The organism is Bacillus siamensis KCTC 13613, from assembly GCF_000262045.1.
Classification (GTDB): Bacteria; Bacillota; Bacilli; order Bacillales; family Bacillaceae; genus Bacillus; species Bacillus siamensis.
Window position 1 is genome coordinate 1 of the sequence record NZ_AJVF01000041.1, and the last position, 113,329, is coordinate 113,329.

The following is a 113,329-nucleotide window of genomic DNA, read 5'->3' on the forward strand; positions in this document are numbered from 1 at the left end:
TGGTAGAGCAACGGACTGAAAATCCGTGTGTCGGCGGTTCGATTCCGTCCCGAGCCACCATTTTAATTTAATATTGTTTTGGCGGTTGTGGCGAAGTGGTTAACGCACCAGATTGTGGCTCTGGCACTCGTGGGTTCGATTCCCATCAATCGCCCCAAACAAATGCGGGTGTAGTTTAGTGGTAAAACCTCAGCCTTCCAAGCTGATGTCGTGGGTTCGATTCCCATCACCCGCTCCATTTTTATATTGTCGTGGGCCTGTAGCTCAGCTGGTTAGAGCGCACGCCTGATAAGCGTGAGGTCGGTGGTTCGAGTCCACTCAGGCCCACCATGATAATTTTCCACAGTAGCTCAGTGGTAGAGCTATCGGCTGTTAACCGATCGGTCGCAGGTTCGAATCCTGCCTGTGGAGCCATATGGAGAAGTACTCAAGTGGCTGAAGAGGCGCCCCTGCTAAGGGTGTAGGTCGTGTAAGCGGCGCGAGGGTTCAAATCCCTCCTTCTCCGCCATAAGGCCCGTTGGTCAAGCGGTTAAGACACCGCCCTTTCACGGCGGTAACACGGGTTCGAATCCCGTACGGGTCATTAAAAAACCTTGCATACTATGCAAGGTTTTTTATTATGAGTTCATATTGTAAATGGTAAAAGACAGGTATGTGGCAAAAGCGCTCCATAATAAATAAGGAACCAAAAGCCAGGCTGAAGCTTTGCTGTATTTACTGGCAATCATCAATAAAATGAGTGTTGTAACGGCTACAAGCAGGCAATCGATAGATGCAGCAAGCAAATTTTTCTGTGTGAATTGAAAAAAGCTGAATCCTTGATTCACGATATAATTGATGAGAAGCATCACCCAGAAAGCTTTGGATTCTTTACATGAAAGCTTTACGTATACCAAGGCTGCTGACAGGGAGATAAGTGCAAACAAAACCGCCCATATGATGCCTATTACTGATCCGCTCGGCGTCCAGTCAGGTTTTTGAAGCGCGTCGTACCATTCCCGATCTACGGGAAAGAGAAACCCCGCTAAGGAAAACAAGGCATATGTAATGATAAATACAATGATCGCACCGATATACTTCTTTTTCATCTCTTCCCTCCATTGTTCAATGTCATTCCCGATTTTAGAAAGGTCAAACCTTTTTGAGAGCTATGCATCAATAAGTGTATGAGTTTCCATTGCAAAAATGCAACAAATGTAAAAACCCCGGCTTACCGGGGTTTTAGTCAGCATGAAGATCGCCGAAAGTCGTCATAATTCCTTCTTCATCCAGTTCCTGTTCATATTTTTCGTGGTCTCTGCTTGGATACACGGAAATGTTTTTTCCGGTAATATCTGTGGCGATAAAATTTTCATAATCCTCAACATAGCCGATGTTTTCTTCTGAGTTCATTGTCATATCGTTGTAGCTGAGAGGCGGAACCTCTAAATCTTGAGGTGTTTCTGAGTTTCCGTATTCCTCTACATCCTGATAGGAGTCTTCACTATCGTAAGGCGGCCGTATTGATTCATCATCATCAAATTCAAACTGTCCGAACGGTGTTTCCTCTTCAATCGGCCTGTCTTTAGAAACGGCATCCTGAGAGGAATATTCCGCCAAGGTGGTAGCCGTCGGCAGAGCTTCCAGTCTGTCATAAGGGATTTCTTTGCCGCTGACTTCACAAATACCGTATGTGCCGTTTTCAATTTGTTTCAGGGAGTAATCAATGTCGCGAAGGTGCTCCCGTTCATGGTCGAGGAGAGCAAGATCTTTTTCACGCTCGTATAATTCAGTCGCCTGATCGCCGGGATGATTGTCATAGGAAGACAATTCGCCGGATGACTGATACGGGAATTCATCTGTTAATTGAAATTGGTCATTCTCTTTAAAACGACTTAAGATATCATGTTTGGCTTCTTCGAGTTCTTTTTTCAAATGTGTGATCTGTTCGTTTGTAAGCACATCATTCCCTCGTTTCTATGTGATGCTTATGACTGTTAGTATGAACGTTTTTGTGCAGAAAAATGGTGGATAAAAATGGTCGTTTTCCCACAGTAAAGTAAAGGATACAGTGATTGCCGAGAGTGGGGAAAGAAAATTCAAGTTTGTTTCTTTATTCATTTGCGCAAAAAGGTTTATAATAAGAAATGCAGGCATTTTGTCGTGCGCAAATCTGTGTGTTTGACACAAAGTCATCACAGGTGTATTGTATTAAAAGCATTTAACGGATTATGGAGGAATGTCTCATGGTGACAACGGTGCAGCATACGTTCCGAGAGGAAGCAGATCATGCATTACATAAAGCCAAACAAGTCAACCATGCTGTCTTATTGAGCTATTCAAGACGTATTGCGTCTTTAGACCCTCTATCATTTTTCAAAGACGGAGCAAAAAAATATAAAGGCAAACGATTTTTTTGGTCAGAACCCGGTAGTGAATTAACAATAGTCGGTCTTGGCACAGAAGCGCTGTTCCAATCGAATGAAAAAAACGAAAAACGTTATCAAGACGTTTTTGAACAATGGGAGCGCTTTAAAAAGACGGCTTATCATATTCATGAAGAAGAAGAGGCGGCGCAAACCGCGGTCGGCCCTGTCTTATTCGGCGGTTTTTCATTTAATCCCGCTGAAGAAAGAGGAGACGAATGGGATGGGTTCGAAGAAGGACTGTTTTTTATTCCCTCACTCATGCTGACAAAGACGGCGGATGGTGATTATTTAACCGTCAATCAATGGGCGGCAGACGGCAATCAGGCAGAAGATGTGCTGAAACGTCTGAAATCTTTTTCTGAAGCTTTTACAGTTTCTTCAATGACATATGAGGAATATCCTGATTTAACAAAAGCGGAAGAACTAGATGTAGAAAACTGGCTTGACGCCATTAAAACAGCAACAAATGATATGAAAGCAAATCAATATGATAAAGTCGTGCTGGCAAGGGAAGTCGTTTTGTCATATGACGGGCCGATTCCGGCGGAGAGCGTTGTCCGCAAGCTTTTGACGGATCAAACCACAAGCTATGTTTTTGCGATTGAGCAGGGAAATAAATGCTTTGTCGGCGCTTCACCGGAACGGCTGATCAAAAAATCCGGCAAAGACGTCATGTCCTCTTGTCTGGCAGGTTCAATTAAGCGCGGAGAAAGTCAGGAAGAAGATGACCGTCTCGGCGAAGAATTGCTGCATGACGAAAAAAACCTGGCGGAGCATGATTTTGTGGTTCAGATGATAAACGATGCTTTTTTATCGAGCTGCAGTGATGTGAAAAAGCCTGCAGGTCCGCAATTATATAAAACAAAAAGTGTGCAGCATCTATATACACCGATCACCGGCCGTCTTAAAACGTCCGCTTCGCTGTTTGATTTAATTGAAAAGCTGCATCCCACACCGGCATTGGGCGGAGCGCCCCAGCAGAAAGCTGTTGATGTTATCGCTGAAATTGAACCGATGACACGCGGGTGGTACGCGGCGCCGATCGGCTGGATGGACGGCAGGGAAAACGGAGAATTTGTCGTGGCCATCCGATCAGGATTGATTGAAGACAAAAGGGCGCGCCTTTTTGCAGGCTGCGGCATTGTTGAAGATTCAGATCCGCAATCAGAATATGAAGAAACACAAATTAAACTAAAGCCGATGATCTCTGCTTTAGGAGGTGAAAGGCTTTGACAAACCCGATTACACATTATATCGGAAGCTTTATTGATGAATTCGCTCTTTCGGGTGTAACCGACGCGGTCGTTTGTCCCGGATCGAGGTCGACTCCGCTGGCGGTTTTGGCAGCGGCCCACCCGGATATTCAAGTCCATATACAAATTGATGAACGATCCGCAGGTTTTTTCGCACTCGGTCTTGCAAAAGCCCGCCAGCGTCCGGTCATGCTGATTTGTACGTCAGGAACGGCAGCGGCTAACTTTTATCCGGCCGTGATTGAGGCTCATTATTCAAGAGTGCCTCTCATTGTCCTGACTGCTGACCGGCCCCATGAATTAAGGGAAGTAGGGGCGCCTCAGGCGATTAACCAGCATTTTCTGTTCGGTAACTTTGTTAAGTTTTTCACAGACTCGGCTCTTCCCGAGGAAAATCCTCAAATGCTGAGTTATATCAGAACTTTGGCCGACAGAGCCGCAAGTGAAGCGGGGAAGCAGCCGATGGGACCGGTGCATGTCAATGTGCCGCTCAGGGAGCCTTTGATGCCTGATTTGTCAGCCCGGCCTTTTGAAAGAATGAGATCAGATCGGCATGTCTCTGTCACAACAGGGATTCAGTCTGCCGATCCGGCTTCACTGCGTCATATTACAGAGCGTCTTGCGAATACCGAAAAGGGGATGATCGTCTGCGGCGAAATTCACGGTGAAGCAGAAAAACAGCAGATCCTCGCGCTTGCCGAGATACTTCAATTCCCGATTTTGGCTGATCCGCTTTCAAATCTGCGAAACGGAAAGCATGATAAGGCTCTGATCATTGATGCTTATGACTCGTTCTTAAGAGATGAGGAGATAAAAGAAGTGCTGCGTCCGGAAGCTGTGATCCGCTTCGGTCCGATGCCGGTTTCCAAACCGCTCTTTGTATGGCTCAGGGATGATCCTGCCATTGAGCAGTTTATCGTCGATGAAGACGGAGGGTGGAGAGATCCCACTCAGGCCGGCGCGCATATGATTCATTGCCATCCGTCAGTATTTTTGGAAGCGGTCCGTTCAGTTGAAACGGGAAGACGGCCGTCCGGATGGCTGGAGAAATGGCAGTTTGTCAATGAACGGTTCCGCGGCCATTTACAGCATGCGGGCATGGATAATTTGTCATTCGAAGGAAATGTATATCGTCACCTTCAGCACCTTGTTCCTGAAGACAGTTCGATTTTTGTCGGCAACAGCATGCCGATTCGCGATGTGGATACTTTCTTTGAAAAGCAAGATCGTTCCTTCCGCGTCTATGCCAACCGCGGTGCTAACGGAATTGACGGAGTTGTTTCCTCGGCTATGGGCGTATGTGAGGGAACAAAAGCTCCCGTCACGCTTGTGATTGGAGATTTATCGTTTTACCATGATTTAAACGGTCTGTTAGCGGCTAAAAAACTTGGAATTCCGCTTACGGTTATTTTAATAAACAATGATGGCGGCGGGATTTTCTCATTTTTGCCGCAGGCATCTGATAAAACTCATTTTGAAGAACTGTTCGGTACGCCGACGGGCCTTGATTTCAAGCATGCCGCAGCACTGTATGGCGGGACGTATACTTGCCCTGAGACATGGGAAGCATTTAAGGATGCGTATCAGCCGCAGGCGGACAAGCCCGGACTTCATATTATCGAGCTGAAAACAGATCGGACCTCAAGAGTTCAATTCCATCGCGATCTGCTGCAGGCCGCAGTGCGGGAAGTGAAAAAAGAATGGAGACTGTAACTGTCAAAATGGCTGACGGCGTGTGCTACCGGGTGAATGATACCGGTGACCGCTCGTCTGAAGCAATTGTTTGTCTGCACGGATTTACGGGCAGTAAAGAATCATGGATGTTTCTGCGCGAAATGTTTCCCGGCGAGCGAATGGTGATGATTGACTGCCTGGGTCACGGGGAGACAGACGCGCCTGTGCAAGCGGCAAGGTACAGTACGAGCCGGCAGGTTGCGGACCTTGCCGCCGTTTTTGATCAATTAAAACTTCACAAAGTGAAACTTATTGGTTATTCTATGGGGGGAAGACTTGCGTATTCCTTTGCACAGGCATTTCCGCATCGGGTGTCAGCGCTTGTTTTGGAAAGCTCCACTCCGGGTCTCAGCACGCTTCAGGAACGCAAAAAGCGGATTCAGTCAGACCGGAAGCTTGCAGACTTTATATTGAAGGAAGGCATCACATCGTTTGTCGATTATTGGGAGGGCATTCCGTTGTTTGCCACGCAGCTTTCTCTGCCGGACAGCGTAAAGGCGTCCATCCGTGCCGGCAGGCTGAAAAATAATCCGTCCGGACTTGCAGGCAGTCTGCTCGGAATGGGGACGGGCTCGCAGCCTTCCTGGTGGGATGCATTAGACCGCATCAAGGCGCCCGTTCTGCTTATATGCGGTGAATGGGACGAAAAGTTTTGCGTGATTAATCAAAAGGTGCATAACCTGCTCCCATCAAGTAAAATAGAGGTTGTCAAACAGGCGGGGCACACGGTACATGTGGAACAGCCGCGAATTTTTGGTAAGATAGTAAGTGAGTTTTTATACGGCTTGTAAAGCATATAGAAAATAGCTTTTCGGCCGGACTCAGGCAAAAATGAAGGAGGTCATATCAATGGCTGCAGAATGGAAAACTGAACGTCAGTACGATGAAATCTTGTACGAGACGTATAACGGTATTGCAAAAATAACAATTAACCGCCCGGAGGTACATAACGCATTTACTCCTAAGACGGTATCAGAAATGATTGACGCATTTGCTTGTGCGCGTGATGACTCTAATATTGGTGTCATCGTTCTTGCGGGAGCGGGAGATAAAGCATTCTGTTCAGGCGGAGACCAAAAAGTCCGCGGTCACGGCGGATATGTCGGAGACGATCAGATCCCGCGTCTGAACGTGCTTGATCTTCAGCGTTTAATCCGCGTGATTCCTAAACCGGTTGTAGCAATGGTTTCAGGTTACGCGATCGGCGGAGGCCATGTGCTTCATATCGTCTGTGATTTAACGATTGCGGCTGATAACGCGATTTTCGGTCAGACCGGACCGAAAGTGGGAAGCTTTGATGCCGGTTACGGCTCAGGCTACCTGGCGCGTATCGTCGGACATAAGAAAGCCCGTGAAATCTGGTATCTGTGCCGTCAATACAATGCGCAGGAAGCGCTCGACATGGGTCTTGTCAATACGGTTGTCCCATTAGAGAAACTTGAAGAGGAAACTATTAAATGGTGTGAGGAAATGCTTGAGAAAAGCCCTACAGCCCTTCGTTTCCTTAAAGCGGCATTTAACGCAGATACAGACGGCCTCGCCGGAATTCAGCAATTTGCGGGAGATGCAACACTTCTTTATTACACGACAGACGAAGCGAAAGAAGGCCGCGATTCCTTTAAAGAAAAACGCAGTCCGGATTTCGGTCAGTTCCCTCGTTTTCCGTGATCAGATGACACTACGAAACAGCTTGAGCCGCTCTGGTCCAAGCTGTTTTCTTTTCAAACACAGTACTTTTACCTCGGAGATGATAACATGCTGACAGAACAGCCAAATTGGCTCATTCAAAGGGCTCAGCTGACACCTGAGAGAATCGCTCTCATATTTGAAAACAAACAGATGACATTCAGAGAATTGTATCATGCTTCTGAACAAATGGCCGCGCGGCTGTCCGAATACTGCAAGCTTAAAAAAGGAGACCGTGTCGCAATTTTGCTTTCTAACCGACCGGAAATGGTTTATGCCGTTCACGCCTGCTTCTTATTAGGAGCGGAAGCGGTGCTGTTAAATACGAAGCTCTCAAAACAGGAACGGCTGTTTCAGCTCGAAGATTCAGAGGCGAAGCTTTTATTGACGGAAGACGGTTTTTGCCGCGAAGATTATGAATCTGCAGTCGCTGTCGCAGATGTGGACGAGCTGCAGGCTGAAAAGGCGGGTGACATGGAGCCGGAAGCTTATGTAACGCTTGATGATACGGCGACTCTTATGTATACGTCAGGAACAACGGGAAGGCCGAAGGGGGTGCAGCAGACTTTTGGAAACCATTATTCCAGCGCTGTATCGTCTGCGCTGAATCTGGGGGTCACGGAGCGGGACCGCTGGCTTATTGCGCTGCCGCTGTTTCATATCAGCGGTCTGTCAGCGCTGTTTAAGTCGGTCATTTACGGTATGCCCGTCGTGCTGCACCGAAAATTTTCAGTTACTGATGTGCTTGCCAGCATCCGCTCACACCGGGTCACGATCATATCAGCGGTGCAGACAATGCTTTCAGGCCTGCTTTCGGAAATCGAACAATGTCCGGAATCATTGCGGTGTATTCTGCTTGGCGGAGGGCCGGCCCCGCTGCCGCTCCTTGAAGAATGCCGAAGAAAGCAATTTCCGGTCTTCCAGTCTTACGGCTTGACCGAAACCTGCTCACAGATTGTCACGCTTTCTCCGGAATTCAGCATGGAAAAGCTCGGCTCGGCCGGTAAACCGCTGTTTTCATGCGAGATCAGAATTGAAAAAGAAGGAAATCGCTGTGCGCCGTTTGAACACGGTGAAATCACGGTAAAAGGCCCGAATGTGATGAAAGGCTACTATCATCGTGATGAAGCGAATCAGGCCGCTTTTCATAATGGCTGGTTTAAAACGGGCGATCTTGGTTATTTAGATGACGAAGGGTTTTTATATGTGCTGGACAGACGGTCGGATCTCATCATTTCAGGCGGAGAGAACATCTATCCGGCTGAAGTGGAAGCGGCGCTGCTTGCCCATCCGGCTGTAGCGGAAGCAGGTGTTTCAGGAGCCGAAGATCCAAAGTGGGGGAAAGTGCCGCATGCCTTTCTCGTGCTGACTTCTTCTGTCAGTGCAGAAGAGCTGGCCGACTTTTGCCGTGAACGCCTTGCAAAATATAAAGTACCGGCTGCTTTTTTCGCGGTTGACGAGCTCCCGCGGAACGCGTCCAATAAACTGATGAGACATCGGCTGAATGAGCTTCGTAAAGGAGAATTGTCATGATTAAGATTGAAAAAATCACCCTTTATCATGTAAGTATGAGGCTGAAAAAACCGTTTAAAACAAGTATTGAAACGCTGCAGGACCGCAAATTTTTGATCGTGGAGGCGATCGATGAAACCGGCAGAACCGGCTGGGGGGAGGTATCGGCGTTTTCTTCTCCTTGGTATACAGAAGAAACGATTCAGACATGCGCGCATATGCTGAGAGATTTTTTCATCCCAAATATCGTAGGCCGCGAGTTTTTCCATCCGTCAGAAGTGCCTGACAGTCTCGCGCGTTTCAAAGGAAACCGCATGGCAAAAGCGGGGCTCGAATCAGCCGTGTGGGATCTATATGCCAAGAAAAAGGGGATATCTCTCGCAGAAGCCTTAGGGGGCAAAAGAGATAAAGTGCCCGCCGGGGTCGTAGTGGGTCTTGCTTCGGATGATGTGATGCTTCGGGAAATTGAGCAATATTTAAAAGAAGGTTATCAACGTATAAAAATAAAAATTCAGCCCGGCCGTGACGTTGATTTGGTCAGAGCCATCCGCAGCCGTTTCCCGAACTTACCGCTGATGGCGGATGCCAACTCGGCATATGAACTGAAAGACATCAGCAGGCTGAAAGAATTGGATGAATTCCAATTAATGATGATAGAACAGCCGCTTCAGGCAGATGATATTGTCGATCACCGCCACCTGCAAAAACATTTGAGAACGGCGATATGTCTTGATGAAAGTATATGCTCATTTGATGACGCGAGGCGGGCGATTGAGCTTGGAAGCTGTAAAATCATTAACATAAAACCGGCGCGTGTAGGAGGCCTGACAGAAGCTTTAAAAATACATGATTTATGCAGAGAGCATCACATGCCGGTATGGTGCGGCGGAATGTTCGAGACCGGCATTTCGAGAGCGCAGACAGTCGCGCTTGCTTCGCTGCCGCAATTTACGATACCGGGTGACATTTCCTCATCAGACCGATACTGGGAGGAGGATATCGTCACTCCTGACATCCGTATCGAAGAGGGATTTATTTCTGTTCCGGACGGTCCTGGACTGGGTGTCAGCGTGAATCAGGAAGTAATGAGAAAATACGTCACCCAAATGGACGTTTTCACAACGAACAGCTGATAAAACTTTATTTCAGTAAGTTGAGTACACTGTAAGCTGCTGTTATATTAAAACTGTTCAACATCACCCCTTCCCCGTTTGAACCGGCTGAAAAAGCCGGTTTTTTTAGCAGACGAAATGCGATAATTTTTTCAAACAGTCTCAGCTTAACATCGTAAGCGTTGCTTTCTCGATACTGATTGTACCGTCTGCCGCCGCCTATTTGCCGGCAAACCGCCTTTCTGCCATGCTTCTCATCGGCGCGGAAATGAAAAAGAGCTGTATAAAAACAGCTCTTTTTTTATAAATCATACGGTTTAAAGGTTTTGCAATCGGTTTCTTCACTTTTTTCAGCGGTTTCGCCTGTATGGCTGACAACATAAATCGCGTCGGCCGTGCATTTGTTTCCTTTGCCCCAATAAGAGCAGTTATTGACTTCACACAGTATTTTTTGATGATCCATGCTGACTCCCCCTCCATAATAAAAGGTACGCCATTAGTATGAACCGCTCTGATTTCTGTTATTCCTCCTGGCGGATATAACGTCTGTCTTTCATAAAGAGCTTCCAGAAGAAATAAAACCCGGGAAACAAAATAATGAAAGCGACGATATACGTCATAAACAGCGCCTTGAAGGTTGCCGGCTCCGTAAACCCAGACATGACCGTAATATCGGGATAAATCATATAAGGAAGATGGGCCCGTCCGTACGCATAGCTTGCCAGGAAATATTGCAGCGCAATGGCGATCATGGCGATTCTCGGTTTGCCGATGTTCTGGCCGAAGCGTTTATTCGGCAGAAACAGGGCCGCGCCCGCAATAATAAATGTAATGACAGACAGGATGAGCCATGTCTTGTCTTTCATCATCCCCGTATACAGCCAGCCGGCTTCAGAGCGTAATGTCACCATAATGAAGATGGCAAAAAGAAGTGACAGCGGCCCTGTTATTAAAGAGCTCCGTCTGTAGATGCGGTACGCATGCTCCTCTTCCGCAACATTTGAAAAGTCAGCCAGAAGCAGCGAAGATAAAAACAAAGTGCTTAAAATGGCAAAGCCGATAAACGCATACGCATTAGGGCTTGTAAAGACATTTGCCAAATTTAAGTGATACACTCCGCCCGTCTTGTCGATAAATCCCCCGTGTGTGACCGGAAGGACCAATATCAGCACGGCAGGAATAATGAAGCCTGAAATTCCGGAGATATATCTCATGATTTTTCTTTCCTTCGCCGTATTGGAGAAGACGAGAAAGCCGCTGCGGATCGCTAAAAGCAGCAGAATGATACTCCCCGGAATCAATAAAACGGTCCCCAGCACGAAGGTTGCCCCGGGAAAGAAGCTGAAAAGGGCGACAACGATCGCGACGATAAAGACATTGGTCACTTCCCATGTCGGGGACAAATAACGGTTGGCGATGTTTGTCGCCTTTGTTTGTTCTTTATTTAAATAAATCATCGACCAAAAGCCGGCTCCGAAGTCCATCGTTGCCATGACCGCGTAAATAAACACGAAGCCCCATACGATTGATATCGCGATGAGAGCGTCCATGGTAATGTCCATTTCAATTCAGCCCTTTCTTTGTTAAGATTCCGCCGCTTTTACATCCTCCTCAACGGGATGTTTGCGGAAATAATAAAGCAGCACATAAATGACTGCGGCCGCCAAAATGGCGTATACCACCGTAAACAGGATGAACAGCAAGCCGATTGAACCGGTTGTGGTGACGACATCTGATGTTTTCAGCAGATGATAAATCACCCATGGCTGCCGTCCCGTACAAGCGAATATCCACCCGAATTCAATTCCGATCAGACTGAGCGGTCCTGCTGTTAAAAATAAAATCAAAAGCCAAGTCGGAAAGCTGTCTTTCTTTAAGATTTTTCTCCATACGATGCCGATGATGGAGTATAAAATGAGCAGCATTCCGATGCCGACCATTCCGTTAAACAGTGTATGGATGAATAAAGGCGGCCACTCGTCTTTCGGAAACGCGTTCAACCCTTTAACGACGGTATCAAAGCTGTTTGCAGCCAAAAAGCTTAAAGCCCACGGCACTTCTATCGCCCATTTTACTTTTTCTTCTTTTGGATCGGTAAAACCGCCGATCGCAAGCGGAGCGTGTGATCTTGTTTCGAACAGCCCTTCTGCGCCCGCAAGCTTTTCAGGCTGGTATTCGTAAAGAAGCTGGGCAGATTCGTGTCCGTTTAAAGAAGCAATAATGGAAAAGATTCCGCCGATCGTTAAAGCGAGCAGCAGCGCTTTTCGGTGAAACCGGTATATCTGCTCCTGTTTTCTCGTTCTTAGCATTTTATAAGCTGCTACTGAGGCGACGATAAATGCACCGGTCATGAAAGCCGTCAGAACGACATGGCCCGCGGTGGTGAAAAAGCTTGGGTTAAAAAATGCGGCCCACGGTTCGACGTCAGTGATTTTGCCGTTTAAAATTTTAAAGCCGGCCGGCGTTCCTTCAAATGCGTGAACATTTGTGATTAAGACGGCAGATGCTGCGGCGCCGATCAAAACGAAAATAACCGCAATGATGCGCATCGCCGGAGTCAGCCGGTCAGCGGCATAGACATAAATGGACATAAACAGCGCTTCGATAAAGAAAGCATAAATTTCAATTTGAAACGGGAGTGACATCACTCTGCCGATGACTTCCATGAATCCGGGCCACAAAAGAGCAAGCTGTGTACCCGCGATCGTTCCAGTCGGTATCGCCACGCCGAGCAGAACCGCCTGCGCCTTTGTCCACCTTTTCGCCATAATGGCATAATGAGGATCTTTGGTTTTTTGATAAATTAATTCAGCCATTAAAATCATCAGAGGCAAGCCGACACCAAGCGTCGCGAAAATAATATGAAAGCCCATGGTTGTCCCGAACAGGCTTCTGGCTAACACTAAATCATCCACGTCATAAACCGCCTTTCTTATTACCGTTTTATGTAATGTGGTTATATTATTTGCTGAAGCCATTAGATTATTCTTCTGATTCCATATATGAGCAGGGTTTAGAAATCAAGGGATCGGGGCATATATGATTGACAAGCGCCTATTTAAGGTTTAGAATAAAACGTAATTATTACGATTTGAGAAAGGGAGATCAGCATGAAAAAAGATATTCATCCGGATAACCATCGAGTGATTTTTCAAGATGTGAACAGCGGCTACCGATTTTTAAGCCGTTCAACGAAAACGTCAGAGGAAACGGCAGAGTGGGAAGACGGAAAAACATACCCGCTGATTAAAGTAGAAGTCAGCTCAGATACGCATCCGTTTTATACAGGCCGCCAAAAGTTCAACGAAAAAGGCGGGAGAGTCGAACAGTTCAACAAAAAATACAATATGGGAAAATAAGACAAGTCCGAGGGGGTTTGTCTTATTTATTGGGCCGTCTGTTACTTTGGGATCAGGTGCGGGTAGTGACGAAATGGCCCGCCTTGTGTTATATTGTGAATAAAAAGACAGAAAGGAAACACCAAGATGAGTCTTCTAAACGATATCATGAATTTTAATGAGCAGTTCACTAAAAACAAAGATTATGAAAAATACCAAACATCTAAATTCCCGGATAAAAAGATGGCGATTTTGTCCTGCATGGACACACGCCTTGTTGAATTGCTTCCTCACGCGATGAACATGCGAAACGGCGATGTGAAAATAATTAAAAGTGCCGGCGCGCTTGTCGCCCACCCGTTCGGAAGCATCATGCGCAGCCTTTTAGTGGCCGTATATGAATTAAACGCTGATGAAGTCTGCGTGATCGGCCATCATGATTGCGGCATGAGCAAAATCAACAGCGAGGATATGCTCGGTAAAATTATTGACCGCGGTATTCCGAAAGAGCGGATTGACATGCTGAAGCACTCAGGTGTTGATCTTGATCAATGGCTGAAAAGCTTTGATTCTGTAGAAGCGAGTGTGACAGACAGCGTAAACGTCATTAAACACCATCCGCTTTTCCCTGACAATGTGCCGGTGCACGGTCTGGTGATTGATCCTGAAACCGGTAAACTTGATCTGGTGATCGACGGCTACCAGCATATGGACTAATGCTTTTGTTTTTTTTCCGGTACGGGATCAACCCCGCCCGGATGAAACGGATGGCACTTTAAGATTCGCTTCAAGGTCAGCCATCCGCCTTTTAATGCGCCGTGAGTCCTGACGGCTTCGATTCCGTACTGAGAACATGTCGGATAGAAGCGGCATGACGGCGGCGTCAGCGGAGAGATGAACTTCTGGTATCCGCGGATTAACGCAATCATTATGGTTTTCATCAAAAAAACCACCTTTCTAATGCCAGTATAGAAAAAAAATTTCAGATTGAAAAGCTTCCGCCGCAATTCTTATCGGAAAACTGTGTTATAATGGATGCATATTCTGAAAAAAAGGGAGTGCTATTATGCCTTCAGTAGAAAGCTTTGAGCTTGACCATAATGCGGTTGTGGCTCCGTATGTAAGACATTGCGGGGTGCATAAAGTCGGAACAGACGGCGTCGTGAATAAGTTTGACATCCGCTTCTGTCAGCCGAACAAACAGGCGATGAAGCCGGATACGATTCATACGCTTGAGCACTTGCTTGCGTTTACGATTCGCACACATTCTGAGAAATACGATCACTTCGACATCATAGATATTTCACCGATGGGCTGCCAGACAGGCTATTATCTAGTTGTGAGCGGCGAGCCGACAGCGGAAGAAATTGTCGACCTGCTTGACGCTACGCTGAAAGAAGCCATCGATATTACGGAGATCCCGGCAGCCAACGAAAAACAGTGCGGCCAGGCGAAACTTCATGATTTGGAAGGCGCGAAACGCCTGATGCGTTTCTGGCTGTCACAGGATAAAGAAGATTTGCTCAAAGTGTTCGGATAAAAAACAGGCCTTTTTGCTGTCATGCAAAAAGGCTTTTTTACATATTTCTAAAAAATGTCACACCTTATGTGTAAGCGTTTGCTAAAATAGAAGCAAACATGAAGGAGTGATGGAATGAAACGGGCTGTATTGGCGGGTATGTGCGGTATGGTATTTCTTTTATCTTCTTGCGGAGGCAATGCGGACAAAACCTCCGCGGATGAAGAGCCGAAAGCGCTTGAAGTCAAGCTTACCGGACCGGAAACGGCAGAGCCGCATGAAAAAGCAGAATACAAGGCGGAAGTTTTTTACGGCGGTAAGCGGGTCACGGATGCGGATGAAGTCATGTTTGAAGTATGGAAAGAAGGAAAAAAAGGCAGCGGCAAAACAAGCAAGGCCAAGGAGGAAAAAGGGGCGTATTATCTGCGGACTGAATTCGATAAAGAAGGTGTATATACCGTTCAATCCCACGTAACGGCAAAACAGCAGCACAATATGCCGACTGTAAAAGTGCGTGTCGGGGATGCTGAAGCTGCCGATGATTCCTCCGGCCGTGAGGAAAAGGCGCAACATCATTAAGGCTTGTTTTTATCCGTCAATCCGTTTGATGCGTCCTGCGGCGGATCGATCGTATGCTTTACGTTATAGGCTCTTACCGTCGACCAGATGGATAAAAGCAGCACGGCAAGCACGATAAGAAAGCCGAGACTCAGTAGAAGCAGCATGAAATCCCTCCTTTTTAACAAATGATAACATATTTTCCATCTGGAAAACCAAGGGCTAAAAATTTATGTTTTAACACACGATATATAGGGTATATCAATAGTAAACCAAAGGAGGAAGATTGGCATGTCAGAAAAACTATTGGAAGCAGTTAATAAACAAGTTGCAAACTGGACGGTCATGTATGTGAAATTACATAACTATCATTGGTACGTCAAAGGGAAGGACTTTTTCACATTGCATGAGAAATTCGAAGAGCTGTATAACGAAACGGCTACATATATTGATGACCTTGCAGAGCGTCTGCTGGCATTAAACGGCAAGCCGATCGGCACCATGACGGAATCATTGAAGACTGCTTCTATAAAAGAAGCGGAAGGCAATGAGAGCGCAGAACAAATGGTACAGAACGTTTATGATGATTTCACTGTCATTGCAGAAGAGCTGAAAAGCGGAATGGATCTCGCAGATGAGGTCGGGGATGAAACGACCGGCGATATGCTGCTGGCCATTCACCAGAATATCGAAAAACATAACTGGATGCTGAAAGCGTATTTAGGATAATTAACAAGGGAAGACCGGGGCTTTAGAGCGTCCGGTCTTTTATTTGGCTGCCGAAGATGTTGTCCATTTTTCTGAAAAATCCAGACCGTTCCGTTCACTTTTCATAGAATAATGTAAGGCCGTTTCTGTGAAAGGATGTTGGATCAAATGGGCAGAGACTTTGGCATCTTTTCGTTTTTTGCAGTGATTGTGTCGGCAGCGGGATTTTTCTTTGGCGGTTTTCAGTATTCGTTTCTGATTTTGCTATCGGTCATGGCGATCGAATTTATCAGTACAAGCTTAAAAGAGTCTCTTTTGCATCAGCTGAGCCCCAAAAGGCTTTTTGCGCGGCTGGTCAAAAAAATTGTGACCCTGGCATTAGTCTCAGTTTGCCATTTTTTTGATCAGCTGCTTTATACCGAAGGCGCTATCCGTAATTTGGCTATCATGTTTTATATCTTATACGAATCGGTACAGATTGTGATCACGGCAAGCTCACTGGGCATCCCGGTTCCGCAGGTGCTCGTCGATCTTTTGGACGCCTTGAAAAATAAATTCAAGCGCAAACCGTAACATTTGCTTCAAACGAGGCTATACTAGCGGGTATGATGGTTTTCCTCTGAATTTTTGATAAAGGGCTTCCGAACAAACGCAACTGTGGTATGATGTATGGAAGATATGAAGGAACGGATTAGAGGGATAAACATGTACGAGTTTAAAGACTATTATCAGAATACTGTTCAGCTCTCCTTTGAACACCAGCCTTTTTCAGACAGCCCGAAGCACGTATGGGTCATATGCCGATATGGCGATAAATGGCTTTTGACTGAGCATGAAGACCGGGGGTTTGAATTTCCGGGCGGAAAAGTGGAGCCGATGGAATGTGCGGAGGAAGCGGCCCTGCGCGAGGTGAAAGAAGAAACCGGCGCTGCGGTAAGACACCTTCAGTACGTCGGACAGTATAAAGTTCTCGGCAGGGAAAAGATAATCATTAAGAATATATATTTTGCCGATATTGAAAGGCTTGAAAAACAGGCTGATTATTTTGAAACGAAGGGGCCAGTGCTGTTCAGCGAACTGCCGGAGAATCTCCCGAGAAATAAAAAGTTCAGTTTCATCATGAAAGATTCAGTGCTTCCGATCAGCCTGAAAAAGCTGAAAGAGGACGGCGTATTTCAATCATAAAAACGGAGACCCGGCGATACCGCACGGGTCTTTTTTATATTTTTCCTTTCGTCCATTTTCTTTCTAACCATTCGACTCCCTGATACATCAATGTCGCAAAAACCGCGATGATCAGAAGGCTTAAGAACACCAAAGTGAAATTGAAGACTTGGAAGCCGTAAATGATCATGTAGCCCAGGCCCTTTTCGGACACAAGAAATTCGCCGACAATGACCCCGACCCAGGATAAACCGACATTCACTTTAAGCGCAGAAACAATCGCGGGGGAGCACGCCGGCAAGATGACTTCTTTAAATATGATGCGCCTTTTCGCTCCGAAGGTTTTCATGACCTTAATATAATTCTCATCCACTTCCTGAAAAGCCGTAAAGACGACGATCGTCGTGATAATGACACTGATGACTGCACCCATGGCTACGATGCTTGTGAAACTCGGCCCGAGTGCGACGATAAGAATCGGCCCGAGTGCGACCTTCGGCATCGCGTTTAAAATGACGAGGTACGGGTCTAACACACGGGCGAGCCTGTTTGACCACCATAACAGAGCGGCGAGGCATGTGCCGAGAAGTGTGCCGAGCAAAAAGCCCAGAACGGTTTCTCCTAATGTAACGCCGATGTGAGCCGCAAGAGATCCGTCCGCGATCTTTTCCGCCAAGAGCCGGCAAACGGCAGAGGGTGAGCTGAAGATTAACTGATCGATCCAGCCTGCCTTGCTCGATATTTCCCACCCGGCAAAAAATACGATGAAAATGGCGGCCTGATACGCACGGATCCGGCGTTTTTCTTTTTGGTGTTTTTTCTTAAACTCCTGATGAAGCTGTTCAATCGTGCCGCTGCTGTTTTTCAAGGGAGTTCAGCTCCTTCCATATCGTTTGAAACAGCGGCTGAAAGGCCGGGTCCTGACGCGCGTCAAATGGATCTAAGGACGCGAGCTCCTTGGGCACGGTGAAGATTTGATGGATGGTGCCCGGCTGATTCGAAAATAAATAGATCGTATCGCTCATGGCGATGGCTTCACCGATATCGTGGGTGACGAGCACGGCGGTTTTTTGAAAATCTTTTAATGTTTTGAAGACAAGGTTTTCTAAAGAAAGCTTCGTTTGAAAGTCCAGCGCGGAAAACGGCTCATCCAGAAGCAGCAGTCCCGGGTCGGACGCAAGCGTTCTGGCAAGTGCCGCCCGCTGCCGCATTCCGCCTGACAGCTCTTTCGGATATTTTTTTTCGACGCCGATTAATCCGAGTTTAGGCAGAAGGCTGAGAACTTCAGCCCTTTTTTCTTCTGTTAATGTTTTGGAAATGTGTAAACCGAGCAGGACGTTTTCCTCAATTGATTTCCAAGGAAATAAATAATCCTGCTGAAGCATATAGCCGATTTGGTGTTCTTTATGGTTCGGCACGCTTCCTTCAATCAGCACCCGGCCTTGCGCGGGGGCGATAAGGCCGGCCAGAATGGACAGGAGTGTGGTTTTTCCGCATCCGCTCGGCCCGAGAAAAGAGATGAAATCCCCTTTTTCAATATGAAAATGTATATCTTTCACGGCGGTTGTTCTTTCTTTCAGCGAGAAATAAGTATGTGTCACATGATCCACTTGTAAAAAAGACATTCATGTTCCTCCTATTGTTCTGAGGTGGCTTTTTTGGCGATTGTTGTGTTGACGAGTTTGCTGTACGGAATATGTTTCGGGAGCTCTCCGGCTTCATCCATAATAGCTTGGAGCTGTTCCCATTCATCCTCTTGCAGAACAGGGTCTGAAGAGAACGATTTTTGTTTTTTATAGCGTTCTATTGATGCTTCAATAATGGCTGGGTCGGTATCGGCAAATTCCTTTTGAATCGTTTTTGCGATGTCTTTGGCCGGGTGGCTTTCCACCCATTGCTGGGCGCGGTAAATGGCGCGGGTGAATTTTTCCGCTGTTTTTTCATTGTTTTTTAAATAGCTTTCTTTTGCCATAAAAGTTGTGTAAGGCACTTGGCCGGAAGCTTCTCCGAAGGATGCGACGATATGGCCGATGCCTTCTTTTTCAAATTGGGATGCCGTCGGTTCAAACAGCTGCACATAATCACCGGTGCCGGATGCAAATGCGTTGGAAATGTTGGCGAAATCAATGTTTTGAATCAGGTTGATGTCTTTTTTCGGCTGTATGTGATGTTTTTTCAGGACGTACTCACCGGCCATTTGAGGCATGCCGCCTTTTCGCTGGCCGAGAAATGTTTTTCCTTTTAAATCGTCCCACTTGAATGATGTCTCATCCTTCCGCGCCACGAGAAATGTGCCGTCTGTCTGCGTCAGCTGTGCGAAGTTGATGATAGGATCTTTAGCTCCCTGCGCTTCCACGTAAATGGATGTTTCAGAACCGACCAGCGCGATGTCAGAGCCGTTTGACAAAAGCGATGTCATCGTTTTGTCTCCGCCCCATGTTGTTTGAAGAGACACTTGAAGCCCTTCTTTTTTAAAGAAACCCTTCGCTTCAGCGACATACATAGGCGTATAGAAGATGGAGTGTGTGACTTCCGCCACCTTCACCTTTGTCAGACTTTCTTCCTGTCTGCAGGCCGGAAGAATGAGCAGGAATAAGGCGCATATGACAAAGATGCAGCTCGTTTTGAGCCATTTGTTCACGTTGTAACCTCCTTATATTAAGCGTTAAAATAACCCTTTTTGCTTTACATATCGTATGATGGGTATAAAAAATGTGTGAGTGCCCATATTCAGGTTGGGAAAGAATAAAAAAACTGATGATGAAGGAGGCTCATTTGCTTTGCTGGTTGAAAAGAGAAGGTTTCCGTCTCCGAGCCCGCATGTCCGGCTCTTTGCGGTATGCTACGAGTCAGAAGGGCTGAAGGTAAAGGGGCTCCTTGCCGAGCCTGCGGCGCCGGGAACATACGACGGTTTTTTATATTTGCGCGGCGGCATAAAAAATGTCGGCATGGTCCGCCCGGGAAGAATCGTTCAGTTCGCTTCCCAAGGCTTTGTCGTGTTTGCACCTTATTACAGAGGCAATCAGGGCGGCGAGGGAAATGAAGATTTTGCGGGAGAGGACAGAGAGGACGCGTTTTCCGCTTTCCGCCTGCTTCGGGATCACCCGAACGTCAGGGAAGGCCGGGTTCATATTTTCGGGTTCTCCCGAGGCGGCATCATGGGGCTTTTGACTGCGATCGAGATGGGGCATCAGGCGGCTTCGCTCGTCTCTTGGGGCGGTGTGAGTGATATGGTGCTTACTTATGAAGAGCGGAAGGATATGCGGCGGATGATGAAGCGGGTGATCGGCGGCACGCCGAAAAAGGTGCCGGATGAATACAGATGGCGTTCGCCGTTTGAAAAAGCAGACCGTATTCAAGCGCCTGTGCTGCTCATCCATGGCGAGAATGACGAAAATGTTTCGATCGAACATGCGCGGATGATTGAGGACAGGCTGAAAGAGGCGGGAAAACCGGTAGAAACCTGGTATTACAGCGGTTTTACGCATTATTTTCCGCCGCAGGAAAACAGACGCATAGTCCGGCGTCTGGCGGAATGGATGAAGACAAGGTAAGATAACGGATTTATGATATGATAATAAAGAAAAAGAGAATGAAAGGGGATTTTCATTTTGGGAATGCCTGTTGAATTTAATACAATGATTGTGACAAAAGGCAATGAAAAACGGATAGAGGAAAATATTTTTTTATTGGAGAAAGAGGGCTACCGCGTTTATCCTCTTGATATTCCGATGGACGTGCGCAAAACAAAAAACGGCGAGAAATCCGGCACCGGCGAAGTCCAAAAGCTCGAATGGGCGAACGGCCGGACGAGCATTACATACAGACTCACTTCGCTTCATTCGACTAACTGAAAAAACAAAAGCCGAGGGCAGCAGCGCCCTTGGCTTTTTTGATTAAACGAGAGGCCCGCCGGCTTTGGCGATTGAGTCTGCATGAGAAAACTTTTTAAAGTTTTCTTTAAACTCATTGGCTAAAAACAGCGCCTTTTCGTTGTATGCTTTTTTATCGCTCCATGTGTTTTCAGGCTGAAGAACCTCATCCGGAACGCCCGGAACGTGAACGGGACTGTGCAGGCCGAAAATGCTGTCTGCCGTCATATCTGTCTGATCAAGTGTGCCGTCAATTGCGGCTTTTACCATCGCTCTTGTATACGAAAGTTTCATCCGCTCTCCGACTCCGTACCCTCCGCCGGTCCAGCCTGTGTTGACCAGGAAGACTTGAGCGCCGTGCTCGTCGATTTTATGCCCGAGCATTTCGGCATAGACGTGAGCCGGAAGCGGCAGGAAAGGTGAACCGAAGCACGTGGAGAAAGTCGTTTGCGGAGATGTCACGCCGCGCTCGGTTCCTGCGAGTTTGCTTGTGTACCCGCTTAAGAAATGATACATTGCCTGTTCCTTCGTCAGTTTGCTGATCGGAGGGAGCACCCCGAACGCGTCCGCCGTTAAAAAGACGATCGCCTGCGGATGGCCGGCAATGCTCGGCTGCACGATATTGCCGATCATCTCAATCGGATACGCGGCTCTTGTGTTTTCCGTGTAGAAGGAATTGTCGTAATCCGCCTCACCCGTTTTTTCATCAAGCACAACATTCTCAAGAACAGACCCAAAGCGGATCGCACGAAAAATCTGCGGTTCTTTTTCTTCGCTCAGATTGATACATTTAGCATAACATCCGCCTTCAATGTTAAACACGCCGGAGTCTGACCAGCCGTGCTCGTCATCGCCGATCAGTTTCCGGTCCTCATCGGCCGAAAGCGTCGTTTTCCCCGTGCCGGAAAGACCGAAGAACAAGGCGACATCACCTTTTTCACCGACGTTGGCTGAGCAGTGCATCGGCAGAATATCTTGCTGCGGAAGAAGGAAGTTCATAATGGAGAAAATTGATTTTTTCATTTCTCCGGCGTATTCGGTACCGCCGATTAAAATGACGCGCTTTTCGAAAGATACAATGATAAATGTTTCCGAATGCGTGCCGTCCGTCTCCGGATCCGCTTTAAAATGCGGAGCTGAGAGAATGGTAAAGGGCTGTGCTTCCGAATCCCTTTCAGCCGTCTCCGGTCTGATAAACAGCTGGCGCGCGAACAGGTTGTGCCATGCAAATTCATTTACGACTGTAATCGGCAGTCTGTATTTTTCATCTGCGCCTGCGAATCCTTCAAAAACAAACAGTTCATCTCTCTGTTTTAAGTAGCTGACGACTTTGGCGTACAGCTTTTCAAACGCCTCTTCAGAAATGGGCTGGTTCACCGCGCCCCAATCAATTTGATTTTCTGTGCTTTTTTCACGAACAATAAATTTATCTTTAGGTGATCGTCCCGTATATGCACCGGTAGTGGCGCGTACGGCGCCCGTAGATGTCAGTGTGCCTTCATTTCGGGTGATCACTTTTTCGGTAAGTTTTGGCGCCGATAAATTATGATGCACATTTGGACTTGCGAGTAATGCTTGAAGATCTGCGGTTAAATCAACTAATTTCATAAAACCCTTCCTTTGCCGGTTTATTTTTATTTCGCTGAATGTGGAATTAGTATAACACATATATAAAAATAGTCTATACTGTTTATTATTTTTTGTTTGTGTTTTTCCATTGCTTCCTGAAATAAAGGCGCGTAATCGCTTTAATTCATATTGACACTTTCCGCCCTTTTACGATAAGATATTTCATTGAGCGGATACTCTTATCCCGAGCTGGCGGAGGGACAGGCCCGATGAAGCCCAGCAACCGGTTTCTCTGTAAAAAAGCAGGTGAATACACTGTGGGAAACCAAGGTGCTAACCTGATGCAAGGTTTAATATTTCCTTGAGCGATAAGAGTGAAAGGCACACAGACCAAACCCTTTCCTCGAGTGGAAAAGGTTTTTTTATTTCATAAAATATGCCAATTAACATTCTCTGATATAGTATGACATTGTATTAAGAGGGAGCGAGTTCCGTATCATATGAGAAGGTCTTTCAAAAGATCTTTTTTCAGGAGGAAAAGTGAATGAGTAAAAACCGTCGACTATTTACATCTGAATCTGTTACTGAGGGTCATCCGGATAAAATCTGTGACCAAATTTCTGACAGCATCTTAGATGAGATTTTAAAAAAAGACCCGAACGCGCGCGTAGCCTGTGAAACATCTGTAACGACAGGCCTTGTGCTGGTAAGCGGAGAGATTACAACTTCAACATACGTTGACATTCCGAAAACAGTCCGTGAAACGATTAAAGAAATCGGCTACACACGGGCAAAATACGGATTTGATGCGGAGACTTGCGCTGTTTTAACATCAATTGATGAACAGTCTGCGGATATCGCGATGGGTGTCGATCAGGCTCTTGAAGCGCGTGAAGGCACAATGAGCGATGCTGAAATCGAAGCTATCGGAGCGGGTGACCAAGGTCTGATGTTCGGTTATGCGTGTAACGAAACGAAAGAGCTTATGCCGCTTCCGATCTCTTTGGCGCATAAATTGGCCCGCCGTTTGAGCGAAGTCCGCAAAGAAGACATTCTTCCGTACCTTCGCCCTGACGGAAAAACGCAAGTTACCGTTGAATATGACGAGAACAACAAGCCGGTCCGCATCGATGCGATCGTCATCTCGACTCAGCACCATCCGGAAATTACGCTTGAGCAGATTCAGCGCAATCTGAAAGAGCATGTCATTAACCCTGTCGTGCCTGAGGAACTGATTGATGACGAAACAAAATACTTCATCAACCCTACGGGACGTTTCGTAATCGGCGGTCCTCAAGGCGATGCGGGACTTACCGGCCGTAAAATCATCGTTGACACATACGGCGGATATGCACGCCACGGCGGCGGTGCATTCTCCGGTAAGGATGCGACGAAAGTAGACCGTTCAGCGGCTTACGCTGCGAGATACGTAGCGAAAAACATCGTGGCTGCAGGACTTGCTGATTCTTGTGAAGTGCAGCTTGCATACGCAATCGGCGTGGCACAGCCTGTATCTATTTCCATCAATACATTTGATACAGGAAAAGCTTCTGAAGAGAAACTGATCGAAGTCGTACGGAATAACTTCGACCTGAGACCTGCCGGCATTATTAAAATGCTTGATCTGCGCCGTCCGATCTATAAGCAGACTGCCGCTTACGGCCACTTCGGACGTCACGATGTGGATCTTCCTTGGGAGCGTACTGACAAGGCGGATGCGCTTCGCAAAGAAGCACTAGGAGAATAATTTTATAGCCGCTTATTTAAGCGGCTTTCCCTTTTTGCAGATGCTGCCATGCTTATTTTTTACATAGCGTGAAACCAATGGCGTAACAAAGCGTCTATAAAAAGGGGGTTCAATTAGAAAATTACACTTATGGAGGCTATACTATGTGTGGATTTGTCGGTGTTTTTAATAAGCATCCATTAACTCAAACCGCAGATCAAGAAGAGCTAATCAAACAAATGAACCAAATGATCGTTCACCGCGGTCCTGACAGCGATGGGTATTATCATGATGAGCACGTCGGATTCGGCTTCAGACGGCTCAGTATTATTGACGTAGAAAACGGCGGACAGCCTTTATCATATGAAGATGAGAAATATTGGATCATTTTTAACGGCGAAATCTATAACTACATTGAATTGAGAGAAGAGCTTGAAGCGAAAGGCTACACTTTCAATACAGATTCCGATACAGAGGTGCTCCTTGCGACATACCGTCATTATAAAGAAGAAGCTGCTTCAAAGCTTCGCGGAATGTTTGCGTTTTTAATCTGGAACAAAACTGACCGTGTCATGTACGGCGCGAGAGACCCGTTCGGCATTAAACCGCTGTATTACACAACCATCGGGGACAAAGTGTATTTTGCATCTGAAAGAAAAAGTTTAATGGCCGCTCAAAACGGTATTGATCTCGATAAAGCTTCTTTACAGCAATATATGTCTTTCCAATTCGTCCCTGAACCGAGCACGCTTGACGCTGAAGTGAAAAAAGTCGAGCCGGGCAGCCAGTTTACGATCCGCCCGGAAGGCGAAATCGCGTTTAAAACGTATTTCAAAGCGAACTTTAAGCCTGTTCAGTCCGATGAAGATAAATTGGTGAAAGAAGTCAGAGACGCAATCTTTGACTCTGTCAAAGTCCACATGAGAAGTGACGTTCCTGTCGGCTCGTTTCTATCCGGCGGCATCGACTCTTCTTTTATCGTCTCAGTTGCGAAAGAATTTCACCCGAACCTTAAAACATTTTCTGTCGGCTTTGAACAGCAGGGCTTCAGTGAGGTTGACGTAGCGAAGGAAACAGCTGCCGCGCTCGGGATTGAAAATATCAGCAAAGTCATTTCTCCTGAGGAGTATATGAACGAGCTTCCGAAAATCGTCTGGCACTTTGATGACCCGCTTGCAGATCCGGCGGCGATTCCTTTGTATTTTGTCGCGAAAGAAGCGAAAAAGCATGTAACGGTTGCATTATCCGGGGAAGGCGCGGACGAGCTGTTCGGCGGGTACAATATTTACCGCGAACCGCTGTCGCTTAAACCGTTTGAACGCATTCCGTCCGGTCTGAAAAAAATGCTTCTTCATGTGGCGTCCGTCATGCCGGAAGGAATGAGAGGAAAAAGCCTCTTAGTCCGCGGCTGCACACCGCTTGAGGACCGTTATATCGGGAATGCGAAGATTTTTGAAGAGCCTGTGAAAAAACAGCTGCTCAAACATTACAACCCAGAGCTTTCATACCGGGATGTTACGAAGCCGTACTTTACGGAAAGCCGTTCATACAGCGACATTAATAAAATGCAGTATGTCGACATTCACACGTGGATGCGCGGCGACATCCTGTTAAAGGCTGACAAAATGACGATGGCCAATTCATTGGAGCTGCGCGTGCCGTTCCTTGATAAAGTCGTGTTTGACGTGGCATCTAAAATTCCGGATGAACTGAAAACGAAAAACGGCACGACGAAATACCTTCTGCGTAAAGCCGCTGAAGGAGTTGTGCCTGATCATGTGCTGAACCGTAAAAAACTCGGTTTCCCTGTGCCGATCCGCCACTGGCTGAAAAATGAAATGAACGAATGGGTGCGCAACATCATTCGTGAAAGTGAAACAGACGCTTATATTGAAAAGGATTATGTCCTTCAGCTTCTGGAAGATCATTGCGCAGACAGAGCGGACAACAGCCGCAAAATCTGGACCGTGCTGATCTTCATGATCTGGCACAGCATCAATGTCGAAAAAAGACTGGTGCCGGAAGAGCTGAATCATCAGCCGAAAGAAGTCATTTTCGTTTAATCCAAAAGGCTTTCGATGTTATCGAAAGCCTTTTTTCTATTGTTTTATGCAAACCGTCTATTCCGCTATGTTTTCAGTAAAGTATTACGCAATATTCAGAAAAAGGTTATAATAGGACTAATCGGGCAGATGCCGGAAAGTGCTTTCTGGCTATTTCGTCTCGGTTTGTTACTTTTCTGTCAAAATCAGGGGGGAGAGTTATGCAAAACAAAGGAAAAACGCTTCACCGCGGTTTGGAAGAGAGGCATATCTCGCTTATGTCTTTGGGCGCCGCGATAGGGGTCGGACTGTTTCTCGGGTCAGCTTCTGCCATAAAGCTTGCAGGACCGGGGATTTTAGCCGCTTACGCCTGCAGCGGGCTGATTATGTTTTTTATTATGCGGGCATTAGGGGAAATGGCGATTCAAAAGCCTGTTGCCGGCTCATTCAGCCGCTATGCAAGAGATTATCTCGGACCGCTGGCCGGTTTTTTAACAGGCTGGAATTATTGGTTTTTATGGGTCGTTACCTGTATGGCGGAAATCACCGCGGTCGGCATTTATATGGGCTACTGGTTCCCTGACGTGCCGTCATGGATCTGGGCGCTTTGTGCACTCGTCATTATGACAGCTGTCAACTTTCTGGCGGTCAAAGCGTATGGTGAACTTGAGTTCTGGTTTGCGCTCATTAAAGTCTTGGCGATTCTGTCAATGATTGCGATCGGTCTGGTGATGATCGTATTCGGTCTCGGAAACGGAGGCGTCGCGCTTGGAATCAGCAATTTATGGAGCAACGGCGGCTTTTTCCCGAATGGGATTAAAGGGGTGCTGCTGTCGCTGCAAATGGTCATGTTTGCATATCTCGGAATTGAGCTGATCGGTGTCACAGCCGGTGAGGTCAAAAATCCGGAAAAATCATTGGCGCGGGCCATTGATACTGTTTTTTGGCGCATTCTCATTTTTTACGTCGGAGCTTTATTTGTCATTATGTCAATTTATCCGTGGCAGGAAATCGGTTCAGGCGGAAGTCCGTTTGTTTTGACATTTGAAAAAATCGGAATTCCCGCAGCAGCCGGAATCATTAATTTTGTCGTTTTGACGGCGGCTCTTTCTTCCTGCAACAGCGGGATCTTCAGCACGGGGCGTATGCTGTTTAATCTTGCGGAGCAAAATGAAGCCCCGAAAGCCTACGGCACGGTCACAAAAGGCGGCGTGCCGGGAAAAGCGGTATTGGTTTCAGCGGGTGCGTTATGCATCGGCGTTCTGCTGAACTACGTGGTGCCGGCGAAAGTGTTTACGTGGGTGACAAGCATTGCGACGTTCGGAGCAATTTGGACATGGGCGATTATTTTGCTTTCCCAAATGAAATACCGTAAAAGTTTACAGCCGGAAGAACGGAAAAAACTGAAATATAAAATGCCTTTATACCCTTTTTCCTCATACATCTCACTGGCTTTTCTCGCATTTGTCGTTGTGCTGATGGCTTTTGATGCAGAAACCAGGGTGGCTGTCATCATCGGCCCTGTCTGGTTCGGCATTTTATTAGCAGCCTATTACGGGAAAGGCTTCCACAAAAGAAAACACATAAACCTGGAAAACGGACAGACATTCGCCGAAAAAGCGTAAAAAAAGAGCCCGCTGAAATGGGCTCTTTTTTCATAGGATCGGGTAAAAGGGGGAAGAATAAAACAAATTCCTGAACATTTTGCTACTGTTTCCTGACAATCAGGGGAACGCAAATGGTTATTACTTAAATAATATTTTGAAAAATGGTACAGTAGTAAAACAAAGCTGATCTTTTTTATTTCTCTTGCAGTGTTTTATAGTATCGGCCTTTTTCAACATATTCCGTTCTGATTCTTTCCATGTCCCGTATGTCTTCTTCTGTAAGCAGGCGGATGACCTTTGCGGGCCGGCCGAACGCAAGACAGCCGGGAGGAATGGTTTTGCCCGGGGGAATGAGACTTCCGGCGCCGATAAACGCGCCTTCTCCGATTTCCGCCCCGTCCAGAATGACGGAGCCCATACCGATTAAAGCATTCTTTCTGATGACTGCGCTGTGCAGTGTAACCTGATGGCCGATCGTGACGTCATCTTCAATAAGAAGCGGGCGGCCGGGACTTTGATGCAGACAGCTCAAGTCTTGTATGCTGACTCTTTTTCCGATCCTTGTCGGCGCAACATCCCCGCGGATGACGGCTGAGAACCAAATGCTTGATTGTTCTCCGATCACGACGTCACCCGTAATGACGGCGTTATCCGCGATAAACGCATCAGGATGTATATCCGGCGTAAATTGTTTATAAGGGTAGATTATCATGTCTCATCCTTCTTTCTTTAAATTTATGTAAGAGGTGAACTGCATGTGGACTTGGAAAGCAGACAGGCCCGTCGGTACCATTGTCATCATCCACGGGGCAAGCGAATATCACGGGCGTTATAAATGGCTCGTTGAAATGTGGAGATCTTCCGGATATAACGTGGTGATGGGCGATTTGCCGGGTCAGGGAACATCCACCCGCGCCAGAGGGCATATTCGCTCTTTCCAAGAATACATTGATGAAGTAGATATATGGATTGATCAAGCGAGAATGCTTGAAGCACCCGTTTTCCTTTTGGGCCACAGCATGGGCGGACTGATTGCGATAGAATGGTTTAAGCAGCAGAGAAATCCCCGCATTACGGCACTCATTTTATCATCACCTTGTCTCGGGCTGCAAATAAAAGTCAATAAAGTGCTTGATTTTGCGTCTAAAGGGCTGAATGTCCTCGCTCCGTCCATCAGAGTGGACTCCGGTTTATCACCTGATATGGCGACGAGGAATGCGGACATGATTGAAGCGGATCAAAACGATTCTTTATATGTCACGAAAGTATCTGTAAGATGGTACAGAGAGCTTATAAAAACGATTGATGCCGCTATGGCGCCGACTGATGCGTTTTTAAAGGTGCCGCTTTTGCTGATGCAGGGCGGTGATGACAAAATCGTCGATAAAATGAAAGTCCGCAAATGGTTTTCCGGTGTGGCTTCCCATAATAAGTCTTACCGGGAGTGGGAAGGGCTTTATCATGAAATTTTCAATGAACCGGAAAGAGAAGCTGTGTTTAAGGCGGCGAAAGCCTTTACAGATCAGTATATTTGAATTCGCTGGGGGTGCATATGTTGACAGTACCGGAACATCCTTTTAACCTTATGGCAAAAGTGTATCGGGAAATTTTTCCGCTCGTTCATCAGGAATTGAATATGTGGCGGGAAAAATCAGATTCCATTAAAAATACCGAGCTGCGGCAGCAGGCGGCCGCAAGTATCCGTGATAAATCGTTTCATTGTGAAGGCGGCGGCATTTTAGCACTGCTGTCGGGAGAGCAAAAAGAGAAGTGCGTGCAATTTATCATCGCGTATCAGACGATCAGTGATTATCTGGACAATCTGTGCGACCGCAGCACATCGCTTGACCCGGAGGATTTCCGCATGCTTCACCTTTCCATGCGTGACGCGCTGACGGTCGGTGCAGAGGTGCAGCCGTACTATCAGTACAGAGAGGAGCAGGATGACGGCGGTTATCTTCATGAGCTGGTCAAAACATGCCAGCGGGTGCTTGGGTCAATAGAACATTACAGCCTTATTAAACCGTATCTGCTTGAGCTGTGCGATTATTATTGCGATCTTCAGGTTCATAAGCATGTCGTAGAACATGAACGCGTTCCGAGGCTTAAAGCCTGGTTTGAGCAGTATCAGTCAAAGCTTCCAGAAATGGAGTGGTTTGAGTTCTCGGCCTGCGCCGGATCGACGTTAGGCATTTTCTGTCTCGTTGCTTATTCATTCCAGCCTGATTTTAACGAACATACCGCTGAGAAAATCCGCAGCAGTTATTTTCCGTACATACAAGGCTTGCACATTCTGCTCGATTATTTAATTGACCAGGAAGAGGATCTGCTTGAAGGCGATTTGAATTTCTGTACGTATTATCAGTCTCATGAAGAAATGATGCAGAGACTGAAGCATTTTATTGAAAAAGCGGATGAACATCTGCACGGCATTCCGCATGAAAACTTCCACCGGCTGATTAACAGGGGGCTGCTCGGCGTCTACTTATCCGATGACAAAGTCGCCAGCCAAAAAGAAATGGGCCGCCTCGCGCGAAAGCTGATCAGAGCAAGCGGAAAAACGTCATTTTTCTTTTATATCAACGGAAGAGCCTACCGCAAATTTCAGAAGATGGCATGGACGAAAAGTTCATAATGGGTGAACTGCGCCTTTCTCATGAAGGCGCGGTTTTTTTATTCTTAGAATGAAACATTGTTTGCGCAGGCATAATATGATACTTTAATTTTATGAAAAAATTAAAGTATTTAGTCATCATAGGATTAATTTCCATGACGGGCGGCTGCTCCGTCATACATGCTTCCGCCGGCTATCATCCCGTATTAATAGCTCACAGGGGCTCTTCTGCGATTGAACCGGAACATACTGCTTTATCCTATGCACGTGCCATTAAAGACAAAGCAGACTATATTGAGATAGACTTAAGGGAGACAAAAGACGGCCATCTGATTGCAATTCATGATAAAACAGTCGATCGGACAACTGATGGTAAAGGATTGACAGAGGATCTGTCTTTGGCTGAGATCAAAAAACTGAATGCCGGAAAAGGAGAAAAGATTTTAACGATTGAAGAAATCATAGAGAAATTCGGACAAACTGCCAATTACTATATTGAGACAAGAGAAAGTAACGGCAGCCTGGTGATGGAAAAGAAGCTGATTGACATATTACAAAAATATAAGCTGATTTCCAGTCATAAAGCAGTCATTGAATCCTTTAGCGAGAAGAGCTTAAAGAAAGTTCGGTCTATGAATAAAAGCGTTCCTCTTGTTCGGTTATTAAAAGATAAAGAGGCTGAGAACATAAATGATAAGCAGCTGCAAGCCATCAGAACATATGCTGATACAGTCGGTCTTAATGCTAAATTAACAAATGAAGCCGCCGTCAAACGTATCCACCACAAAAAGATGAAAGTTCACGTCTTTTTTGATAAGGAAGATGAGCGGGCGCTGACGCCGATTATGCTGAAACAAAAAGTAGATGGGGTATTTACAAATAATCCCGCGTATACACGTAACGTGCTGCAAAAGCAGTAAATAAAAAGAGACATGCGATTTACGCTGTCTCTTTTTTTAATGGTTTCTTTTTTGCCGCAAGGTGCATTGCAAATTTGCCGATCAGCCCGATGACGAAAAATGCGGCAAACCACCAATAGTAGGTTTTTGCGAATTCAAATCCTAAATGTCTTGATAAGATGATGACGAACATGACATAGGGAACACTGGAAAATATGATGCGAAGAATATTCAAACTGCTGCTCCTCCCGGATGTTACGTTTAAACATGTACTTTTTTCCATTATTCATGGTAATGGACTTTCGAAAAAATGTAAACACCATTCACAAAAAGAATCGGCCCGCTTATGACAGGCCGATTCTTTATTTGCCGGCAGATTTCTTTTCAATCGCTATAATAAACGGCGGATCGTTTCGCTGATTGAGAAAGCCGTAACTCAGCACGCGCGCCTTTTCCTGATCTAGGTTTTCGCAAAACTTTAGAAGCGCATTCTTTTCCGTCTTGCCTTCAGGATGACCGTGGTACACAACGAGAACGATCAGCCCGTTTTCCTTCAGCAGTTCAAGGAGCTGTTCGATGGCAGAAATGGTTGAGCGGCCGTTTGTCGTAATGCTTTTATCGCCGCCGGGCAGATAGCCGAGATTAAACACCGCACAAGCCACATGCCCGTGCGCTTCCTTGGGCAGAGCGGCCTTGATTTGATCATGGCTCTTATGGTGAAGCGTGACGCGCGGGCTGAAGGCGGCACCGAGCCGTTCCTTCGTTTTGGCGAGTGCGTCCGCTTGAATATCAAAGGCATGAACATGTCCTGTCTCACCGACAAGGCCTGCCAGAAAATATGTATCATGTCCGTTGCCCATCGTCGCGTCAACCGTGATATCTCCTTCTTGTGCAGCTGACTTCAGCAATTCTTTACTGAAAGGGAGGATATGCATCAAGGTCATAGGGCAGTCTCCTCCCCGATTTTCCTGAAAAGCTTTCCTTGATAGCTTCCGCGTGCTTCCAGCTCTTTTTGAATGGCGCCCAGTACTTCCCACTTGTTGACGCTCCACATCGGCCCGACCATTAATTCGATCGGCCCGTCTCCCGTAATGCGGTGAACGATCATTTCCGGGGGAATGATTTCGAGCTGATCACATACAAGCTGGACATATTCTTCCTGAGAAAGGAATTCAAGCTTTCCTTTTTCATACTGCTTCACCATCGGTGTGCCTTTTAATAAATGAAGCAGGTGAATTTTGATGCCTTGAACATCCAAATCGGCAACCGCTTTGGCCGTTTCCATCATCATGTCCCTGTTTTCGAGCGGAAGCCCGTTAATAATATGGGAACAAACGCGGATGCCGTGTTTTCTCAGCTTATTGACGCCCTCAACATAGCAGTCAAAATCATGGGCGCGGTTAATCAGAAGGGCGGTCCGCTCATGTACGGTCTGCAAACCGAGCTCAACCCACAAATATGTCCGCTCATTCAGTTCGGCTAAATATTCCACCACATCATCGGGCAGGCAGTCCGGACGGGTTGCGATAGACATGCCGACAACGCCGTCAAGCTTGAGTACGGATTCAAATTTCTCACGCAGCTCCTCTACCGGAGCATGCGTATTTGTGAACGCTTGAAAATACGCGATATATTTGCCGTCTTTCCACTTTTCGTGCATGCGGTTTTTGATATCGTGAAATTGCGTGATTAAGTCATCGGCCCGGTTGCCGGCAAAATCGCCGGATCCCGCAGCGCTGCAGAACGTGCAGCCGCCGTGTGCGACCGTGCCGTCCCGATTCGGACAGTCAAAACCGCCGTCAAGCGCGACTTTAAATACTTTATGTCCGAAATGCTCCCGCAGATGATAATTTAATGTATGGTACCGTTTTTCCGTATTTGAATAAGGAAAAGGGTTATTCTCGTTCAATGTTCAAAAAGCCTCCCTCACATCAGATGCATCCTAAAATTGTAGCATGAATGACAGAGAGGAACAATGAAACAATTATGGAACGGTCAAGACGTAATATCTACCTGGCTTTTCTGTTGTTGTTTTAATCTTTTTGGAGATATATCACTGAACAGTGCAAAAATAATTCCTAATATAAGAATTAAACCGCCTGCTTTGAAAGTAATATTAAAACTGTCACTCATTTTTTCATTATATATATTTGAAATTTTTTTCTGGAGGGCGATAACTTCCTTCTTTTGAATATCGAAGCTTCTTTGAACTTTTTCCTTATATGGGTCAGGAGTTACTGAGAGAATTTCATCCTCTTTTTTGTTTAATTCAGCAATACTTTTTTTCCGATCGAAACCTTTACCGTCAGAATGCTTTAAATGGGTTATTATTTCTTTTTTTGCATTCTTGTCAAAAACCTGGTTGTTTTCTACAATTTTAATGGCTTCTTTTTTGGCGGAAACTGTCTGATCATTTATATTCATTGTAAGCACAGATGTAAGTATCGCGATGCCTAGTGCCTGACCAACTGTTCTCATCATATTAAGAATACCAGAAGCAATTCCTACTTTTTCAGGAGGAATAAGTCGTATCCCTGAACTCATAGCCGGACCTATTACAAGCCCTAAGGCTAAGCCGGTCAGACATAATAGAATAATTACTGTTGTTATAGAACTGTCGTATCGTATGTATCCATATAAATATGTTGTGATTGTTAAACCGAGCATTCCTAAGCCCGAAAGCCAAATGCCCCCGAGTTTATCAGATAGCTTTCCGGAAAGGACAGAGGTAAACATAGATGATAGAGCTAATGTAGAAACAATTAACCCCGCTTCTAATTCAGTTTTCCCCATTAAATTCGTGAGGAGTAAAGTAATAATAAGGGTACCGCTTGTTAATCCAAGGCCTTGCATAAAGAGGGTGAAAGAACTGAAACTAAACGTACGTATCTTCAGCATGGATAAGGGAATCATCGGGTGTTTAATTTTAGATTCAATAAAGAAAAACAAACAGAATAATAATACAGAGATTACAAATAGAGTGATAATTAATGATGATGACCAGCCTAAGTCAGATACTTTTGCAAAACCAAAGGTTAAACAGAAAAGAGCTCCGGATAAAATAATAATTCCAATATAATCAATTTTTTTACTTACTGTCTCATCATAACTCTCAGTAATAAAAAATGCTGCTAAAAAAAGAGAAATGAGACCTAAAGGAATATTTATGAAGAAGATAGCTTGCCAATTAAAATTTTCAGTTAATAATCCTCCAAGAACAGGTCCTAAAGTAGCTGCTAATCCTGAGAAAGCCCCCCAAACTCCAATGATCAATCCTTTTTTATTTTGAGGAACGATGGCCAAAGCAATAGGCATTGTAACTGGCACAATGAAAGCAGCAGATAGTCCCTGAATCACTCTAATTGTGATAAGCATTTCAATTGAAGTGCTCAAACAGGCAATAACCGATGTCAAAATAAAAAGTGCTAATCCAAATATAAAAGCTTTTTTTCTTCCAAAATGGTCTGCCAGTTTTGAGGCACCTACTAATAATACTGCAAAAGCTAAAGTATAACCTGTAGCCACCCAAGCTACTTGAGAAAGGTTGCTTGAAAAATAATCCAGCATCTTAGGTAAGGCTATATTTACTATAGTGGTGTCCATTACCGAAATGAATGTACCTAATAATAATGCAGATAACATAATTAATTTTTTGAAATTCAATATACTTCCATCTCCTTTAGATTATAATCTAATTTAATATTCGATATTGATCTAAAAACATGATAAATATAATTTAAAGTGGTGTCAATATTATTCATAGTTTGTTTTTTTATCCACTTTTTTAAAAACTTATTTTTAAGAAACTGAAATTGAAATATACTTGTAAACTAACTGGGAGATGAATAAGGGTTCTAACAGGGAGACCAAACCGCAGGAGAGTAATTTAAATCAGGATCATGCTCAGCACGGGTAGCCGAAGCATTTATATCACGAAGTACAATGCAAAAATCCTTAAAAACAGGAAATGAATATTCTATGAAATTTCTCTTTTGATTGATAAGATTAATAAACATGTAATATGTCTTCCTGGAAGATGGTAAAACGTTTTTATCTGCGGAAAAAAGACTTTATGGGGTGTTTAGAAGTGCAGTTAATAATTAATGACAGTGTTTCAGACTTTTTTGATAAGATATCCTCTATTCTATTCCTAAAACACGAAGAATTCTTCAAAGATTATTCTTCAAAGATGGGTTTGAATTTAGATAATGAGTATTTTTTATTACTAGATGATCTTAAAAAAATCAAAGAGCTGGATAGTGAGTTCTTAAATTTTTATTTTGGCAGCTTTAGTGAATACGAAGATGTTAGGAGTGCAAACATTTTTTGTTTAGCGACAGCTTTTTTTAAAATCCCACAGATCTATACGAAGGATTTTTTTGAAATAATTGAATATTTGTCTGCAGCTACAGATGAAGAGATAAGAAAAAATATTTTAGAGTCCTTAATTTATTTGCATGGAGAGCTTAAAACCGAAACATCTGCTCAACAATATTTAAATGATAGGGAAAGTTTATTTGAGCTGCTTAATAATCTTAATATAAAGCCCGAATACAAGTGGATAATATTTAAGGTAATGAAATCTCCTAAAACTTATGTAGATCAATTTTGCAACAAATTAATGTTGGTGAATGTTTATCTTAACGAGGCGATTTATAATTTAATTAAATTTAGAGATGAGTGGATGAATCAATTAAAAAACATCAATATAGATTTTCCAAAAAAGATAATCAGTACGTTAAAAGGTAAGGAATACTTATCTTGTGATTATATTAATATATATCCAACACTTTTACCTTATACTGCAACTATTACGAAAAGTGAAGATAACATTTATGTTGGACTTGGTTATAAAGTTGATCAAATTTTTGAAAATACATTAGAGAAAGCAGAGATTAATCACATCATTGATTTTTTGAAGCTTTTATCAGATAAAAGTAAGTTCAAGATATTAATCTTACTTAGTCATAAAAAAATGTATGCTAATGAGATTGCCGAACAGCTCAATTTAACCAACGCAACGATTTCACACCATATGAGAATTTTGACATTGCAAGGTTTAGTTGAGAGTACGAGACATCAAAATAAAACATACTATTATCTTAATTCTTCTAAATTTCATTCCCTTTTGAATGGTTTATTGAAAAAATTTAAAGGTGTTTCAATTTTGGGTAAAGAAGAGTAAAACAAAGTGTTAAAACCGTCTTGATTTTATGGTTGGTGCTGAAATTCGAAATGAATTCTGGGTGTTTTACAAAATAGGGCGATTATGTCGAGGGGAAACTTGCGATAAATGTAAAAAAATAAGGCACCATATCAATCGAGTTATGCTCGGTAAAGTGCAGCGTTCTAAAATGGCGGATTTTTATAAAGATTTCATTCTGTCTTGATTAAATTATACATTTAATCGTATTTTATACCTTTTCTGTCTTGTGAATGAATTACCTGATATTTCTTGTGAGAATTTATTTGGAATAAGAAATACTATTGATATGACATTATCAATAGGAGGACTGTTTAATGGCAACAAGACAATCAGTAGATGAACATCTCCAAAGAAGCGAACAGGCGTATGAATTTGCGAATGAGCAATTTATAACCGCTTCAAAACAAGAGCATTATAATGATAATGAGTACAGTGAAGCGCAAATGATGCTTGAAAACGCGGTGAATGAATTAAACAAGCTGTCATTATCTGCGAATGATCAGCAGAGAGAACAGCTTTACCGAATGAGGCTGCAGCTGCAGACTTTGCAAAACAATATGATTTTGCAGCGTAATTTCGATTACTGACCGCGCTGTTTCAGATGGTGCAAAAAACCCTGCCGGAATCCCGGCGGGTTTTTTGTATTTCTTTTCAAAAAAGAATTGACAATAAGGCGGAGTGTGTTTATTGTATTACGTGTACTACTTGATGTAATACACCGCAAACACTCAAAAAAATAAAAACGACATATAAATGCTGAGCAAAGGAAAGGAGAGCTTTCATGAAAAACAAAAGATCCGTAAAACAAGATGTGCCCCTTATTATCGCCGCTTCGGTTTTGGCCAGCAGTCTGTTTGTCATTCTTGTCGTCATCGGTTTTCAGTGGCAGAACATTTAAAGAAATCGAGCAGCTCGTAAAAGAAAGAAGGGAAGTAAATGATTCAAATCGACCCGAGAAGCTCAACTCCGATTTATGAGCAAATCATACAGCAATTGAAAGAGCTTTGTTTGAAAGGGATCATGAAGCCGGGGGATAAACTTCCTTCTGTCAGAGAATTGGCAACGATCATTATCGCCAATCCGAATACCGTCAGCAAAGCGTACAAGGAGCTTGAACGCGATGGCGTCATTGAAACGCTGAGGGGAAGAGGAACGTATATATCGGAGAATGCAAAAAAGACATTGGTTGAAGGGAAGATGACGATGATAAAAGAGCAATTGAAACAGCTCATCATCGATGCCCATTACGCGGGAGTTGAGCTGGAGAAGCTGCAGGAATGGATAAAGGAAATCAGCGCTGATGTGAAAGGAGGCACGGATCATGATTGAATTGCGCAATCTCTCAAAAACAATTGACGGTAAAGAAGTGCTCAAAGACATTTCACTCACTATCGGAAAAGGAGAAATTTTCGGGCTGCTTGGCCGAAACGGATCAGGGAAAACAACGCTGCTCCGGCTCATTCAGCAGATTCTCCTGCCGGACCAAGGGACGGTTTTATTTAATCAGGTGGAAATAAAGCGGCACCCAAAAGTAAAACAGAATATCATTTATATGCCTGTTGAAAATCCTTTTTATGACAAATATACATATAAACAGCTTGTTGCGATTGTAAGCAGAATCTATCCGAATTTTGATGTGACTTACGCCAATGAACTGATGAACAGGTACAATATTCCGGAAACGAAGAAATACCGTGAACTATCAACAGGGCTGAAAAAACAGCTCGCGCTCGTCCTTGCCTTTGCGTCACGGCCGGCACTGATTCTTTTGGATGAACCGACGGACGGCATTGACGCCGTAACGCGTCATGACGTGCTTCAGCTTATGGTGGACGAAGTGGCTGAACGGGAAACGAGCATCCTGATTACCTCACATCGTTTAGAAGATATTGAGCGAATGTGCAACCGGATCGGATTTTTGGAAGGCAGCCAGCTGACGAATGTGATGGATTTGGATGATATGAAGGAAGAATACATGAAAATCCAAATGGCGTTTGAAGAGGATGTCAACTTGATGATCAGAGAACAAAACATACCGATTCTCGACCATGCCGGTGTATTTTATACAGTGCTGATTCCGAAAAACGATGAGAAGAAAAAGGAATTTCTGCAAGAGCTGCGGCCGAAAGTATGGAACGAACTTCCTGTGAATTTAGAAGAAGTCTTCATCGCGAAGTTTGGGGGGAACCGGAGATGGTAGACAGGGGATTGCTGTACAGAGAATGGATGCAGAATCGAACTGTTCTCGTAATGATCGGCATTTTTTTAGCGGCGGTTAATCCGTTTGAAGTATTAAATACCTATCTGGTCTACCAAGGCTGTCTGGATACCCACGGAGCATATTGTAAGTTTTATGTGAATTCTTTGGATAGCGGAATGCTGAACTTTAACTGGGCGCCCGCTGTGATTTTGGCGGTTTGCTTATTCGGACTGGAGCGTACGAAAGGAACGATTGATGCGCTTTTCAGTCTGCCTTATTCCCGCGCTCAGATGTTTCACACCAAATTTTGGCTTGGAGCGGCGGTCATTGCCGGATTCCAAGTCATCGGCTACGGGCTGGCCGAGCTGCTCATTCTTCTGTTAAAGCCTGAGCGCGTATATTTCTTCCATCATTACAGCGTCGGTGAGATCATTGTGAGTATTTTGGCTTTTGCATTGGTCGCGAGTGCAGGCTGCTTAACGGGCAATCCGTTCGCCCAGCTGTTAACGGCGTTTACTGTGTCGATAGCGCCTTACCTGATTATTACGTTGCCGCTGTCAAATGCGGAAGTCATTTTCGGGGTCGGCATGTATGAGCTGATGCCGTCAGAAGATGCTTATATAAAAGCATACCATTTTATTCAATATTTGAATCCGATTACGTACGTTGATACGGGTTGGGTATCTGCCAGCAAGTATATATTACTCATCCCGGCAGTGATGAGCATTGTATTTTATGCCATCGGGTACTTTTGCTATGTCAGACAGCCGGTGGAACGGAACGGCCGTTTTTTCCTCTGGAGACAGCTTGACCGCCCCGTTCAGATTGTGGTCATCATGATCGGCGTTCTCGGTTTTGGTCTCGCGGGGTACTCGACGGGACAGTCAATGACAGGATATGTGGCCGGGATGATTGTCGGGGGAGCGGTCGGATTTTTAGTCAGTTATTTTGTAATTTATAAAAAAGCAAAGCATGTGTAAGAGAGGAGAACCGGAATGATACCGCGGGGATTATTGTACACAGAATGGAAGAAAAATCAGTGGCTGTTTTTGTTGAGCGGTATTTTCTTAATAGCGGCAAACCCTTTTATGATTTATTACTACTATTTATCATACCAAGGACGTTTGAAGTATCTGGATCCGCAATATTGTGAATTTACCGTGAGTTATACGAATGGGTCGCTTCTTTCTTTCAGCTGGGTTGTGAGTGTCGTTATTGCTGTCTGCTTAATGGGCTTGGAACGGACCAAAGGAACGATGGATGCCTTGTTAAGCATGCCTTACAGCAGAGGCCAAATCTTTCAGACTAAATTCTGGCTTGGCGCAGCAGTCATTGTTGTTTCTCAGGCGATAGGCTACGGAGCGGCGTCATTGCTCATATCTTTGCTGAAACCGAGCCATACGTACGATTTTGATCATTTTTCAATCGGAATGATTGTCATCAGTTTTATGGCTTACGCCCTGTTAATGGCAGCCGGCGCATTAACGGGACATATATTCGCCCAGCTGTTAACTGCGTTTACAGTAACAGTTCTGCCCTTTTTACTCATCGGTCTGCCGGCCGCGAATCTGGAGGTTGTTTTCGATATTAGTGTAGGAAATCAATTCTCTTTCATCAGCAGCTATATCGAATCTCGTCTTTTTGTATTTATAACTCCTATTGGATATGTGTTTAACGACTGGATCAGAGAAAGAGATTTAGTCTTAATAATTCCGGCAGTGATGAGCCTTGTCTTTTATCTGATCGGTTATGTCAGCTTTCTGAAACATCCGAATGAACGGAACGGCAGATTCTTTCTTTGGAGAAAATTGGACCGCCCGGTGCAGATCTTGGTGATTGTGTTTGCCGTTATGGGGTTTGGTTTATTCGGGTATGGAGTCACAAACACGATGTTCGGCTATTTAGCCGGCATGTTCTTCGGCGCTGTGATCGGGTTTTTTATCACTTATTTTACGGTTTACAGAAAAACAAAGCATATGTAAGTTTGTATGAAAATGTGTAGTTTGGGGGAAGGCAAGGTGCCGATTAACGGTTTGCTTTATAAAGAATGGAAGCAGCGGCAGACACTGTTGCTTCTTACAGCGGGGTTCTTATCTATATTAGGCCCTTTGGCAATTATAAATGAGTACTTTCACTATAAGGATTGTTTGGGTGCGCTTCATCAATATTCAGGTTCAGTTTGTACATTCAGCATGAATTACAGCAATCAGAATTTGATTGGGCTGTACTTCATTCCTCCGGTTATGATGGGGCTTTTTCTGACAAGAGCGGGACGGGCTGAAAACATGTTTACATTGAGTCTGCCGTATTCGAGAAGCCGGATATTCCATACTAAGTTTTTGTTGGGAGCAGCCGTGTTAGCCGGCTCGCAGCTTGTTTCTTACGGATTATCGGACCTATTGTTTCTTGCGCTTAAACCTGACGCTGTACATCATTTTCACTCATTCAGCGCCGGGATGCTGGTCATCAGCTTGATGATTTATGCATTAGTGACAGCCGCCGGCACGATAACAGGCAATTTAGCAGCACAGCTGATCACAGCGTTCATGGTCTCCGTTTTTCCGATCGTTGTCTTGATCATTTACCTGTTAAACGCTGAGTTCCTTTTTGGCAGGCAGGCTGTGCAGAATATTGATTTCCCTTGGAGCGGATTTCTGATCTATTTCATGCCTGCCGCTTACTTCCATACACCATGGATGTATTACACGAAGCATGCCTTGCTTATATCTGCGTTAATGGGATTTTGTTTCTATCTTTTCGGCTATGTGAATTTCCTGAAAATGCCGAGTGAGCGAAGCGGACATTTTATCTTGAACAAACATACAGAACGCATGATCCAAGTGCTGGTCATGGCGCTTAGTATGCTGGGAAGTGCGGGTATATGCGGATATGCTTATAACGGTAACGGTTCATATACCGGTTACATATTCGGCATGCTGATCGGCGCGGTTATCGGGTTTTTCATCAGTTATTACTTCATCTATAAAAAAACGAAACAAATATAAAGGGGAGTGGTGTACGTGATAGAGGTGCAGCATATCGATCATTCATTTAAAATCGGCAGGAAAGGCAGAGAGAGTCAGGTACCGGTGCTGAAGGACGTCTCTTTGACGGTTGAAAAAGGGGAAATCGCCTGTATCGTCGGGCGAAGCGGTTCCGGAAAATCGACGCTTCTGAATTTAATTTCCGGCTACATAGCGCCGACGAAGGGACGTATCGTCATTAACGGCACTGATGTGACGGGCTTCAGTGAAAAGGAGTGGGCTCAGTTCCGCCTCGGGCATTTCGGCTTTATTTTTCAAAGCTTCCAGCTCATTCCGAGTCTGACAACCTATGAAAATGTTGAAATGCCGCTTGCCCTCAAAGGGATTAAACCGTCTGAACGGAAGCAGAAAGTCGCAGACATGCTGAAACGGGTCGGACTTGAGAGTCATGCGAATCATTATCCGAATGAGCTGTCGGGCGGCCAGCAGCAGCGTGTCAGTATTGCAAGAGCGCTGATTTTAAATCCGTCGATCATTTTAGCTGATGAGCCGACGGGAAGCCTTGATTCGGAAACGGAGCTTGAGGTGCTTGCATTAATTCAGCAGCTGAACCGGGAGCGCGGGATTACTTTTGTCATCATCACGCATGACGATGAAGTCGCTTCGATTGCACATTCAAAATTCCAGCTGCACGACGGCGTATTAAAAGGGGGCGTTACTGTTGAGATTTAAGGATCAGGTTCACTTTATCAGAAGAAATATGAAGAAAAACCGCCTGCGTGTTTTCATGACTGTGCTTGCAACAACGATGGCATGTGCATTTTTGGTTGTGCTGGCCTCCGTCGGATTCGGCATTCAAAAAACGATAACAGACATAACCATGAGCCAGCAGATCGTAACGGAAATAAGAGTGCTCGGCCAAGAGAACGGAAAAGCCGTGAAGAAATCAGACTTGGAAAAATATAAGAATGTCAAGTCTGTCGTTGAAAGAACCGAAGTATATGAACCGAATAAAGCGTCATTGGATAACAGGACAAACGAAGGTTCAACGGTCGTGTTAACGAACATGAAAGACGAAGTCAAAGCCAATATGGAGCTTGATCAGGGAAGAGTAGCCAAATCAGAAAATGAAATTGTGGTCGGTTATGATTTCGCGAAAAACCTATTGACGAAAAAAGAAGCTGAGGCTTACAACAAGGACTTAAAGGATCATCAAGAAGATGTCTCGGACGTGAAAAAGCCAAAAGGCTATACGAAGGATCTGCTGAATAAAACCATACAGCTGAGCATTTCTAAAACGAACAATGATAGCGGAAAAACGGAAGGAACCAGAACATACGACTTTAAAATTGTCGGGATTACAAAAAAACCGTCCCAAGATTGGATGGAGGACACAAATATTTTTATCAGTGATCAATTCAAAAAGGATTTTTCGAAATTCTTAGATTTTAAAGGCGGAAATGCTGAAAAAAGCATAAAAGTCTACGCTGACAAATTTGACAATGTTGAACAGTTAACGAAGGATTTGAGTGATGACGGTTATCAAGTCATGTCCGTCACAACCGAGCTTCAAGGCGTCAACACGTTTTTCCTCGTCTTTAAAATCGGTCTGATCTTTGTCGGCTTTATCGCCGTCGTCATTTCTGCCATCGGTATTTTCAATACGATGACGATGGCGGTTACGGAAAGAACGCAGGAAATCGGGATTATGAAAGCGATCGGCGCAAGCCCGTCCATCATCCGCAGAATGTTTTTGATGGAAAGCGCCTATATCGGAATATTAGGTTCTGTCATCGGGATTATCATTTCCTACGGAGTGAGTTTTGCCGTCAATCTGGCTGTGCCGGTTATCTTGAAAGCGGTAGGGGGAAATACCGGAGCTGAAGATCTTCATTATACCTTCTCCTATATCCCGCTCAGCCTCGTGGTGATCGCAGTGGTCATTTGTGCGGGGGTCGCGGTGATTTCGGGTATGAATCCGGCACGGAAAGCGACAAAAACCAACGTTCTGACCGCATTAAGAAGAGAATTGTAAAGAGAAAAAACCGGCTGGACGCAACAGCCGGTTTTTCATCTATCTATCAGAAAAGGGCGGATACCATGTTTCACATTTTGTTAATAGAAGATGATAACACTTTGTTTCACGAGATGAAAGAAAGATTAACGGGCTGGTCATTTGCGGTGCACGGAATAAAGGATTTCAGCCGGATCATTCAGGAGTTTGCAGCAATCAAGCCTGATTTGGTGATCATTGATGTACAGCTGCCGAAATTTGACGGCTTTCACTGGTGCAGAATGATACGCTCTCAATCAAACGTACCGATTCTGTTTTTGTCCTCGCGCGACCATCCGGCAGATATGGTCATGTCGATGCAGCTCGGAGCGGATGATTTTATACAGAAGCCTTTTCATTTTGATGTGTTAATCGCGAAAATCCAGGCGGTATTCCGCCGCGTGCACCAATACGGCACAGAACCGGCGCTGATGAAAAGATGGTGCGGGGCGGTCATTGACACAGAAACCGGCACAGTCAGCCATAAAAACGGTTCGGTCGAACTGACCAAAAACGAAATGCTGATTTTAAAACTGCTGGCCGAGCAGAAAAATAAAATCGTCAGCCGCGAAGAACTCATCAGAAGCCTATGGAATGATGAACGTTTCGTCAGCGATAACACGCTGACGGTGAATGTCAACCGGCTGCGGAAAAAGCTCGATCATTTAGGTATCGGGAAAATGATTGAGACCAAAGTGGGACAGGGGTATATCGCGAAGGAGGAAGACGGTCTTTATGATTAAATCATTTCTGCTCGAAAGAAAAAGCTGGATCGCGATGTTTCTTTTTCAGCAGGCTGTGCTCCTTTTTGCGGCATATATTGATCCGTCTATTCCGTTTCGTTCAGTGCTGTATTTTGTTTACCTGTCGCTTCTTGTGTTTCTTGTTTTTCTCTTGTTCCGCTATCGGAAAGAGACCGCTTTTTATAAAAGCTTAAAAGATTGGGACGCTGATTTAGATATTTCCGGTCTTAAAACGCCCGACAGTCCGTTTGAGTCGATCATTGAAGAAAGCATTGAAGAACAGACAGAGCTTTTAAGAAATAGCTCACTTCATATGCAGGCGGCATCAGAGCATGAGAAGGATGAGCTGATGTCGTGGATTCACGAAGTCAAAACACCGCTGACAGCGATGCACCTCATGATCGAGCGTCTTGATGAACAGCCGCTGAAAGCCCCTTTGCATTATGAATGGCTGCGGATTCACCATCTCCTCGACCAGCAGCTTCATCAGAAACGATTGTCCTTTATCGAAAATGATTTATCGTTCCAGCGCATTCAGATCCGCCCGCTCGTTTTCAAAGAAATTAAAAATCTGCAATCATGGTGTATACAAAAAGGAATCGGGTTTGACATTCAGCTTGAGGCACCGGACGTTCTCAGTGACGGAAAATGGCTTTCCTTCATTATCAGACAGCTGTTAAGCAATGCCGTCAAATACAGTGAAGCGGATGATATAACCGTAAAAAGCTATGAACTAAACGGCCGGGTGCATGTGGATATCAAAGACCGCGGCATCGGCATCAAGCCTAAAGATCTTCCGCGCATTTTTGAAAAGGGGTTTACCTCCACGCGGATGAGCCGTGATCACGCGTCAACGGGAATGGGCCTGTATTTGGCTCAAAAAGCCGCGGCTCCGCTTCACATCCAGATCAGCGTGCGATCAGAGCCAAAACAAGGCACGGTTTTCACCTTGGTATTTCCGAAACAAAACGACGCCGTCAGCATGTTCAGCGTGTGACAAAAGTGTCACATGCTTTTCTCTTTTGTTCGCTTAATCAAACGAAAAAAACGGCTTTTGTTTTTAAAATGAAGATAACCAATGTAAAAGGAGAATCGTAACTGATGATTTTAGAAGCAGGCAATATTCGAAAAAACTACGGAAATAAGCTGAATAAGCAGGAGGTGCTGAAAGGAATTGATCTTCAGATCCAAAAAGGGGAATTTGTCAGCATTATGGGCCCGTCAGGATCAGGGAAAACCACTCTTTTAAATGTGCTTTCTTCTATTGATAAAGTGAGCGCGGGCACGATCAGACTGAATGAGACGGAGATCACATCCATGAAAGAAAAACAGCTTGCCGAATTCAGAAAACGGCACCTCGGCTTTATCTTTCAAGATTATAATTTATTGGATACGCTGACCGTGAAAGAAAACATACTCCTGCCGTTATCCATTACGAAAATGCCTAAAAAAGAGGCGGACCGGCGATTTGCCGAGACGGCAGAGGAGCTTGGCATCTATGAGTTGAGAGATAAGTATCCGAGTGAAATTTCCGGCGGACAAAAACAGCGGACGTCTGCCGCGAGAGCTGTTATTCACGAGCCGGGCATTATTTTTGCTGATGAGCCGACGGGAGCGCTTGATTCTAAAGCCGCCTCCGACTTGCTGAATAAACTCAGCCGCCTGAATCAAAAACGCCGCGCTACCATTGTGATGGTGACGCATGATCCGGTTGCCGCCAGCTATTCCGGCCGTGTGGTTTTCATTAAAGACGGCCGTGTGTATACACAGCTGAATAAAGGCGGCCAGGACAGACCGGACTTTTTTCAGGATATTATGAAAACGCAAGGTGTATTGGGCGGGATTCAGGCATGAGCATTTATCATTTGATCTTCCAGAATCTGAAAAAGAATATGAAAAACTATTACCTTTACGTTTTTGCGCTGGTGTTCAGCGCCGCCCTTTATTTCGCGTTTGTCACGATGCAATACGATCCGGCGCTTGATGAAATGAAAAGCTCCATAAAAGGAGCGGCGGCGATCCGGGCCGCCTCCATACTGCTTGTGGCGATCGTGTCGGTATTTCTTTTATACGCCAACACCATTTTTATCAAACGCCGCGGCCGGGAAATCGGCTTATTCCGATTAATCGGCATGACGAAAATGCACATTTTCCGCATACTCAGCACAGAAAACTTCATTTTGTATTTCGGATCGATATGGATCGGTATTTTTGCCGGCTTTTCTCTCTCGAAATTATGTATGATGATGCTGTTTCATACAGTCGGTGTAAAAGCTTCTGTCTCACTGTTTTTTTCAAGCAAGGCGCTCGTTCAGACGTTAATTGTGTTCGGGGCAATTTATGTGCTGATTATGATGATGAATTACTTATTTATTAAACGGCAAAGCATTTTGTCTTTATTTAAAACCGCGTCATCGTCAGAAAGCAATATAAGACGGCTCTCTTGGGTGCAGATGACAATCGGCGTCATCGGTATCGCGGCCATTATCGCCGGCTATGCCGTGTCCGCAGATTTATTCGGAGGCAGTTTTACAACCATGAATGAACTGTTTTCGGCAATGGTGTTTATTCTCGGCTCGGTCATTATCGGAACCTATCTGTTTTATAAAGGTTCGGTCAGCTTTCTGGCAAATCTCATCCGGAAATCAAAAGGCGGGTATCTGAATGTCAGTGAAGTGCTGTCTTTGTCATCCATCATGTTCCGGATGAAGTCAAACGCCGTGCTGCTGACGATTATTACGACTCTTTCGGCGCTGGCAATCGGTTTACTGTCTTTAAGCTATATCTCGTACTACTCCGCGGAAAAATCGGCTGAGCAAAATACAGCCGCGGACTTTGCGTTTGATAACCAAAAGGAGACTGACTCATTTACCGCTTTATTGAAGAAAAACGGAATTGAACACAAAGTAAAAACAATCAAGACCATTCAAGCCGGTGTCAATATGAAGAATATCGTAAACGGTGATATGAAAAGCTTCAAACAAGACCCGTCCAGCTTGGCGCTGCCGATTATAAGCGAGAAAGACGCAGAAGGGACGGAGCTTTCTGACGGAGAAGCCGTGTTTACCGGATATAATGATATGATGAAAAGATTTCTCGACTTGAAAACGTCAGGTTCCATTGATATAAACGGCAAAACGGATAAAATACCGCTGGCGTATAAGGGCTTGAAGAACGACTTCCTCCTGTCATATACATTTACAAGCGGAGGGCTGCCGACCGTTATCGTCACGCAGCACGTATTTGACAGGATCGAGAAAGATATCGATCCGTCCATTCAGGGAAAATCAAATCGGTTCTTCGGCATTACACTCAAACGAGAAGAGGACATCCAAAAAGCTGATGGTTTGTTTCAGGCGCAGCATTATTCAGACGGCGCCCTTTCACAGTTTGAAACGGCTGACACCCAAAAGAAAAATATGGGGCTGATCATGTTTATTGTCGGATTTTTAGGCTTAACCTTTCTGATCACTTCGGGCTGTATCCTTTATTTTAAACAAATGGGCGAGTGTGAGGATGAGAAGGCTGATTATACGATATTGCGGAAGCTCGGCTTCACAACGGGAGATCTGCTGAAAGGCATCCGCCGGAAGCAGGCGTATCATTTCGGCATTCCGCTCGTTCTCGGGCTGTTCCACAGCTATTTTGCCGTTCAGTCAGGGTGGTTTTTATTCGGAACGGAAGTATGGACGCCGATGATTATCGTCATGGCGCTGTATACGCTGCTGTACTCCATTTTCGGCATGCTGTCGGTGCTTTATTATAAAAAGGTCATTCGGTCCGCATTGTAAAACAGGTTGAGGAGCCCCGCTGTGCGGGGCTTTTTTCTGCATGAATAGAAAAAAGCGATTTTTAAAAGAATAGACATACGTCATTTTTTCGCGCGGGGGAGCCTTATGCAGAAGTATTTTCAATTGAAATCTGAAACAGGGGCTTTTCATCTTTTTTCCAAGGAACACATTTTCACGCTGTTGATCATCGGATTGCTGGGGGTATGCGTGATCGTATTCCGGAAAAAGCTCCATCACGGCCGGCCGAATCGCGTGTTCCGATACGTGCTGTTCATTCTTCTAGCTGTGTCGCAGATCAGCTATCATATATGGCTGCTATGGCATCATGCCTGGTCGCTGAAAACATCTCTGCCGCTGCAGCTGAGCGACCTTTCCGTCTATTTGGCGATGCTGATGGTCATGACAAAAAGCAAAAAGCTGTTCGCCTTTCTCTATTTTGCCGGCTTGGGCAGCGCCATACAAGCGATGGCCACACCTGATTTAGGGGCGTATTCTTTCCCTCATTTTCGGTACATCGTATTTTTCATCTCGCACGGCTGTGTGTTTCTAGCCTGTCTGTTTATGGCCGGTGCCCAAAAGTACAGGCCGTCGGTGCGCGCGCTCTGGGTGTCATTGCTGATCGTAAATCTGTACGGGGCGTGTGTCTTTTTGATTGACCATGTGCTGAATGCAAACTACCTCTATTTAATGAAAAAACCGAAGACCGCTTCGCTTCTGAATGTTCTCGGCCCTTGGCCATGGTATCTTCTTTCAATGGAAGCTGCGGTGATGCTGAGCTTTTTCATTCTGTATATTCCGTTTTGGCTGCTGAGGAAAAGAGCATGAAGCCCGCTTATGTTTGTGAAGCCGATCATTTGAAATTTTTTCAACATTCCGGCATTATTTTTTTCAGATTCTGATGTTGTAAAAAGACGTCCGCGGCGATAAAATGAATCTGCTATGATAATGGGATCGATACGGAGCTGCAGCTTGCGGTTTCCGTTTTTTCATGGGTTTTTTTATAGAGAAAGGGGGATCGGTATGCCGCGCGCTTTGAAGATATTAATTATCGGAATGTTTATCAATGTGACGGGCGCATCTTTTTTGTGGCCGCTGAATACGATCTATATTCATAATCATTTAGGGAAATCGCTGACTGTCGCGGGGATTGTTCTGATGCTGAATTCCGGAGCCAGTGTGGCGGGGAATTTATGCGGCGGATTTTTGTTTGATAAAATCGGCGGATTCAAATCCATTATGCTGGGCATTATCATCACCTTGGCAAGTCTTCTCGGGCTCGTTCTGTTTCACCAGTGGCCCGTTTATATTTGGCTGCTCGTCATTGTCGGGTTCGGTTCCGGCATCGTGTTTCCGGCCAGCTACGCCATGGCGGGAGCGGTCTGGAAAGAGGGCGGACGGAGAGCTTTTAATGCGATTTATGTAGCTCAGAACGCAGGTGTCGCGGTCGGTTCAGCACTCGGCGGAATGGTTGCGGCGTACTCGTTTACGTACGTGTTTTTAGCCAATGCTTTGCTGTATGTGCTGTTTTTCCTTATCGTATTTTTCGGGTTTCGAAATATTAAAACCGGAAATGCGGGCCAGGTCTCTGTACTGGACTACGAGCCTGTCAGCAGCAGAACGAAATTTACGGCGCTTCTTATACTGAGCGGCGGGTATGTTCTCGGGTGGATTGCCTATTCGCAGTGGTCCACAACCGTTGCGTCACATACTCAAAGCATCGGTATGCCGCTTTCATTATACAGTGTGCTCTGGACCGTAAACGGAATACTGATTGTCGCCGGACAGCCGCTTATAGGTGCTGTTCTGAAAAAATGGTCCGGTGCGTTAAAAACGCAGATGGTCATCGGCTTTTGTATTTTTATCGTCTCGTTCGGCGTGCTCCTTGGCGCCAAGCACTTTCCGATGTACCTTACCGCGATGGTGATTTTAACGATCGGAGAAATGCTTGTCTGGCCTGCCGTGCCTACTATTGCCAATCAGCTTGCGCCTAAGGGGAAAGAAGGGTTTTACCAAGGGTTCGTCAACAGTGCGGCGACGGGCGGCAGAATGATCGGGCCGCTCCTTGGCGGCGTGCTGGTTGATCAATACGGCATGAGCGTGCTGCTTTTGTTCCTGATGGCGCTTCTTGTCGTCAGCATCCTAGCGACGGTGCTGTATGACAAACGTCTGAAAACCGTTAATAAACAAAACGTCCAAGTGCGATGACGACATAAAAAATCCCGCTGTTTCGGCGGGATTTTTTGATTATAAGAGCGGAAGCACGTTGACGGCGTCCTTAACATTTAAATATGTCTTTAATGAAGTAAAGCTGGCATCAAGCTGATTCATTTTCATGGCAAGGGAAGGCTTGATACCGGTGATGATCAATTCTGTGCCAATTAAATTAAGCAGATGATGCAATTTGAAAATCCGGTCTGCGGTCTGTTCGTTTACCTCAGCTAAACCTGATAAGTCTATAATTAAGTAATCATCTTTAGATGCGGTTAATATGTCTGTCAAAGTTGTCACAATGGAATCAAATCGTTCTTCTGTTAAATTCCCCACTAACGGCATGGCGGAGATCCCGTTTCGAATCGGAACGATCGGCGTTGACAGCGTCGCAATTTCTCCGAGGGAATCCTCAAGAAGCTTTTCGTACTCTTTCTGCTCTGTGATGTCTTTTTGAAAACCGACAAAATAGAGCTTGTCTTCAACATAAAGAGGATCAATATTGAGTTCATTCCAAAACGGGGTGCCGTCTTTTTTTACATTTTTCAGCCGCACCGTGATCTTTTCTTTATGTTTTAGGCCTTTTCTTATTTTCGCGACTTGTTTTCGGTCGGTTTCTTTTCCTTGCAGAAATCTGCAGTTCTTACCTAATATCTCTTCGGAAGAATAGCCTGTCATATCCATAAATCCCTGATTCGTATAAATGATGGGATTGTCCTCAAGAGAGGGGTCTGTAATCACCACGCCGATGCGTGCGTGATCAAGCGCCTTTTTGATAAGCTCCAGCTGCTCCAGATTTCCGAGTACATTTGAGTCAGCCATATAAAACCCCCTTTTGGCCGTAAAGCTGCGCACTTTTTTCAGCCATTGTTTCTCCCCTTTTTAAATGAATCTACAGTAACCGTAGCATAACACATGTTCTGTTTCAAGCAGCCGCAGTTTGCAATTTGTCATTCGGGCTTGTCCTCATATACACTGAATATATAAGGGGAAGGCACATCATCGCTAAGTAAGTGACTAGGTCATTGTCACTGGGTGAAAAATGAATCTAATGCATCAAGCTTACCGATCATGTGTTCACATATAATGGAAGAAACAAGCTTTTTACTTTCCTGCTCATTCGCCGGTATGTAGATATCGAAAATCATCGTATTCGTAAGGGGGCTGGATGGCCTGAAGTCGCTTTACTAAATAAGGGCTTTAGGAAGGTGATGAAGATGCTGCATCAGGTAATTATTGCTTGTGTAATTGGAGGAATCATGGGGGTTCTCGGTCATGTGAAAAAAAGAGGCAGGCTGGAGAAACCCAGAATGACAAAGCGGTTTATCTATCTCGGTTTTTTGGAAGATGGTTTTATCGGAATGGCTGCTTCCATCTTACTTGTCTTATCCGCTAACCCCGATTCAGGAATTCAACTCGTCATCTTATCCATAATCGCAGGCTACGGCGGAGAAGCTGTTCTCAGGAGCTTTGATTTTGTCAGGGAACAAAACAGTGATTCGGCCGAAGCAAAACCACACCAGCAAAAAAATCCTCCATCAAAATAATATCCCCGCTCATGACCCGTTCTGGGTACATTCCCATTGTATACAAACCTGCTTGCACTTATGAACAGAATTCTATAAAATACAGGTAAGATTACGGTAGCGATAAGAACAGTGAAGAGGAGCAGTAAGAAGCAGATTTTGCAGTCAGAGAGTTGACGGCCGGTGCAAGTCAATCAAGTCTGTTTCCGAACTCGCCTCAGAGTTGCAGCGGCAAAACCGCTGACGCATAACTGCGTTAAAAGTATCAAGTGAGTGCGGCTTAAAACCGCGCTAACGAGGGTGGTACCGCGGGAAACAAAAATCTCTCGTCCCTTTTTGGGATGAGGGAGTTTTTTTAGTTTTAGAATAATCTGAATACAATCTTCCTTATCCCGTCAATACTTGGACTACATACGCCGTATTCAATCAGAAGGAGGTTTTTGCGTTGAGTTTTCAGCACGAAAAAATAGAAAAGAAATGGCAGAATTACTGGTTGGAGCATAAAACGTTCGCCGTCAGCGAAGAGAGTGACAAGCCGAAGTTTTACGCGCTTGACATGTTCCCGTATCCTTCAGGAGCCGGCCTTCATGTCGGGCATCCGGAAGGCTATACGGCAACCGACATTCTTTCTCGCATGAGACGCATGCAAGGGTACAACGTGCTTCATCCGATGGGATGGGACGCGTTCGGGCTTCCCGCCGAGCAATACGCGCTTGACACAGGGAATGATCCGGCTGAGTTTACGAAACACAACATCGATAATTTCCGCCGCCAGATCCAATCGCTCGGTTTTTCATATGATTGGGATCGTGAAATCAATACGACTGATCCTGACTACTACAAGTGGACGCAGTGGATCTTCACCAAGCTGTATGAAAAAGGTCTCGCTTATGTAGACGAAGTGCCGGTCAACTGGTGCCCGGCACTCGGAACGGTGCTTGCGAACGAAGAAGTCATTGACGGCAAAAGCGAGCGGGGCGGCCATCCGGTTGAACGCCGCCCGATGAGACAATGGATGCTGAAAATCACTGCTTATGCGGACAGGCTTCTTGAAGATTTAGAAGAGCTTGACTGGCCTGAAAGCATTAAAGACATGCAGCGCAACTGGATCGGACGCTCAGAAGGCGCAAACGTCCATTTCGCGATCGACGGCACTGACGACACATTCACGGTGTTTACGACAAGACCGGACACGCTGTTCGGCGCGGCTTATGCCGTGCTGGCTCCAGAGCATGAGCTTGTGGAGGCCATCACGACGGCTGAACAAAGAGAAGCGGTAGACGCTTATATTAAAGAAGTTCAGGCGAAAAGTGACCTGGAACGGACGGATCTTGCGAAAACAAAAACGGGCGTCTTCACGGGCGCATATGCGGTAAACCCGGCAAACGGGGAAAAGCTGCCGATTTGGATAGCTGATTATGTCCTCGCTTCTTACGGAACGGGTGCTGTAATGGCCGTGCCGGCGCATGATGAACGCGATTTTGAATTCGCCAAAGTGTTCAGCCTGCCTGTCAAAGAAGTCGTAAAAGGCGGAAACACGGAAGAGGAAGCGTACACGGGAGATGGAGAACATATCAATTCCGGCTTTCTGAACGGACTGAATAAAGCGGAAGCGATTGAAAAAATGATCGCCTGGCTTGAAGAAACGAAAAACGGTGAGAAAAAAGTGACATACCGTCTGCGTGATTGGCTGTTCAGCCGCCAGCGCTATTGGGGCGAGCCGATTCCGGTCATTCATTGGGAAGACGGCACTTCAACAGCCGTTCCGGCAGAAGAGCTGCCGCTGATTCTGCCGAAAACCGATGAGATCAAACCGAGCGGAACAGGTGAATCACCGCTTGCCAACATTAAAGAGTGGGTAGAGGTCACTGATCCTGAAACGGGCAGAAAAGGCAGAAGAGAAACGAACACGATGCCGCAATGGGCAGGAAGCTGCTGGTATTTCCTTCGCTTTATCGACCCGAAAAATCCGGATCAGCTCGCTTCACCTGAGAAACTGGATAAATGGCTGCCTGTCGATATTTACATCGGAGGAGCGGAGCATGCCGTGCTTCACCTTCTGTACGCGCGTTTCTGGCATAAATTCCTCTATGATATCGGTGTCGTACCGACGAAAGAACCGTTCCAAAAGCTGTATAACCAAGGAATGATTCTCGGGGAAAATAATGAAAAAATGAGTAAATCCCGCGGAAACGTCGTTAATCCGGATGAAATTGTGGCGTCTCACGGAGCAGATACGCTCCGCCTGTACGAAATGTTTATGGGGCCTCTTGACGCATCTATCGCCTGGTCTGAATCAGGTCTTGACGGAGCGCGCCGCTTCCTTGACCGTGTATGGCGTTTGTTTATCGAGGAAAACGGCGAGCTGACGGGCAAAGTGACAGAAGGCGCGGGCGAGACTCTTGAGCGCGTCTATCATGAAACGGTTATGAAAGTGACAGAAAACTACGAAGCTCTTCGCTTTAATACGGGCATCTCTCAGCTGATGGTCTTCATTAATGAAGCCTACAAAGCGAATGAACTTCCGAGAGAATATGTCGAAGGCTTTGTGAAGCTGCTTTCTCCTGTTGCGCCGCATTTGGCGGAAGAACTGTGGGAAAAACTCGGCCACGAAGGTTCGATTGCATACGAAGCCTGGCCTGCTTATGACGAATCAAAACTGGTGGATGATGAAGTGGAAATCGTCGTCCAGCTGAACGGCAAAGTAAAAGCGAAATTAATGGTTCCGGCTGATGCTGATAAAGCAGCATTAGAACAGCTCGCACAAGCTGACGAAAAAGTAAAAGAGCAGCTTGAAGGAAAAACGATCCGAAAAATCATTGCCGTACCGGGCAAGCTTGTCAATATCGTCGCAAACTGACCGGACGAAGCCCCTCTCCTAAAGAGAGGGGCTTTTTTATCAGGCCTCTATCATAGAAATCGCACCGCGGGCTTTGGTATACTTACACCATAAAGATGAATGGGAGTGTCACATATTGAAAATAAATGAAATCAGCACAGCCGCACTTGAAGAAAAATTAAAAGCGGGAGAAGAGCTGTATCTGATTGATGTCAGAGAAGATGAAGAAGTCGCCGAAGGAATGATTCCGCAGGCTGTTCATATCCGCATGGGGGACATCCCAGAAAAGATGGATGCGTTTGACAAGGACAAGGAATATGTATTTATCTGCCGTTCCGGAAAAAGAAGCATGAACGTTTGTATGTATTTACATGAGCAGGGCTTCCGTACGGTTAATGTTGAAGGCGGAATGCTGGAATGGGAAGGCGAAACAAAGCCGAAGAAATAACGTTTTGAAGTGAAAGAAGAAAAGGGATGCACGTCTTTTCTTCTTTTTTTATAGAAAAAATGGGAGGCGATCAGGTGAAACCGGTCATACGCGCTATGAAAGCAAGTGATATCAAACAGGTCCGGCAAATCGCGGAACGAAGCTGGCATCATACGTATGAAGGGATTATCCCCAGACACATTCAGGATCAGTTTCTCGAATCCGCCTATCAGGACGAGATGATGGAACGCCGGCTTCGTCATTCACTGTTCCTTGTGGCAGAAGAAAAAGAGGGAAGACATCTCGGTTTTGCAAATGCCACCCCGGTTCAAAAAGACGGGAAAGCGGAGCTCGCCGCCATTTATATTGATCCGGATTGTCAGGGAAGCGGGATAGGCACGGCACTTCTTAAAGAATGCATCAGACAGTCCGGCGGGATAAAAGAGCTTTATGTCCATGCAGAAAAAGAGAACCGCCCCGCCCTGTCCTTTTATCAGGCTAAAGGATTTCAATGGGTATGTGAATTTGAAGAAGACTTTAAAGGACACACCTTACAGACGGTCAAACTGGTGCTGAACATATAAAGCCGTCCGGCCCCCTCAAGGGCCGGATCGCGTAGATCAATGATAAGCCGGAAGCCAGTCTTTGTGCGCTTCAAATAAGTCATCGCACAAAGATATGATGTCATTCATGGAAAGCTCGGCGCTCGTATGCGGATCAAGCATCGCCGCCTGATAGACGGCTTCCTTTTTTAAAGTGACGGCCGCTTCAATGGTTAAAAGCTGTGTGTTGATGTTCGTTCTGTTGAGCGCCGCGAGCTGTTCCGGAAGTTCGCCTGAATAGCACGGCATCATTTGGTTTTTGACGGCGGCGCACGGCACTTCTACGATCGCTTTCGCCGGCAGATTCGGTATCAGCCCCGTATTCAGCACATTGCCGCCGAACATAAACGGATGCCCCGTCTCCATCGCTTCTATAATTCTCGAACCGTATTCTTTCGAGCGTTCATGCGTCAGGTTTTGATTGTTGATGATGCCGTCTCTCATCGTTTCCCAATTTTTGATTTGTTCTGTGCATCTCCTCGGATATTCATCAAGCGGAATTTGGAGTTCGTCTATCAGCTCCGGATATCGGCTTTTTATAAAATACGGGTGATATTCGGCATTATGCTCAGATGATTCCGTGACGTAGCAGCCGAACTTATCCATCAGCTCAAATCGAACCATGTCTTTATGTTTCGTCTTTTGCTTTTCACGGGCACGTCTTTTAATTTCCGGATATAGATCAATTCCGTCTTTTTTGATCTCCAAGAGCCAAGCCATGTGGTTGATGCCGGCAATGCGTTCTTCCGTACCTTCGTGATCCATGCCGAGTGAGTCAAACAGATCTTTCGTACAGACCTGCACGCTGTGGCACAGGCCGACCGTTTGCACATTTGTATGTCTGAGCATCGCGCCGGTCAGAGAAGCCATCGGATTTGTATAGTTTAACAGCCATGCATCCGGACAGACTTCCTCCATGTCTTTTGCGATATCAAATAAAACGGGGATGGTGCGGAGGGAGCGGAAAATGCCGCCTATTCCGACAGTATCGGCGATCGTCTGGCGGAGGCCGTACCGCTTCGGAATGTCAAAGTCGATGACCGTTGCGGGTTTATAGCCGCCGACCTGAATGGCATTTATCACATAGCCGGCGTGTTTAAGCGCCTGTTTTCGGTCATCGTAAGAGATGATAGAAACGCTTGTATTATATCGGTCTCTCATATTTTCAAGCATGAGCTGGGATTCTTTCAGCCGCACAGCATCAATATCATAAAGCGCGAATTCAAATCCGTTTAAAGCTTCAGTCAGTAAACAGTCTCCCAGCACATTTTTTGCGAAAATCGTGCTTCCGGCTCCGATAAACGTAATTTTCTTCAACAGAAATTCCTCCCTTTTCTTTTCAGCCTTTAACCGCCCCGGAGGACAGCCCTGCGATAAAATATTTTTGAAGCGCCAAAAACAAAACGACCATCGGCAGCATCGCCATAATCGCGGCTGCGGCGACTAAGTGGAGATTGTTCGCATTTTCGCCGAAAAATCCCGCCATAGCCACGGTCAATGTCTGCACCTTTTGATCTTGTAAAAAGAAAATCGCAAATTGGTAATCGTTCCAGATAAACACGCAGGAAATGATGCAGACTGTTGCGGTAATCGGTTTCAACAAGGGAAACACGATCGTATAGAAAGTCCTGATCAATCCCGCGCCGTCCATCCGGGCCGCTTCCTCAAGCTCTTTCGGAATGGAAGAGCGGATAAACCCTGAATATAAGAAAACGGTCAGCGGCATATATGCAGCCGTATTAATGAGAATGGCTGCGGCATGCGTATTGATCAGCCCCGCATCAGCGACCATCTTGTATAAAGGAACCATGGAAGTCAAAGGCGGGATAATCATGATTGAAATCAAAAGGCCGAAGACGATTTTATTCAGCTTCGTATTTCTTCTTGCAAGCGGATATGCGGCAAGCGAACCCATAAAAATTAACAAAGCGGCGGAAACGGCCGTAATGATGATCGTGTTCAGAAAGGATTGCCCAAGAGAGGCCCGCTCCCATGCTTCACGAAAATTCTGAAAAGAAAAAGCGGAAGGCAGCGACCATTTTGAACTGTAGTCTCCTTTTGCTTTTAAGGACGTGGTCAGCAGAATGTAAAAGGGGACAATATGAACGCATGAGATGACGGCAGCCAACAGGGTAAAGATCTGCATTCGGGCTGTTTTCATGACATTTCCGTCTCCTTTCGCTTGAAATACACGAGAGCGGTAAAGCTGATGACGAGAATAATAACGGACATAAACACACCTTGGGCGGCGGCATATCCCGCATCCTGCCGTTTAAAATATAAATCATACATAAACGTCGACATTGATTGAGAAGAATTGCCCGGCCCGCCTGCAGTCAGGGCGAAAATAACATCAAACAGTTTCAGCCCCCCGATGATATTGATGACCATATTGATGGTGACAGCCGGCATCAGTAAAGGCAGGGTAATGGTGAAAAACGGCTGAAGACCGCCCGCGCCATCCATTTTTGCCGCTTCGTAATAATCTTTCGGAATGCTTTGCAGCCCCGCCAAATACACAATCATCGCAATGCCTGCGTATTGATAGGTGTTAATCATGACGATAATCCAAGGGTTCGCCGACGGACTTGCCAAGGCATTGACAGAACCGGCCCCCAGCGCGCCAAGCACATCATTCAGCGCGCCCCCGTCATATGAGAAAATAAAATACCAAATGTATCCCATAATCAGCGGACTGATAATGACGGGCAGGTAGACGATCGTTCTTGTGATCGCCTTCATTTTTAAGCTCTGATTCAAAAGCAAAGCATATAAAAGTCCGAGCATATTCTGAAAAAAAGTGCTTCCGAGTCCGTAAAGCAAAGTGTTTTTCACAACGAGCCACGTGTCCGGGTCTGTAAAAAGCCTTTTATATTGAGTGATACCCACCCACTGATACGTCTGCGAAAAACCGTTCCAGTTTGTAAATGTGATAAAAGCGCCTTTGACAAACGGAAAAATCATAAAAATAAAAACCGTGGCAAGAGCAGGGACGTACATCCACCATAGTGACGCGGGTTTTACAGGTTTCTTATTTTGATATCCGGCGGTTTCTCTTGCAAGATTACTCATTCTTTTTCAGCTCCTTGTGAATCAGACTGAAGACGGAGCCGTTTATATTCTCTGCCGAGTTTCGCCGAAATTTCAGCAGGAGTTAAAATATCAGCCATCAGCTCCTGTCCGGCTGTTCCCATCACATCCCACATTCCGTTCGGCAAATAAAGGCGGTCGAAATAAGGCTGTACCTTAATATGCTGATAGCGCTTATAGTCATTTGCATAGAAAATGTCTGTTTGCACATTCACTAATCCGGCCGGGAGCGAGGTCGCTTCGGCAATTGATTTTGCGTTTTCGGGACGGGCCATAAATGCGATAAACTGTTTCGCTTTTTCAAGCTGCGGGGAATCCTTGGATGCCGCAAGCGTATAACGTTCGCCCCCGATCCATACCGGTGCGTCTCCCTTGTGGATAGCCGGGGTCGGTATGATGCCGACTTTTACCTTTGGATTGATTTGAGCGACGTCTTGGCCGAGGGTGCCGCCCTGCAGCGTAAAGGCGATTTTGTTTTGCGCCATCAGTTCGATGAGCTGGGACCGTTTTGCTGTCACGGCATCTATATTAAGCAGGTTTTCCTTTTGCATCTCTTTCAGCTTGTCAGATAAATAGGTGAAGTGTGTCCAGCGGAAGGTTCCGTTTAACAGCTGTTTTTTGTAACGGTGAGCGGGATCTGTGATGAGGAGCGGTGCGGCGAATTGATCGTAATATTGGGCAAATGAACTTTTCTCATAACCGGCAAACCAGAAGGGGGTGACTGTTCCGCCGCTTTTTTCTTTAACCTGTCTCAGTGCCTTCATCAAATCATCCATCGTTTCCGGCGGTTTAATGCCGTACTTTTCCAACAACGTACGGTTGTAGGCCAGTCCGTCCTTTGCCTGATTCAGAGGGAAGGCGTATATTCTGCCTTTGGCGTCCTTAAGCATGCTGTTTAAATTCGGATCGAGCCGCTTCGTCCAAGACATTCCGCTGAGATCGGCTGTATATTCTCCGTAGCGGAGTTTGGCCCAGCCGTGCGTGTCGAAAAGATCAGGCATGTCATCGGCCGCCATTCGGACCCTCATCATATTTTCGTAGTCATTGCCTGGGAAATGAACGTTTACTTGAATGTCCGGATGTTCTTTTTGGAATACATCAGCCAATTTTCTGAATATGGCGCGTTCGCTGTCTGAGGAAATGGTCGAATAGACTGTCAAGGTTTTCTGCTTTTCTCCTGAGCTGCTCTCTTTTGCCGAGCAGCCGGTAAGTATCATACAAGTAAAAGAAAGAAACAAAACCAGTAAGCGTTTCATCTTTTCCTCCTTTAAATATGATATAAACGCTGCGGGAAACGTCACCTCCTTTCTTGTGAACCGCAGCTTTGTCTGACAATCAGTGAAGTGGGAAGCGTCACGGCCAGCGGGACGGTTCTGCCATTTAAACGGTCGAGAAGCAGTTTGACGCCCGTCCGGCCCATCTCTTCCGTGTATACTTTTACCGTTGATAACGGCGTGCTGGCGTATTCTGCTCCATCAATGCCATTGAAGCTGACAATCGCTGTATCACGCGGGACTTGAAGGCCGGCCTCCTGCAAGGCTTTTAAAGCGCCAACGGCCATTGAATCACTTGCGATAAAGAAAGCGTCAGGCAGACTCCCGCTTTTGATGGCTTCCTTCATCAGCCGGAAACCTTCGTGCATGCTGTATTCGCCTACCAGCACATGCTCCGGCTCGGCGCCGGCCATTTGTAAAAAAGCGGTCAGACGCTTATCTTCAATCGTTTGATTGCTGTTTACACCATTTATGACGGTATGCTCCCGTTCACGGCCGCCAATATAGCCAAGCCGCTGATAGCCGAGTGACAGCAGATGTTCTATCGCCTTTTGCGCTGCGGCATAAAAATCCACGCTGACGGAGTCGTAGCGAGAGGGATCGGGTGTGCCGTTGACAAATACGGCGTGCCTGAAAGCGGCGCAGATATTCGTAAGCGCCTCGTCTTGGAGGCTGCCGATTACGATCACACCGTCCAAATCGTGAAATAATTGCTCTTGGAAAGAACCGAGATGGATAGAAGAAGTGATAAAGATTTTTTGTTCAAAACATTCTTCTTCAATGCCTTTTCTGATCGCTGAGAAATAAGGATCCTGCCGTTCTTCCTCCGGTGACAGACAGCTGACAACGCCGATCAGAGGCGCTGAATCGCTGCGGCTGCGGTTCTTTCGTTTTTTTGCCGCCGGCTGATAGCCGAGCTCATCGGCGATCCGCAGGACTTTTTCTCTTGTTTCTTCAGTCACGGCCAAAGAGTCATCTCTGTTCAAAATTCTTGATACTGTCGCACTGGATACAGATGCTTGTAAGGCAATATCTTTGAGACGGACCATTTTGCATCTCCTTTTTACTAAAAATTTTCTAAATAGAAATGAACTGGTTATGGTTAAAGTGATATTATCACATGTTGGTAAGCGTTTTCAATAACGATTTTCAGTTATTTTTAGTAAAGATCAGTAAAAAAGAAAAACTTGTTTATTCTCTATCATAATTCATTTCTACCGGAATAAATTGATAGGGAAAGGAGAGGATGACGTGCTGAAGATAGCTGTGTTTGATGAGGAGCATGAAAAGGATTTGCAGACTGAAGTCAATTCATTTTTAAAGGGGATTTCTGAAGAACAGCTCGTTGATATCAAATATACGGTAGCGGCAGCTTGTGATCCGGAAGGGGAGCAGCTTTATTGTTTTTCCGCTCTCATTTTATATCGGAAATAAAGAAGCCCGGACGAATGGCCGGGCTTCACTGTGCATTATGCTTTTTTGACGCGGGGACTTCTCGGCTTTTGGTATTTCTCCGCTTGTTTGATTCCTTTTCTTTCACTCGCTAATGACTTGTACAGAGACACGATCATCAGAAGGATTACGACTGAAAACGGAACCGCAGCGAGAATGGCCGTGTTTTGCAGTGCGGCAAGGCCGCCGGAATATAATAAAACCGCTGCCACGGCAGACTGGATAATGCCCCATGTGACTTTCACCCGGTTTGAAGGGTCCAACGAGCCGTAAGTCGTCTGCATTCCAAGCACAAATGTCGCTGAATCGGCTGATGTAATAAAAAATACAGCGATCAGAACAAGCGTCAACACGGATGTCACCATTGTGAGCGGGTAGTGGCTGAGAGCGCCGAACAGCATCGTATCCGTCGACAATCCGGCGACATTGAAGACGCCTTTCTGCTGAAGATCCATTGCAGATACGCCGAAAATCGCAAACCATAAAAAGGCCAATATACAAGGTGTCACTAACACACCGATTAAAAATTCCCGGATGGTCCGGCCCCTTGATACACGGGCGATAAAAATGCCGACAAACGGAGACCAGGAAATCCACCAGGCCCAATAGAAAATGGTCCAGCTGTTAATCCATTCGCGTTTTTGGGGATCATTCGGTGACAAGCGGAAGCTCATCTGCACGATATTTTGGATGTACTGGCCGATAGAATCGGTAAATGAGTTCATAATCAGCACCGTCGGGCCTACAATGAGCATGAAAAGCATTAATATACCCGCGAGTACCATGTTGGTATTGCTTAAGTATTTAATTCCCTTGCCGATGCCGCTCCACGCAGAAATTAAGAAAAGCACGGTCACGACAACGATCAAGATCAGCTGAATGGAAAATGTCTTCGGAATGCCGAATAAATAATGCAGACCGCCGTTGATCTGAGTCGCGCCGAGCCCCAAGCTTGTCGCCACACCGACAACCGTTGCAAATACGGCGATACAGTCAATCGTCTTGCCGATCGGACCGTTCACTTTATCGCCTAAAATCGGTGTCAGTGTGCTGCTGATCAAACCGGGGGCATCTTTTCTGAATTGAAAATATGCGATACATAAAGCGACGACGGCGTATATGGCCCAAGCGTGCAGCCCCCAATGGAAAAACGTATACCGGAGCGCATCACGAAAAGCTTGGGGCGTTTCTGTTTCACCTGAGGGAGAGCTGATCGCGTAATGGCTGATCGGTTCCGCAGCCCCGTAAAATACCAGGCCGATTCCCATGCCTGCGCTGAATAGCATGGCAAACCATGATAATAAGCCGAATTCCGGTTTTTCCCCGGGTTTTCCGAGTTTTATTTTGCCGATCGGACTCACGATGAGAAAGAGACAGAAACCGACAAATATTGAAACGGCCAGCAGATAATACCAGCCGAAAGAATCCGTAACAAAACGTTGTGCCGTATCTGTAACTTGCTGCAGGCTGTCAGGTGAAATAACTCCCCATAAAACCGCAGCGGCTGTGATAACGATCACAATCCAAAAAACACTGGAGATATTCTTTTTCTTCAAACGTTCTCACCCTCTGACTATTTTTTCAATACGCCATTTGCTTTAGTATGATCGTACGATTGCAGATCATCCCTTTCTTCCTATTCCCTCAATCAGGTGAAACAAAACGCAGAAAACTCTATCATATTTTTGGTGGGGACGCTCACGTTAATGTGCTTAAAACTATTTTACAGCGAGTGTGAGTAACGTCCTGCATTCAAGCCGGCGAGACGGCCCGTAACAAGGGCTGACGTGATATTATAGCCTCCGGTGTAGCCGTGAATGTCAAGGATTTCCCCGCAAAAATATAAGCCCTCCATTTTTTTAGACGCCATTTGTTTCGGTTCAATCTCTTTGACGGAAACACCGCCGCCCGTGACAAACGCTTTGTCCAAAGAAAGCGTTCCGTCTGCTGACACCGTAAATTGTTTGCAGTCTTTGACAAACGCCCTGAATTGATCCTTCGGCAGCTCCGTAAAGCTGATCTGAGGATCAAGGCCGTTCCGCTCCAGAAGGAAAAGCAGGTACCGTTCCTGCATCCATGGTCTGAGCGCGTTTTTGAGCGCTTTTTTCGGCGCGTCTTTCAGCTCCTTGTGCATCCGCTGAAATAACTCTTCCTCGGTGATGCCGGGAAACAGATCGATGCGGAGCTTGACCTCTGGCTGCTTTTTCAGTTCTTTGACGACAAACTGGCTGCAGCGGAGAATGGCCGGGCCTGACAAGCCGAAATGGGTAAACAGCATGTCCATCACATGTGTGACGACAGGTTTGCCTTTTTTATTCAGGACGCTGACGGCCGTGTTTCTAAGAGACAGCCCCTGAAGGGTTTTTTGCTTAATAAACGGCTCTGACGATGTAACCGGCACTTCTGTCGGAAAGAGTTCAGTCACGGTGTGCCCGGCCGCTTCCGCCCATGCATAGCCGTCTCCGGTGCTGCCGGTATGGGGGACTGATTTTCCGCCGACCGCGATAATGACGGCGCGTGCGTTAATGTGTTCGTCATTGTTTGTCGTAATGCCCGCTGTTCTGCCATTCTCGTACCGCACTTCTTTGATTTTTTCATTTGTGCGGATGGTGACATTCAGTTCTTTTAAACGGTTCAAAAGCGCATCGACAACGCTTTGTGCTTTGTCCGTCACCGGGAACATGCGCCCGTGGTCTTCTTCTTTCAGCTGAATGCCGAGGTTTTCAAAAAAGGCGATAATATCTTCATTATTAAATTCGGAAAATGCGCTGTATAAAAAGCGGCCGTTGCCGGGAATGTGTTTGATAATCTCTTCAACAGGGAGGCGATTGGTCACGTTGCAGCGCCCGCCGCCGGAAATCGCCAGCTTCCGTCCCAGCTTGTTTCCTTTATCAATTAATAGAACATCTGCCCCTTCTTCACCTGCGGCAATGGCAGCCATTAAACCGGACGGGCCGCCGCCGATCACAATCACGTCATAATGTTTCATATTTCATCAACAACTTTCTTTTTCGCGTATAATAGGCGGAAATGTCCGCTTCCTGCTATTATAGCGAAAGAAAGGGAATCCTTAAACGTGTTTTGTTTTTTTAGGGCTTCCCAAAAAGTTTCCCGCTGTAATTATTACCGTCTATTTGCCCAGTTGTGTTAAAATAGAAAAGTTGAATCTTCGTAGAAAATGGTGATGAGGAAACATGTCAAGCAAATTGTTAAGGGGCACGTTCGTGCTGACGCTCGGCACCTATATATCGCGGATTTTAGGGATGATTTATCTGATCCCGTTCGGAGCGATGGTCGGAGCGACGGGCGGAGCTTTGTTTCAATACGGATATAATCAATATACACTGTTTTTAAACATTGCCACGATGGGATTTCCCGCCGCGGTTTCAAAGTTTGTCTCGAAATATAATTCCAAAGGAGACTATGAGACGAGCAGGCGGATGCTGAGAGCGGGAATGTCGGTTATGCTCGTTACCGGGATGATCGCTTTTTCGATTCTTTACATTTCGGCGCCGTTTTTTGCGGAAACATCTCTCGGCGGCGCAAGTAACAACGGCCTTACGATTGACCACGTCGTTTATGTCATCCGGATGGTCAGTCTGGCACTTTTGGTTGTGCCGATTATGAGTCTTGTACGCGGTTTTTTCCAAGGCCACCAGATGATGGGGCCGACAGCCGTTTCTCAGGTTGTGGAGCAGCTTGCCCGGATCATCTTCTTATTGGGCGCAACATATTTGATTTTAAGAGTGATTAACGGCGGCCTTGTCATCGCAGTCGGATATGCGACTTTCGCAGCGCTGATCGGATCATTCGGAGGGCTTGTCGTCCTTTATATTTACTGGAATAAGCGGAAGGGCGATCTTCTGGCGATGAAGCCGAACCTCGTCCCGTCAGCGAACTTAAGCTATAAAAAAATGTTTATTGAGCTTTTCAGCTATGCCGCTCCTTACGTTTTTGTCGGACTGGCGATTCCTTTGTATTCTTATATCGATACGAATACGTTTAATAAAGCGATGATTGCGGCGGGCCATAAGGACATCAGCCAGGACATGCTGGCGATTGTCACCCTTTATGTGCCGAAGCTTGTCATGATTCCGGTTTCTCTGGCGACCGCTTTCGGTCTGACGCTGATCCCGACGATAACCGAATCATTTACGAGCAGGAATTATAAGCTTTTGAACCAGCAGATTAACCAGACGATGCAGATCATTCTGTTTCTGGTTATCCCCGCCGTTGTCGGGATGTCGGTGTTATCAGGGCCGGCCTATACGTTCTTCTACGGTTCTGAAAGCCTTCGTCCGGATATCGGACAGGATATTTTGTTCTGGTACGCGCCTGTCGCGATTTTGTTTTCTCTGTTTACAGTAAATGCCGCTATCCTGCAAGGGATTAATAAGCAGAAATTTGCGGTCGTGAGCCTTTTCATCGGCGTCATTATAAAAGTGGTGCTGAACGTGCCGCTGATCAAGCTGTTTCAGGGAGACGGCGCCATATTGGCAACGGCGCTCGGTTATATCGCTTCTCTTCTGTACGGTTTTATTATGATTAAGCGCCATGCGGGCTATTCGTATACGGTGCTTATGAAGCGGGTCATTTTAATTGCGGTCTTATCCGTTGTAATGGGAGTCGCGGTCAAGCTGACTCAATGGCTGCTCAGTTTCTTCGTAACGTACCAAAGCGGCCAGCTGCATGCGGCGATTGTCGTCTTTGTCTGTGCCGCTGTCGGCGGTGCGGTGTACATGTTTGCCGCGTACCGAATCGGATTTTTGCAGAAAATGTTTGGAAACCGTCTGCCGCGGGTTTTAAGAAGAGGCAGGCATTCCGCCCATTGAGGAATAATGAACAGTCCGCTTATTGCGGGCTTTTCTTTTTAAAGGAGAGGATCAGGATGAGACTTGATAAGCTGCTTTCAAACAGCGGATTCGGCTCAAGAAAAGATGTGAAAAAAATCGTCAAGGCAGGGGCTGTCATGATTGACGGAGAGCCGGCGAAAGATGTGAAAACCCATGTCGATCCCGATAAACAGGACATCACGGTATACGGAGAGCCGGCAGACTACCGGGAATTTATTTATGTCATGATGAATAAGCCGCAAGGAGTGCTGTCCGCTACAGAAGACAGCCGCCAGCAAACGGTGGTTGATCTGCTGACGCCCGAAGAACAGAGATTCGAACCGTTTCCGGCGGGGCGTCTTGATAAGGATACCGAAGGATTTCTGCTTCTGACCAATGACGGGCAGCTCGCTCATCGTCTTCTTTCTCCGAAAAAGCACGTGCCTAAAACATATGAGGTCCGGTTAGCCTCACCTCTGTCACCGGAAGACATCATCAATCTGGAAAAAGGCGTCGTCATTGAAGGTGGCTATAAGACGAAGCCGGCAGCTGTTGAAACCATCACTCAAAGCCCTGATGAAACGGTCATTCATTTGACCATTACAGAAGGCAAATATCATCAGGTGAAGCTGATGGCAAAGGCTGTCGGAAATGAAGTGGCTTATTTAAAACGGCTTTCGATGGGGGCTGTTTCTCTTGATCCGGAGCTTAAGCCGGGAGAATTTCGCGAGCTGACTGAAGAAGAGCTCGCAGCGCTGAAAGATACTGAAGTGTAATCGATATCAGAAAAGCCCAAAACAGATTTGTTTTGGGCTTTTTATATAGAGGAACAAAAAACAACAAGGCAAAGACGCTGCTTTGCCTTGCAGCATGTCAGGCCGAAAAAGGCCTTATGTAATTGTTCGCTTAAGATGTAATTTTTACTTTTTTTCGTGTTGTCTCCCACTTGCCTCGGCTAGGACTATGAACAAGATCATTGTATGCTAACACATTTAAGTCTCGCTGAATGGTTCTAGGTGTAATGCCGAATTCATCAACCAGTTCCTGTGTCGTCACAAGACCTTTTTCCTGGATGAACATGTAAACTGATTTAATCCGAGTCAGCATACGATTTGTTGAAGGTTTCAAAAAACCACTCCCTATCATAAGATCGGATGGACTTGATATACCACAACTTTCGACTCTAAAACTTCGTACGAATAAGCAACAAAGGCAGACATTCTGTTTTTTCTCTTTTAACTGCCTCCATTATACACGATATGGCGGACATGAATCTAGGAATAAGCGCAGATAATTTTTACCAATTGAGCGCCGCTTGGTGCATTACTATGCCCGGCCCGCTTTTATTATTATGGAAACTGAAACTTTTTTTATACGTGTCCGTATGAAAACGGGGGAGGGAGAAAGCTTGGGAGACTTATTGAATGCAAACATCGTCTGCGCCGGTTATGCTGACAGGCCGAAGGTGATCTCAAATGTATCTCTGTCGGTCAGCGCGGGGGAAATTGCCGGGTTAATCGGGGCAAACGGGGCGGGGAAAAGTACGGTGATTAAGGCGATTCTCGGGCTGTGCAGGGATATAGAAGGCGGTATTGAATGGAATGATTCATCCTATGCTTACATACCGGAGCGTCCGAGTTTTTATGAAGAACTGACGCTTTGGGAGCATCTTGAACTCACAGGGTCATTGCGGGGGATAGAAGCCGGAGAGTGCCGTGAGCGGGCCGGGCGGCTGCTTGATGAATTTTCATTGACGGCGGTAAAACATGAATTGCCTTCCGGTTTTTCAAAAGGGATGCAGCAAAAATTGATGCTCATACAGGCGTTTTTGGCGAAGCCGGATATTTACATCATTGATGAGCCGTTTATCGGACTTGATCCGATCTCAACGAAGCTGTTTACCGACATGCTGATTGCTGAGAAAGAAAGGGGCGCGGGTATTCTGATGTGCACCCATGTTCTGGATACCGCCGAAAAAATCTGCGACCGGTTTTATTTGCTGGATCAGGGCGCTCTGCTTCTTCAAGGCACGTTAGCGGAGCTTCAAGAAAAAACGGGGAGCCGTTCATTGTTAGATTGCTTTTATTCAGCGGTTCGGAGCAGTCAGCGATGACCGGGCGGGCTTTGTTTTTTCAAAGGATGTTTCATTTCTGGCGGTATCAATGGAAGGTGTTTCAGACGGTCATTGATTGGACGGTCGCGCTGTATATCGTTCTTCCTGCTGCCGCATTGGCCGTTTATCAATATGCTGAATGGCTGAACGGCAGGGGGCTTCTTGATAGAGCTGCCGGAGTATTAGGCTGGGGCTGGCTGTATGTCTTCAGTGTCCTGCTGTTATGCACCGGTTTTATTCATACCTTTTTGCTGGAAGCGGATCATGTGTTTTTGGTGCATGCAAAATATCTGATGAAAAAGCTGAAACGGTACGCGCTTTTGTATTCGATGTTCCTTTCACTTATCAAATGGGGCGTGCTTGCCGTGCTGTTATTTCCCTTATGGCGCCAGTACGGTGACTGCACCTTCTCGGCATATTCAGGCATTTTTTGCTGTCTGTCCGGCTTTCATGCTGCGATATTGGCAGTGCATCGGCAAAGAAAAATCAGACGGCAGACAGTTGGACATCAGGCGGCAGGCTGGCTGAAAGCGGCGGTTCTGTTGGCGGGCGCGTGTTTCATGATCCGGTTTGCCGCCGAGTGGTACTGGCTTTGGCCGGCAGGATATATATTGTTCATCTGCTCCGTTCTTTTAACTTGGAAAGAAGCGGAGTCCTTATCAGCTTTTGAGGAAGAAGTGCTTGAGGAGAACAGGCGCAAGCTTTCATTCGCCGCCTTTGTTTTGATGCTCAGCCATGATGTGCAGCTGCCGAATGTAAAAAAGAAAGGGCGGAGCAAGCCGTTTTTATATCCCGGCTCAAAGCACATCTTTACAAAACGGTCGGCGTATACGGCGTGGAAAGAATTGTTTTTTAAAGTGCTGATCCGAAATGGCGGGTATCTCCGGCAGCTTTACCTTTTAACCGCGGCTTTTACGGCTCTTATTCTCGTTCTTCCGCTTTTGCTGAAGCCGGCAGCCCTCATTTTATTTACACTGGTCAGCCGATATGCCGCGTCGCTTCTCTTTGACCGGATCACGGACAAACCGGTTTTAAGCGGTATCAAAAGAGACAGTGATGATTATTTCCGGGCGAGAAACAGCGTATTAACCCTCATTCAAATCATCTGTTCCGGATGGTGCCTTATTGCGGCGGTTTTTTCCGCCCTTTATATGTGAAAAATCCCTTTCCGAAAAAGGAAAGGGATTTTTTTAATGTCCGTTCAAAATAAAAAGCTGAATAAAAAACAGCACCGCAAAGATGATGACTAAAGGATGGATTTCGCGCCATTTTTTCTTAGCGAGCTTCACAAGCGGGTATGAAATGAAGCCGAGCGCGATTCCGGTTGAAATACTGGATGTCAAAGGCATCGCCAAAATGACGAGAAAGGCCGGGAATGCTTCATCAAGCTCATTCCAGCGGATATTCGACACCGCCCCCATCATCAGACTGCCGACAATAATCAGAGCCGGTGACGTAATGGCGGACACTTCTGATAAGACGCTGACAAGCGGACTGAAAAACATGGAAACGGCAAACATAACGGCAATCGTCAGCGCCGTCAGGCCCGTTCTTCCGCCCGCGGCCACCCCTGCTGAAGATTCAACGAAAGCGGTCGTCGGGCTGGTGCCGAAAATGCTTCCGACTGTCGTAGCGGTCGAATCAGCCAAAAGCGCTCTTCTCGCATTCGGCAGCTGATTGTTTTTGATCAATCCCGCCTGTTCGGCGACACCGATCATGGTGCCGGTCGTATCAAAAATCGTAACGAGAAGAAAAGAAAACACAACGGCGTACAGACCGTGGTGCACGACATCCCCGAGGGCTCCGAACGGATTTGTTATTAAAAGCCCCTCAGGCAGGTGCGGGAAGGACATGAACCCTTTTGTAAAATGAATCTGACCGGTCAAAAAGGCAATGACAGCAGTCAGCGCCATACCGATGAACAGAGCCCCGTTTACATTCAGCACCATCAGCACGATACTGATGATAAGCCCGATAAGCGTTAAAATGACGGCAGTTGAATGAAGATCACCGAGTGCGACTAAATTAGATTTATCAGCCGTGATGATACCGGATTGGCGCAAACCGATAAATGCGATAAATAAGCCGATGCCGGTCGTAATGCCGTATTTTAAATTGTCTGGAATGGCTTCTATTAGTTGTTTTCTTAAAGGCGTTAACGATAAAATGATAAAGATGACTCCCGCGATAAATACGGCGCTGAAAGCCGTCTGATACGAGATGCCGCTGCCTGCGCCGACGACATGAAAGGCGAGATACGCGTTTAAGCCCATGCCGGGGGCAATGGCAATCGGAAAATTCGCAGCGAGAGCCATCCATAAAGTTCCGACAATGGAAGCGATAATCGTGGCGGTGAACACTTGGTCAAACGGAATTCCCGCATTTGAAAGGATCACCGGATTGACGACAATGATATACACCATTGTAAAGAAGGTGGTCAGTCCCGCGGTAATTTCTCTTTTTATTGTCGTTTGATGCTTGTCGAGATGAAACATAAGTACCTCCAATGACGAACATTTTTTCAAAACATCATCTATATTATTCGTTTTATGAACATTTTGCAAGTCTTTATCAAGAAAGGGGATTTGTGATGAACTGGGAAGTTGAAGTTATCCGAAACAAAGAAGATCTCATCCGTGACACGCAGAAATTTTTACAGATCAACAGCGTAATGGACGAATCAACAGCCGGCCCCGGCCGGCCGTTTGGGGAAGGCGTCAATGCCAGCCTGACTTCACTGCTGGAATTCGGCGAAAAAGAAGGCTTCACCGTCAAAAATCTTGACGGCTATGCGGGCCATATTGAGTGGGGGACGGGTGACGAAATTGTCGGCGTTCTGTGCCACGTCGATGTCGTTCCGCCCGGAGACGGCTGGACAAGCGATCCGTTTTCAGCCGAAATCAGGAACGGCCGGATATATGCCAGAGGCGCCATTGATGATAAAGGGCCGACAATGGCGGCGTTTTACGCGCTGAAAATCGTCAAAGACATGCAGCTGCCTTTATCCAAACGCGTGAGAATCATCATCGGAACAGATGAAGAGAGTGATTGGAGATGCGTGGACCACTATTTCAAACACGAAAAAATGCCTGACATCGGATTTGCCCCTGACGCCGATTTTCCGATCATTAACGCGGAAAAAGGAATGATAGATGCCACACTGCGTATTGCAAAAAGAACTTCTGACAAAGACGCAAAAAACAGGCTTCTGTCATTCCGTTCAGGGCTGCGCTTGAACATGGTGCCGGATGCGGCTGAAGCGGTCATTGAAGGGGCCGGCCTGGATGCCGTGCACGCATATTTCAGCAACTGGCTGGAGCAGTCAAAAACACAAGGTGAAGCGGTTTCGGAAAACGGAAAACTGACGCTTCGGGTGTTCGGAAAATCATGCCACGCGATGGAACCGAATAATGGTGTCAATGCCGGCTTAAAGCTTGCTGAATGCCTTAACGGAACGGAACTGGATGAAGCCGGAAAACACTTTGTCAAAACCGTCAGTGACTATTTTTTAAATGATACACGGGGCAAAAAGCTGAAGATTGATTGCAGGGATGACATCAGCGGAGAGCTTACATTGAATGTCGGCATCTTTACATACAGAAAGGGTGAGGGCGGAGAACTCGGCATCAACATCCGTTATCCCGTCACTTCGGACAGCCAAGTGATTCGTGATGCCTTTATGTCCGCTGCTGAATTTCGGCTTGAAGAATTTAAAGACAGCAAACCGCACCACGTATCTGCCGATCATCCGCTCGTAAAGACGCTTCAAAAGGTTTACGAAGGACAGACGGGAAAGAAAGCGGATTTGATTTCAATCGGCGGAGGAACGTATGCGAGATCCCTTGCGGCGGGCGTGGCGTTCGGACCACTGTTTCCCGGCCGGCCTGACAGCGCGCATCAAAAGGATGAGTACATCGAAATTGATGACCTTCTCCGATCAACCGCTTTATACGCCGAAGCCATTTATGAGCTTGCCAAGTGATCACAAAAAGGGACGCCGAAAGCGGCATCCCTTTTTTATCATTCAAATGACCATAAATCCGTTGATAAATAACGTTCTCCCGTATCGGCCGTCATACAGATGACGATCTGTTCGGGAGGGAGGCGTTTTGCGGTTTCAATGGCGGCAAAGCAGGCGGCGCCTGAAGACGGGCCGACGAGTATTCCTTCTTCCCGGGCCAGGCGCCGGGTTGTCGTATACGCATCTTCATCAGAGATTTTCATGATTTCATCGTAAACGTCCTGATTCAATATGCCGGGAATAAATCCGGGGCTTGTCCCGACCAGCTTATGAGCGCCGGGTTTTCCGCCGGACAGTACCGGCGATCCCGCGGGTTCGGCGACATGAACAATCATATCAGGGAAAAGCTCCTTCAGCGTTTCTCCGGTTCCGGTAATAGTTCCGCCTGTTCCCGCCGTTGCAACAAAAGCACCGAGCGGCCTGTTGAGCTGCTGAACGGCCTGATAGATTTCAATCGCGGTCGTTTTTCGGTGGGCGTCCGGATTTGCGCCGTTATCGAATTGCATCGGGATAAAACTTCCCGGAATCTGTTTGGCGAGTTCTTTCGCTTTTTTGATGCTGCCGGGCATTCTTTCAGCCCCCGGCGTTAATACCACCTCGGCGCCGTACGCTTTAAGCAGGTTGATGCGTTCTTTCGTCATCGTGTCAGGCATGACGAGGATTGCTCTGTAGCCGCGGGCCGCCGCGTTCATCGCCAGACCGATGCCTGTATTGCCGCTTGTCGGTTCGATGATGACAGAGCCGGGTTTTAAATGCCCGCTTTTTTCCGCTTCAATGATCATATTGTAAGCCGCTCTGTCTTTGACACTGCCGCTTGGGTTAAATGATTCTAATTTTAAATAGACTTGAGCTGCATGTTCTGGCTGAAGGCGATTGAGCTTTACGATCGGTGTGCCGCCGATCAGCTCCGCCGTGCTGTTTGCGATTTTCAAGACCGGCTCATTCCTTTCTGTATAAAACGTTCGGTACATAATATCCTATCATAATAAGCGGACAGGGTTCTCCTCTCCGCTTATCCGTTTTATAATAACACCATAACCAAAGAGGGGAGATCCTCATATGAAAGCTTCATTGCCGCATTATTTTATCGGCATTCCGATTCCTGCTGACATTGCTGAACCGATTTGGGAAGCAGCCAGAAAGGAGCCGGCGTTAACATTCAAAAAATGGGTGCATCCGCATGACTATCATATTACACTCATTTTTCTCGGGGCTGCGGATGAAGCCCGGCTTGCGAAACTATTGCCTTTGCTCGCAGATGCTGCGTCGAAAGCGCAGCCGTTTACCGTACAGTTTCAGCAGCTGGATGTTTTCGGCGACCGCAGACAGCCGAGAGTGCTTCACCTAGAACCTGAACGGAATGAACGGCTCTTTGATTTGCGGGAAAAAACAAAACAGGCTGTTTTAAAAGCCGGTTTTCAAGTGGAAAAACGGCCGTATCATCCTCATATGACGATGGCGCGGAAGTGGGCGGGAGACCGGCCGTTTCCGGACGATGTGCCGTTTGAAAGCGGCAGGGTGCAAAGCGCCGTCAGCCGGTTTTCCCTGTTTCAGACCCACCTTGACCGGTCGCCAAAATACGAAGAAATCGCACAGTTTCAATTGACATAAACAAATATTCGGAGTGGGGAAATCACATGGCACAGATCATCAAAATACACGATTACATTTCAAGATATGAGCTCGATCCATATCATTATATGAACCAGTTTATCCGGCTGAAGAAAGAACGCTGGGAGGCTCTCCTTGAAGCGTTTGACCGGAAAACGGAAGAAAAAGAAACAGAAACGGCTCAAGGCGGTGAAACCGGCCAAACGCCGGCCCGAAAAAAACTTTTCTTAAAAAAGAGAAAAGAAGAAAAAACGGCCGATATAAATGAAAAGAGGCACCAATGGTTTGATGAGCCGGAGGAAGAAGAGGCGCTGTTCGGACATCTTCCGTCTCAAAAGTCTGAGCTCGCGTCTTTTTTCAAAGAACAGCTGTATGACTTTCAATTAAAATGGGCGAGCTCCACGCTTTCTCAAAAGTCTGAGCTTTCGCAGGCGGTCAAGAGGGACAGGATATTAAAAATGCTTGCTCAAAAGCTGCCCGATTCCTATTTTGTGATGTATCATCCGGTTCTTCAAATCCAGCAGGCGTCCGTCGAGCTGAGCATCATCATCATCTCCCCGCTGGAGATTTTCTGCGCTGCTTTTATGGAAGCTGAAGAGGACAGCGTATATATCGGATCAAAACATCGTTTTTGGGAAGAGAGGGGTTCCGGCAGCACGCGCCAAGTATTAAATCCGTCTCTCAGCCTGAACCGCACGGGCTCGGTCGTTTCGCAAATCGTAAAAGAAAAGCAGGCCGACATTCCCGTCAGGAAGCTTTTGCTCAGCAGAACGTCTTATTTTGATTACCCGGAGCCGCCATTCGGGCTGGATATAGCAGATAAACGGACCGCCGCAGAGTGGCTGGAAAAGCAGCGGAAAAATACGGCGCCGATCAAGCACCATCAGCTGAAGGCGGCGAAGGCACTTTTGTCTTACGGCTTGAGCGATTCAAGCCGGAGACAGGAATGGCTTGATTAAAACGGACGTTTGGAGGCTGTCTCTTCTTCAATGAAGCAGGTGAAAACAAACGATGAGTCAATGGTTTTTTATTATTAACCCGGTCTCAGGAGGCGGGAGGGGGCGGCGTATCTGGAAATCGGTTCAAAAAGAGCTGACCAGACGCGGTGTCAGCCACCGCTCCTTTCTGACCGGACATCCCGGACATGCGGAAGTGCTGGCGAGACAGATTTCAACGATGCAGGATCATAAGCTGAAGCGGCTTTTTGTCATCGGCGGTGACGGCACGATGCATGAAGTCATTAACGGACTGAAAGGAATGGATCAGATTGAACTGACCTTTGTGCCCGCCGGTTCGTACAATGACTTTTCCAAAGGCCTCGGTGTTAAGAAGTCGGCGCTCCTCCATGAAATCAAAGGTCTGCACCGCCCGCTCACACGGAAATTTTTCGGGGGAAGCATCAACTTTTTTCATGACAAAGCACAATCTCTTTATTTTATTAACCACCTGTCTGTAGGGTTTGACGCCTCGGTTTCGAAGGCAGCCGCGGAGTTTCCGTTTTCGCGTGTTCTTCGGTTTCTGCGTCTCGGCTTTGTGATTTACCCGCTTGCGCATATACATACGGCCTCGGGATTTCAGCCGTTCCGGTTTGCCTGCACGGCAGACGGCCAAAGGCATGAATTCCGCAATGTCTGGTTTGTCATTGCGGCTAATCATCCTTATTACGGAGGCGGTATGAAAGCGGCGCCTTCTGCAAATCCCCGCCAAAACGATTTTGATATTGTCATTGCGGAAAACCTGTCCTTTTTCTCGCTGTATCGTTTTTTATGGGCGATGAGCTTTGGCCGGCATATCAAAATGGACGGAGTGACGGTGATAAAGGGGAAGGAATTCATTTTTGAAACAGATGGGAAAATTCCGTTTCACGCTGACGGCGAACTGGTCGGAACGACGCCGTTTCGGCTGATGCCGGGCGGAGCGCCGTTAAAAATAAAAACATAATAAAAAAAACCTGTCAAATCTTTCTCGGCAAAGAACGGTTTGCGGCATAAATCTTCAGAATTCACAGGTGTTCTTGCTAGTTTTGCTTGACGAAGTTTGTGCTGTAGCGCTAAAATTTATAAGACGGCTATTGATTAGCATATGAGACTCTCAATAGCTGTCTTTTTTATTCTCAAGAAATTGTTTATGACAGGCTGCTCCGCCGAAAGAGAAAGGCTGGAGGCCTATTCTAAAATATTTTAAGAAATGATGGGTTGAACATTGATATGAACTGGTTGGGACAATTACTAGGTAGCGATTGGGAGATCTTCCCCGCCGGAGGAGCTACAGGAGATGCATATTATGCGAAACATAACGGCCAACAGCTTTTTTTAAAACGTAATAGCTCGCCCTTTTTAGCCGTGTTATCCGCCGAAGGCATTGTTCCGAAGCTGGTTTGGACGAAACGGATGGAAAACGGAGACGTTATTACGGCTCAGCATTGGATGACGGGCAGAGAGCTGAAGCCGAAGGATATGAGCGGACGCCCGGTGGCTGAGCTGCTCCGCAAAATCCACACATCTAAAGCCTTGCTTGACATGCTGAAAAGATTGGGGAAAGAACCGCTCGATCCGGGCGCTCTTTTGTCGCAGCTGAAGCAGGCCGTCTTTGCTGTGCGGCAATTTTCGCCGCTTATTCAGGAAGGCCTTGCTTATTTGGAAGCTCATGTGGATCAGGTGCAATTCGGTGAAAAAGTCGTTTGCCATTGTGATGTGAATCATAATAACTGGCTTTTGTCTGAAAACGACCAGCTGTATTTAATAGATTGGGACGGCGCGATGATAGCTGATCCGGCCATGGATCTTGGCCCTTTATTGTATCATTACGTCGAAGAGCCAGCGTGGGACAGCTGGCTTGGGATGTACGGCATGAAGCTCACGGAAGGGCTTCGGCTGCGGATGGCGTGGTACATGTTATCAGAGACCATCACCTTCATCGCCTGGCACAAATCAAAAGGGAATGACAAAGCGTATCATGATGCCATGGAAGAGCTTCATGCCCTGATGAAGCGGATTGTCAAGTAGTCAGGAGTACGAATCCATCTGCTCCACCCATTGGGACAAATGGTTTTGGTGCTCCTGAATATGCGTGTCGATGGAATCGGCCGTGATGCCTGACTGGCTGTAGCGGTATACATCCTCGAGCACGTTTTTTATATTTGAATCAAGCCCGGTGTTGGCCATCAGTGATTTGATGACGCGCTCGAGCTGTTCATACTCGGCAACCGTGCCGCAGCAATCCAACTGGTGGTCGGCCAGTATGTCCTTTAATAACCGGACCTGATGTTCGCTTGTTAAGCCCATGATTCATATACACATCCTTTCTGTGTCATACATTGTGCAAAGCGGTGCGGTTTTATGCATCACATGAGTGTTCCGGACCGGGGAGCCTCTTTTTTTATGCAGCCGGAGCCTTTAAAAGGCGCTTGCGGCTCTTTTTGTTTCATGGTATGTTGTTACTCGAAATTATAGATAGAGGTGTCAATCATATGAGAATGCGCCATAAACCTTGGGCGAATGATTTTCTGGCAGAAAACGCTGACATCGCCATCAGTGATCCGGCTCAGTATAAAGGGCGTTGGAACACGGTCTTTGGCAATGACAACCCGATCCATATTGAAGTCGGTACGGGAAAAGGGCAGTTCATTTCAGGAATGGCCAAGCAGAATCCGGATATCAACTATATCGGAATTGAGCTGTTTAAAAGTGTCATCGTCACTGCCGTCCAAAAAGTAAAGGACAGCGGGGCTCACAATGTCCGTTTGTTAAATATAGACGCGGAAACACTGAATGACGTATTTGAACGGGGAGAAATCAAGCGCGTATATTTAAACTTTTCTGACCCTTGGCCGAAAAACCGTCACGAAAAACGCCGTTTAACCTTTAAAGCGTTCTTGAAAAAATACGAAGAAGTCATGGGCGAAACGGGTGAGATTCATTTCAAAACCGATAACCGCGGGTTGTTTGAATACTCTTTGAAAAGTTTTTCCGAATACGGCCTGCTCCTGAAGGAAGTCAGTCTCGATCTGCACAACAGCGATCCGAAAGGCAATATTATGACAGAATACGAAGAAAAATTCTCCGCGCTCGGCCAGCCGATTTACCGGGCTGAAGTTGAATGGAGAACAAAAGACAGACTCTGATGCGGGAGTCTGTTTTTTTATGCCTCCATTTGCTACCATTACATCAGGAGGGATCAAGATGGAGAAATTGAATATTGGCAATATTTCATTAACATGGCTGGACGGCGGTGTAACGCATATGGACGGAGGAGCGATGTTCGGCGTTGTCCCGAAGCCTTTATGGTCGAGAAAATACCCTGTAAACGACAAAAACCAGATTGAATTAAGAACAGACCCGATTCTGATCAGAAAAAACGGCCTGAATATTTTGGTTGACGCGGGGATCGGCAGAGGGAAATTCTCCGATAAGCAGAAAAGGAATTACGGTGTAACGCAGGAATCCAATCTGAAAAAATCTCTGAGTGAACTCGGGCTTTCCTGTGAAGACATTCATATTGCGGCAATGACCCATCTTCATTTTGACCATGCATGCGGCCTGACGGAATACCGCGGAGAGGAGCTTGTCTCTGTTTTCCCGAACGCCCGCATTATCACTTCTGCGACAGAGTGGCAAGAAATGAAAAACCCTAATATCAGATCGGAAAATACATACTGGAGAGAAAATTGGGAGGCTGTACAAGATCAGGTCGAAACCTTTGAGGATGCGTATGAGCTCACAGAAGGCATTACGATGCACCACACCGGCGGCCACAGTGACGGACACAGTGTCATTGTATTAGAAGACGGAGGGGAAACGGCTGTGCATTTTGCCGACCTGATGCCGACAAACGCCCATAAAAATCCGTTATGGGTGCTGGCATATGATGACTATCCGATGACCTCCATTCCGCAAAAGCAAAAATGGCAGGCGTTCGCGGCAGAGAAAGACGCCTGGCTGATTTTCTATCACGACACGATTTACAGAGCCGTAAAATGGGGCGAAGACGGCGAAGTGGCGGCGTCTGTCAAACGGGAGAAAAAATAAGCGGATCAAATGATTTACCTGTATGAATTTCGGGAATAAAAGCAAACCTAAGACAAATTGCTTTGAAAGGAAGAGACAGGTGAATCAATTTCAAGTGACAAAAGATGGAGAAATCAAAACAACTCTGCGCGGATTAGAAGTTCTTTCTACTCCTTTTTTAAATAAAGGGGTGGCCTTTACACAAGAGGAAAGAAAGGAACTCGGACTCGAGGGATTTCTGCCGCCGAAGGTATTGACAATCGAAGAGCAGGTGAAGCGGGCTTACGAACAGTTCAGTTCGCAGCCTGACGAGCTGAGCAAAAATGTGTACTTGACTGCTCTCCATGACCGGAATGAAACATTATTTTACAGGCTGTTAAATGATCATTTAGGCGAAATGCTGCCGATCGTATATACGCCGACAGTCGGCACCGCGATCCAGCGTTACAGCCATGAGTACAGAAAACCCCGCGGTCTGTATTTGTCGATAGATGATCCTGAGGGAATGCGCGCCGCATTTCAGCAGTTCGGAAAAAATGAAAACATTGATTTAATCGTTGCGACAGATGCCGAGGGCATTCTGGGAATCGGTGATTGGGGCGTCGGCGGCATCGCCATTTCTGTCGGAAAACTTGCGGTGTATACGGCAGCGGCCGGAATTGACCCGTCACGAGTGCTTGCGGTCGTATTGGACGCGGGGACGAATCAGGAAAGCCTCTTAAATGATCCGTTTTACGTCGGAAACCAGCATTCAAGAGTGCGCGGCGAGAAATATGACCGCTTTATTGATGAGTATGTCTCGCTTGCCCGGGAAACATTCCCGAATGCGCTGCTTCATTGGGAGGATTTCGGCACGGCTAACGCCCGCGGCATATTGAAACGGTATAAAGATAAAGTCTGTACGTTTAACGATGACATTCAAGGAACGGGCGCGGTGTCGCTTGCAGCTGTTTTAGCCTGCGCGAAAGCATCAAAAGTGCCTTTAAAAGAACATAAAGTCGTCGTCTTCGGCGCGGGAACGGCCGGTATCGGAATTGCTGAGCAGCTGCGTGAAGCAATGGTGCATGCCGGATTAAGCGAAGAAGAATCATACAGCCGCTTTTGGTGTATCGACAGAAACGGACTGTTAACGGATGACATGAAAGACTTGCGTGATTTTCAGGTTCCGTACGCCCGGCCTGCCGATGAAGTGAAAGAGTACAGCCGCAGCGGTGAAGGCGGATCAATTGATCTAGCGGAGACGGTCCGTCAGGCCAAGCCGACGATTCTGATCGGCACATCTACTGTATCAGGCGCATTTACAGAAGAAATCGTCAAAGAAATGGCCTCACATGTTAAACGGCCCGCTATTTTGCCGATGTCAAATCCGACCACATTATCAGAAGCAAAACCGGAAGACTTAATTAAATGGACGGAAGGCCGCGCGCTTGTCACGACGGGCAGTCCGTTCCCGCCTGTTGAGTATAACGGCGTGACGTACCATATCGGCCAGGCGAACAACGCGCTCGTATTTCCGGGACTCGGACTCGGCACGATTGTGACAAAGGCAAGGCTCATTACGGACAATATGTTTGTCGCCTGCGCGAATGCCATCGCCGGTATGGTGGATGTCGGCAAGCCTGGGGCGCCGATGCTCCCGAAAGTGGAAGATCTCAGGACGGTATCGGCAACTGTAGCGGTAGCCGTAGCGAAAGCGGCCATCCAGGACGGTGTAGCGGAAACGGAACCCGAGGATCTGATCCAAACGGTGCAGGACGAGATGTGGCACCCTGTATACAAACGGATTCGCCCGATGTAACCGAATAAAGCCCAAAACGCTGATGGTTTTGGGCTTTATTTTTTGCTTGTCCGAATTATGAGGCGACAGAATCAATGACATCGACAATCTGGCCTGTTTTTGCATTGACCATGACTTCATATTGCTCCAGCTCGCCGAAAGCCGAACGTGTCACACCGGTTTTGTATACCTGGATGGTTTCTCCGTTTACCTGGTAAGGCTCAGGCTCTGTGTAAATCCACGATCCGTCTATCGGTCCGCGCTGTTTAAAAGCCGCTTTCACGATACGGAGCGCTTTTTCTGAAGAGATATAAGGTTTCATCGCATACTTTTTCACTGCGATGGCAGCGCATAATCCGACTCCTGCACCTAAGAGAAAATGACGTAATTTCAATATGAAGCACCTCCAATTATGTCGTAGTTTTTATTATACAGAAGATGCCAGACGGTGTTAAGTAAAGCGGCGGTTTTGCAGCCCATTCAATCTGACCGCTTGGAAAACAGTTGTTTTTCTAATAAAATAAAAGCATTACATAGAAATGAGGGGAAAATATGAATGAGGAAACGAAAACGCTTTTCCGGACGCTGACGCAGCTTCCCGGCGCACCGGGAAATGAACATCAGGTCCGCTCCTTTATGAAACGGGAGCTTGCGAAATATGCGGATGACATCGTGCAGGACAGACTCGGAAGTGTTTTCGGCGTAAGGCGCGGTGCTGAAGATGCGCCCACTATTATGGTAGCAGGCCATATGGATGAAGTCGGATTTATGGTAACGCAGATTACGGATAACGGCATGCTGAGATTTCAGACGCTCGGCGGCTGGTGGAGTCAAGTGCTACTGGCCCAGCGCGTCGAGGTTCAGACGGATAACGGACCTGTCATCGGCGTCATCTCAAGCATCCCGCCCCACATTTTAACGGATGCCCAGCGCGCCAAGCCGATGGAGATCAAAAATATGATGATTGATATCGGTGCAGATGACAGAGAGGACGCGGTCAAAATGGGGATCAGACCGGGTCAGCAGGTCGTGCCGGTCTGCCCGTTCACCCCGATGGCAAACGAGAAGAAAATATTGTCCAAAGCGTGGGATAACCGCTACGGATGCGGATTAAGCATTGAATTATTAAAAGAGCTGCACGGAAAAGAGCTGCCGAACAACCTGTACGCCGGGGCCACCGTTCAGGAGGAAGTCGGCCTGAGAGGGGCGCAGACAGCGGCCAACATGATTCAGCCTGATCTCTTCTTCGCGCTTGATGCCAGCCCGGCAAATGATATGAGCGGCGATAAGGAGCTGTTCGGCCGTCTCGGCGAGGGAGTGCTGCTCCGCATACTCGACAGAACGACGGTCATGCACCGCGGGATGAGAGAGTTCGTCCTTGATATGGCGGAAACGCACAATATCCCTTATCAATATTTCGCTTCCGGCGGAGGAACGGATGCCGGGCGGGTTCACATATCAAACAGCGGGGTTCCGTCAGCCGTCATCGGCATTTGTTCAAGATACATTCATACAAATGCCGCCATCATCCATGTCGATGATTATGCCGCGGCGAAAGAAATGCTCATTAAGCTGGTCATGGCGAGTGACAAGCAGACGGTCGAAACGATCAGAGAAAATGTGTGAAAAAATAAGCAGGCCCGCATAAGGCGGCCTGCTTATTCTGTTTCAAATAAATAAGAGAGTGCTTTCATCGCTTGATTGACGGTTTCCACCGTAATATTCGCTTTGCCGGAAAGCTCTTTCAGCGGATGGTGCAGCTCTTTCGGACGGATCAGAATGAGCGGCTTGCCTTTTGCGATGGCATAAGAAGCATCCATTGCGGTATTCCACTGTTTATATTTCTCGCCAAACAGGGCGATCACAAAATCGGCTTTTTCCATCAGCACCTCTGTACGGAAATTGTTGATATCAGAGGCTCTGGCGTCCTTTAAAACAGAATCAGGCTGCTCGCCCATAATCTCTTCTCCGATATTGTCTGAGCGCTCATGGTTTTCCATCGGTCCGACAAACGTAATCGGCAGGTGCAGCGCTTTTGCTTTGTTCTTGATCTCGTTCCGCCAATCGCTGTGGATTTCACCGGCTAAATATACGACAAACTGCATCTTTTGCTCCTCCTTATTCCATATTCAGATTTTCGTACGGCTATAAGCCAAATGGTAAACGAAACTTGCTTGATAATGCAAATGAAATATGATAATGATATTGCATATAGTTGGTCTTGCTGTAAACAGTCTGGTATGATCCAATTGGACAAACATCAGCATACAAAAAAACTCAAAATCCAGATGGAGGAATGACAATGAAAAAGATTGAAAGCACGGAAGAATTGCAAAAAGCGGTACAGGACGATTGGGCGGTATTTATGTTTTCTGCAGATTGGTGCCCGGACTGCCGCTTTGTGGAGCCGTTTCTCCCTGAGCTGGAAGCGGATTTTCCTGAATTCACTTATTACTACGTAGACCGCGATCAATTTATCGATACATGTGCGGAATGGGAAATCTACGGCATTCCGAGTTTTGTGGTATTTAACGGAGGAAAAGAAGTAAACCGCTTCGTCAGCAAAGACCGCAAAACGAAAGAAGAAATCGAGCAATTTTTAACCGATTCCCTTGCTAAAGCATAAAGGAGGCCACGGGCTTTGAAGATGACGTCGAGGAAGCTGTCGGATCTATTAAAACAGCGCCTGCAGCACGAGAACCGATCCTTCTTTTTTGACAGAGAAAAAGACACCCTCCGTGTTGAGGATCAAACGACCAAAAAAGGCATCACATTAGAACTTCCGCCGATCATCGCCAAGTGGGAGACGAAAAAAGAAGAAGCGATCGACGAGATCGTCTACTATGTGTCAGAAGCGATGGAGGCGATGGGAGGAAGCGGACAGGAGATGTCCGGAAAGGAAGCCGGAATTTATCCGGTGATCCGCTCCACGTCATTTCCTGATCAAACGGGCGACGGCATTCCGCTCGTGTATGATGACCATACCGCCGAAACCAGAATCTACTACGCGCTTGACCTCGGCAAGACGTACCGCTTAATTGACAGCCGGATGCTTGAGAAAGAAAACTGGACAAAAGAACGGATCAGGGAAACGGCATCATTCAATCTCCGCTCGCTCCCTTCGGTCGTGAAGCAGGATACGGTTGCGGGCAATTATTTTTATTTTTTCAGAGCGAATGACGGCTATGACGCCAGCCGGATTCTCAATGATTCGATTCTTCATGAATACAAACAGGCCGCTGAAGGCGAATTAGCGATTTCTGTCCCGCATCAGGATGTATTAATACTTGCTGACATTCGAAATGAATCGGGTTATGATATTTTAGGGCAAATGTCCATGAGCTTCTTTGCAAGCGGCACGGTGCCGATTACGGCCCTTTCATTTCTCTATAATGAAGGCAGACTGGAACCTGTGTTTATCATGGCGAAAAGCCGGCCGAAAAAGGATTAGAAAGGATTTTTCTTATGAACGCTTTTTACAATAAAGAAGGTGTGGGAGATACGCTTCTGATCTCTCTTAAAGATGCAGCACGTGAAGAAATCGGCTATGAAAGAGAAGGCGATGTCGTCAGAATCTTTAACAAAGAAACAAAAGAAACGACGGGCTTTAATATTTTTAACGTGTCTTCTTATTTACAGATTGAGGACAACGGCCCTGTCGCTTTGTCTGAGACATTCGTTCAGGACGTGAATGAAATACTGAACAGAAACGGCGTTTCAGAAACGCTGACAGTTGACCTTTCTCCGAAATTTGTTGTCGGTCATGTTGAATCGAAAGAAAAACATCCGAATGCGGATAAACTGAATATCTGCCAAGTGAATGTGGGAGAGGAAACCCTTCAAATCGTTTGCGGCGCGCCGAACGTAGACAAAGGACAAAAAGTCGTCGTTGCTAAAGTCGGCGCGGTGATGCCGAGCGGACTTGTCATTAAAGATGCTGAATTAAGAGGCGTTCCGTCAAGCGGCATGATCTGCTCCGCGAAAGAACTCGCTTTGCCGGATGCGCCGTCGGAAAAAGGCATTCTCGTTCTTGAAGACAGCCGCGAGGCCGGCGAAGCATTTCAATTCTAACTCCCATAAATAAGCGCACAAAATCGAATGATGTGAGAGAAAGCCGTTAAGCAGGCCTGCTTAACGGCTTTCTTCAGTTGGGAGCTTAATCTTTTCTGAGCCGCCCGGCAGTGGTATACTAAATATCGTCCCAGACTACTAATAAGGGAGTTAGAGAGTGATTAAACATGAGTTGGCTGAATAAATTTTTTGACTTATTTTTAGGTGAAAAAGAAGAAGAGCATGAACATGAACATGAACCGAACACACATGCCCAAATCCCGAAACAGCAGATACCGGATCAGCCAGAAGGCAAATTAACGCGCATGGAAGATCCTAAAATATATTACGAATATCCGAAAGGGAATTTCCGCTTTCCTGTCGTTCCGGACGGCTATAAGCGAACGGAACAAAGACAGCAGGAAAGGCATGAACGCCGCCGCCAGCCGTCCCGGGGATATGCCGCCGCGACGGAGCATACGGAGCGGGAGCGGAAGCAGCATACATATGAAGAGCCGGAGCCGGTGAAAAAGCCCTTTAAACCGTCCTCCATTCCTTCACCGGTCTACGGTTTTCAATCTCAGCACAGCATTAAAAAAACGCCTAATCCGCAAAAACAGCGTGAAGAGAGCGTGACATTGCTGTCAGAGGAGCAATTTGTTCCGCCAAAGTCCGGTCAGGAAACGGAAAAAGAGCCCGCATTCACAGCATCCGGCATGACAAAACAGACGGACACCCGGCCGGAACCGTCTGTGAAACAAGAAACGGAAGAATTCCAGGCCGCCCAAAAAGAGCAGCCGCACACTGAGGCTGAGAATGCAAAAGAGCAAGTGTACAGTGCATCAGAACCGCGCCAGGCTAAAGACCTGCAGCAGCCGGAAAGCACGGAACCTGCCGGCTATACAGATCAACAAGAGCTGGAACAAACCGAGCCGCAGCCTTTAAATGAGACTGAGTATGAAGCGTCCCGGCCGTCTGAACACACGGAAGAACAAGCGCCGCAGCAGGAGGAGTATCAGCAGTCTGAGACGGAAGCCGCTCAAGCTTTTGAAACCGCTGGGGAACCGGTATATACATACTCAGAACCGGGGAATGAAGAGGAAGTTCAGCCGCAGTCTGAATCGCCTGAGGCTGACGCGGAACAAAAAGCAGATGAACAGCCTGAGTTCAACGAAGCCCCTCAGCATTCTGAACCGGAGCCTGAATCTGCAGTCATCGAGCCGCCCGAAGCCCCGGCCCCGCCTGTCGAAGAAAAAACGAAGAATCACGAACAGCCCGTGAAAACGGCGGAGCGGCCGAAAGAGCGCAGTGTTCCGTTTAACGTCATGATGCTTAAAAGCGATAAACACAAGCAGGCGAAGACGCCAGAGGGCGGTGCGGGCTATGTTTTCCCGAATCTGTCGCTTCTGGACGTACCGCCGGCGCAGAGACATGACGACCAATCATGGATTGAAGAACAGCGCGAGCTTTTAAACGTCACGCTGAAAAACTTTAATGTGCGCGCCCAAGTCGTTCATGTCACACAAGGCCCGTCCGTCACAAGATTTGAAGTGCATCCTGAGCCGGGAGTGAAAGTAAACAAAATTACAAACTTAGCAGATGATATAAAGCTGAGTTTATCTGCCAAGGATATTCGGATTGAGGCGCCGATCCCCGGCAAAAACACGATCGGCATTGAAGTTCCGAACCGCGTAAGCAAGGTCGTTGATTTACGGCAGATGATCAGAAGCGCCGCTTTCAGGACGAATCCGTCTCCGCTTACAGCCGCGCTCGGTGTCGATATTTCCGGCAACCCGGTCGTCATTGATTTGAAAAAAATGCCGCACGGCTTGATTGCGGGTGCGACAGGATCGGGAAAAAGCGTCTGCATCAATACCATTTTGGTCAGTCTGCTTTATAAGGCGGATCCGAGCGAGGTCAAAGTGCTTTTGATTGATCCGAAAATGGTCGAGCTTGCGCCTTATAACCAAATTCCGCATTTAGTCAGCCCCGTCATCACGGACGCCAAAGCCGCAACCGCGGCGTTAAAATGGGTTGTGGAAGAGATGGAACGGCGGTATGAACTGTTTGCTCATTCAGGTGTGAGAGATATCGGCCGCTTTAATGAATTAACGGCTGATCATAAGACAGGCGAAAAGCTCCCGTACCTCGTAGTCGTTATTGATGAGCTTGCCGATTTAATGATGGTCGCGCCGAACGATGTGGAAGAAAGTATTGCCAGAATCGCGCAGAAAGCGAGAGCCTGCGGCATTCATCTCCTCGTCGCGACACAGCGTCCGTCTGTCGATGTCATTACCGGCATGATCAAGGCGAACATCCCGACGAGGATCGCATTCTCCGTCTCAAGTCAGGTCGATTCCAGAACGATTATCGACATGGCGGGGGCGGAAAAGCTGCTGGGAAAAGGCGACATGCTTTACTGGGAAAACGGTACAGGAAAACCGGTGCGTCTGCAGGGCAACTTTGTGTCAGACAGTGAGATTGACCGCGTCGTCTCTCATGTCAGAAAGCAGCTCCCGCCGTCTTATTTGTTTGAACAGGAAGAACTGATCAGGCAGGGAACCGCCCTCAAGGAAGAGGACGAGCTGTTTCCTGAGGCGTGCCAATTTGTCGTGGAGCAAAACAGCGCCAGCACCTCCAGCCTTCAAAGAAGGTTCAGGATCGGCTATAACCGTGCGGCGAGGCTGATTGACATGATGGAAGCTGAAGGCATGATCTCAGAAGCAAAGGGCAGCAAACCCCGCGAAGTGCTGATTACGGCTGCTGACATTACTCAAGAATAAGAATATCGTTCATTTTTCTCACAAACATGGTATGATAATGGATGGACCATCAAACAGCATCACTGTCACGCGCTGAAATATCATGCGGCAGGTTTAATCAAAAAGAAAGTTACAGATACTGACGATAACGTAAAAATAAATGGAAGCGCCGCTGTGCGGGCTTTTCGCCCGCGGCGGTCGCAAAATGAAATGAGCGTCATATACTGGGGAACAGATAGACGTTTGTTGGAGGTACGATTATGACTGTTTATCATTTTGTTGGAATAAAAGGGACAGGTATGAGCCCGCTTGCTCAAATCCTGCATGATACAGGGTATCAGGTGCAGGGATCGGATATCGAGAAGCAGATTTTTACTCAGGCTGCCCTTGAAAAAAGAAATATCCCGATCTATCCGTTCAGCCCCGATAACATCAAACCGGGCTTAACGGTAATCGCCGGAAACGCATTCCCTGATTCTCATCCGGAAATCGCAAAGGCGCTCGCTGAAGGAATTCCTGTTATCAGATATCATAAATTTTTAGCTGAATATATGAAAAAATATACAAGTGTCGCGGTTACGGGCGCACACGGCAAGACGTCCACTACGGGTCTCTTGGCACACGTGATGCAGCAGGCGAAGCCGACTTCGTTTCTTATCGGAGACGGGACGGGCAGAGGAAATGAAAGCAGCGAATACTTTGTATTTGAAGCCTGCGAGTACCGCCGTCATTTCTTAAGCTATCAGCCTGATTATGCGATCATGACGAATATTGATTTTGACCACCCTGATTATTTCGCCAACATTGACGATGTGTTTGATGCTTTCCAAAACATGGCGCTTCAAGTCAACAAAGGCATCATTGCCTGCGGTGATGACGAGTATCTGCCGAAAATTCACGCCAATGTGCCTGTCGTTTATTACGGCACGGGAGAAGAAAACGATTTTCAAGCGAGAAACATCGTAAAAAATACGGAAGGCACGACATTTGACGTCTTTGTCCGCAATACGTTTTACGATACGTTCTACATCCCGGCATACGGCCATCACAATGTCCTCAATTCATTAGCGGTCATTGCGCTCTGCCACTATGAAGAGATAGACGTGAACATGATTAAGCGCGGACTTGAATCATTCGGCGGCGTCAAACGCAGATTCAATGAAAAAGTGATCGGCAGCCAGGTGCTGATAGACGACTACGCCCACCATCCGACTGAAATTAAAGTCACCATTGAGGCGGCGCGCCAAAAATATCCGGAACGTGAAATCATCGCGGTATTCCAGCCGCATACGTTTACACGGACGCAATCATTCCTTGATGAATTTGCAGAAAGCTTGAGCGCGGCCGATCGCGTGTATCTATGCGACATTTTCGGCTCTGCCCGCGAGAACGTCGGCAAACTCACCATCACGGATCTGCAGGAAAAAATCGATAACGCAGAACTCATTGAAGAGAATGACACATCCGTGTTAAAAGCGCATAAAGACGCAGTGCTGATCTTTATGGGCGCCGGAGACATTCAAAAATATATGAGGGCCTATGAAAACGTCATAGCGTAACAAAAAAGCAGTGGGGCTCTCACTGCTTTTTTGCGCGTGCTGCAAAGGGATTTACCGATAAACGGAGAAATAGTATACATACAGCCCCTTTCATATATGTTTATCATTTTAATAATTGGGTATATACCATTATATCCTGCAATAAGGAGGTATTAGATGATTATCATTCTTTACTTAAGTGTCGCACTCATTGCCGTAGCATTTCTCATCCTCGTCATTTATCTGTCCAAAACATTAAAGTCTGTGCAGATGACCTTAACAAACGTAGCGTCGACTTTAGACGGCCTTGAAGGGCAGATGAAGGGCATTACCGCAGAGACAACTGAGCTGTTACATAAGACAAACCGTCTCGCGGAAGACATTCAGGAAAAATCAGAGAAATTAAATACGGTTGTCCATGCTGTGCAGGAAGTGGGAACTTCCGTCCAGCAGTTTAATACATCCATAAAGCAGGCAGCCGGTTCCGTTTCGGCCTCTGTCAGAGAGAACCAGGATAAGATCAGTCAGGTTGTCACCTGGAGCCAGGCCGCTATGGAAATATGGGACAAGTGGAAGCAAAAGAAAAAAACATCGCTTTAATCATAAGAAAAATCCACTAAGGAGGAATCATAATGAGCAAAGATGGAATCAATAGTAAGGATTTTTTAATCGGAACGCTGATCGGGGGAATTATCGGCGCGACAACGGCATTGTTTCTGGCGCCTAAATCAGGCAAGGAGCTGCGCGACGATCTCGGCAGCCAGGCTTCTGCATTGAAAGATAGGACGGACAGAATGACGGCCGACGCGAAAGAAAAAGGCTCTCAATATGTCAGCATCGCCAAGGATAAAACATCTAACATCACCCAGCTGGTAGCTGATCAATCAGGCCAGATTATGAATAAAGTGAAGGATTTAAAAGACCGTTCTAAGAGCACACTAACTGAGAAAGCCGAAGAGACGAGAAGCGAAATGCAGGACACGGCCCAAAGCATCAAAGCCGAAGCGGAAGACGCCGGGGAAAAAGCCGGTCAGGCAAATCGCTGATCTTCAATAAGGAGAGATAACAGACATGACAAAGCAGCTGATATCGTCAGAAGAAGAGTTCAAAAATGCCGCTGAGAAAGAAAGCACGTTCGTGTTTTTGAAACACAGCACAACCTGCCCGATCAGCCATGCGGCGTTTCAGGAGTTTGACGCCTTTGCATCGGAGCATTCAGAAGTGCCTTCTTATTACCTGCAGGTGCAGGACAGCCGGCCGCTTTCAAACTATATCGCCGAGACATACGGCGTGAAACATGAAAGCCCGCAAGTATTCGTCATTACAAACGGCGAAGTGAAATGGCACGCGTCTCATTCCCAAATCACAAAAAACGCAATAGAGCAGCACCTTTCATAATTTACTGACCGCCGGATGATACCGGCGGTTTTTTTTGAAAAAAACTATTGATCATTTCAGCCATATCATGTAGGATATCAATATACGTTACTTCAACGCATAAAAGCTTAAAAGCGTTTTGGTAATAAAGTAAAATGTGAAAAAATTTATTGTTTCATATTCCTATTTTCGCATAACTGTAGTAAGATGCATGTTAACCATTAAAATAAAACATAGCATAGAAGGGATGAAAAAGATGAGCAACAAGGAATTAGAGAGCCTAAGACAGCAGGCAGACGCACTAAACTTACAAATCCTTAAATTAATCAATGAACGCGGAGCCGTTGTAAAAGAAATCGGTAAAGCCAAAGAAGCACAGGGTGTCAACCGATTTGACCCCGTCAGAGAGCGTACAATGCTTAACCGCATTATTGAAAGCAATGACGGCCCGTTTGAAAACTCAACAATCCAGCATATTTTCAAAGAAATTTTCAAAGCCGGCCTTGAGCTTCAAGAAGAGGATCACAGCAAAGCGTTGCTCGTCTCCCGGAAGAAAAAAGCAGAAGATACGATCGTTGACATTAAAGGCGAAAAAGTCGGTGACGGCGATCAGAGATTCATCGTCGGTCCTTGTGCCGTAGAAAGCTATGAGCAGGTTGCGGAAGTAGCGGCCGCTGCGAAAAAACAAGGCATTAAAATCCTGCGCGGAGGTGCGTTCAAACCCCGCACAAGCCCGTATGATTTCCAAGGTCTCGGCGTAGAAGGCCTGCAGATCCTCAAACGCGTCGCTGATGAATATGACCTCGCGGTGATCAGTGAAATCGTTACGCCTGCCCACATTGAGCAAGCGATTGATTACATTGACGTCATTCAGATCGGCGCACGTAACATGCAAAACTTTGAATTGCTGAAAGCCGCCGGTTCGGTTAAAAAGCCGGTATTGTTAAAACGCGGTCTTGCCGCAACGATTTCAGAATTCATCAATGCAGCTGAATACATCATGTCACAAGGAAATGACCAAATCATTCTTTGTGAGCGCGGAATCAGAACGTACGAAACAGCAACGAGAAACACGCTTGACATTTCTGCCGTGCCGATTTTGAAACAGGAAACTCACTTGCCGGTGTTTGTTGACGTCACACATTCAACAGGCCGCCGCGATCTCCTGCTTCCGACAGCAAAAGCGGCGCTTGCGATCGGCGCTGACGGCGTGATGGCCGAAGTTCACCCTGATCCTTCCGTTGCCCTTTCAGACTCTGCGCAGCAGATGGATATACCTGAATTCGAGAAATGGCTGAACGAATTAAAGCCGATGGTGAAAGTAAAAGCATAATAAAGTGTTCCGTTCTTTAAGGGCCGCCTCGTGCGGCCCTTTTTCGTTTCTTCATTTTATTTAATTATAAAATGGAAGTGAACGTTTTCATCACTGGGAAAAACGTGTATAATTTCATGAGAAGTATTTAAATTTGATGAATAATGAAAAATAATGTACACTACTGACTTACGCTTACAACCATAAACGACAGAATGCGAAAACGCACGACATTTCTTTACATAAAGTGTTTATGCTATAGATAAGGATAAGTGTATCCAGTAAAAGGAGTGGTTTCAGTGAGCAACATTACGATATACGATGTGGCCAGAGAAGCAAATGTCAGCATGGCGACTGTTTCCCGCGTCGTAAACGGCAATCCGAATGTAAAACCGACGACCAGAAAAAAAGTATTGGAAGCCATTGACCGGCTCGGCTACCGCCCGAACGCGGTGGCAAGAGGACTGGCAAGCAAAAAAACGACAACGGTCGGCGTCATCATCCCTGATATCTCAAGCATTTTCTACTCGGAACTTGCCCGGGGAATTGAAGATATCGCGACGATGTACAAATATAATATTATTTTAAGCAACTCGGACCAAAACCTCGAGAAGGAACTGCACCTGTTAAACACGATGCTCGGCAAACAAGTGGACGGTATCGTATTTATGGGCGGCAACATTACGGACGAGCATGTCGAAGAATTTAAGCGCTCTCCTGTGCCGATCGTATTGGCGGCATCAGTGGAAGAACAGGCAGAGACGCCTTCTGTCGCCATTGATTATGAACAGGCGATTTATGATGCCGTTAAGCTTTTCATTGAGAAAGGGCATCGCGATATCGCATTTGTCTCCGGACCGATGGCAGAGCCGATCAACCGCTCGAAAAAACTGCAAGGGTACAGACGGGCGCTTGAAGAAGCGGGCATCCCGTTTAATGAGCAGTTCGTAGCGGAAGGCGATTACACCTATGATTCCGGAATGGAGGCGCTTCAAAGCTTAATGGGCCTTGAGCGGAAGCCGACGGCAATCCTTTCTGCAACGGATGAAATGGCGCTCGGCATTATTCATGCGGCTCAGGATCAAGGCCTGTCGATTCCTGACGATCTTGATATTATCGGTTTTGACAATACGAGATTGAGCCTGATGGTCCGCCCTCAGCTTTCCACAGTCGTGCAGCCTACTTACGATATCGGCGCCGTGGCGATGAGGCTTTTGACAAAACTGATGAACAAAGAGCCGGTTGAAGAGCATATCGTCGAGCTGCCTCACCGCATCGAATTAAGACAATCAACAAAGTCATAAAAAAACGGAAAAGCAAGCTTCACTCTGAGGAGTGGAATCTTGCTTTTTTACTTGAGTAAGGAGAAGATATGAAACGTTTTGATTATCTGACACCCGTTGGATTTATGTTAGGATGTATTATTGTCGCAATCGGAATTCTCTCAGGAACGGGACTTGCGGGAATCAGTTCATTTTTAGATCTGACTTCTTTTTTAATCGTCACAGGCGGCCTTGCCGCGGCGGTCTTTATCAGCTTTCCGCCTCGGGATTTAAAGAAAACCCCTTCTGTTTTAAAACAGGTATTTTCCCGTCAGGATGACAATGTGAAGGACCTTGTCAGAGTATTCGTCAGCCTTGCAGAGCAGGCGCGAAGACAGGGGCTGCTGTCTCTGGAGGACCGGGCGCGCGAGATTAAGGATCCGTTTTTGAAAAAAGGGCTTTTGCTTGCGATTGACGGCTGGGACGAAGAAACGATCCGGCTGGTGATGGATTCTGAGATCGCCGCGATGGAAGAACGACACAGAAAAGGAAGACGCGTTTTTGAAAAAGCCGGTGATTTCGCGCCCGCCTGGGGAATGATCGGGACGCTTGTCGGACTGGTGCTCATGCTTAAAAATTTAAATGACCCGCATACCCTCGGGCCGAACATGGCTGTTGCGCTATTGACGACGCTGTACGGCGCACTGCTTGCCAATCTCGTGTTTATCCCTATCGCGGCAAAGCTTGAAGAAAAAACGGAAAGTGAAATTTTCATCAAACAGGTCATGATCGAAGGGGTTGTCGGCATCCAATCGGGAAAAAATCCCCGCAACCTCGAAAGTCAGCTCGTCGTTTTCAGCTCAAGAGAAGACTGGCGTAAAGAGCAGCCTGCGAACAAGAAAAAGGGCGCTGTCCATGAAGCTTAGAAGAGAGCGTTTTGAAAGAAGAAACAAACCGGAAAATTCCGGCGGTTCACCAAGATGGATGGTAACGTTCGCTGACTTGATCACGCTCATTCTCGTGTTCTTTATATTGCTTTTTTCGATGTCGCAAATAGACGCGGAAAAATTTCAATCAGCCGTTTCATCGATTCATACAAACGGCAGCGGGGGTGTTTCGGCGTCATCAGACAAAGCAAACGAAAATAAAGAACAGGATTTGCTGCTGCAGAACGTGAAAACATACATAAAATCGCACCATTTGAGTTCCAAATTAACGGCGAAGCGCGATGAGCGCGGAGTGGTTCTTGTGCTGCAGGAGGCCGTTCTGTTTCACACAGGAAAAGCGGATGTGCTGAAAAACGCCGAGCCAGTCCTGCATCAGATCGCAGTGCTTTTGAAAACAATTCCGAATGACATTCAGGTGGAAGGCCATACGGACAGCCGCCGGATTTCCACCTATCAATTCCCGTCGAATTGGGAGCTGTCGTCTGCAAGAGCGGCGAGTGTGATCCGGTATTTTACCGCGAAAGAAGACTTTTCCGCCAAACGGTTTATTTCAGTCGGATACGCGGATACGAAACCTGTGAAGGACAACAAAAGCCCCGGTCATATGAATGAAAACCGCCGTGTGGAAATTGTCATAAAAAAAACGACCTCCTCGTAAGGGTCGTTTTTTTATTTTGTTTTATACCGCTGTTCAGACCGGATGGCAAAAAGCGCTTTTTCCACGGTTTGGGCGTTTTTTTCTGATATTTCTTCTTTTCGGGGAATCGGAGGATATAATTGTTCAGGGTCACTCCAAAATGCGGGCAGGGTATAGGGCGAGTGTTTCTGCCATTTATGAATCCACTCCTGCGGTATGCGCTCCCCGGGATCAATCCCTTTCATCTCAAGCCATATACGGCTCCATGCTCTAGGAACCACTCGCCAAATATCGTATCCGCCTCCGCCGACCGCGATCCATCTGCCGCTGCAATGTTGATGGGCTAATGAGTGAGCGAGCCGGGGGATTTCCTGATAAATGGAGATGGTAGTAGACAGGTGTGTCAATGGGTCGTAATAATGGGCGTCCGCTCCGTTCTGGGTCAGGATTACATCCGGTTTAAAAAAAGCCGCGATTTCTGAAGCGGCCGTTTTGTAAGCGTGAAGAAAGGAATCGTCCTCTGTGAAAGCGTCCAGCGGAATGTTAAAAGAATAGCCGTAGCCTTGCCCGCTTCCTTTTTCCAGCACTTGTCCCGTCCCGGGAAATAAATAACGCCCGGTTTCGTGAAATGAAACTGTGCAGACATCTGACCTGTCATAAAACGTAAATTGAACGCCGTCGCCGTGATGAGCGTCGGTATCAATGTATAACACCTTTGCCCCGTAGTTTTTCTGAATGTATTGGATGGCCACGGCGCTGTCATTATAAATACAAAAGCCCGATGCCCTGCCGCGGAAGCCGTGGTGAAGGCCCCCTCCTAAATTGCAGGCATGCCTCGCCTGTCCCGTCATGACATAATCTGCCGCTGTTAAAGTGCCGCCCACCAGAAGCGACGCGGCTTCATGCATGCCGGCAAAAACGGGGGTGTCTTCCGTTCCGAGCCCGTAGCTTTCTCCTTCTGCGGCAGGGAGCCGGCCCGCCCCCGCTAGTTCAACCGCCTGTATGTAATCCTCTGTATGAACGAGTGCCAGCTCTTCTTTAGAGGCCATGCGCGGAGCGGCGATATCTCCCTCTTCAAATGCGTCCGCCGCCTGAAGCAGCTCGTATGTCAAAAGCACGCGCTGCTGATTGAACGGGTGATCCTGGTGAAATTGATACGTCTGATAAGAAGGCGAGTAAACAAAAACGCTGTCTCTCATGACTGATCCCTCAATTGTTTCGGCCACAGGACATTGTACCCGGCTTCATGAACGCTGCGGATAAAAGGGAGCGGATTCATCGTCTTCACCCGGAAGACGAGTATATTTGACCCGGCGGAATCATGAGGATAGACGAGCACGCTCAAGATTTGCAGCTGAAGATCGCGGCACATGCAGCTGAGATCAGCAAGACTTTTGGTCATATCCGTCACCAAAATTTCCACCTGTGATCCCGGCTGGGCTGCGCCTGTCAGGCTGACAAAGGTCCGGAGTACATCGGTTTTGGTTAAAATGCCCGTCAGCTTATGATTTACCGTAATCGGCAGACATCCGATGCCATGCTCATAGAAAGAAGCCGATATTTCCTCTACGAAATCAAGCGGATGGGCGCAGATGACATTCCGTTTCATAATGGTTTCCACTTTGTTTGTCAGAAACGCGACGCGGTCTTCTTGTTTAAAGCTGCCCGGGCCCGCCTGTTTAATGTCTCTGTCTGTGACGATGCCGGCAACGTGCAGTTCTTCGTCGATGACAGGGAGATGGCGGATATGATATGCCTTCATTTTATGTACGGCTGTTTCTATGGAGTCGTTTTTTGTGACGGTGATGACGTCCCGTTTCATGATTTGTTCTGCAATCATCTTTTTATCCCCTTTGTATGTCAGTCAATACATAAATCGCTGATAAAAACGAAGTCTGTCGAACTGTTCAATTGACTCCTGACTGACGTGCCTGCCGATGCGGGCCATCAGACAATTGGCCGGATGAGAGCTGATTTCCGGTTCATCCGTTGCAAACCAGACAAGACCTCCGGCATTCATCATCTTTTCCATGATCTTTCTGTACTCCCACACGTCTTTTTTCATCCCTTTTAAATCCCAATGCCAGTAATATTCTGTCGTCATGATGATGTACCGTTCCATCTGTTCATCCATCATGCTGACAGTCAGCAAAGTTTTTCCGACAGAACAGCCTCTGTAGCCGGGAGCGACCTCGATCGCCCCGAGTTCAAGGAGATCTTCCATATTTCCGTCAGACCACCGTTCAAGCGGATCAGGATATAAATACGTCACATAGCCGATAATCGTCTCTTCGTCCCTGGCGATGATGATCCGCCCTTCGGGAAGCCCGGCTATTTCGACTAACGCTTTGTGCTGTTCATGAGGAAGGCGAAAGGCTGTCAGGCCTTCATGAAACTCATACTGTGCTAAGTTCTCTGGAGGAACGGGCCCTTCTACCAAAAGAGGGCCGGCTGCTGTCTGAATAGATGAAGAATGGTACGTTTTATGATGTTTCACTGATTCACCGCCTGTCGGTTCTTAATAAAAACACATCTCCTTTAAGCATAACAAAATATAAAGCGTTTTCAATAGTACGGTAATTTATATTTTAAAAATTGAGAAAACTGTGAACATCTACTATAATTAGTCTATAGATAAGCAAAGGGGGATGTTGCATGAATTTGAAAACGTTGCCAGCGGAAAAGGGGAATTATCATCTGCAAAATTATGAGGAAACATACCGCAGCTTCGATTGGAAAGAAGTCGAGACGGAGTTTTCCTGGCATCAGACCGGAAAGTTGAATGCCGCGTACGAAGCGATTGACCGTCATGCCGAATCATTTCGCAAAAACAAAGTAGCGCTGTATTACAAGGACGCAAACCGGGAAGAAAAATACACGTTTAAAGAAATGATGGAGGAATCGAATCGGGCGGGAAATGTGCTGAGACGGTATGGAAACGTTGAAAAAGGGGACCGCGTTTTCATTTTCATGCCGCGTTCGCCGGAGCTTTATTTTATCATGCTCGGCGCAATTAAAATCGGTGCGATTGCCGGCCCTTTATTTGAAGCATTTATGGAAGGCGCCGTGAAAGACCGCCTGTTGAACAGCCAGGCCAAGGTTGTCGTGACAACACCTGAACTGGCTGAACGGATTCCGGCGGACAGCCTGCCCGACCTGGAGCATATCTTCATTGTCGGCGGAAGCAAAGAAGCCGGAGATAAAATCATTCATTATGATAAAGCGGCTGAAGGAGAAAGCACGAGACTTGATATTGAATGGATGGACAGAAGAGACGGCTACCTGCTTCACTATACATCAGGGTCAACAGGAACACCTAAAGGCGTGCTTCACGTTCATGAAGCCATGATTCAGCAATACCAGACCGGCAAGTGGGTGCTAGATCTTAAAGAGGACGATATATATTGGTGCACGGCGGACCCGGGCTGGGTGACCGGGACGGTGTACGGGATTTTTGCGCCGTGGCTGAACGGAGCGGCGAATGTGATCGTCGGGGGCAGATTTAGTCCGGAAAACTGGTACGGCACGATTGAAAAGCTCGGTGTGAGCGTCTGGTACAGCGCTCCGACCGCTTTCAGAATGCTTATGGGCGCCGGAGATGAAATGGCGTCCAAATTTGATCTTACTTCACTTCGTCACGTCCTGAGTGTCGGAGAACCTTTAAACCCGGAGGTTATTAAGTGGGGACATAAAGTGTTCGGCAAGCGCATCCATGATACGTGGTGGATGACGGAAACAGGCGGACAGCTTATCTGCAATTATCCGTGCATGGAGATCAAGCCGGGTTCAATGGGGAAACCGATTCCGGGAGTGGAAGCGGCGATCGTTGACAACCAAGGGAATGAGCTTCCGCCGTACCGAATGGGGAACCTCGCCATTAAAAAGGGCTGGCCGTCCATGATGGATTCCATTTGGAATAACAAAGAAAAATATGAATCTTATTTCATGCCGGGCGGCTGGTATGTTTCCGGAGATTCAGCTTATATGGATGAAGACGGTTATTTTTGGTTCCAAGGCAGAGTCGATGACGTCATTATGACATCCGGCGAGCGCGTCGGCCCGTTTGAAGTCGAAAGCAAACTTGTTGAACATCCGGCAATTGCCGAAGCCGGTGTCATCGGAAAGCCGGATCCTGTCCGGGGGGAAATTATTAAAGCATTTATCGCGCTCAGAGAAGGGCATGAGCCATCCGATCAGCTGAAGGAGGACATTCGTCTTTTTGTAAAACAAGGGCTGGCTGCCCATGCCGCACCGCGGGAAATTGAATTCAAAGATAAACTTCCAAAAACACGGAGCGGAAAAATCATGAGGCGTGTGCTGAAGGCGTGGGAGCTGAACCTGCCGGCAGGCGACCTGTCCACAATGGAAGATTAAAGAGACGGCGTTGACATCACATCTTATTTATGTTAAAAATGAGTAAGCTTCATACGAAAAGGTTTTGATTGAGACAAGTAGGATATCTGATTGTTCCAGAGAGCTGATGGCCGGTGAAAATCAGCACATAAGATATGCCGAATACACTCATGAACCGCTTTTGCGAACAAAGCCCTTCCAAGGCTTTCAGTAGTGGAAGAACGGACACGGTCCGTTATCAAAAAGAGTGATAAAAGCTTTTTTATGCTTTTATTAGTAGGGTGGTACCGCGATTATATCGTCCCTTCGTTTTAAACGAAGGGGCGTTTTTTATTTCCATAAAAAAAGGAGCAGACAAAATGACTAACTTATTAGAAGATTTATCCTTCCGCGGCTTAATCCAGCAAATGACGGATGAAGAAGGACTGAATAAACAGCTGAACGAAGAAAAAATCCGTTTATACTCAGGGTTCGACCCGACGGCGGACAGCCTGCACATCGGACACCTTCTGCCGATATTGACACTGCGCCGTTTCCAGCTTGCAGGCCACCATCCGATTGCGCTTGTAGGCGGAGCGACGGGGCTGATCGGCGATCCGAGCGGTAAAAAAGCGGAGCGTACGTTAAATACTCAGGATATCGTTGTCGAATGGTCGCAAAAAATTAAAAATCAGCTTTCCCGATTTTTAGATTTCGATGCAGGAGAAAACCCAGCCGTCATAGCGAACAACTTTGACTGGATCGGAAAAATGAGCATCATTGATTTTCTCCGCGACGTCGGAAAGAACTTCGGAATCAACTACATGCTTGCGAAAGATACTGTAAGCTCAAGAATTGAAACCGGAATTTCTTACACGGAATTCAGCTACATGATCCTGCAATCCTACGATTTTCTGAATCTGTACAGAGAAAAGAACTGCAAACTCCAAATCGGAGGCAGTGACCAGTGGGGCAACATCACGGCAGGTCTTGAACTGATCAGAAAATCGGAAGAAGAAGGGGCGAAAGCGTTCGGCCTTACCATTCCGCTCGTCACAAAAGCTGACGGCACGAAATTCGGCAAAACAGAAGGCGGCGCGATTTGGCTTGATAAAGAAAAGACATCGCCGTATGAATTCTACCAATTCTGGATCAATACAGATGACCGTGACGTCGTCAAATATTTAAAATACTTTACTTTCTTATCAAAAGAGGAAATTGAAGCTTATGCTGAAAAAGCGGAGACGGCTCCAGAGAAAAGGGAAGCGCAGAAACGTCTTGCTGAAGAAGTGACTGTACTTGTACACGGCCGTGAAGCGTTTGAGCAGGCCGTTCATATTTCTCAGGCGCTGTTCAGCGGCAATATTAAAGAGCTTTCCGCTCAAGACGTCAAGGTAGGTTTTAAAGACGTGCCTTCACTTGAAAAAGACCGCTCTGAAGAACTGTCTTTAGTAGACGTGCTTGTGGAATCTAAGTTGTCGCCTTCAAAACGGCAGGCCCGAGAAGACATTCAAAACGGGGCTGTTTACATTAACGGAGAGCGCCAGACGGATATCGGTCATCTGCTGACGGCGGAAGACCGTATCGAAGATCAATTTACCGTACTGCGCCGCGGAAAGAAAAAATACTTCCTGATCACATACTGAAAATAAAGAGCAGTCCGGCCGCTCAATGCGGCAGGCTGCTTTTTTATGTTTTGCGAATACTGCACCGGGAAATGAGTACAGTACGTAGTATAAGCAAAACAGGGAAGGGGCGCTGCGCCATGAATTTCATGTTTACCATTGCGAAAGAAAGATTGCAGCGGGATCATTGGGAACAGCAGCAAAGCATGAACGCCGAAGTCAAAGCCGAAGAAACTGAGGCGGAAGAAGAAAATCCGACCTCATAAAACAAAAGCCTCCATTCCCAAGGGATGGAGGCTTTTGTTTGTCACCATATCAGTCTGACGGCGGCCATCAGTACAACACCTGTAATAACCGTGATGGATAAGCTTTTCGTCCGCATTGCGCAAAGCAATGTCGGGATGAGGACGATCATTGCTTTCCAATCAAAGGTCAAAGTGCTGTTTGTTTTTACGATCATGCTTTCCGTTACCAAGGCGGTCAAAATACAAAGCGGAATAAAGGAGAGCCACTTTAAAGCCAATTCCGGCATCTGAATGTTCCGGACAAATATAAAAGGAACAATGCGCGGCACAAGCGTAACAATCATGCAGCCGAGTATAATCCAGATCATTTGCGTGCTGATGCTCATTTGTCCGTCACCACCCCGATTGTTGCCACAATTACGGTTGAGACGATGACCGCGATGTGTGACGGGACGAAATACGATAACAAGATCATAAAAATGATCATATAGAGAATAAGGGAGAGGCTGTGTTTCAGCTTTTCCGATGCGGACGACTGCAATTGCAGCACCAAAAGCGCCGCAAACATAGCGGGCAAAGCAAAGTCCAGACCGAGGGCGTAAGGATCAGATATCCATTGTCCGAGAAGCCCGCCCATCACACAAGAAATAACCCAGCACGCATAGGCGGTTATATTGAGGCCATTCATCCACTTATCGTACAGCCTGCCGTTCTGAACCGCCTTGTTCACTGCTACCCCGAAAGATTCGTCAGTAAGCAAAGCACCGAAGCCGATATTCTTCACCAAAGAGTATTTTGTGAAATAAGGCGCGATGGTCAGGCTCAGGAGCAGGTGCCGCAGATTGACGATGAACGTCGTTAAAATAATGGCAGAAATCGGACTCCCGGAAACAAGGAGTGAGCAAATAATAAATTGGGCGGCGCCGGCATAGACCAACAAGGATAACAAACAAATTTCAAGAATACTGAGGTGTGAGGCAACGCCAACAATGCCAAAAGCAAAACCGACACTCATATAGCCCAGCAGTGTAGGCACACAATCCCGCACCCCCTGTAAAAACGTATCGTTCATTTCCCGGGAAACGGCGGTTTTTTGCACTTCTGTCTGAATCATTTTTATACTCCTTCCTTAGAGATTATAATAATAACGACTAATGAAAAAATCAAAGAAAATACGGTTCACATTTAAATGAACCGATTTCCGGTGACGACATGAAATAAAGAATGGTTTTGTTTCATCAGACCTTCAACTTTTTCAGCTCCGACTTCTTTCACAAGCTCCGCAAACATCAGGTCATGCCTCATATATTCCATGGCCACGAGAACAAGAGCGGGATCTTCTGTTTTAATGGCCCAGGCATTCGTCTGCGGGGAAAAATTGGCGATTAAGACTTCTTTATTATCCCGTGCTGCTATCGTTAATCTTCCGCCCATGCGTTTTTCTGCCACTTCAGGAGACATATTATGATGTGTCGTATTTCCGAGCTTCACTTCCGGAGGGCCGAACACAATCGAAAAGACGGGTAATTTTTCGGCGGCGCGTTTGTTAACGGCCTCTTGAATAAAGGGAATCTGCTGTTCCCAGACAGACAGCCACAACTCTTCCTCGGCTTTTTCAATCATATCCTTCAATTCATTGATGACATGATCATTTGTGCTGATGCGGCGGATGACATTCATCTCCTGCTCGCTTTCAAGCGCTAATAATTTCTCTTCAAGATAGCCGAAGGAGCTCTCGAAGTCATGGCGCAGCCGGTCAATTAATTCCTTTCCGGCAAGCGGGGCATATGTAACCGGATCAGACGGCACAATATGGACAGCGCCTTTATCAACTAATTTTCCCAATACTTCATAGATCATTGAGCGGGGGACGCCTGATCTTTTACTGATTTCATATCCGGTAACAGGCGAGTGTTTCAACAAGCCGATATATGCTTTGCATTCGTATTGAGAAAATCCGAATTTCTGCAGTTCTTTCAGAACATCCTCCATAAACATCCTCCATAGTGGTTATTCATGAAACTACTATAATGTAAGCGGTTGTATGTTGTCAATGGGACTTGAGTGCTGAAAGAACAATTCGCCCGTGTTGTCGCTTTCCAACTTATTTTGGGGAGAGTTACTTGTATGGCTCTTGTGAAAAACGTTGCCGTAGACCCACACGGATGCCGTTTGATACGATAAATTCAAGAAGTCAAAAAGAGGAGGATCATGGTGGAAAACACCTCTAAAATCGCTTTTTTATCAGTGATAAGCAATTCTCTGGTCGTCATGCTCAAAATAGCGGTAGGCATGGTAACCGGGTCTGTCGCAATACTTTCCGAAGCCATTCATTCTCTTTTAGATCTGATCGCCGCCTTCATCGCGTTTATTTCCGTCAGGATTTCAAAAAAGCCGGCTGATACAGGGCATCCGTACGGCCATGGAAAGGTCGAGAATCTGTCCGGAACGATCGAAACAATGCTGATTTTTGCGGCGGGGATTTGGATGATATATGAATGCGTTCAAAAACTGGTAAACCCGGAGCCTGTTCATCTGCCGGTATTGGGAATCGTTGTGATGCTTGCGGGAGCTCTTATTAATTTGATCGTCTCGAAATTAGTAAAAAGAGAAGCTGTAAAGGTTAATTCCGTGGCAATGAAATCAAATGCCCTGCACTTACTGACTGACGTGTACACATCATTAGGCGTAGCGGCAAGCCTTTTGGTCGTTACATTAACGAAGTGGTACATACTTGATCCGATTATAGGTATGGTGCTGGCGGTGTATATCATATATGAAGCGTTTAAATTAATGAAAGAAGCATTTCCGCCGCTGATTGACACCCGTTTGTCAGAGGAGGAAGAAAAAACAATTTTAGAGATTATCGAAACATTCCATCACGAATTTATTGAAATTCACGATTTTCGCACAAGGCGGTCCGGCCCGCAGGAGTATATTGATTTTCACATGGTCGTGGCGTCTCACGTGACGATTAAAGACGTGCACGACTTGTGTGACCGCATTGAAAGGGATATTACGGATGAATTTAAACAAGCACAGGTGATGATTCATCCCGAGCCGGAGAGTGAAAGGAAAAAATAAATCAGTTCTTGTATTTTGCGTTTTAACAGAGAGGCCCGTTTACACGGGTCTTTTTGTTATGTAAATGACTATTTCTATCACGGATTGAGAGAGAAGCTTATACAAGAGAGACTTTCATTTCATACGTTATGGTGTAAAGAAAAAGGGAGGTGAATACGATTGAACGCTATTTCTGTTAAAGAAATTGAACATGGAGTCGCCGTTGCTCATAGAGAAGGGTTAGGGGAGTATTTGCACCAAGAACCGGTTTCCAGAAAAAGCAAGCGCCGTTCACGCAGCCAAAAACGGACGCACCGGACACACCGTTCGCGCAGCAGAAAACGGACGCACCGGACACACCGTTCGCGCAGCAGAAAACGGACACACCGGACACACCGTTCACGCAGCAAAAAACGGACACACCGGACACACCGTTCACGCAGCAAAAAACGGACGCACCGGACACATCGTTCACGCAGCAAAAAACGGACACATCGCACAAGACGGTCCCATCAGAAACGCCGCTCTTCCCGCAAACGCTGTTTTAAATGCTGACTGTAGAAACGATGATATATGATCTGCTATAATGGCAATAAAGGGACTGGATAAAAACTCCAGTATCACCTGCGGACACTGAACTGACAACATGACGCTGTTTGTTCGTGTCCGTTTTTGATTTTTGAACAACATGCCGAAGGATAAAACAGGAAGGGATGACGCCGAATGAAGCTGAATGAGGAAATGTATCAAGACTCTGAAGGAGAAACAATCTATTCGCAGGATATCAGCAGCAAGCTTTTGCATATTACGGACAGCGGGCATATCAGCGTTGACTTCATCAGCATAAGCAGGCTGCGGAAGGCTTCGAAAATCGCGATCTTAGGTGACAGCGTCGCCCGGGGGCTGCGTGCGAAATACAGCTTTGGTGACATTCTGAAAGACCGGACAAACGCCGAAATCACCAATCTGTCTGTCAGCGGCGTCAATATGAGTAACAACGGAAACGATAACATTTATCAGCAATCGCTTAAAACGTCGGGACAAGATGTCATTATCGTGCAGGGAACAGATGATGATTGGTGCGGCCACATCCCCATCGGCACAGATGAAAAAGATATCACTTCATTTTACGGAGGTTTCTGCCAAGTCATTCAGCAGCTCCGCAACAGAAATAAAGGCGCGAGCATCATTGCAGTGACCCCGACGAAACAGGCGAAAATGTCAAACGGAAAAATCGTCCGCCGTGATACTGATAAAAATAAACTGGGTTTGAAGCTGGCTGACTATGTGAAAGCCCAGAAAGAAGCCTGCACCCTGCTTTCTGTACCGTATGCCGACCTATTTGATACAGATCTCATCGACCCGTATAATCCCGCTTTCCGTAAAATGTGCATGTCAGAAGGCCTTCATCCGAACGAGACAGGGCATCAAATTATCTTTCAGGAAATCTGCCGAAATTTTTATTATTACTACGGATGAAACAGCACTGAAAGGTTATTTTCGGCTTTTCTCTTCTAAAAGCTTAATCATTCTTTGAGTTGCACGCCGTTGCGCTCTTAAAAGCGAGACGATATTTCCGGTAAAACCGATTAAAATGATAAGCAGAAAAATGATTATCCACATAAGCGAACCCCCCGTCGAGTGTTGAAAAACCCACTCTTTATTTTACTTATTATGGATGAGGGAGAGAATAGGTCTAACTATTGGTGTTTCTTTATAAATCCATAAAAAAATGCACAGACTGAACTGGTCTGTGCATTTTTATTCGCTTATTTCAGCAGATTCAATGATTCGCGATTAAAGGCTTCCAAATCGTCAGGTGTTCTGCTTGTTACAATGTTATGGCTGACAACGACTTCTTCATCTTTATAATTTGCGCCGGCATTGATTAAGTCTTTGCGGATGCTGCGGTATCCCGTGATATCTTTTCCTTTCAGAAGGTCGGTATCAATCAGCAGCTGCGGGCCGTGGCAGATCGCAAAAACGGGTTTCTGATTTTCCACGAATGCTTTAGTAAATTCACCCGGGCGGTCATCTCCGCGAAGCAGATCCGGTGAAAAGCCTCCAGGAATTAATAACGCATCGAATTCAACGGCGTCTGCGTCTGAGATCGCTTGATCAATCTTTACTTTTTCACCGTGCTTGCCGGTCACTTCTTTTCCTGCTTCCAAATCTATGGTCACCACACTGTGGCCTGCTTTTTTAAATGCTTCTGCCGGGCTTGTATATTCAATATCCTCGAATTGGTCTGTTATCAGAACTGCGATTTTTTTGCTCATACGTCATGCCTCCTGTGTAGTTTGTATATGACAAGGATATCAGGCAGATCGCTCTCTCTCAACGTATTTGCTTGGAGATAAAACATAAAAAAGACCCCTCTGAAAAAGAGGAGCCAAAAGGTACGGAGGCCTGCTGAAACTTGCGTGTTTAACCTGAGATAAGGCAAGAAATCGAACCAATTACTTTTTGTGTCTTTTTTTATGCTTTTTACATCCGCATTTCCCGGGATCGCCCGGATCAATAACCTCATGAATTGTTTCTTTCTGATATACGTAAACCACTTCTTTGTCAGTATACGTGTCAGTCACAATATACTTAGGGTCACAGTAATATACTTTCGATTTTTTACCCATTCATCTCACCTCCCGTACTTTATTAAATGCTGACAACGGACAAGTACACCACGGCAAGTCCACATTTTTGGAGTTTGCCATAAGGGGCGGATAGTATCTGTATGGTTTTTCCTGAATTCGCTTCAAATTGGGATGGTTAACGCTTTTTAATCAGGGAAATTTATAAAAAAGAATTCAACATAATTCTTTTCTCAGTTCAACGAGATGCTGACATCTTTGGAGGGATTTCTGAATGCTCGATGAAAAAACAATTGAAATCGTTAAAAGCACAGTGCCGGTCTTAAAAGAGCATGGTGAAGAAATCACAGGACGATTTTATGACCTTCTGTTTCAGCATCACCCTGAGCTGCTGAATGTCTTTAATCAGACGAATCAAAAGAAAAAAACCCAGCGTACAGCTTTGTCGAATGCTGTGATCGCGGCCGCCGCCAATATTGACCGCTTGGAAAACATCGTTCCCGTCGTGAAACAAATCAGCCAAAAACACCGGAGTATCGGAGTTAAGCCCGAGCATTACCCAATCGTTGGCAAGTACTTGTTAATCGCGATAAAGGATGTGTTAAAAGACGGAGCTTCTCCTGAGGTCATTCAGGCATGGGAAAAAGCATATGGCGTCATTGCAGACGCATTTATCGGGATTGAGAAGGAGATGTATGAACAAGCGGAAACACAAAAAGGCGGCTGGAAAGACTATAAGGTGTTTAAAATTGATAAAAAAGTAAAAGAAAGCAAAGAGATCATGTCTTTTTATTTAAAACCGGAAGACGGACAAGTTCTCCCCGAATTCAAAGCGGGACAATATATCAGTGTAAAAGTATACATTCCGGATACGGGTTATACACATATCCGCCAGTACAGCTTATCCGATGTGTCCGATAAGGATTATTACCGGATTTCCGTTAAAAAAGAAGGGGTTGTTTCCTCTTATCTGCATGACCAATTACATGAAAAAGATTCAATTGAGATCAGCGCTCCGGCCGGAGACTTCATATTAGACCCTGATTCCAAAAAGAATCTTGTTCTCATCAGTGCCGGTGTCGGAATTACCCCGATGATCAGCATGTTAAAGACGGTTGCCGAAACCCAGCCGCAGCGCAACGTTCTCTTTATCCATGCGGCAAGGAGCGGCGAGTATCATGCGCTGCGGCATGAAGCGGAAGAAGCCGCGGAACATTCATCCGTTGACACCGTCTTTATTTACAGCGAGCCGTCCGAACAAGACCGTTCAGAAAACATTCGCTTTCGGGAAGGCCGGATTGACAAACAGCTGTTAGAAGAAGTGATGACAGAAAAAGATGCTGATTTTTACCTGTGCGGATCACCGTCATTCATTAAAGAAATGAAAAAGCTGATTTCTGAATTCAATACACCGCCGGAATCGATTCACTATGAATTATTCGAACCGCAGCTGAGTATGGTGTGATTGAAGAAGGAAGGCCGATGATTTTAATGTATGAAGCACCCGGATTGGGTGCTTTTTTTATTCTGTGAATCATCGGGAACTTCTTAAGTTCGGTTTAGAAATTTAAAATGATTTTATAGTCACCATTACTGGCTTTATTTCAAGTGCAGTTTATTGTGATAGTGTGTTAACATGATTTTTATATTTTTGATAATATATGGGTGGTTAAAAATAACACCTTGAATGAGGCAGATGGGGGAAAACAAAATGACTACTGAGAAAATTATTATTTTTGACATTATGATGTACATCGTTTTCGGTGTGGTAAGTGTTTACTTAATTTCGCAAACTAATTTTGGACCTGATGCGTTGATTTGTATTATTGTAGTTTATCTTGCTGTTATCGGGTACAAAGTCAAACAGTTAGTCAGTCGGGATGATTCTTAGGTTGCGTTAAGGGGATTACGAAAAGTGAAAAGGAAAATTGGTCAGGGTTTAACAATTAAATAGCAAGCATAGTTGGCGAAAAGCCGATAGTTATCGAAGCAAGAAACGATTTATATGAAAGTAGCACTTATAGCGGAAAATATAGAAAGGTTTTTCTCCATAACAGAGAATTTTTAGGGAAGGATATTAAAGTAGGTAAATCATATTCAAAGTCGTATTATCCTAAAAAGACAAAGTTTTTTATGTCCCAACATACTTCGGTAGCCGGTTGGAAAGGTTCACTTCCTGATACTTCCACTAGAACGTCGGCTCCTGCTCTTGCGAATAAAATAGCAATGCTGTATCCGGAGATAATAAATACTCACAGCAAAAAAACAATGCCTTTACCGGCTAAAGCAAATTTCCCGGTTGTACCTGTCGATAAAAGAACTAAATGGGATAGCAGAACGGATCGAGGTAACTATATAAAGAAGTATATCGACACATACGGTGATCCAAAGTGGAATTGGAGTTCATTCGATATTCTCCATGTGCTTCCGCTAAAGTAAGGGGGAAAGAATAACTTTAATAATTTGTATCCTCTCCCTCGTGATATGCATCAAAACCTATTAAATCCTTGGTGGGATAAATATTAATAAGTAAGAGGTGGCTCAATGGCAGTTTTTGTTGAAAAAACGCTCCAAGGTCTAAAAGAATTAATTGATGAAAAAGGCCGCTTGAAAATTTTAGGTAATGAAGGAACGCTTTTAGAAACAGAATGTACTTTCTCTAAAGGCGCAACAGATCTGGAGATTGAGAGTTTTGAGAAGAAAATAAAAGTCTCACTTCCTGAAGATTATAAAACCTTTTTAAAATTGCATAACGGAGCCAGAATATTTGAATCGTTGATTTACGGTGAGAATGTAGGTGGGGGTTTGCATATTCTTAATTTAGAAGAGATTGAAAAGTATATGCAAAATGATTTTTTAAAGCCTCAGTTTATTCCCGTCGCACATCTGTTAGACGGATGTTATTTGTTAATTGACAAAACCAAAATGTCCATAGATCCAAACTATTTATGGTTCCGCGGATTTATTGAGTATGAACCAATGCAACTTAATTTTGAGATATTTTTAGATAGGTATATTTTATCTCAGGGATCAAGTTTTTGGGAATGGAATATCTATACTGCTGAGAATTATTACAGAACTCACCAGAGTGATGAGCTTTAAATCATCCGTATACGGCCGATTTCAGCCCATCAAAATAACCAGCAGGAACAATAATGCCTTATAAAAGAAGCATTGAATTTCCTAAACATGCTATTTTAGCCGAGGAGAAAATGAGGCACCTGGAGGGATTATAATTGAAAAAAATGATTCTTTGTGCAGCCCTAATCTTTGTTACGTTAAGTGGTTTAGCTGCAGTTAAGATTAATCAAGAATCATCAGATGTTAAAATAACAGAGCGCCCGGTCGGTACTTTAAAATTAGCAGAGTGGCCAGTTGGCACATAAAAAAGCCCCGGACAGGGGCTTTTTTTAATAAAGAGAGGGGGCATCTGTCCACCATTCTGACAGCCCAAAAGAAAAACCCTAGAAATGTTGATATAACAACGTTTCTAGGGTCTAATCCAATGCTCTTTAAAGAGCATTTCAATTAACGAGAGTAGAACTCAACGATAAGCGCTTCGTTAATTTCCGGAGCAAGCTCAGAGCGCTCTGGAAGACGAGTGAATGTACCTTCAAGCTTTTCAGCGTCGAAAGTAAGGTACTCAGGAACGAAGTTGTTTACTTCTACAGATTCTTTGATGATAGAAAGGTTTCTTGATTTTTCGCGAACACCGATTGTTTGACCAGGTTTTACTTGGTAAGACGGAATGTCAACGCGGCTTCCGTCAACAAGGATGTGACCGTGGTTAACTAATTGGCGTGCCTGACGGCGAGTGCGCGCAAGACCAAGCTTGTACACAACGTTATCAAGACGTGCATCTAAAAGAATCATGAAGTTTTCGCCGTGTTTACCAGTCATTTTTGCAGCTTTGTCAAACAATGTACGGAATTGACGTTCGTTTACACCGTACATGTGACGAAGTTTTTGCTTTTCTTGCAATTGCAAACCGTATTCTGATAGTTTTTTACGCTGTCCCGGACCGTGGGGACCTGGTGCGTAAGGGCGTTTTTCTAATTCTTTACCTGTACCGCTAAGAGAGATTCCTAAGCGGCGGGACAGTTTCCATGATGGACCTGTATAGCGAGCCATAATGTGACTCCTCCTTTGGTTTTATTTTGTGGAAAATAAAAACCGTCTGTTCGATCCGACCGTGCACATTTTGTTTTCATGTATCCTCGCTCCAGCAGCAGAGAGTTACACGATACACCTTACAGCTAAGGAACAAAATGCAAACACAGAAGCTGAACAAAAAGGCTGCAATATTTCACACAAAGAACATTATATGATTTTTCTCCGCCGCCGTCAACCATTTCTCCATGAAGACTGCCGGTTTATGATATAATGTACAAAAATGAGTAGTACATGTTTAGGTGATAAAAATGAAAAAACAAACAATCGATGAAGTGACGGCCTTTCATCAGAAAATGCTTTCTTTTTTCTTAACGAAATCTGAATCCGTCTCATTATCCGACTCGCTGTTATGGCTGGCCTCAGCTCTAGAATCCTGCTTTACATCTCTTTCATTGACCCTTTCACCGGCTGAATCAGCACGTTTCACCATAAAAACAGAAGAGGAACCGAATTATGCTCCGCTGAAAGAGAGTGACGGCCGTTTTATGATCAGGAATCAGACGTCCGGCAGATCCTTTTATCTGCGCACGGAAGGCGGGCTGCCGATCCCGGAATCATTGCCTGAGCTCGTTACTCAATTTATCAATCAATCTGTGAGACAGAGCGGGCTGTTTGACAAAACAAAGCATCAGCGGAAAATCCACAGAATGACAGAAATGTTCCATTCGCTTTTAGATCAGGATGAAGTATTGGAAAAACTGCAGGCGAGTTTGAGGAAGGCTTTCCAGTCTTTCCGTTTTTCACTGTTCATCTCGCAGGACCAGGATACGGACAGACAGCTCCCCGCAAAAGAATTGCATATGGACGGAGAAGACGCCGATCAGTTTGCCCTGCAGGTGTTTTTATCAGGCAGAATGCTCAGGAAAGGCAGGTCATCTGCTTACCTGCCGATCAAAGGCCAGCAGGGGACTTACGGGGTTCTGAAGACGGAGGGAATGCAGGACGCCGCGCTTTCGTGCAGCACGCTGAGTGAAATGCTGCTGCTTACAGGCGCAGCGGGAAAAGCATTTGAAAATGCGCAGCTGTATGAGCAATCGAAAAAAAGCATTGCGAATCTGGAGCTCATTAATGAAACATCGCGCCAGCTGAATCAGCGTCTCAGGCTCACTGATACGATGCGGGAGCTCGCCGCCATCATGACCCAATCGTTTTACGCCGAAGAAGTGGCTTTTTTTCATATTGATCATTTTGAGACGCAAAATCTGCTTCCCGGACATACCGCCTTTTTTAAGACAGAACGCGCCAACCCGTATATCAGCATTGTGAAAGAAAAGCTGTTCGAGGGAGAAAAGGGTGTGTTTATCGGCAGCGGAAAGAACGTATTCGGCGAAAATGGCTACGGTTCGCTGATGGCGGTGCCGATGATCGAAAATGACACCGTCTTCGGATTTGCGATTTTATTGAAAAAGGATTTGTATGCTTTTACGTTTGAAATGTATAAGCTTTTTCAAGCGCTCATTCACCATGCGACATTGGCTGTAACGAACTCCATGCTGCGCGACAGGCTTGAGCATCTTGTTCAGACAGATCAGCTGACGGAGCTGTATTCAAGAACCTATTTAGATGAGAAAATTCAATACAGCATGAAAATCCATAAACGGGGTGTATTTATCCTCGTTGATATTGATAATTTCAAACACATTAATGATACATACGGACATCAAACGGGAGATTCGATCCTCATTCAGGTGGCCTCCGTTATGAAAAACCATATCCGGGAGCACGATGTTGCCGCGAGATGGGGAGGCGAAGAGCTGGCTGTCTATCTGCCGAACATCAACGTGTCATCCGGAGAGCGCATTGCCAAAAGGCTCGTCCGCGCCATCCGGGAAAACACCGAGCCGCGAGTAACGATTTCCTGCGGCGTTTCCTGCTGGTCAAAGACTGGCCCTAAGCCGTTGAAAATGCTCGTTCAGCAAGCGGACGAGGCGCTTTATATCGCCAAACGGAGCGGTAAAAACCGGCTGATCATCCATCAAAACAGCACGGCGACGTAAAAAAGGAGCCGGCCTGCGGGCCGAACTCCTTTTTTATCCTAATCGTTTTTCAAGCGTTTCAACAAACTTTGCTAAATAGGTTTCGTCCGTTTCATCAAAACGGTTTTTCACGGGGCTGTCAATGTCCAGCACACCGATCACTTCTCCGTTTACGCGGATCGGGAGGACGATTTCTGACTGGGAAGCCGCGTCACAGGCAATGTGTCCCGGGAACGCATTCACATCGGCAATCCGCTGCACGGCGCCGTTGGAGTAGGCAGTGCCGCATACGCCTTTGCCGAACGGAATGCGCACACAGGCAGGAAGTCCTTGAAATGGTCCGAGTACAAGCTCGCCCTCTTT

116 protein-coding genes, 6 tRNA genes, 1 pseudogene, 1 riboswitch and 2 other annotated features (1 of these 126 cut by a window edge) are annotated in these 113,329 nt (G+C 46.2%); of the genes and pseudogenes, 82 read left to right on the forward strand and 41 right to left on the reverse strand.

What is annotated here, in order from left to right:
* Positions 1 to 81: 81 nt before the first annotated feature.
* The 6 genes from Y79_RS0115255 (at position 82) to Y79_RS0115280 (ending at position 583) form a co-directional block, all read left to right on the forward strand.
* Positions 82 to 157: transfer RNA gene (locus Y79_RS0115255), tRNA-His, on the forward strand.
* 7 nt (positions 158 to 164) lie between these two features.
* A tRNA-Gly gene (locus tag Y79_RS0115260) sits at positions 165 to 238 on the forward strand.
* A gap of 15 nt (positions 239 to 253) precedes the next feature.
* A tRNA-Ile gene (locus tag Y79_RS0115265) sits at positions 254 to 330 on the forward strand.
* A gap of 9 nt (positions 331 to 339) precedes the next feature.
* A tRNA-Asn gene (locus tag Y79_RS0115270) sits at positions 340 to 414 on the forward strand.
* Positions 415 to 417: 3 nt separating this feature from the next.
* Positions 418 to 508: transfer RNA gene (locus Y79_RS0115275), tRNA-Ser, on the forward strand.
* A 3-nt stretch (positions 509 to 511) separates the two neighbouring features.
* Positions 512 to 583: transfer RNA gene (locus Y79_RS0115280), tRNA-Glu, on the forward strand.
* Between the two features lie 34 nt (positions 584 to 617).
* Here the strand turns inward: Y79_RS0115280 and Y79_RS0115285 are convergent.
* Positions 618 to 1,088, reverse strand: a complete 471-nt coding sequence (locus Y79_RS0115285) for a TspO/MBR family protein (RefSeq protein WP_016938460.1) — start codon at positions 1,086 to 1,088, stop codon at positions 618 to 620.
* A 133-nt stretch (positions 1,089 to 1,221) separates the two neighbouring features.
* Positions 1,222 to 1,941 (reverse strand): TraR/DksA C4-type zinc finger protein, encoded by a 720-nt coding sequence (locus tag Y79_RS0115290; RefSeq protein ID WP_016938461.1) that lies wholly within the window; start codon positions 1,939 to 1,941, stop codon positions 1,222 to 1,224.
* 284 nt (positions 1,942 to 2,225) lie between these two features.
* Between Y79_RS0115290 and Y79_RS0115295 the strand changes: the two genes are divergently transcribed.
* From Y79_RS0115295 to menC, 6 genes are all read left to right on the forward strand, one after another.
* Entirely contained in the window at positions 2,226 to 3,641 is a 1,416-nt protein-coding gene (locus tag Y79_RS0115295) for an isochorismate synthase (RefSeq protein ID WP_016938462.1), read from the forward strand.
* Positions 3,638 to 5,374 carry a 2-succinyl-5-enolpyruvyl-6-hydroxy-3-cyclohexene-1-carboxylic-acid synthase gene (gene menD, locus Y79_RS0115300; RefSeq protein WP_016938463.1) on the forward strand — a complete coding sequence of 579 codons (1,737 nt, stop codon included), beginning with the start codon at positions 3,638 to 3,640 and terminating at the stop codon, positions 5,372 to 5,374. Before Y79_RS0115295 ends, menD begins: the two co-directional genes overlap by 4 nt.
* Positions 5,362 to 6,186, forward strand: a complete 825-nt coding sequence (gene menH, locus Y79_RS0115305) for a 2-succinyl-6-hydroxy-2,4-cyclohexadiene-1-carboxylate synthase (RefSeq protein ID WP_016938464.1) — start codon at positions 5,362 to 5,364, stop codon at positions 6,184 to 6,186. Before menD ends, menH begins: the two co-directional genes overlap by 13 nt.
* A 58-nt stretch (positions 6,187 to 6,244) precedes the next feature.
* Positions 6,245 to 7,063 carry a 1,4-dihydroxy-2-naphthoyl-CoA synthase gene (menB, locus tag Y79_RS0115310; RefSeq protein WP_016938465.1) on the forward strand — a complete coding sequence of 273 codons (819 nt, stop codon included), beginning with the start codon at positions 6,245 to 6,247 and terminating at the stop codon, positions 7,061 to 7,063.
* 87 nt (positions 7,064 to 7,150) lie between these two features.
* A complete protein-coding gene (locus Y79_RS0115315; protein ID WP_016938466.1) occupies positions 7,151 to 8,614 on the forward strand; it encodes an o-succinylbenzoate--CoA ligase in 1,464 nt (487 codons plus the stop codon).
* Entirely contained in the window at positions 8,611 to 9,726 is a 1,116-nt protein-coding gene (menC, locus tag Y79_RS0115320) for an o-succinylbenzoate synthase (protein WP_016938467.1), read from the forward strand. Before Y79_RS0115315 ends, menC begins: the two co-directional genes overlap by 4 nt.
* Before the next feature lie 280 nt (positions 9,727 to 10,006).
* Here the strand turns inward: menC and Y79_RS1000000120990 are convergent, their stop codons facing one another.
* From Y79_RS1000000120990 to Y79_RS0115340, 3 genes are read right to left on the reverse strand one after another with little or no spacing between them, the layout of a single operon-like run.
* Positions 10,007 to 10,168, reverse strand: a complete 162-nt coding sequence (locus Y79_RS1000000120990) for a DUF1540 domain-containing protein (RefSeq protein ID WP_016938469.1) — start codon at positions 10,166 to 10,168, stop codon at positions 10,007 to 10,009.
* A 58-nt stretch (positions 10,169 to 10,226) separates the two neighbouring features.
* Complete coding sequence (locus tag Y79_RS0115335; RefSeq protein WP_016938470.1) at positions 10,227 to 11,267, reverse strand: cytochrome d ubiquinol oxidase subunit II; 1,041 nt, start codon at positions 11,265 to 11,267, stop codon at positions 10,227 to 10,229.
* Between the two features lie 21 nt (positions 11,268 to 11,288).
* The gene (locus tag Y79_RS0115340) at positions 11,289 to 12,620 is read right to left on the reverse strand and encodes a cytochrome ubiquinol oxidase subunit I (protein ID WP_029575342.1); all 1,332 of its coding nucleotides are present in this window, start codon (positions 12,618 to 12,620) and stop codon (positions 11,289 to 11,291) included.
* Positions 12,621 to 12,815: 195 nt separating this feature from the next.
* Here Y79_RS0115340 and Y79_RS0115345 point away from each other — a divergent pair, with 195 nt between their 5' ends.
* Both Y79_RS0115345 and Y79_RS0115350 read left to right on the forward strand, forming a co-directional pair.
* Positions 12,816 to 13,064 carry a type B 50S ribosomal protein L31 gene (locus Y79_RS0115345; RefSeq protein ID WP_016938472.1) on the forward strand — a complete coding sequence of 83 codons (249 nt, stop codon included), beginning with the start codon at positions 12,816 to 12,818 and terminating at the stop codon, positions 13,062 to 13,064.
* A 126-nt stretch (positions 13,065 to 13,190) separates the two neighbouring features.
* The gene (locus Y79_RS0115350; RefSeq protein ID WP_016938473.1) at positions 13,191 to 13,760 is read left to right on the forward strand and encodes a beta-class carbonic anhydrase; all 570 of its coding nucleotides are present in this window, start codon (positions 13,191 to 13,193) and stop codon (positions 13,758 to 13,760) included.
* Here the strand turns inward: Y79_RS0115350 and yidD are convergent.
* Positions 13,757 to 13,984, reverse strand: coding sequence for a membrane protein insertion efficiency factor YidD (gene yidD, locus Y79_RS0115355; RefSeq protein WP_016938474.1), 228 nt, complete (start codon positions 13,982 to 13,984; stop codon positions 13,757 to 13,759). The two genes, Y79_RS0115350 and yidD, sit on opposite strands and share 4 nt — an antisense overlap.
* Before the next feature lie 125 nt (positions 13,985 to 14,109).
* Between yidD and Y79_RS0115360 the strand changes: the two genes are divergently transcribed.
* Positions 14,110 to 14,583 carry an S-ribosylhomocysteine lyase gene (locus tag Y79_RS0115360; protein ID WP_003152237.1) on the forward strand — a complete coding sequence of 158 codons (474 nt, stop codon included), beginning with the start codon at positions 14,110 to 14,112 and terminating at the stop codon, positions 14,581 to 14,583.
* A 114-nt stretch (positions 14,584 to 14,697) separates the two neighbouring features.
* Complete coding sequence (locus Y79_RS0115365) at positions 14,698 to 15,141, forward strand: FixH family protein (protein ID WP_016938475.1); 444 nt, start codon at positions 14,698 to 14,700, stop codon at positions 15,139 to 15,141.
* Here the strand turns inward: Y79_RS0115365 and ytzI are convergent.
* Positions 15,138 to 15,287 (reverse strand): YtzI protein, encoded by a 150-nt coding sequence (gene ytzI / locus Y79_RS01000000120190; RefSeq protein WP_016938476.1) that lies wholly within the window; start codon positions 15,285 to 15,287, stop codon positions 15,138 to 15,140. The genes Y79_RS0115365 and ytzI overlap by 4 nt on opposite strands.
* 124 nt (positions 15,288 to 15,411) lie before the next feature.
* Here ytzI and Y79_RS0115375 point away from each other — a divergent pair, with 124 nt between their 5' ends.
* The 3 genes from Y79_RS0115375 to ytkD all read left to right on the forward strand — a co-directional run bounded on the left by Y79_RS0115375 (position 15,412) and on the right by ytkD (position 17,013).
* Entirely contained in the window at positions 15,412 to 15,849 is a 438-nt protein-coding gene (locus tag Y79_RS0115375) for a Dps family protein (RefSeq protein WP_016938477.1), read from the forward strand.
* A gap of 147 nt (positions 15,850 to 15,996) precedes the next feature.
* Positions 15,997 to 16,401, forward strand: a complete 405-nt coding sequence (locus tag Y79_RS0115380; protein WP_016938478.1) for a phage holin family protein — start codon at positions 15,997 to 15,999, stop codon at positions 16,399 to 16,401.
* Positions 16,402 to 16,533: 132 nt separating this feature from the next.
* Positions 16,534 to 17,013: an RNA deprotection pyrophosphohydrolase gene (gene ytkD, locus Y79_RS0115385; RefSeq protein WP_016938479.1), complete on the forward strand. Its 480-nt coding sequence runs from the start codon at positions 16,534 to 16,536 to the stop codon at positions 17,011 to 17,013.
* 34 nt (positions 17,014 to 17,047) lie between these two features.
* Here ytkD and Y79_RS0115390 read toward each other — a convergent pair whose 3' ends face one another.
* Genes Y79_RS0115390 through Y79_RS0115400 form a run of 3 tightly spaced genes read right to left on the reverse strand, consistent with a single transcriptional unit; the run spans position 17,048 to position 19,633 of the window.
* Positions 17,048 to 17,860 carry an ABC transporter permease gene (locus Y79_RS0115390; protein ID WP_016938480.1) on the reverse strand — a complete coding sequence of 271 codons (813 nt, stop codon included), beginning with the start codon at positions 17,858 to 17,860 and terminating at the stop codon, positions 17,048 to 17,050.
* A complete protein-coding gene (locus Y79_RS0115395) occupies positions 17,835 to 18,617 on the reverse strand; it encodes an ABC transporter ATP-binding protein (protein ID WP_016938481.1) in 783 nt (260 codons plus the stop codon). Before Y79_RS0115395 ends, Y79_RS0115390 begins: the two co-directional genes overlap by 26 nt.
* An 11-nt stretch (positions 18,618 to 18,628) precedes the next feature.
* A complete protein-coding gene (locus Y79_RS0115400) occupies positions 18,629 to 19,633 on the reverse strand; it encodes an ABC transporter substrate-binding protein (RefSeq protein ID WP_016938482.1) in 1,005 nt (334 codons plus the stop codon).
* Positions 19,634 to 19,772: 139 nt separating this feature from the next.
* On the opposite strand from Y79_RS0115400, the gene Y79_RS0115405 reads away from it, so the two are divergent.
* Together Y79_RS0115405 and Y79_RS0115410 are read left to right on the forward strand one after the other, a co-directional pair.
* The gene (locus Y79_RS0115405; protein ID WP_016938483.1) at positions 19,773 to 20,546 is read left to right on the forward strand and encodes an alpha/beta hydrolase family protein; all 774 of its coding nucleotides are present in this window, start codon (positions 19,773 to 19,775) and stop codon (positions 20,544 to 20,546) included.
* Between the two features lie 57 nt (positions 20,547 to 20,603).
* Positions 20,604 to 20,846: a DUF2584 domain-containing protein gene (locus Y79_RS0115410; RefSeq protein WP_013353269.1), complete on the forward strand. Its 243-nt coding sequence runs from the start codon at positions 20,604 to 20,606 to the stop codon at positions 20,844 to 20,846.
* A gap of 42 nt (positions 20,847 to 20,888) precedes the next feature.
* On the opposite strand, the gene pckA is transcribed toward Y79_RS0115410, so the two are convergent.
* Entirely contained in the window at positions 20,889 to 22,472 is a 1,584-nt protein-coding gene (gene pckA, locus Y79_RS0115415) for a phosphoenolpyruvate carboxykinase (ATP) (protein ID WP_016938484.1), read from the reverse strand.
* Between the two features lie 197 nt (positions 22,473 to 22,669).
* A riboswitch (SAM riboswitch) is annotated at positions 22,670 to 22,808 on the forward strand.
* Positions 22,809 to 22,977: 169 nt separating this feature from the next.
* On the opposite strand from pckA, the gene metK reads away from it, so the two are divergent.
* From metK to alaP, 3 genes are all read left to right on the forward strand, one after another.
* On the forward strand, positions 22,978 to 24,180 hold the full coding sequence (gene metK / locus Y79_RS0115420; protein ID WP_016938485.1) for a methionine adenosyltransferase: 1,203 nt from the start codon (positions 22,978 to 22,980) through the stop codon (positions 24,178 to 24,180).
* A gap of 143 nt (positions 24,181 to 24,323) precedes the next feature.
* Positions 24,324 to 26,222: an asparagine synthase (glutamine-hydrolyzing) gene (gene asnB / locus Y79_RS0115425; protein WP_016938486.1), complete on the forward strand. Its 1,899-nt coding sequence runs from the start codon at positions 24,324 to 24,326 to the stop codon at positions 26,220 to 26,222.
* Positions 26,223 to 26,422: 200 nt separating this feature from the next.
* On the forward strand, positions 26,423 to 27,826 hold the full coding sequence (alaP, locus tag Y79_RS0115430; protein WP_016938487.1) for an alanine permease AlaP: 1,404 nt from the start codon (positions 26,423 to 26,425) through the stop codon (positions 27,824 to 27,826).
* Between the two features lie 175 nt (positions 27,827 to 28,001).
* Here alaP and Y79_RS0115435 read toward each other — a convergent pair whose 3' ends face one another.
* Complete coding sequence (locus tag Y79_RS0115435) at positions 28,002 to 28,517, reverse strand: gamma carbonic anhydrase (protein ID WP_029575343.1); 516 nt, start codon at positions 28,515 to 28,517, stop codon at positions 28,002 to 28,004.
* Positions 28,518 to 28,563: 46 nt separating this feature from the next.
* On the opposite strand from Y79_RS0115435, the gene Y79_RS0115440 reads away from it, so the two are divergent.
* From Y79_RS0115440 to Y79_RS0115450, 3 genes are all read left to right on the forward strand, one after another.
* Positions 28,564 to 29,343, forward strand: a complete 780-nt coding sequence (locus tag Y79_RS0115440) for an alpha/beta hydrolase (protein WP_016938489.1) — start codon at positions 28,564 to 28,566, stop codon at positions 29,341 to 29,343.
* Positions 29,344 to 29,363: 20 nt separating this feature from the next.
* Positions 29,364 to 30,443: a tetraprenyl-beta-curcumene synthase family protein gene (locus tag Y79_RS0115445; RefSeq protein ID WP_029575344.1), complete on the forward strand. Its 1,080-nt coding sequence runs from the start codon at positions 29,364 to 29,366 to the stop codon at positions 30,441 to 30,443.
* A 92-nt stretch (positions 30,444 to 30,535) separates the two neighbouring features.
* Positions 30,536 to 31,342: a glycerophosphodiester phosphodiesterase family protein gene (locus tag Y79_RS0115450; RefSeq protein WP_029575345.1), complete on the forward strand. Its 807-nt coding sequence runs from the start codon at positions 30,536 to 30,538 to the stop codon at positions 31,340 to 31,342.
* Between the two features lie 19 nt (positions 31,343 to 31,361).
* On the opposite strand, the gene Y79_RS0115455 is transcribed toward Y79_RS0115450, so the two are convergent.
* From Y79_RS0115455 to Y79_RS0115470, 4 genes are all read right to left on the reverse strand, one after another.
* Complete coding sequence (locus Y79_RS0115455; RefSeq protein ID WP_003152265.1) at positions 31,362 to 31,556, reverse strand: hypothetical protein; 195 nt, start codon at positions 31,554 to 31,556, stop codon at positions 31,362 to 31,364.
* A 127-nt stretch (positions 31,557 to 31,683) separates the two neighbouring features.
* Positions 31,684 to 32,265 (reverse strand): tRNA 5-(aminomethyl)-2-thiouridylate-methyltransferase MnmM, encoded by a 582-nt coding sequence (gene mnmM / locus Y79_RS0115460; protein ID WP_016938492.1) that lies wholly within the window; start codon positions 32,263 to 32,265, stop codon positions 31,684 to 31,686.
* Positions 32,262 to 33,230 carry a tRNA modification radical SAM protein MnmL/YtqA gene (gene mnmL / locus Y79_RS0115465; protein ID WP_016938493.1) on the reverse strand — a complete coding sequence of 323 codons (969 nt, stop codon included), beginning with the start codon at positions 33,228 to 33,230 and terminating at the stop codon, positions 32,262 to 32,264. Before mnmL ends, mnmM begins: the two co-directional genes overlap by 4 nt.
* A gap of 86 nt (positions 33,231 to 33,316) precedes the next feature.
* Positions 33,317 to 34,984, reverse strand: coding sequence for an MFS transporter (locus tag Y79_RS0115470; protein WP_016938494.1), 1,668 nt, complete (start codon positions 34,982 to 34,984; stop codon positions 33,317 to 33,319).
* Between the two features lie 373 nt (positions 34,985 to 35,357).
* Here Y79_RS0115470 and Y79_RS0115475 point away from each other — a divergent pair, with 373 nt between their 5' ends.
* The 15 genes and pseudogenes from Y79_RS0115475 (at position 35,358) to Y79_RS0115550 (ending at position 50,503) form a co-directional block, all read left to right on the forward strand.
* On the forward strand, positions 35,358 to 36,506 hold the full coding sequence (locus Y79_RS0115475) for an ArsR/SmtB family transcription factor (RefSeq protein ID WP_016938495.1): 1,149 nt from the start codon (positions 35,358 to 35,360) through the stop codon (positions 36,504 to 36,506).
* A gap of 335 nt (positions 36,507 to 36,841) precedes the next feature.
* Complete coding sequence (locus Y79_RS0115480) at positions 36,842 to 37,114, forward strand: YtzC family protein (RefSeq protein WP_016938496.1); 273 nt, start codon at positions 36,842 to 36,844, stop codon at positions 37,112 to 37,114.
* A gap of 349 nt (positions 37,115 to 37,463) precedes the next feature.
* Complete coding sequence (locus Y79_RS0115490) at positions 37,464 to 37,856, forward strand: GntR family transcriptional regulator (RefSeq protein WP_016938498.1); 393 nt, start codon at positions 37,464 to 37,466, stop codon at positions 37,854 to 37,856.
* Positions 37,849 to 38,727: an ABC transporter ATP-binding protein gene (locus tag Y79_RS0115495; protein ID WP_016938499.1), complete on the forward strand. Its 879-nt coding sequence runs from the start codon at positions 37,849 to 37,851 to the stop codon at positions 38,725 to 38,727. The genes Y79_RS0115490 and Y79_RS0115495 overlap by 8 nt, the downstream gene beginning before the upstream one ends.
* On the forward strand, positions 38,721 to 39,707 hold the full coding sequence (locus Y79_RS0115500; protein WP_016938500.1) for an ABC transporter permease: 987 nt from the start codon (positions 38,721 to 38,723) through the stop codon (positions 39,705 to 39,707). Before Y79_RS0115495 ends, Y79_RS0115500 begins: the two co-directional genes overlap by 7 nt.
* A 15-nt stretch (positions 39,708 to 39,722) precedes the next feature.
* Positions 39,723 to 40,709, forward strand: a complete 987-nt coding sequence (locus tag Y79_RS0115505; protein ID WP_016938501.1) for an ABC transporter permease — start codon at positions 39,723 to 39,725, stop codon at positions 40,707 to 40,709.
* Positions 40,710 to 40,745: 36 nt separating this feature from the next.
* The gene (locus Y79_RS0115510) at positions 40,746 to 41,732 is read left to right on the forward strand and encodes a hypothetical protein (protein ID WP_016938502.1); all 987 of its coding nucleotides are present in this window, start codon (positions 40,746 to 40,748) and stop codon (positions 41,730 to 41,732) included.
* Between the two features lie 15 nt (positions 41,733 to 41,747).
* Positions 41,748 to 42,443, forward strand: coding sequence for an ABC transporter ATP-binding protein (locus tag Y79_RS0115515; protein WP_016938503.1), 696 nt, complete (start codon positions 41,748 to 41,750; stop codon positions 42,441 to 42,443).
* Complete coding sequence (locus Y79_RS0115520; RefSeq protein WP_016938504.1) at positions 42,433 to 43,746, forward strand: ABC transporter permease; 1,314 nt, start codon at positions 42,433 to 42,435, stop codon at positions 43,744 to 43,746. The genes Y79_RS0115515 and Y79_RS0115520 overlap by 11 nt, the downstream gene beginning before the upstream one ends.
* Before the next feature lie 65 nt (positions 43,747 to 43,811).
* Complete coding sequence (locus Y79_RS0115525; protein WP_016938505.1) at positions 43,812 to 44,507, forward strand: response regulator transcription factor; 696 nt, start codon at positions 43,812 to 43,814, stop codon at positions 44,505 to 44,507.
* A complete protein-coding gene (locus tag Y79_RS0115530; protein ID WP_016938506.1) occupies positions 44,500 to 45,504 on the forward strand; it encodes a sensor histidine kinase in 1,005 nt (334 codons plus the stop codon). The genes Y79_RS0115525 and Y79_RS0115530 overlap by 8 nt, the downstream gene beginning before the upstream one ends.
* A gap of 101 nt (positions 45,505 to 45,605) precedes the next feature.
* A pseudogene (locus Y79_RS0115535) lies at positions 45,606 to 46,365 on the forward strand (ABC transporter ATP-binding protein); the annotation flags it as partial.
* On the forward strand, positions 46,358 to 48,298 hold the full coding sequence (locus Y79_RS0115540) for an ABC transporter permease (RefSeq protein ID WP_016938508.1): 1,941 nt from the start codon (positions 46,358 to 46,360) through the stop codon (positions 48,296 to 48,298). The pseudogene Y79_RS0115535 and the gene Y79_RS0115540, both read left to right, overlap by 8 nt.
* A gap of 105 nt (positions 48,299 to 48,403) precedes the next feature.
* A complete protein-coding gene (locus Y79_RS0115545) occupies positions 48,404 to 49,123 on the forward strand; it encodes a YwaF family protein (RefSeq protein ID WP_016938509.1) in 720 nt (239 codons plus the stop codon).
* A gap of 195 nt (positions 49,124 to 49,318) precedes the next feature.
* Positions 49,319 to 50,503, forward strand: a complete 1,185-nt coding sequence (locus tag Y79_RS0115550) for an MDR family MFS transporter (RefSeq protein WP_016938510.1) — start codon at positions 49,319 to 49,321, stop codon at positions 50,501 to 50,503.
* Between the two features lie 39 nt (positions 50,504 to 50,542).
* Here the strand turns inward: Y79_RS0115550 and ytvA are convergent, their stop codons facing one another.
* Positions 50,543 to 51,328, reverse strand: a complete 786-nt coding sequence (gene ytvA, locus Y79_RS0115555) for a YtvA family blue-light photoreceptor (protein ID WP_016938511.1) — start codon at positions 51,326 to 51,328, stop codon at positions 50,543 to 50,545.
* A gap of 389 nt (positions 51,329 to 51,717) precedes the next feature.
* Between ytvA and Y79_RS0115560 the strand changes: the two genes are divergently transcribed.
* The 4 genes from Y79_RS0115560 (at position 51,718) to Y79_RS0115575 (ending at position 55,882) form a co-directional block, all read left to right on the forward strand.
* On the forward strand, positions 51,718 to 52,053 hold the full coding sequence (locus tag Y79_RS0115560) for a DUF4257 domain-containing protein (RefSeq protein ID WP_076982551.1): 336 nt from the start codon (positions 51,718 to 51,720) through the stop codon (positions 52,051 to 52,053).
* 102 nt (positions 52,054 to 52,155) lie between these two features.
* Positions 52,156 to 52,369 (forward strand) — a binding site (T-box leader).
* A gap of 108 nt (positions 52,370 to 52,477) precedes the next feature.
* On the forward strand, positions 52,478 to 54,892 hold the full coding sequence (gene leuS / locus Y79_RS0115565) for a leucine--tRNA ligase (protein ID WP_016938513.1): 2,415 nt from the start codon (positions 52,478 to 52,480) through the stop codon (positions 54,890 to 54,892).
* Positions 54,893 to 55,007: 115 nt separating this feature from the next.
* Positions 55,008 to 55,319 carry a rhodanese-like domain-containing protein gene (locus tag Y79_RS0115570; RefSeq protein ID WP_016938514.1) on the forward strand — a complete coding sequence of 104 codons (312 nt, stop codon included), beginning with the start codon at positions 55,008 to 55,010 and terminating at the stop codon, positions 55,317 to 55,319.
* Between the two features lie 26 nt (positions 55,320 to 55,345).
* Positions 55,346 to 55,882 carry a GNAT family N-acetyltransferase gene (locus Y79_RS0115575; protein WP_016938515.1) on the forward strand — a complete coding sequence of 179 codons (537 nt, stop codon included), beginning with the start codon at positions 55,346 to 55,348 and terminating at the stop codon, positions 55,880 to 55,882.
* Positions 55,883 to 55,918: 36 nt separating this feature from the next.
* On the opposite strand, the gene melA is transcribed toward Y79_RS0115575, so the two are convergent.
* From melA to Y79_RS0115600, 5 genes are read right to left on the reverse strand one after another with little or no spacing between them, the layout of a single operon-like run.
* The gene (gene melA / locus Y79_RS0115580) at positions 55,919 to 57,217 is read right to left on the reverse strand and encodes an alpha-galactosidase MelA (RefSeq protein WP_016938516.1); all 1,299 of its coding nucleotides are present in this window, start codon (positions 57,215 to 57,217) and stop codon (positions 55,919 to 55,921) included.
* A gap of 22 nt (positions 57,218 to 57,239) precedes the next feature.
* Complete coding sequence (locus tag Y79_RS0115585) at positions 57,240 to 58,061, reverse strand: carbohydrate ABC transporter permease (RefSeq protein WP_016938517.1); 822 nt, start codon at positions 58,059 to 58,061, stop codon at positions 57,240 to 57,242.
* Positions 58,058 to 58,972, reverse strand: coding sequence for a carbohydrate ABC transporter permease (locus Y79_RS0115590; RefSeq protein WP_016938518.1), 915 nt, complete (start codon positions 58,970 to 58,972; stop codon positions 58,058 to 58,060). The genes Y79_RS0115585 and Y79_RS0115590 overlap by 4 nt, the downstream gene beginning before the upstream one ends.
* Positions 58,969 to 60,246 carry an ABC transporter substrate-binding protein gene (locus Y79_RS0115595; protein WP_016938519.1) on the reverse strand — a complete coding sequence of 426 codons (1,278 nt, stop codon included), beginning with the start codon at positions 60,244 to 60,246 and terminating at the stop codon, positions 58,969 to 58,971. Before Y79_RS0115595 ends, Y79_RS0115590 begins: the two co-directional genes overlap by 4 nt.
* A 41-nt stretch (positions 60,247 to 60,287) precedes the next feature.
* Positions 60,288 to 61,313 (reverse strand): LacI family DNA-binding transcriptional regulator, encoded by a 1,026-nt coding sequence (locus Y79_RS0115600; RefSeq protein ID WP_016938520.1) that lies wholly within the window; start codon positions 61,311 to 61,313, stop codon positions 60,288 to 60,290.
* Between the two features lie 202 nt (positions 61,314 to 61,515).
* Here Y79_RS0115600 and Y79_RS0115605 point away from each other — a divergent pair, with 202 nt between their 5' ends.
* Positions 61,516 to 61,698 carry a sporulation protein Cse60 gene (locus Y79_RS0115605; protein WP_013353238.1) on the forward strand — a complete coding sequence of 61 codons (183 nt, stop codon included), beginning with the start codon at positions 61,516 to 61,518 and terminating at the stop codon, positions 61,696 to 61,698.
* Positions 61,699 to 61,733: 35 nt separating this feature from the next.
* On the opposite strand, the gene opuD is transcribed toward Y79_RS0115605, so the two are convergent.
* Positions 61,734 to 63,272, reverse strand: a complete 1,539-nt coding sequence (gene opuD, locus Y79_RS0115610; protein ID WP_016938521.1) for a glycine betaine transporter OpuD — start codon at positions 63,270 to 63,272, stop codon at positions 61,734 to 61,736.
* Between the two features lie 167 nt (positions 63,273 to 63,439).
* Positions 63,440 to 64,705 carry a BaiN/RdsA family NAD(P)/FAD-dependent oxidoreductase gene (locus Y79_RS0115615; RefSeq protein ID WP_016938522.1) on the reverse strand — a complete coding sequence of 422 codons (1,266 nt, stop codon included), beginning with the start codon at positions 64,703 to 64,705 and terminating at the stop codon, positions 63,440 to 63,442.
* A gap of 205 nt (positions 64,706 to 64,910) precedes the next feature.
* Here Y79_RS0115615 and Y79_RS0115620 point away from each other — a divergent pair, with 205 nt between their 5' ends.
* Positions 64,911 to 66,548, forward strand: a complete 1,638-nt coding sequence (locus tag Y79_RS0115620) for a putative polysaccharide biosynthesis protein (RefSeq protein ID WP_016938523.1) — start codon at positions 64,911 to 64,913, stop codon at positions 66,546 to 66,548.
* 56 nt (positions 66,549 to 66,604) lie between these two features.
* Positions 66,605 to 67,324, forward strand: coding sequence for a pseudouridine synthase (locus Y79_RS0115625; protein ID WP_016938524.1), 720 nt, complete (start codon positions 66,605 to 66,607; stop codon positions 67,322 to 67,324).
* A gap of 130 nt (positions 67,325 to 67,454) precedes the next feature.
* Here the strand turns inward: Y79_RS0115625 and Y79_RS0115630 are convergent, their stop codons facing one another.
* A complete protein-coding gene (locus Y79_RS0115630) occupies positions 67,455 to 67,676 on the reverse strand; it encodes a DeoR family transcriptional regulator (protein WP_003152337.1) in 222 nt (73 codons plus the stop codon).
* 280 nt (positions 67,677 to 67,956) lie between these two features.
* Between Y79_RS0115630 and Y79_RS0115635 the strand changes: the two genes are divergently transcribed.
* A complete protein-coding gene (locus Y79_RS0115635; protein WP_016938525.1) occupies positions 67,957 to 68,661 on the forward strand; it encodes an ABC transporter ATP-binding protein in 705 nt (234 codons plus the stop codon).
* Complete coding sequence (locus Y79_RS0115640; RefSeq protein ID WP_016938526.1) at positions 68,658 to 69,818, forward strand: ABC transporter permease; 1,161 nt, start codon at positions 68,658 to 68,660, stop codon at positions 69,816 to 69,818. The genes Y79_RS0115635 and Y79_RS0115640 overlap by 4 nt, the downstream gene beginning before the upstream one ends.
* Positions 69,819 to 69,851: 33 nt before the next feature.
* Here the strand turns inward: Y79_RS0115640 and Y79_RS0115645 are convergent, their stop codons facing one another.
* A complete protein-coding gene (locus Y79_RS0115645) occupies positions 69,852 to 71,156 on the reverse strand; it encodes an NCS2 family permease (protein WP_016938527.1) in 1,305 nt (434 codons plus the stop codon).
* Positions 71,157 to 71,251: 95 nt separating this feature from the next.
* On the opposite strand from Y79_RS0115645, the gene pepV reads away from it, so the two are divergent.
* On the forward strand, positions 71,252 to 72,643 hold the full coding sequence (gene pepV / locus Y79_RS0115650) for a dipeptidase PepV (protein ID WP_016938528.1): 1,392 nt from the start codon (positions 71,252 to 71,254) through the stop codon (positions 72,641 to 72,643).
* A 38-nt stretch (positions 72,644 to 72,681) separates the two neighbouring features.
* Here the strand turns inward: pepV and cysK are convergent, their stop codons facing one another.
* Positions 72,682 to 73,653 (reverse strand): cysteine synthase A, encoded by a 972-nt coding sequence (gene cysK, locus Y79_RS0115655; protein WP_016938529.1) that lies wholly within the window; start codon positions 73,651 to 73,653, stop codon positions 72,682 to 72,684.
* Between the two features lie 88 nt (positions 73,654 to 73,741).
* Here cysK and thpR point away from each other — a divergent pair, with 88 nt between their 5' ends.
* The 4 genes from thpR to Y79_RS0115675 all read left to right on the forward strand — a co-directional run bounded on the left by thpR (position 73,742) and on the right by Y79_RS0115675 (position 77,298).
* Positions 73,742 to 74,293, forward strand: coding sequence for an RNA 2',3'-cyclic phosphodiesterase (gene thpR / locus Y79_RS0115660; RefSeq protein WP_016938530.1), 552 nt, complete (start codon positions 73,742 to 73,744; stop codon positions 74,291 to 74,293).
* Between the two features lie 26 nt (positions 74,294 to 74,319).
* Entirely contained in the window at positions 74,320 to 75,252 is a 933-nt protein-coding gene (locus Y79_RS0115665; RefSeq protein WP_016938531.1) for a hypothetical protein, read from the forward strand.
* A gap of 52 nt (positions 75,253 to 75,304) precedes the next feature.
* A complete protein-coding gene (locus Y79_RS0115670) occupies positions 75,305 to 76,234 on the forward strand; it encodes a YegS/Rv2252/BmrU family lipid kinase (RefSeq protein ID WP_016938532.1) in 930 nt (309 codons plus the stop codon).
* Between the two features lie 266 nt (positions 76,235 to 76,500).
* Positions 76,501 to 77,298, forward strand: coding sequence for a phosphotransferase family protein (locus Y79_RS0115675; RefSeq protein WP_029575350.1), 798 nt, complete (start codon positions 76,501 to 76,503; stop codon positions 77,296 to 77,298).
* Here the strand turns inward: Y79_RS0115675 and Y79_RS0115680 are convergent, their stop codons facing one another.
* The gene (locus Y79_RS0115680) at positions 77,299 to 77,577 is read right to left on the reverse strand and encodes a YtzH-like family protein (RefSeq protein WP_003152357.1); all 279 of its coding nucleotides are present in this window, start codon (positions 77,575 to 77,577) and stop codon (positions 77,299 to 77,301) included. It lies immediately after the preceding gene.
* 185 nt (positions 77,578 to 77,762) lie between these two features.
* Here Y79_RS0115680 and trmB point away from each other — a divergent pair, with 185 nt between their 5' ends.
* The 3 genes from trmB (at position 77,763) to Y79_RS0115695 (ending at position 81,097) form a co-directional block, all read left to right on the forward strand.
* Entirely contained in the window at positions 77,763 to 78,416 is a 654-nt protein-coding gene (gene trmB, locus Y79_RS0115685) for a tRNA (guanosine(46)-N7)-methyltransferase TrmB (RefSeq protein ID WP_016938534.1), read from the forward strand.
* 58 nt (positions 78,417 to 78,474) lie between these two features.
* Positions 78,475 to 79,320: a YtnP family quorum-quenching lactonase gene (locus Y79_RS0115690; protein WP_016938535.1), complete on the forward strand. Its 846-nt coding sequence runs from the start codon at positions 78,475 to 78,477 to the stop codon at positions 79,318 to 79,320.
* A 79-nt stretch (positions 79,321 to 79,399) separates the two neighbouring features.
* Entirely contained in the window at positions 79,400 to 81,097 is a 1,698-nt protein-coding gene (locus tag Y79_RS0115695) for an NAD-dependent malic enzyme (RefSeq protein ID WP_016938536.1), read from the forward strand.
* Positions 81,098 to 81,152: 55 nt separating this feature from the next.
* Here Y79_RS0115695 and Y79_RS0115700 read toward each other — a convergent pair whose 3' ends face one another.
* A complete protein-coding gene (locus Y79_RS0115700; RefSeq protein WP_003152366.1) occupies positions 81,153 to 81,470 on the reverse strand; it encodes a PepSY domain-containing protein in 318 nt (105 codons plus the stop codon).
* A 158-nt stretch (positions 81,471 to 81,628) separates the two neighbouring features.
* Here Y79_RS0115700 and Y79_RS0115705 point away from each other — a divergent pair, with 158 nt between their 5' ends.
* A complete protein-coding gene (locus Y79_RS0115705) occupies positions 81,629 to 82,702 on the forward strand; it encodes a M42 family metallopeptidase (protein ID WP_016938537.1) in 1,074 nt (357 codons plus the stop codon).
* A gap of 32 nt (positions 82,703 to 82,734) precedes the next feature.
* Here Y79_RS0115705 and Y79_RS0115710 read toward each other — a convergent pair whose 3' ends face one another.
* Positions 82,735 to 83,181: a YtoQ family protein gene (locus Y79_RS0115710; RefSeq protein ID WP_016938538.1), complete on the reverse strand. Its 447-nt coding sequence runs from the start codon at positions 83,179 to 83,181 to the stop codon at positions 82,735 to 82,737.
* A gap of 197 nt (positions 83,182 to 83,378) precedes the next feature.
* Between Y79_RS0115710 and Y79_RS0115715 the strand changes: the two genes are divergently transcribed.
* The 12 genes from Y79_RS0115715 (at position 83,379) to motS (ending at position 94,982) form a co-directional block, all read left to right on the forward strand.
* Positions 83,379 to 83,702 carry a thioredoxin family protein gene (locus tag Y79_RS0115715; RefSeq protein ID WP_003152373.1) on the forward strand — a complete coding sequence of 108 codons (324 nt, stop codon included), beginning with the start codon at positions 83,379 to 83,381 and terminating at the stop codon, positions 83,700 to 83,702.
* Between the two features lie 15 nt (positions 83,703 to 83,717).
* Positions 83,718 to 84,527 (forward strand): DUF1444 domain-containing protein, encoded by an 810-nt coding sequence (locus Y79_RS0115720; RefSeq protein ID WP_016938539.1) that lies wholly within the window; start codon positions 83,718 to 83,720, stop codon positions 84,525 to 84,527.
* A 14-nt stretch (positions 84,528 to 84,541) separates the two neighbouring features.
* Positions 84,542 to 85,147, forward strand: coding sequence for a YtpR family tRNA-binding protein (gene ytpR, locus Y79_RS0115725; RefSeq protein WP_016938540.1), 606 nt, complete (start codon positions 84,542 to 84,544; stop codon positions 85,145 to 85,147).
* 167 nt (positions 85,148 to 85,314) lie between these two features.
* On the forward strand, positions 85,315 to 87,909 hold the full coding sequence (locus tag Y79_RS0115730) for a DNA translocase FtsK (protein WP_016938541.1): 2,595 nt from the start codon (positions 85,315 to 85,317) through the stop codon (positions 87,907 to 87,909).
* A 239-nt stretch (positions 87,910 to 88,148) separates the two neighbouring features.
* The gene (gene murC / locus Y79_RS0115735; RefSeq protein ID WP_016938542.1) at positions 88,149 to 89,447 is read left to right on the forward strand and encodes a UDP-N-acetylmuramate--L-alanine ligase; all 1,299 of its coding nucleotides are present in this window, start codon (positions 88,149 to 88,151) and stop codon (positions 89,445 to 89,447) included.
* Positions 89,448 to 89,603: 156 nt separating this feature from the next.
* Positions 89,604 to 90,026 (forward strand): DUF948 domain-containing protein, encoded by a 423-nt coding sequence (locus tag Y79_RS0115740; RefSeq protein WP_016938543.1) that lies wholly within the window; start codon positions 89,604 to 89,606, stop codon positions 90,024 to 90,026.
* Between the two features lie 32 nt (positions 90,027 to 90,058).
* Positions 90,059 to 90,472: a YtxH domain-containing protein gene (locus Y79_RS0115745; RefSeq protein WP_016938544.1), complete on the forward strand. Its 414-nt coding sequence runs from the start codon at positions 90,059 to 90,061 to the stop codon at positions 90,470 to 90,472.
* Between the two features lie 25 nt (positions 90,473 to 90,497).
* On the forward strand, positions 90,498 to 90,824 hold the full coding sequence (gene ytxJ / locus Y79_RS0115750) for a bacillithiol system redox-active protein YtxJ (protein WP_016938545.1): 327 nt from the start codon (positions 90,498 to 90,500) through the stop codon (positions 90,822 to 90,824).
* 235 nt (positions 90,825 to 91,059) lie between these two features.
* Positions 91,060 to 92,136, forward strand: coding sequence for a bifunctional 3-deoxy-7-phosphoheptulonate synthase/chorismate mutase (locus tag Y79_RS0115755; protein ID WP_016938546.1), 1,077 nt, complete (start codon positions 91,060 to 91,062; stop codon positions 92,134 to 92,136).
* 278 nt (positions 92,137 to 92,414) lie between these two features.
* Positions 92,415 to 93,419, forward strand: coding sequence for a catabolite control protein A (gene ccpA, locus Y79_RS0115760; protein ID WP_016938547.1), 1,005 nt, complete (start codon positions 92,415 to 92,417; stop codon positions 93,417 to 93,419).
* A gap of 68 nt (positions 93,420 to 93,487) precedes the next feature.
* A complete protein-coding gene (motP, locus tag Y79_RS0115765) occupies positions 93,488 to 94,303 on the forward strand; it encodes a flagellar motor protein MotP (RefSeq protein ID WP_016938548.1) in 816 nt (271 codons plus the stop codon).
* Positions 94,293 to 94,982, forward strand: a complete 690-nt coding sequence (motS, locus tag Y79_RS0115770) for a flagellar motor protein MotS (RefSeq protein WP_016938549.1) — start codon at positions 94,293 to 94,295, stop codon at positions 94,980 to 94,982. Before motP ends, motS begins: the two co-directional genes overlap by 11 nt.
* 11 nt (positions 94,983 to 94,993) lie before the next feature.
* Here motS and Y79_RS0115775 read toward each other — a convergent pair whose 3' ends face one another.
* Genes Y79_RS0115775 through Y79_RS0115785 form a run of 3 tightly spaced genes read right to left on the reverse strand, consistent with a single transcriptional unit; the run spans position 94,994 to position 97,458 of the window.
* Entirely contained in the window at positions 94,994 to 96,160 is a 1,167-nt protein-coding gene (locus Y79_RS0115775) for an acetoin utilization protein AcuC (RefSeq protein ID WP_016938550.1), read from the reverse strand.
* A complete protein-coding gene (locus tag Y79_RS0115780) occupies positions 96,157 to 96,801 on the reverse strand; it encodes an acetoin utilization AcuB family protein (protein ID WP_016938551.1) in 645 nt (214 codons plus the stop codon). The genes Y79_RS0115775 and Y79_RS0115780 overlap by 4 nt, the downstream gene beginning before the upstream one ends.
* 24 nt (positions 96,802 to 96,825) lie before the next feature.
* Positions 96,826 to 97,458: a GNAT family N-acetyltransferase gene (locus Y79_RS0115785; protein WP_016938552.1), complete on the reverse strand. Its 633-nt coding sequence runs from the start codon at positions 97,456 to 97,458 to the stop codon at positions 96,826 to 96,828.
* Between the two features lie 158 nt (positions 97,459 to 97,616).
* Here Y79_RS0115785 and acsA point away from each other — a divergent pair, with 158 nt between their 5' ends.
* The 3 genes from acsA (at position 97,617) to sr7p (ending at position 101,184) form a co-directional block, all read left to right on the forward strand.
* The gene (gene acsA / locus Y79_RS0115790) at positions 97,617 to 99,335 is read left to right on the forward strand and encodes an acetate--CoA ligase (protein ID WP_016938553.1); all 1,719 of its coding nucleotides are present in this window, start codon (positions 97,617 to 97,619) and stop codon (positions 99,333 to 99,335) included.
* 55 nt (positions 99,336 to 99,390) lie between these two features.
* Positions 99,391 to 99,623, forward strand: a binding site (T-box leader).
* 50 nt (positions 99,624 to 99,673) lie between these two features.
* Positions 99,674 to 100,939 (forward strand): tyrosine--tRNA ligase, encoded by a 1,266-nt coding sequence (gene tyrS / locus Y79_RS0115795; protein WP_016938554.1) that lies wholly within the window; start codon positions 99,674 to 99,676, stop codon positions 100,937 to 100,939.
* Positions 100,940 to 101,058: 119 nt separating this feature from the next.
* A complete protein-coding gene (gene sr7p, locus Y79_RS1000000121840) occupies positions 101,059 to 101,184 on the forward strand; it encodes a small protein SR7P (RefSeq protein WP_016938555.1) in 126 nt (41 codons plus the stop codon).
* Positions 101,185 to 101,225: 41 nt separating this feature from the next.
* Here sr7p and Y79_RS0115805 read toward each other — a convergent pair whose 3' ends face one another.
* The 3 genes from Y79_RS0115805 to Y79_RS0115815 form a co-directional block, all read right to left on the reverse strand.
* The gene (locus tag Y79_RS0115805) at positions 101,226 to 101,549 is read right to left on the reverse strand and encodes an AzlD domain-containing protein (protein ID WP_016938556.1); all 324 of its coding nucleotides are present in this window, start codon (positions 101,547 to 101,549) and stop codon (positions 101,226 to 101,228) included.
* Positions 101,546 to 102,277 carry an AzlC family ABC transporter permease gene (locus tag Y79_RS0115810; RefSeq protein WP_016938557.1) on the reverse strand — a complete coding sequence of 244 codons (732 nt, stop codon included), beginning with the start codon at positions 102,275 to 102,277 and terminating at the stop codon, positions 101,546 to 101,548. Before Y79_RS0115810 ends, Y79_RS0115805 begins: the two co-directional genes overlap by 4 nt.
* 71 nt (positions 102,278 to 102,348) lie before the next feature.
* Positions 102,349 to 103,155 carry a TrmB family transcriptional regulator gene (locus Y79_RS0115815; RefSeq protein WP_016938558.1) on the reverse strand — a complete coding sequence of 269 codons (807 nt, stop codon included), beginning with the start codon at positions 103,153 to 103,155 and terminating at the stop codon, positions 102,349 to 102,351.
* A gap of 219 nt (positions 103,156 to 103,374) precedes the next feature.
* Between Y79_RS0115815 and Y79_RS0115820 the strand changes: the two genes are divergently transcribed.
* The 3 genes from Y79_RS0115820 (at position 103,375) to Y79_RS0115830 (ending at position 105,705) form a co-directional block, all read left to right on the forward strand.
* Positions 103,375 to 104,247, forward strand: coding sequence for a cation diffusion facilitator family transporter (locus Y79_RS0115820; RefSeq protein WP_016938559.1), 873 nt, complete (start codon positions 103,375 to 103,377; stop codon positions 104,245 to 104,247).
* Positions 104,248 to 104,406: 159 nt separating this feature from the next.
* Positions 104,407 to 104,781 (forward strand): CotG/ExsB N-terminal domain-containing protein, encoded by a 375-nt coding sequence (locus Y79_RS1000000121315; protein WP_016938560.1) that lies wholly within the window; start codon positions 104,407 to 104,409, stop codon positions 104,779 to 104,781.
* 168 nt (positions 104,782 to 104,949) lie between these two features.
* Entirely contained in the window at positions 104,950 to 105,705 is a 756-nt protein-coding gene (locus Y79_RS0115830) for an SGNH/GDSL hydrolase family protein (protein WP_016938561.1), read from the forward strand.
* 15 nt (positions 105,706 to 105,720) lie between these two features.
* Here the strand turns inward: Y79_RS0115830 and Y79_RS1000000121845 are convergent, their stop codons facing one another.
* From Y79_RS1000000121845 to Y79_RS1000000121530, 3 genes are all read right to left on the reverse strand, one after another.
* Complete coding sequence (locus tag Y79_RS1000000121845) at positions 105,721 to 105,849, reverse strand: hypothetical protein (RefSeq protein WP_016938562.1); 129 nt, start codon at positions 105,847 to 105,849, stop codon at positions 105,721 to 105,723.
* 146 nt (positions 105,850 to 105,995) lie between these two features.
* A complete protein-coding gene (locus Y79_RS0115840) occupies positions 105,996 to 106,505 on the reverse strand; it encodes a type 1 glutamine amidotransferase domain-containing protein (RefSeq protein ID WP_016938563.1) in 510 nt (169 codons plus the stop codon).
* A gap of 180 nt (positions 106,506 to 106,685) precedes the next feature.
* On the reverse strand, positions 106,686 to 106,859 hold the full coding sequence (locus tag Y79_RS1000000121530) for a hypothetical protein (protein WP_016938565.1): 174 nt from the start codon (positions 106,857 to 106,859) through the stop codon (positions 106,686 to 106,688).
* Between the two features lie 232 nt (positions 106,860 to 107,091).
* On the opposite strand from Y79_RS1000000121530, the gene hmpA reads away from it, so the two are divergent.
* The 3 genes from hmpA to Y79_RS1000000121535 all read left to right on the forward strand — a co-directional run bounded on the left by hmpA (position 107,092) and on the right by Y79_RS1000000121535 (position 110,203).
* Positions 107,092 to 108,282, forward strand: a complete 1,191-nt coding sequence (gene hmpA / locus Y79_RS0115855) for an NO-inducible flavohemoprotein (protein WP_016938566.1) — start codon at positions 107,092 to 107,094, stop codon at positions 108,280 to 108,282.
* A 1,079-nt stretch (positions 108,283 to 109,361) separates the two neighbouring features.
* Entirely contained in the window at positions 109,362 to 109,919 is a 558-nt protein-coding gene (locus tag Y79_RS0115870) for an SMI1/KNR4 family protein (RefSeq protein ID WP_016938568.1), read from the forward strand.
* A gap of 143 nt (positions 109,920 to 110,062) precedes the next feature.
* Positions 110,063 to 110,203 (forward strand): hypothetical protein, encoded by a 141-nt coding sequence (locus Y79_RS1000000121535; protein ID WP_232904915.1) that lies wholly within the window; start codon positions 110,063 to 110,065, stop codon positions 110,201 to 110,203.
* 142 nt (positions 110,204 to 110,345) lie between these two features.
* On the opposite strand, the gene rpsD is transcribed toward Y79_RS1000000121535, so the two are convergent.
* The gene (gene rpsD / locus Y79_RS0115880) at positions 110,346 to 110,948 is read right to left on the reverse strand and encodes a 30S ribosomal protein S4 (RefSeq protein WP_003152406.1); all 603 of its coding nucleotides are present in this window, start codon (positions 110,946 to 110,948) and stop codon (positions 110,346 to 110,348) included.
* Between the two features lie 290 nt (positions 110,949 to 111,238).
* Here rpsD and Y79_RS0115890 point away from each other — a divergent pair, with 290 nt between their 5' ends.
* Positions 111,239 to 112,987: a sensor domain-containing diguanylate cyclase gene (locus Y79_RS0115890; protein WP_016938570.1), complete on the forward strand. Its 1,749-nt coding sequence runs from the start codon at positions 111,239 to 111,241 to the stop codon at positions 112,985 to 112,987.
* A gap of 33 nt (positions 112,988 to 113,020) precedes the next feature.
* Here the strand turns inward: Y79_RS0115890 and Y79_RS0115895 are convergent, their stop codons facing one another.
* Positions 113,021 to 113,329 carry the 3' portion of a GAF domain-containing protein gene (locus tag Y79_RS0115895; RefSeq protein ID WP_016938571.1) on the reverse strand. It continues 174 nt past the right edge of the window, so 309 of the gene's 483 nt are visible here — the last part of the coding sequence; its start codon lies off the right edge, out of view — the gene reads right to left on this strand; its stop codon occupies positions 113,021 to 113,023.

Bases quoted from the DNA above. Each gene is read 5' to 3' on its own strand.
- menH (WP_016938464.1), top strand. From the start codon at position 5,362: ATGGAGACTGTAACTGTCAAAATGGCTGACGGCGTGTGCTACCGGGTG.
- Y79_RS0115285 (WP_016938460.1), bottom strand. From the start codon at position 1,088: ATGAAAAAGAAGTATATCGGTGCGATCATTGTATTTATCATTACATAT.
- pckA (WP_016938484.1), bottom strand. From the start codon at position 22,472: ATGAAATTAGTTGATTTAACCGCAGATCTTCAAGCATTACTCGCAAGT.
- Y79_RS0115590 (WP_016938518.1), bottom strand. From the start codon at position 58,972: ATGAGTAATCTTGCAAGAGAAACCGCCGGATATCAAAATAAGAAACCT.
- Y79_RS0115625 (WP_016938524.1), top strand. From the start codon at position 66,605: ATGAGACTTGATAAGCTGCTTTCAAACAGCGGATTCGGCTCAAGAAAA.
- Y79_RS0115830 (WP_016938561.1), top strand. From the start codon at position 104,950: ATGAAGCTGAATGAGGAAATGTATCAAGACTCTGAAGGAGAAACAATC.
- Y79_RS0115440 (WP_016938489.1), top strand. From the start codon at position 28,564: ATGTGGACTTGGAAAGCAGACAGGCCCGTCGGTACCATTGTCATCATC.
- menC (WP_016938467.1), top strand. From the start codon at position 8,611: ATGATTAAGATTGAAAAAATCACCCTTTATCATGTAAGTATGAGGCTG.
- Y79_RS0115480 (WP_016938496.1), top strand. From the start codon at position 36,842: ATGGCAACAAGACAATCAGTAGATGAACATCTCCAAAGAAGCGAACAG.
- metK (WP_016938485.1), top strand. From the start codon at position 22,978: ATGAGTAAAAACCGTCGACTATTTACATCTGAATCTGTTACTGAGGGT.
- thpR (WP_016938530.1), top strand. From the start codon at position 73,742: ATGAAAGCTTCATTGCCGCATTATTTTATCGGCATTCCGATTCCTGCT.
- Y79_RS0115540 (WP_016938508.1), top strand. From the start codon at position 46,358: ATGAGCATTTATCATTTGATCTTCCAGAATCTGAAAAAGAATATGAAA.
- Y79_RS0115395 (WP_016938481.1), bottom strand. From the start codon at position 18,617: ATGTCTTTTTTACAAGTGGATCATGTGACACATACTTATTTCTCGCTG.
- Y79_RS0115505 (WP_016938501.1), top strand. From the start codon at position 39,723: ATGATACCGCGGGGATTATTGTACACAGAATGGAAGAAAAATCAGTGG.
- Y79_RS0115345 (WP_016938472.1), top strand. From the start codon at position 12,816: ATGAAAAAAGATATTCATCCGGATAACCATCGAGTGATTTTTCAAGAT.
- yidD (WP_016938474.1), bottom strand. From the start codon at position 13,984: ATGAAAACCATAATGATTGCGTTAATCCGCGGATACCAGAAGTTCATC.
- sr7p (WP_016938555.1), top strand. From the start codon at position 101,059: ATGAATTTCATGTTTACCATTGCGAAAGAAAGATTGCAGCGGGATCAT.
- ytxJ (WP_016938545.1), top strand. From the start codon at position 90,498: ATGACAAAGCAGCTGATATCGTCAGAAGAAGAGTTCAAAAATGCCGCT.
- Y79_RS0115675 (WP_029575350.1), top strand. From the start codon at position 76,501: ATGAACTGGTTGGGACAATTACTAGGTAGCGATTGGGAGATCTTCCCC.
- Y79_RS0115350 (WP_016938473.1), top strand. From the start codon at position 13,191: ATGAGTCTTCTAAACGATATCATGAATTTTAATGAGCAGTTCACTAAA.
- Y79_RS0115335 (WP_016938470.1), bottom strand. From the start codon at position 11,267: ATGGACATTACCATGGACGCTCTCATCGCGATATCAATCGTATGGGGC.
- Y79_RS0115670 (WP_016938532.1), top strand. From the start codon at position 75,305: ATGAGTCAATGGTTTTTTATTATTAACCCGGTCTCAGGAGGCGGGAGG.
- Y79_RS0115690 (WP_016938535.1), top strand. From the start codon at position 78,475: ATGGAGAAATTGAATATTGGCAATATTTCATTAACATGGCTGGACGGC.
- Y79_RS0115840 (WP_016938563.1), bottom strand. From the start codon at position 106,505: ATGAGCAAAAAAATCGCAGTTCTGATAACAGACCAATTCGAGGATATT.
- Y79_RS1000000121535 (WP_232904915.1), top strand. From the start codon at position 110,063: ATGATTCTTTGTGCAGCCCTAATCTTTGTTACGTTAAGTGGTTTAGCT.
- Y79_RS1000000120990 (WP_016938469.1), bottom strand. From the start codon at position 10,168: ATGGATCATCAAAAAATACTGTGTGAAGTCAATAACTGCTCTTATTGG.
- Y79_RS0115475 (WP_016938495.1), top strand. From the start codon at position 35,358: ATGGTAAAACGTTTTTATCTGCGGAAAAAAGACTTTATGGGGTGTTTA.
- alaP (WP_016938487.1), top strand. From the start codon at position 26,423: ATGCAAAACAAAGGAAAAACGCTTCACCGCGGTTTGGAAGAGAGGCAT.
- Y79_RS0115530 (WP_016938506.1), top strand. From the start codon at position 44,500: ATGATTAAATCATTTCTGCTCGAAAGAAAAAGCTGGATCGCGATGTTT.
- Y79_RS0115715 (WP_003152373.1), top strand. From the start codon at position 83,379: ATGAAAAAGATTGAAAGCACGGAAGAATTGCAAAAAGCGGTACAGGAC.
- Y79_RS0115575 (WP_016938515.1), top strand. From the start codon at position 55,346: ATGCACGTCTTTTCTTCTTTTTTTATAGAAAAAATGGGAGGCGATCAG.
- Y79_RS0115870 (WP_016938568.1), top strand. From the start codon at position 109,362: ATGGCAGTTTTTGTTGAAAAAACGCTCCAAGGTCTAAAAGAATTAATT.
- Y79_RS0115820 (WP_016938559.1), top strand. From the start codon at position 103,375: ATGGTGGAAAACACCTCTAAAATCGCTTTTTTATCAGTGATAAGCAAT.
- menB (WP_016938465.1), top strand. From the start codon at position 6,245: ATGGCTGCAGAATGGAAAACTGAACGTCAGTACGATGAAATCTTGTAC.
- Y79_RS0115550 (WP_016938510.1), top strand. From the start codon at position 49,319: ATGCCGCGCGCTTTGAAGATATTAATTATCGGAATGTTTATCAATGTG.
- Y79_RS0115615 (WP_016938522.1), bottom strand. From the start codon at position 64,705: ATGAAACATTATGACGTGATTGTGATCGGCGGCGGCCCGTCCGGTTTA.
- asnB (WP_016938486.1), top strand. From the start codon at position 24,324: ATGTGTGGATTTGTCGGTGTTTTTAATAAGCATCCATTAACTCAAACC.
- Y79_RS0115810 (WP_016938557.1), bottom strand. From the start codon at position 102,277: ATGATTCAGACAGAAGTGCAAAAAACCGCCGTTTCCCGGGAAATGAAC.
- Y79_RS0115640 (WP_016938526.1), top strand. From the start codon at position 68,658: ATGACCGGGCGGGCTTTGTTTTTTCAAAGGATGTTTCATTTCTGGCGG.
- motP (WP_016938548.1), top strand. From the start codon at position 93,488: ATGAAACGTTTTGATTATCTGACACCCGTTGGATTTATGTTAGGATGT.
- Y79_RS0115710 (WP_016938538.1), bottom strand. From the start codon at position 83,181: ATGCAGTTTGTCGTATATTTAGCCGGTGAAATCCACAGCGATTGGCGG.
- mnmM (WP_016938492.1), bottom strand. From the start codon at position 32,265: ATGACCTTGATGCATATCCTCCCTTTCAGTAAAGAATTGCTGAAGTCA.
- Y79_RS0115665 (WP_016938531.1), top strand. From the start codon at position 74,320: ATGGCACAGATCATCAAAATACACGATTACATTTCAAGATATGAGCTC.
- motS (WP_016938549.1), top strand. From the start codon at position 94,293: ATGAAGCTTAGAAGAGAGCGTTTTGAAAGAAGAAACAAACCGGAAAAT.
- ytpR (WP_016938540.1), top strand. From the start codon at position 84,542: ATGAACGCTTTTTACAATAAAGAAGGTGTGGGAGATACGCTTCTGATC.
- acsA (WP_016938553.1), top strand. From the start codon at position 97,617: ATGAATTTGAAAACGTTGCCAGCGGAAAAGGGGAATTATCATCTGCAA.
- Y79_RS0115450 (WP_029575345.1), top strand. From the start codon at position 30,536: ATGAAAAAATTAAAGTATTTAGTCATCATAGGATTAATTTCCATGACG.
- Y79_RS0115740 (WP_016938543.1), top strand. From the start codon at position 89,604: ATGATTATCATTCTTTACTTAAGTGTCGCACTCATTGCCGTAGCATTT.
- Y79_RS0115775 (WP_016938550.1), bottom strand. From the start codon at position 96,160: ATGAGAGACAGCGTTTTTGTTTACTCGCCTTCTTATCAGACGTATCAA.
- Y79_RS0115490 (WP_016938498.1), top strand. From the start codon at position 37,464: ATGATTCAAATCGACCCGAGAAGCTCAACTCCGATTTATGAGCAAATC.
- Y79_RS0115805 (WP_016938556.1), bottom strand. From the start codon at position 101,549: ATGAGCATCAGCACGCAAATGATCTGGATTATACTCGGCTGCATGATT.
- Y79_RS0115525 (WP_016938505.1), top strand. From the start codon at position 43,812: ATGTTTCACATTTTGTTAATAGAAGATGATAACACTTTGTTTCACGAG.
- ytkD (WP_016938479.1), top strand. From the start codon at position 16,534: ATGTACGAGTTTAAAGACTATTATCAGAATACTGTTCAGCTCTCCTTT.
- Y79_RS0115600 (WP_016938520.1), bottom strand. From the start codon at position 61,313: ATGGTCCGTCTCAAAGATATTGCCTTACAAGCATCTGTATCCAGTGCG.
- Y79_RS1000000121530 (WP_016938565.1), bottom strand. From the start codon at position 106,859: ATGGGTAAAAAATCGAAAGTATATTACTGTGACCCTAAGTATATTGTG.
- Y79_RS0115890 (WP_016938570.1), top strand. From the start codon at position 111,239: ATGAAAAAACAAACAATCGATGAAGTGACGGCCTTTCATCAGAAAATG.
- Y79_RS0115380 (WP_016938478.1), top strand. From the start codon at position 15,997: ATGGGCAGAGACTTTGGCATCTTTTCGTTTTTTGCAGTGATTGTGTCG.
- Y79_RS0115585 (WP_016938517.1), bottom strand. From the start codon at position 58,061: ATGAAAACAGCCCGAATGCAGATCTTTACCCTGTTGGCTGCCGTCATC.
- Y79_RS0115815 (WP_016938558.1), bottom strand. From the start codon at position 103,155: ATGGAGGATGTTCTGAAAGAACTGCAGAAATTCGGATTTTCTCAATAC.
- pepV (WP_016938528.1), top strand. From the start codon at position 71,252: ATGAACTGGGAAGTTGAAGTTATCCGAAACAAAGAAGATCTCATCCGT.
- Y79_RS0115365 (WP_016938475.1), top strand. From the start codon at position 14,698: ATGAAACGGGCTGTATTGGCGGGTATGTGCGGTATGGTATTTCTTTTA.
- trmB (WP_016938534.1), top strand. From the start codon at position 77,763: ATGAGAATGCGCCATAAACCTTGGGCGAATGATTTTCTGGCAGAAAAC.
- ytvA (WP_016938511.1), bottom strand. From the start codon at position 51,328: ATGGCTGACTCAAATGTACTCGGAAATCTGGAGCAGCTGGAGCTTATC.
- ytzI (WP_016938476.1), bottom strand. From the start codon at position 15,287: ATGCTGCTTCTACTGAGTCTCGGCTTTCTTATCGTGCTTGCCGTGCTG.
- Y79_RS0115295 (WP_016938462.1), top strand. From the start codon at position 2,226: ATGGTGACAACGGTGCAGCATACGTTCCGAGAGGAAGCAGATCATGCA.
- Y79_RS1000000121845 (WP_016938562.1), bottom strand. From the start codon at position 105,849: ATGTGGATAATCATTTTTCTGCTTATCATTTTAATCGGTTTTACCGGA.
- Y79_RS0115730 (WP_016938541.1), top strand. From the start codon at position 85,315: ATGAGTTGGCTGAATAAATTTTTTGACTTATTTTTAGGTGAAAAAGAA.
- Y79_RS0115560 (WP_076982551.1), top strand. From the start codon at position 51,718: ATGAAGATGCTGCATCAGGTAATTATTGCTTGTGTAATTGGAGGAATC.
- Y79_RS0115315 (WP_016938466.1), top strand. From the start codon at position 7,151: ATGCTGACAGAACAGCCAAATTGGCTCATTCAAAGGGCTCAGCTGACA.
- Y79_RS0115595 (WP_016938519.1), bottom strand. From the start codon at position 60,246: ATGAAACGCTTACTGGTTTTGTTTCTTTCTTTTACTTGTATGATACTT.
- Y79_RS0115680 (WP_003152357.1), bottom strand. From the start codon at position 77,577: ATGGGCTTAACAAGCGAACATCAGGTCCGGTTATTAAAGGACATACTG.
- Y79_RS0115375 (WP_016938477.1), top strand. From the start codon at position 15,412: ATGTCAGAAAAACTATTGGAAGCAGTTAATAAACAAGTTGCAAACTGG.
- Y79_RS0115495 (WP_016938499.1), top strand. From the start codon at position 37,849: ATGATTGAATTGCGCAATCTCTCAAAAACAATTGACGGTAAAGAAGTG.
- cysK (WP_016938529.1), bottom strand. From the start codon at position 73,653: ATGTACCGAACGTTTTATACAGAAAGGAATGAGCCGGTCTTGAAAATC.
- Y79_RS0115645 (WP_016938527.1), bottom strand. From the start codon at position 71,156: ATGTTTCATCTCGACAAGCATCAAACGACAATAAAAAGAGAAATTACC.
- Y79_RS0115620 (WP_016938523.1), top strand. From the start codon at position 64,911: ATGTCAAGCAAATTGTTAAGGGGCACGTTCGTGCTGACGCTCGGCACC.
- Y79_RS0115360 (WP_003152237.1), top strand. From the start codon at position 14,110: ATGCCTTCAGTAGAAAGCTTTGAGCTTGACCATAATGCGGTTGTGGCT.
- Y79_RS0115545 (WP_016938509.1), top strand. From the start codon at position 48,404: ATGCAGAAGTATTTTCAATTGAAATCTGAAACAGGGGCTTTTCATCTT.
- Y79_RS0115705 (WP_016938537.1), top strand. From the start codon at position 81,629: ATGAATGAGGAAACGAAAACGCTTTTCCGGACGCTGACGCAGCTTCCC.
- Y79_RS0115780 (WP_016938551.1), bottom strand. From the start codon at position 96,801: ATGATTGCAGAACAAATCATGAAACGGGACGTCATCACCGTCACAAAA.
- hmpA (WP_016938566.1), top strand. From the start codon at position 107,092: ATGCTCGATGAAAAAACAATTGAAATCGTTAAAAGCACAGTGCCGGTC.
- rpsD (WP_003152406.1), bottom strand. From the start codon at position 110,948: ATGGCTCGCTATACAGGTCCATCATGGAAACTGTCCCGCCGCTTAGGA.
- tyrS (WP_016938554.1), top strand. From the start codon at position 99,674: ATGACTAACTTATTAGAAGATTTATCCTTCCGCGGCTTAATCCAGCAA.
- Y79_RS0115500 (WP_016938500.1), top strand. From the start codon at position 38,721: ATGGTAGACAGGGGATTGCTGTACAGAGAATGGATGCAGAATCGAACT.
- murC (WP_016938542.1), top strand. From the start codon at position 88,149: ATGACTGTTTATCATTTTGTTGGAATAAAAGGGACAGGTATGAGCCCG.
- Y79_RS0115745 (WP_016938544.1), top strand. From the start codon at position 90,059: ATGAGCAAAGATGGAATCAATAGTAAGGATTTTTTAATCGGAACGCTG.
- Y79_RS0115755 (WP_016938546.1), top strand. From the start codon at position 91,060: ATGAGCAACAAGGAATTAGAGAGCCTAAGACAGCAGGCAGACGCACTA.